Source organism: Bradyrhizobium sp. cir1, assembly GCF_014198245.1.
In the GTDB taxonomy this organism is placed as follows: domain Bacteria; phylum Pseudomonadota; class Alphaproteobacteria; order Rhizobiales; family Xanthobacteraceae; genus Bradyrhizobium.
Genome location: NZ_JACIHE010000010.1, coordinates 110956 through 221164, shown reverse-complemented (window position 1 = coordinate 221164; position 110209 = coordinate 110956). Strand labels below are relative to the sequence as shown.

The window sequence follows — 110209 nt, the reverse complement described above, 5'->3', positions numbered from 1 at the left end:
CTATGAATTTGCCGACCGAGATCGGCTTGGACAAATAAGCCTCGCAGCCGCCCTCGCGGATGCGTTCTTCGTCGCCCTTCATCGCGAACGCCGTGACCGCGACGACGGGAATGGTGCGCAGCTCCGGATCGTCCTTGATCCAGCGCGTCACCTCGAGGCCCGAGACCTGCGGCAACTGGATATCCATCAGCACCAGGTCGGGCCGCATCTTGCGCACCAGATCGAGCGCCTCGTAACCGTTGCTGGTGCCCGAAGTCTGGTAGCCATGTGCTTCCAACAGGTCGCGGAAGAGCTTCATGTTGAGCTCGTTGTCTTCCACGATCAGGACGGTCTTAGCCATCCCGCCCTCCTGATTGGCACGAAGCCGGATACATGTGACGCCTCAGGCGCCGCTCGCCGGCGCTTCGAAAACTGGATTCAAACTAGCCTCAGATTCGCTCTAGTTTCGTTAAACCCGAGGGGCCACTTTCTGCGATGTGGTTTCCAGTTGCTTGCCCCGGGATCGCAAGACTCAAGGCGGAGACTCGGGCATGATGCAAAGTAGACACCGAAAGTTAACGGAAAGGCAAACCGGCCCCGTGAAAAAGCCTGTTCACAACCCTCGCGAAGTCGCTGAAATCGTTGCGATTCAGGCCCTGTCCTTCGTCGCGGGCGAGCCCGAGCGGCTGGGCCTGTTTCTGGCCGAGACAGGTGTCGGCCCGGAGACCCTGCGGAACGCCGCCGCGGACCCGAATTTCCTCCTTAACGTGCTCGATTTCGTGCTGCGCGATGACGCGACCGTGAAGGCCTTTGCGAAGGCCTCTGAGCTGCATCCGACCAACGTTGCCGCAGCGCGGCAGGTGCTGGGCGATGCGCTCGGCGACCCCAATTGGGAGCGCGACGTGCCGTGACCGCCCCCGTCCCGGCCGGGCCCCGCTGCTTCTGCCGGGATTGTCTGGCCGATCTGGACATGAGCCTCCGCCGCTGCCCGGCCTGCGGTTCCCCCCGCCTTGTCCGCCACCGGGCGCTGGCGAGCCTGACCATCGCCCATATCGACTGCGACGCCTTCTATGCGACGGTCGAGAAGCGCGACAATCCTGATATCGCCGACAAGCCCGTCATCATCGGCGGCGGCAAGCGCGGCGTGGTGTCGGCCGCCTGCTACATCGCGCGCACCTATGGCGTGCGCTCGGCGATGCCGATGTTCAGGGCGCTCGAAGCCTGCCCGCATGCGACCGTGATCCGCCCCGACATGGCGAAATACGTCCGCGTCGGCCGTGAGGTCCGCCAGGCCATGCAGGCACTGACGCCGCTGGTCGAGCCGCTCTCGATCGACGAGGCCTTCCTCGATCTCTCCGGCACCGAACGCGTGCACGGCATGATCCCCGCCAAGGTGCTGGCGCGCTTTGCCCGCAACGTCGAGCGCGACATCGGCATCACCGTCTCGGTCGGCCTGTCCTGCAACAAGTTTTTGGCCAAGATCGCCTCCGACCTCGACAAGCCGCGCGGCTTTGCGACACTCGATCAGGAGGAAGCGCGGTCGATGCTGGCGGAAAAGCCGGTCGGCTTCATCTTCGGCGTTGGCCCCGCGACCCAGGAGCGCCTCGTGCAGCGTGGCTTCCGTATCATCGCCGACCTGCAAAAGGCCGACGAGATCGAGATGATGCGGCAGTTTCCGAGCGACGGCCGCAGGCTGTGGCGGCTCGCCCGCGGCATCGACGACCGCCGCGTCGAGGCCGATCGCGGCGCCAAGACCATTTCCAGCGAGACCACCTTCGAGACCGACATCCGCGATTTCGCGACGCTGGAAAAGATCCTGTGGCGGCTGTGCGAGAAGACGTCGTCGCGGCTGAAGAGCAGCGAACTCGCCGGCTCGACCGTGACGCTGAAGCTGAAGACCGCCGATTTCCGCCAGCGCACCCGCTCGCAATCGATCGCCGCGCCGACGCAGCTCGCCGCGAAGATCTTCTCGATCTGCCGTGAGATGCTGGCGAAGGAGATCGACGGCACCGCCTTTCGCCTGATGGGCGCCGGCGTCAGCGCGCTACGCGAGGGATCGGCGAGCGACGACACCGACATGCTCGACCGCCGCGCCGCCCATGCCGAACGTGCCGTGGACAGCCTGCGCAAGAAGTTCGGCAGCGCCGCGGTGATCCGCGGCATTGCCTATGACGGGCCGGAGAAGGCGCAGGAGTGATCGGGTCCTGCTCAACTCAGTCGCGTTCGAAGATCCGTGCACCCGGATAGGCGCGCCTGGCATACTGGACGACCAACTGCCGATCCTGTGTTTCCAGGAACGGAGTTCGGATCTGACAAGACCCGACGATGAGGTGCCACAAGCCGTTGAGCTTTCGAATGACGACGTTCATTTGAGCTTCCTCGCAGTGACCCGAGTGGACTCAAATTGTAAGAATCTCCCGCCGTCGCTCAATTGTACCAGCGTAAGATCGGCGTATGAGAAGGGTTAGAGGAGATATACAAAGGTATGTTGGTTGTGGCTTCAACAGCCGCTGGGCAGGCACCGTGACAGGCGAACGCGATCTCGACGCGCTGCTGAGGAACATGAAGCCGGAGATGCTGGACGGCATCTTCGTGTTTTGCTCGCTTGCGCCGGGCGCGAGCATTCCAGCCACTATCAGCCCGATTCTGACGTTCCGCGAACGCGAAGGGACGACGCTGGTGGTATTGCATGAGGAGGCTGAACGTACCGGACTACGCTACGCATTCCCCTCGCGCCTGATCACCTTGGCCGTTCATTCCGCGCTCGATGCGGTAGGTTTCCTCGCAGCGATCACGGCGCGCCTGGCCGAAACAGGCATCAGCGTGAATGCCGTTTCGGCCTTCCACCACGACCATCTCTTCGTGCCTGCCGACAGGGCCGATGAAGCGATGGCTGTTCTACAGGAGACGTCCGGGGCGAAGCACTCGTAGCCCGGATAGATCTGGGCTACGGGATTCACGAACACAGCGGAAGCAACTTGTCGCGCGTCAATGGCGCGAGTTTGACTGCTCCGGGCGAGGACGGATCGAGCCAAAGGATCTCCTCGATCTCGGCTCCCGGACTTACCGAATGAGCGATAACGACACGAAAGATTTCCGCATCGACCAGCCGGCCCGGCTCATTCGCCGCTGGCGCGGTGTATCGCCCAAGATAGGTCATCTCGTTCGGATCGACGTTGATCCCGAGCTCCTCGGACAATTCCCGCCTGAGCGCAACTTGCGGATGCTCGCCGGCCTCGATCTTTCCGCCGGGCTGCATGAAGCTTTCGGTGGCCTTCTTCCTGACCAGCAGGACGCGCCCATCGCCCCTGCTCATCAACGCGGCCGCTATTCGAATGGCATTTTGCGACGTCATTCCGTCCACACCTCAATCCGCAACCGCCACCGCCTCGATCTCGATCAGCCATTCCGGCGCGGCGAGCGCGGAGACGCCGACGAGGGTCGAAGCCGGCGGCTCCATGCCTTCGAAGAAGGCCGAGCGGGCCTTGCCGATGATTGGGCGCAGCTCCGGCTTGTAGTTCACGACGAAGGTCGTGATCTTGACGATGTTCGCATAGCTCGCACCGGCCGCTTTCAGCGCCAGCCCGAGATTCTGCATCACCTGCGTCGTCTGCGCGGCGATATCCCCTTCGCCGACGATCCGCCCTTCCTCGTCAGTCGAGACCTGGCCGGAAATGTAGATGGTGCGCGCGCCGGTGGCCGTGACGACGTGGGAATAAGCGGGATTGTGATGCAGGCCGCTGGGACGGAGATGGTCGAGCTTGGGCATGGGCTGGCTCCCGGAGTTTGTGGTTGGGAGAGAGCGTAGCTGGAGAGTATGACGAGAGCTAGATGCAACACTTGTGCACCGTCATCCTGAGGTGCGAGCCATGCGACGCGAAGCGGCGTATGGGAAGCCTCGAAGGATGCACGGCCCCGCTGATACGGCCGGGCCGTCGCCCTTCGAGGGCCGCTGAAGAAGCGGCCACCTCAGGGTGACGGTGATGGTGTTGAGTGCGCTGTGGCCGACAGCCTCAATTACAGGGCTTGCTGTCCTTGACGTCGAACTTGCCCATCGCGCCGGAGATGACGAAATCGTTGTAGTCGAGCACGAGCTGGCGCGAGACGCCGTTCTCGTAGAGCTCGAACGCCATCGCGTAGACCGGGGTCTGCTCGCCTTCCTTCTGCTGGGCCTCGCGATCGAAATAGCTGACGGTGACCGGCCAGCGCTTCAGCAACTTCATGTGCTCGTCGGAGGTCGACGGATCGGACGAGATGGCGCGATCGGCGGCGATCGGCTGGCCGATCACGGTCAGCGTGTTGTAGACCTTCTGGCCGTCGTCGGAGCCGTCATAGACGGAAAGCTCGAGCAGCGACTTGCCGTCCTTGGCGGCGGCGATGATGCGCTGGATCTGCTCGGTCGGGAACACGATCTTGCCGTCGAGCGTGAAGCTCTTCGGCGCCGGCAGCTTGAGCTTGACGTTGATGTGGTCGCCGTCGCGCTCGGCTGAACCATCGACCCGGCCGGCGTCGGCCTCGTTCATCCGGGTCTCGATCTTGAAACGATAGCTCTTGCCGGTCGCGTCCTCCCAGGAGTTGGAGCGGAGGTCGCTGAGCGTGACCTTGCCCTCGCCGCTGTCGAGCTCGGAGACCTGGCGGAATTCGGAGGTGTAGCCCTCGCAGGAGCTGCCGGTGAAATTATAGAGGATGCGGCCCCGCGCGCTGTTGACCGAATTGGAGCGCGATTTGACGAGGCTCAGATCATAGAGCGCCTGGTGCGCCAGGAACGGACCGTTGGCGGCGAGCGCCCCGCCTCCGGGACCGAAAGCGGCCGCCGCGAGCGCCATCACACCGAGCGAAGTCCGGAAAAGGTGCACCATGTCTGTTCCCTGAGGAAAGCGCAGATTCGACATTTTAATGACCGTTCCATTGCGTCGCAACTGAGGCCGTTTCACGTAAAGTTGCGGCCCCCGCGTTAAACCTGCTGGCCTGCCTCAACAAAATGCAGTCCGTTCCGGTTGCTTGCATGTGGCGGCTCGATGGGCGAAACAGGGCGCCCGGCCGCCTGCGGAGGCGCCGGGGCGAATGATTTTTGGACAACGAGGGCGGACATGGCGGGCACGGTCGAACAGAAACTGGCGGAACAGGGCATCAAGCTGCATGAGGCCCCCACCCCCGTCGCCAATTACGTCCCGTTCGTGCGGACCGGCAATTTGCTGTTCGTCTCCGGCCAGGTCTGCTTCGACCCCGCCGGCAAGCTGATCGCCAAGGGCAAGCTGGGCGCCGGCGTCTCGATCGAGGACGGCGCGGCGGCCGCGCGCGGCTGCGCGGTCAACCTGCTGGCCCAGGTCAAGGCCGCGCTCGGCGACCTCGACAAGGTCGTACGCGTGGTGCGGCTCGGCGGCTTCATCAACTCGGCGCCGGATTTCCTGGACGGACCGAAGGTGCTCAACGGCGCCTCCGACCTGATGGTCGCCGCCTTCGGTGACAAGGGCCGCCACGCCCGCACCACCGTCGGTGTCGCCTCGCTGCCCGCGGACGCGGCGGTCGAGGTCGAAGGCGTGTTCGAGGTCGCCTGACGCGCATGCGCGCTCCGGATTGGCTGACAGCCCGGCCGGTCGCCCATCGCGGCCTGCACGACATTTCGCGCGGCATCGTCGAGAACATGCCGGGCGCGGTCCAGGCCGCGATCGCGGGCAATTTCTCGATCGAGGTGGACATCCAGCTCTCGTCCGACGGCGAGGCCATGGTGCATCACGACCATGCGCTCGGCCGCCTCACCGTGGCCACCGGCGAAGTGATCAGGAAGACCGCGGCCGAGCTGAAGGCGGTCAAGTTCAAGGACACCGCCGAGCGGATGATGTCGCTCTCCGACCTCTGCGCCATGGTCGCCGGCCGCGTGCCCCTGGTGATCGAGGTGAAGAGCCATTTCGGCGGCGACCGCAAGCTGGTGAAGCGGATGGCCGAGGTGCTTGGGTCTTATGACGGCCCCGCCGTTGGCATGTCCTTCGATCCCGACCAGGTGCTGGCGCTGCGCGAGCTGTTGCCCTCCCGCCCGCGCGGCATCGTTGCGCAGCGGACCTATGAGGACGAGTATTGGGCTTACCTGACGCAGGAGCAGCGCGACAGCATGCTGTACCTGCGCCACGGCTTGCAGACCCAGCCGCATTTCGTCGCCTTCAAGGTCGACCACCTCCCGGCCCCCGCCCCCTGGATCGCCCGCAACGTCTTCGGCTGCGCCCTGCTCGGCTGGACCGTCCGCACGCCGGAGCAACGGACGCGGGTCGGGCAGTACGCGGACCAGATGATTTTTGAGGGGTTCGTGCCGTAAGCGCGATGTTCCCGCCCCCTTGAAGTCGCTGCTGCAATGCACGATCTTGGGCGCAATGGCATCATCCGACATTACGCTCGAGGCCGTACCGTCCATTGGCGAAGTCTCGCCCGCGGATTGGGACGCCTGCGCCAATCCTGGCAACGCTCTTAACGACAAGGCTCTTAACGAGAAGCCTTGCAACGGGCATGGCGCGGGAACCTCATCCGTCCTTCCAGGCGATTCCCTCGGCCTCTCAAGACCTGCTTATAACCCGTTCGTCTCGCACGCCTTTCTCTCCGCGGTCGAGAAATCGGGTTCGGCCACGATCCGCACCGGCTGGGGGCCGCGACACCTCGTCGCCAGGCTCGACGGCCGCGTTGCCGGCGTCGTGCCCTGCTATCTGAAATCGCACTCTCAGGGCGAATACGTTTTCGATCGCGGCTGGGCGGATGCCTATGAGCGCGCGGGCGGGCGCTACTACCCGAAGCTTCAGGTCTCGGTCCCCTTCACCCCCGCGACGGGACCGCGGCTGCTGGTCCGCGACGGCGTCGACCGCGAGCAGATCAGGGAGGCGCTGGCGAGCGGGCTGGTGGCGCTGTGCGGCGTCAGCAAGGCTTCGTCTGTGCACGTCACCTTCGCGCGCGAGGACGAATGGAAGCTGCTCGCCGAGCACGGCTTCCTCCAGCGCACCGACCAGCAGTTCCACTGGCACAACCAGGGTTTTGCGAGCTTCGACGACTTCCTGGCAACGCTGAACTCGCGCCACCGCAAGTCGATCAAGCGCGAGCGGCGCGACGCGCTGGCGGCCGGGATCACGATCCACTGGCTCACGGGCAAAGACATCACCGAGGATGCCTGGGACGCCTTCTTCGGATTCTACATGGAGACCGGCTCCCGCAAATGGGGCCGGCCGTATCTCACGCGCGAGTTCTTCTCGCTGATCGGCGAGACCATGAGCCAGGACGTGCTGCTGGTGATGGCCCGCCGCAACGGCCGCTGGATTGCGGGAGCGATCAACTTCATCGGCTCGGACACGCTGTTCGGCCGCAACTGGGGCGCGGTCGAGCATCATCCCTTCCTGCATTTCGAGGTCTGCTATTATCAGGCGATCGATTTTGCGATCAAGCATGGCCTCACCCATGTCGAGGCCGGTGCGCAAGGCGAGCACAAGATCGCGCGCGGCTACCTGCCGCGCACGACCCATTCGGCCCACTTCATCGCCGATCCCGGCCTGCGCCGCGCCATCGATGATTACCTCAAGCGCGAGCGCGCCTATGTCGCCGACGCCGGACGGGAGCTCGCCGAGCTCGGCCCGTTCCGGAAAGGCATCGACGAGGCGCCTTGACGCCTTGGCGCCGCTGGTGACAGTAAGCGCAAAATTCTAAGCGCAAACTCCTTGGGAGCCGCCGCCATGACCGCCTACGACACCAGCAACATCTTCGCAAAGATTCTGCGCGGCGAGCTGCCCTGCAACAAGGTGTACGAGGACGAGCACGTCTTCGCCTTCCTCGACATTATGCCGCGCGTGCCCGGCCACACGCTGGTGATCCCGAAGGCCCCTGCCCGCAACATCCTCGACATCAAGCCCGACGACTACGCCCATGTCGCGCGCGGCGCGCACAAGATCGCAGCGGCCGCGATGAAGGCGTTCAACGCCGACGGCATCACCGTGCAGCAGTTCAACGAGCCCGCCGGCGGTCAGGTGGTTTTCCATTTGCACATGCACGTCATGCCGCGCCATGACGGTGTCGCCATGCTGCCGCCTGCAAGCCGCAAGGAAGACGTCAAGGTACTGGAAGAGCACGCGGCGAAGCTGATGGCGGCGTTGAAGGCGGGCTAGCGCCGCACACTCCGTCATTGCGAGGAGCCCTTGCGACGAAGCAATCCAGACTATCTCTGAGGAAACAGCCTGGATTGCTTCGCTTCGCTCGCAATGACGAAGAGGCGACAGTGCGCCCCTTACTCCGTTTCGAAATCGCCCTTCTGCGGCGCGGCCAGCGGCGTGAACTCGCAGCGGTCGGGCTTGATGTCGATCAGCGGCGTGTTGTCGATGCAATCGAGGCCGCGAACGAGGATGGCATTGCCCTCGATGCCGACCAGCTTCACGATCGACGTCCCGATCGGATTGGGCCGCACCGGCGAGCGCAGCGAAAAGGTGCCGCGGGTCTTCTCGTTGTTCTTCGGGCTCTGCAAAACGATGTCGCGGCGCGACCTGTCGAGCCAGTACAGCACTTCGAGGTTGCTGTAGAAATCGACGCCCTTGATGGCCGGCACGAACGGCTCGAAGATCTCGAGCCGGCAGATCGGGCCGTCCTGGCGCCCCTGCCGCGGCGTCTCCAGCCGCGAGGTCCAGGGCGTGCGGATGCGGCCGATGAAGACGAGGCCGGCATCCTTGGTCGATGGCAGCTCGATGGCGACCTCGCCCTCGCGGAGCTTGTTTTCGCGAACCATATGTCCTGTTCCTTGAGCTTGTCGGGGGCGGTTTTAGCCCAACCACCACTTGCCGGCCAGCATGAAGACTTCGCCGGTGACGACGCCCGCGAAGATCGAGCGGCGCGTCAGCAGGAAGACGACGAGCCCGGCGCCGACCGCTCCATAGCGCAGGACATCGGGCACGCTGGCCAGCGCCCCGGGCGGCTCGACCACGATCTGGGCGATGACGCCGGCCAGGATCGCGGTGGCGACCGCCCTCACCCAGACCAGCAGCTCGGAGCCCTCGTCGATGCCGCCGCCAAACCACAGGCCCAGCATGCGCCATATCTGATTGGGAACAACGCCGGCGACGAACAGCACGGCGAGCGCATGCCAGTCGCCGATGAGCTGGGCGAAATTCACGCGCGCACCTCCCGCCACCAATGCACGCCGTAGGCGATCGTGCCGGCGACCACGCCGCTGACAAGGATATCGAGACCCGAGTTCATCTTCGCCGCCAGCGGATACAGCAATATGCCGAGCGTCAGCGCCACGACATCGGCGACCTCGCGGCTGTTGCGCGCGGTCGAGTACAGGAACGACAGCGGCGTCAGCAGCAGGATCGCCGCACCAAGCGTCTGCGTCAAATTGGCGGCGAGGAAATAGCCGACCGTGTTCGCGGTGAGGCACACCGAGACCAGGCCACAGCCGAGCCCATGCACGAAGGCGATGCGCCGCTCGCGCGGCACCTGCGGCAGGAAGCGGTGGCATTCGACCCACAGCGTCACCGCGGTCAGATGCGCGGCGAAGATAAGCTCGCGCCGCTTCGTCGTCGGCGTGCGCATCAGCGGCAGCACCGAGACCACCATCGGAAACAGGCGGATGGCGCTGACGGTCACCGCGATCGCCGACTGGATGATGGTGGCGCCCGAGCCGAGCGTGGTGATCAGGATGATCTGTGCCGGACCTGCCCAGACGAACAGCGTCGAGCACAGCGCCCAGAGCAGGCTGAAATGGGTGTCATGGGCGAGCGCGCCGATGCCGAGATAGGTCACGAACAGCACGATGGTGAGGATCGTCTGCGTGATCGAGCGCAGTCCCCACGCAAAGGCGCGCCACGGACTTTGCCATTGAGGTGAATCGAGCGGAGGGAGCGCCACGGGAGTGTTGGCCGAGGTTACGGAATCGTGGCTGCATAACGGGCAATGCGGGCGTCGGCGTCAAGGAAGCGCGCGTCGGGGCTGGCATGCGCGGCGCCCACACCCACCGTCGTCATTCCGGGGCGCGACGAAGTCGCGAGCCCGGAATCCATCGGGCCGCGGGGACTACGGCGAAATGGATTCCGGGCTCGCGCCCAAGTGGCGCGCCCCGGAATGACAGGAGAACCCTACCCCGCCACACCCCGATTCCTCAGCACGAAACAGGCGCCGCCCGCCTTGCGGATGCGGTTGCACAGATCATCCGCCTCGGCCCGCGTATCGGCCCCGATGCGCACCTGGTAGAACGCACGCGTGCCGCGGCTGCGCATCACCGAGCTGAGCAGGCTCGGATCGCGTTCGCCGATCACCGCGCTCAGGTGCGTGACCGCACGGGAATACATCGCCAGCGCCCTGTTGCGGTCGAAGCCGGCGGCGAGCTGCACGCCCCAGATCTTTGCCGCGGCAAGCTCGACATGCTGCTCGAGCTCGGCGACGAACGGATTTGGCGCGCGCTTCAACAGGGCCATGAGGTCGCGGCAGCTCGTCGGCGGCGAGCTCGGTGCCCCCTTGCCGGTCGCTCCCGCCTTGGCCCACGCGTCAACGCTCGTGCCGGTGATGGCATAGACGTAGTTGCGGGTCTGCTCCGGCATCGGACCGGTGCCGGCGAGCCATTCCTGGACGCGGCGCGGTCCGGCATTGTAGGCGGCTGCGGCAAGGCCGAGATTGCCGAACTGGTTGCGCAGCTCGTTCAGGAATTCGGCCGACTTCGGCAACGCCTGCACCGGGTTGAAAGGATTGAGCAGCCCGCGCTCGCTCGCGGTCCCCGGCATGAACTGCGCGATCCCCTGCGCGTGCTCGCCGCTGCGGGTCATGGGCCCGACCGCATCAGCCTGGAAGCGGCTTTCCTGCCAGATCACGCGGGCGAAGAATTCCAGCGGCAGATTGGCATCGCGCGCGGCCGCCTCCACGATCAGGCAGATCGATTCCCGCGTGTCGCTCTCGCGTGAGCCCGCGGGCTTTTGCGGCGGCATCGCCAGCTCTTCGACGCTGGGGACGGCGATGTTGGTTTTCGCGGGCGAGCTGTCCCATGCCGCCGCCCGTGTCGCCAAGACGAGCAGCGCGACAGCGATGAGTGATGCAATTCGCGGCAGCCGTGCCCAAGCATCGCTGTGGCGCACGCCGGCGCGTCGTGCAACAAGATGATCTGCCATGCCGTGGCATCGTGCCATGGTTCGATGAGTTACCGATATGCTGCCCGACCTGCTGCTTTCAATGCGTTTCCCCGTCAAACGGATCCGCGCCTTCGTTATCCTCGTTGCGCTCCTCCTGACCGCTGCGCCCGCCACCGCCCAGGTGACCTGGCGGATGACCACCGAATACCCCGAAAATAACATTTCCGGTATCGGCCTTGTGACCTTCGCCAAACACGTCTCCGAGCGCACCAACGGTTTCGTGACGCTGGCCAACGCCTTTGACAACACGCTCAAGATCAACTCGGGCGAGATGCCGCGAGCTGCTGCGGATGGCCGGATCGCCGGGGGCGATGCCTTTGCGGGCGCACTGTCCGGCATCGACCCGGTGCTCGGCCTCTCCACCCTGCCTTTCCTGGTGCAATCGGTCGACGTCGCGCGCGCCACCAATGCGCGGGCACGTCCGCTCTACGAGAAAGCGCTCGCAGCGCGCGGCCTCAAGCTGCTCTATCTGACGATCTGGCCGGCGACAGGCCTCTGGTCGGATCGCTCGCTCGCGGGCGCCGAGGATCTGCCGACGCTGAACCTGCGCGCCTACGATGCCAATTCCAGCGCGGTGATGCGCGCGGCCGGCGCGAATGCGCAATTCCTGCCGATGGACGCGGCGATCGCCGGGCTGAAAGAGCACCGGCTGAACGCATTCCTCACCTCCGGCGACGGCGGCGCGGGACGCAAGCTCTGGGACTACCTGCCGTATTTCACCGCCATCAACTACGCGATGCCGATCTCGATCGCCTTCGTCCGCAGCGAGGCATTTGCCGAACTGTCCGAGCCGATGCAGCGCGAGGTGCTTGCCGCGGCAGCCGAGACCGAGCAGAGCCAGTTCGCCCTGCTGGCCAACCGCACCTCGGAGAACTATGCGCGCATGCGCGACAATGGTGTCAAGATCGCTGAGCCCGCGCCGCCGTCCCTCGTCGCGGCACTTCGCAGCGCCGCAAAGGATGCGATCGCCGCCTGGGAGGCTCAAGCCGGGCCGGATGCCACAGCGATCGTCGAATGGGCGAAGCAGCAATGACGACCCGGGCCTTGACTTGAAGGCTGATCCGACTAGCAACGGACCCGTCTCAACTCAGGGGCCGGGCCCGGATGCAAACAATCTATTTTGATCTCGACGGCACGCTGACCAACCCGAAGCCCGGGATCACCCGCTCGATCCAGTATGCGCTGGAGCGGTTGAACCTGGCGGTGCCGGGCGAGGACGAGCTGACCTGGTGCATCGGGCCGCCGCTGCATGCCAGCCTGAAAAGGCTCACTGGAAGCGAGGAGCTGGCCGACCGGGCCCTGCTGCTCTACCGCGAGCGATTTGCCGATGTCGGCCTGTTCGAGAACGAGGCCTATGCCGGCATCGTGGATACTCTGACGACGCTCGCTGCGACGACGCCGCGCATGTTCGTGGCCACCAGCAAGCCCGCGGTCTACGCCACCCGCATCGTCGATCATTTCGGCCTGAAGCCCTATTTCGAGCGCGTATTCGGCTCCGAGCTCGACGGCACCCGCGTCGACAAGCGTGACCTGCTGCGCTACGCGCTCGACGAGGCCAAGGTCGATGCGACGAGCGCCATCATGATCGGCGACCGCAGCCACGACGTGGTCGGCGCACGCACCAACGGCATGACCGCGATTGGCGTGCTCTACGGCTATGGCAGCGAGGCCGAGCTGCGGGATGCCGGCGCGCATCACATCTGCGCCGCGCATCCGGAGCTGCTCGGCCATTGCCTAGCCTAGGCGCTTCGTCCAGGCCGCGCAGACATCAGCTCCAGCCTTCGTTTGCGACGAAGGCAGCGCTCGCCAATTCCAGATTGTCTAGTCTCGCCGCGTGCCTCAGGCTGGCACGCATGAGGACTCGCACGACGCTCAGCGGATCGGAGCTATTGCTGAGCATGATCGCAATCCGGCTCGCGGTGCTGGTCGTGGTAGGGTGGAGTTTGACTCTGCTGCCGCAGCAGGCTCGCAATGATGACCTCGCCTGCGCTCCCTCACCCGTGGGACGGATCCAGGCGAAGCCTCCCGCGAAGATCGTCGGCCCGCGCATCGTCGACGCCGCGCTCGACGACATGCTTCGGCACGACTAGCCCGCTCCGAAGCAAGGCCGGTATGTGAGCGCGTCGTAGGACGACGCGCCTCCTTGCACTAGCATCCGGCACCAAGGCCGCAACGATCAATCAGCAGCCAGCCAAGGAGCTATCGATGGAATACCGACGCTTGGGCCGGTCAGGCCTCATGGTGCCTGCTTTGAGCCTGGGAACGGGCACGTTCGGCGGCGTCGGCCGCCTCGCCGCGTGGGGCACGACGGACGCGACCGAAGCGCGCCGTCTTCTCGATATCTGCCTCGAGGCCGGCGTGTCGATGTTCGACACCGCCGACGTCTATTCGCTCGGCGAGTCCGAGCGCGTTCTGGGTGAAGCCATCAAGGGCCGCCGCGACAAGGTGCTGATCTCGACCAAGGCGACGTTCCGCTTCGGCGACGGTCCCAACGACATCGGCTCGTCACGGCAGCACCTGCTCGCGGCCATCGACGGTTCGCTGAGCCGCCTCGGCACCGATTACATCGACCTGTTCCAGCTCCATGGCTTCGATGCCTTCACACCGCCCGAGGAGGTTCTCTCGACGCTCGACGTGCTCGTGCGCGCCGGCAAGATCCGTTACGTCGGCGTTTCGAATTTTTCGGGCTGGCACCTGATGAAGTCGCTCGGTGTTGCCGACAAGCACGGCTTCCCGCGCTATGTCGCCAACCAGACCTACTATTCACTGATCGGCCGCGACTACGAATGGGAGCTGATGCCGCTCGGCCTCGACCAGGGCCTCGGCGCCGTCGTCTGGTCGCCGCTTGGCTGGGGACGCCTCACCGGCAAGATCCGGCGCGGCCAGCCCAAGCCGGAAGTCAGCCGCCTGCCCAAGACCGCCGACTTCGGCCCGCCCGTACCGGACGAGCACGTCTACCGTGTGGTCGACGCGATCGATGAGGTTGCGAAGGAGACCGGCAAGAGCGTCTCGCAGATCGCGCTGAACTGGCTGCTGCAGCGTCCCACGGTCTCGACGCTGATCATCGGCGCGCGCAACGAGACGCAGCTGCGCGAAAATCTCGGTGCGGTCGGCTGGTCATTGACCAAGGACCAGGTCGCAAAGCTCGACGCCGCCAGCAAGGTGACGCTGCCCTATCCGTACTGGCACCAGCGCACGACCTTCACCGACCGCAATCCGCCGGCGGTGTAGCGACCGCCCTTGAGCTGCATCAAGCCCGCTTCCGACGGCCGTGGCACGCTGCGGCCCTCGCGAGGCCGCCGATGCGCCGATTTGCCATGAAGGCCCTGTTCACGGTGCTCTCTCTCAGAAGGGCTGAGCGGGAGAGGATCGACTGGGATCGCCGCATCCTGATCTTCTCGACAGGGGTAACGATCGCCTTGATCGCACTCTACGTCTGGGCCAAGGCAACCTCGCGCTGGGAATGATGGGAATGCGCGATGAATAGGTTCGCACCGGCGCTGCTGGCCGTTGCCGTTCTGTGGAGCACCGTTAGTCAAGCCCTGGACGTCGAACAGCGGCGCGCCGAAGCATTGCTGCAGCGGATGTGCGCGCGGTGCCACGCGGTCGGCAGGACAGGCGCGAGCCCGAACGAACTGGCGCCGGCTTTCCGTCATCTCGGTGAGAACAAGCTCTACGACCCCGACTTCACGCAGCGCCTTCAGGAGGGCTACAGCAGCATCCACCGCGCCATGCCGACGGCTCGATTCGGCCGCGACGACGCCGAGGCCGTGGTAAGCTACCTCAGGGCGATTCAGGAGCCGCGGAAGCCGAAATAGGGCTGAAGCGGCCACGGCTTTGGCTGGAACCATCCCGGGTCGGACCAAGTTGCGGACCTGCAACCGCGTCTCAACCGAACACGCTTTACAATGTCGTCAACCACAATCGAGCATGCCGACGGCCTGCCGCAGCCGCAGCGCAAGCAGGCGGTACTGACCATTGCGCTCGGCATCATCATGGCGGTCGTCGACAGCGCCATCGCCAATGTGGCGCTGCCGACGATCGCGGCCGACCTCGATGCAAGCCCGGCCTTCTCGATCTGGATCGTCAACGGCTACCAGCTCGCCATCACCATCTCGCTGCTGCCGCTGGCCTCGCTCGGCGAGATCGTTGGTTATCGCCGCGTCTATCTGGTCGGGCTGGTGCTGTTCACGCTCGCATCGGCCTTCTGCGCGCTGGCGCATACGCTGCCGCTGCTGACGGTCGCGCGCATCATCCAGGGTTTTGGCGCGGCCGGCATCATGAGCGTCAACGCGGCGCTGGTGCGCTTCACCTATCCGCGCAGCCTGCTCGGCCGCGGCATCGGGCTCAACGCGCTGGTCGTCGCCTTCTCGGCCGCGGTCGGCCCGACGCTCGCCGCAGGCATCCTCGCGGTCGGGAGCTGGCCCTGGCTGTTCGCCATCAACGTGCCGCTCGGCGCGGTGACGCTCGTGCTGGGCCTGCGCAGCCTGCCGCACACCAGGCCCGCCAGCCATTCCTTCGACTGGCAGAGCGCAGGCCTCTCCGCGATCACCTTCGGTGTCGGCATCGCCGCGATCGACAGCGTCGGTCATGGCGAGGCAGCGCTCACCTGCATCATTCAGTTCGCCATCGCGATCGTTGCCGGCGCGCTGCTGATCTATCGCGAAACCCACATGACCTCGCCGCTGCTGCCGGTCGACTTGTTGCGCATCCCGGTGTTCGCGCTGTCGATCGCGACGTCGATCGCCTCGTTCTGCGGCCAGATGCTGGCCTTCGTCGCAATCCCCTTCTATCTCCAGAGCCGCTTCGGCTATTCCGCGGTGCATATGGGGCTCCTGATCACGCCATGGCCGATCGCGGTGGCCTTCGCAGCTCCCCTCGCCGGCCGCCTGGTCGAGCAATATCCAGCTGGCCTGCTCGGTGGCATCGGGCTCACGCTGTTCGCCTGCGGGCTTGCCGCGCTTGCCCTCCTGCCTGCGACGCCCACACCGCTCGACGTGATCTGGCGGATGGCCCTGGCGGGTGCCGGCTTCGGCCTGTTCCAGACCCCCAACAACCGCACCATGATCGCAGCCGCTCCGCGCGAGCGCGCCGGTGGCGCCAGCGGCATGCTGGGCACGGCGCGGCTGCTCGGCCAGACCACGGGCGCGGCGCTGGTGGCGCTATTCCTCGGCCGCTATCCGATTGACGGGACCCGGGTCGCGCTCCTCACCGGCGTGGGCTTCGCGCTCTGCGGCGCGGTGCTGAGCATGCTGCGACTCTCGCCCGCCGGCGCGCGCGGCGCAGAACACGTCCGCGTACAGGATGATCAGCGCCTGCGCGGCGATTAGGACAAGCCCACCACGCTAGTTCCCGCCCTTTATACACACAACCTCTGCGTGGCTTAACTATCCGGAGCAATGACCTATTGTTCTCCCGCTCCGGTTGCGCTTCATTGGCGGCGGGACAAGGGGCATTTCATTCATGCGTTCAATTGGAATTGTGGCGCTCAGCGTCATGCTGGGCGGCTGCGCGTCGGTCACGCGCGGCACGACGGAAAATATCAGCATCTCATCGACACCTTCAGGCGTGGAAGCCATGGTCAGCGGAATGGAGGTTCCGACCACTTGCACGACGCCCTGCTCCGTGGTCGTCAAGCGAAACGCCGACATCTCGATCACCTTCCAGAAGGAAGGCTATGAGCCGCAGGTCGTGCCGCTCAGCCGGGACATCCCGACCGGCGGGGCCGCCGGCTTCGCGGGCAATCTCCTGCTGGGCGGTGTCGTCGGCATGGGCGTCGATGCCGCGACGGGCGCTGCCACCGATCACAAGCCCAATCCGGTCATCGTGACGATGCAGCCGTCGGCCCCTGCCCGCGCGCGGCCCGCCGTTCCGAAGAAGCCCCGGCCGCCGGCAGCAGCGGCGCCCGAGGCAGGAACCTAACCATCGCTCGCAACCCAAAACAAAAAGGCCGGCTCTGCAGCCGGCCCTTTCGATTTCATCACATGCCGATCAAGCCTTGACCAGCGGGCCCTTGGAGGTCGGCCCCTTCGAGCCGCCGGGGCCGCCCGGCTTGTTGGGCTTGCCCGGCGGACGCTTGCGGGCGCCGGGCAGCTTCTCCTGCTTCGGCGTGACCGGGCCTTCGACGAACTCGAAGCCGATCTTGTCCTTGGTCTCGTCGGCCTCGTCCTTGACGAGAACGACGCGGACGTGGCCGCCGCCCTTGAGCTTGCCGAACAGCACCTCGTCGGCCAGCGGCTTCTTGATGTGCTCCTGGATCACGCGGGCCATGGGACGCGCGCCCATCTGCTCGTCATAGCCGTGCTGGATCAGCCAGGTCTTGGCGGGCTCGGACAGCTCGATGGTGACGTCGCGGTCGCCGAGCTGCGCCTCGAGCTGGAGCACGAACTTCTCAACGACCGTGCCGATCACCTCGACGCTGAGATGGCCGAACGAGACGATGGCATCGAGACGGTTGCGGAATTCGGGCGCGAACTGCCGGTTGATCGCCTCATGGTCGTCGCCTTCCCGCTTGGAGCGCGTGAAGCCGAACGCCTGCTTGGCGAGATCCGAAGCACCCGCATTCGTGGTCATGATCAGGATCACGTTGCGGAAGTTGACCTGCTTGCCGTTGTGGTCGGTGAGCCGGCCGTGATCCATGATCTGGAGCAGCACGTTGTAGAGGTCGGGATGCGCCTTCTCGATCTCGTCGAGCAGCACCACGCAATGCGGATGCTGGTCGACGCCGTCAGTCAGCAGGCCGCCCTGGTCGAAGCCGACATAGCCGGGAGGCGCGCCGATCAGGCGCGACACGGTGTGCCGCTCCATATACTCGGACATGTCGAAGCGCAGCAGCTCGACGCCGAGCGACGCCGCCAGCTGCTTGGCAACCTCGGTCTTGCCGACGCCGGTTGGCCCCGAGAACAGGTAGCAGCCGATCGGCTTCTCCGGCTCGCGCAGGCCCGCGCGGGCGAGCTTGATTGAGGCGGCGAGCGACTCGATCGCCTTGTCCTGGCCGAACACGGTGCGCTTCAAGGTCTGCTCGAGATGCTTGAGCACCTCGGCATCGTCCTTCGACACGCTCTTCGGCGGAATCCGCGCCATCGAGGCGATCGTGGTCTCGATCTCCTTGATGCCGATGGTCTTCTTGCGCTTGTTCTCGGCGACCAGCATCTGCGCCGCACCGGACTCGTCGATCACGTCGATCGCCTTGTCAGGCAGCTTGCGGTCGTGGATGTAGCGCGACGAGAGCTGCACCGCGGCCTCGATCGCCTCATTGGTGTATTTCAGCCGGTGGTAATCCTCGAAATACGGCTTGAGGCCCTTGAGGATCGCGATGGCGTCCTCGACGGTCGGCTCGTTGATATCGATCTTCTGGAAGCGCCGCACCAGCGCGCGGTCCTTCTCGAAGTGCTGGCGGTATTCCTTGTAGGTGGTCGAGCCCATGCAGCGGATCGTGCCCGAGGCGAGCGCGGGCTTGAGCAGGTTCGAAGCGTCCATCGCCCCGCCCGACGTCGCGCCCGCACCGATCACGGTGTGGATCTCGTCGATGAACAGGATCGCGTTGGGATGCGCCTCGAGCTCCTTCAGCACCTGCTTCAAGCGCTCCTCGAAGTCGCCGCGATAGCGCGTGCCCGCGAGCAGCGTGCCCATGTCCAGCGAGAACACGGTCGCAGCCGCCAGAACCTCCGGCACCTCGCTGTCGACGATGCGCTTGGCGAGGCCTTCGGCGATCGCGGTCTTGCCGACGCCGGCTTCACCGACGAACAGCGGATTGTTCTTCTGCCGGCGGCACAGCACCTGGATCGCGCGGTTGATCTCGGAATTGCGTCCGATCACCGGGTCGATCTTACCGTCGCGCGCCTTCTTGTTGAGGTTGACGCAATAGGTCTCGAGCGCCTCGCCCTTCTTCTTGGCGTCCTCGGTACCCTTGGTCTCGGTCTCCTCGTCGACGCCGCGCACGGGCCGCGCCTCGGAGACGCCCGGCCGCTTGGCGATGCCGTGGCTGATGTAGTTGACGGCGTCATAACGCGTCATGTCCTGCTCTTGCAGGAAATAGGCGGCATGACTCTCGCGCTCGGCGAAGATCGCGATCAGCACGTTGGCGCCGGTCACCTCTTCGCGACCTGACGACTGCACATGGATCACCGCGCGCTGGATCACGCGCTGGAAACCGGCGGTCGGCTTGGCATCGTCGGCGCCATCCGTCACCAGATTCTCGAATTCGGTCTCAAGGTAATTGACGAGGCTCGTGCGGAGCTTGTCGAGGTCGACGCTACAGGCGCGCATGACGGCGGCTGCATCGGAGTCATCGATCAGGGAGAGCAAGAGATGCTCGAGCGTCGCGTATTGGTGATGACGCTCGTTTGCGATCGCCAGCGCACGATGCAGGGATTGTTCAAGGCTTTGGGAAAAAGTCGGCATTCGCGTCCTCTATGGCCCCCACCATCATGATCGTCCTCGCCCGGTCAGGCAACAACAACCTTTGTCACATATAGTTATACAGGATCGCGGCGAAAGACCGGTTCCGCGACTCGGCAGCTAGCCACCTGGGCTATTTTCAATGCAAAACCCGTTCCGATTTGGGCAGGGTCGGCGCCGGTGCAGAATTCCGCAATCTCGCCGGCGGCAACAGACGTCACGCGCAGGCATCATGCGACAATCACATTGCGACAGACACGAGAGCCGGCCTAAAGACGCGCCGTAAGGAGATTTATTTCTTTTCCATCACGCATTGCAGCGGATGCTGGTGCTTGCGGGCGAAGTCCATCACCTGCGTCACCTTGGTCTCGGCGATCTCGTAGGTGAACACGCCGCACTCCCCGATACCGTGATGGTGAACGTGCAGCATGATCTTGGTCGCCGCCTCGACGTCCTTCTGGAAGAACTTCTCCAGCACGTGGACGACGAATTCCATCGGCGTGTAGTCGTCGTTCAGGATCAGCACGCGGTACAGGTTCGGTCGCTTGGTCTTCGGCTTGACCTTGGTGATGACAGAGGTGTTCGGACCCGTCGGACCGCCCGAACGGTTCTCATCATTGCTCATCCGGGGAGCGAGGGCGGCGCTGGCCGCGGACAGGTCGAGTCTGGACAACAGTTGCGGCATGGCTCAGGCGTTCAAATTCCCCACGGAAGCGTATGACGGTCCGCCGCAGAGCCCCAGCCCTCGGAGCTCCACACAGGCGCGCCGCCTCATTGGATCGCCGCTTCCAACCGGTCCGGTCCAAGCCGTATCGGTCGTCAACAATATGGGCCCGCCCCCGGCTCGCCGCAAGCGTGCAAAGGTCCGGCCGATTCGGCCGCGACGGTCCCGATTCCCGATCCGGACGATCCTGACCGAGGTTAGTCAATCCGGACTGATTTGACAAAAATTTCCGCGCCGACTGGTTAGCACTTGCTGGTCAGGAACCGGCCGGCCAACTGAGCTGCGACGGTTTCGCGCGCGATCATCTCCGGACTTGTACGGTCCAGTTGAGCCGCCGCTTGAAGCGCGTGGCGCGAAATCGAGCAAGGAAGACGCTGCGCGAAACGCAGGGGCCCGCGACCATCATGATCTTCGTGCAGGCGAGCACCGGCAGCGAGCCCATCGCCGACGCATTGCAATCTCGTGCGAGCAGCACAAGCGGGCTCGTCCTGGACAATTCGGCGAACCCGACCGTCCGCATATTCAGGACGATCGAACGAGCTGGCCGTCCAAGCGCCGCGTGGTGCGCCGAGACGAACCCGTCGCGACAAACGAAAAGCCCGGCGGTTGAGCCGGGCTTTTGCTTTCAGGATATCCGGGAAAGCTTAGTTGGCGGCCGGGGTGAACTTCGACACGATGGTCTCGACCGGCTTGAACGCCTGCTTGGCGAGGTCGTTGTAGAGGCCGGCGATCTTCTGCGATTCCGCGACGAAGGTCTCGTAGGCGGAACGGGCGAAGTCGGTCTGGGCTTCCATGGCCTTGTCCAGCGACTTCACGCCGGAAAGCTTCTCGACGAAGGACTTGGTGTCTTCGAACGACTTCTTGGTGTAGTCGCCATAGGCGCTGGCAATCGCCTGGAGGCCATGCTGCACCGAGGTCGCGGAGGCAACGCACTGCTCGAAGTGCTCTTTCCCGTAGTTCTGAAAGTCTTCAACCTTGAACATTTCGGAATCCTTTTCCCTGGCTCTCGTCGGGAAGCCCCGGCTCCCTGACTGTGCCCATAATTAGTGCAACGCACAATAAAGTCAAGAATCTTGTGCGACGCACAAAAACTAGATGTAAATCGCGGAGATTCCCGGGGTTTCCCGCAAGGGTTCCTTAAGCTTTTGGAAACCGCGGGCCCCTACCCTGATTCCCTGGACGTGTTCAGCTTCCGCAATCGGCCAAAAGCCGTTTGAGAACATCACCTTAGCCAGAAAAGCGGCTCAGGCCCAACGTCCCCCGCGGCGAACACAAGCGGAGGGACAGCCTGAGCAGGTAATGATCCCGGGTCCCCATGGGCACAATTTCGCCTCACGGGCCGGTGATCAAGTCAGAAACGGGGACGGGGTTCCATGCTTCGTAAAAACTTGTCTTCCTCGCGCTTGGCGCGGGTTGGCGTTTTCGGGCTTCTTACGATCACCACCGCAGTCATCTTCACCACCGATGCTGCCGAGGCGCGGCGCCACCGGCGCCATTACACGCACCACCGGGTGCAGCGCGATGTGTCCGAGAGCTCCAGCCCGAAATTCGCGTCCATCATCGTCGACGGCAATTCCGGCGCGGTACTCCAGTCGAACAGCCCCGACGGAATCCGCCACCCCGCCTCGCTCACCAAGATCATGACGCTCTATCTGCTGTTCGAGCGTCTTGAGTCCGGCAAGATGAAGCTCGACACCGAGATGCCGGTGTCCCAGCACGCCGCCGACCAGGATCCGACCAAGCTGAACCTGCGTGCCGGCCAGACCATCCGCGTCGAGGACGCCATCAAGGGTCTCGTCACCCGCTCCGCCAACGACGCCGCCGTGGTGATCGCGGAAGCGATCGCCGGAGATGAAGACGACTTCGCCCAGATGATGACGCGCAAGGCGCGCTCGCTCGGCATGTCCCGGACGGTCTACCGCAATGCCAACGGCCTTCCCAACGACGAGCAGGTCACGACCGCGCGCGACCAGGCCACGCTCGGCCGCGCCATCCAGGAACGCTTCCCGCGCTACTATCGCTATTTCGCCACCTCGACGTTCAACTGGCGCGGCCAGTCGATCCGGAACCACAATCACCTGCTGGGCAATGTCGAGGGCGTGGACGGCATCAAGACCGGCTACACCCGCGCCTCAGGCTTCAACCTCGTCACCTCGATGCGGCGCGGCAACCGCCACCTGATCGGCGTGGTGCTGGGCGGCCGCAGCGGCGGCTCGCGCGATGCCATCATGCGCAGCCTGCTCGCGGAGAACATCGAGAAGGGCGCGACCGCTCACACCGTTGCCGCAGTCACCGAACGCAATGGCGCCGACGTCTCCGCCGAGATCGCCGACGCCTCGGACACGCCGGCCCGCGCTGCGCCGCAGGTCCAGGCTGCAGCCCCCGCTCCCGAGGCAGCCCCGTCTCGCCTCGCAGCTCGCCTGTCGACGCTTGCCGCGGCGACGGCCGCGGTGCCGCCGGCTCAGCCCAAGCCTGAAGCCAGCAAGCCCGAGGTTCGGCCGACCGAATCCAAGATCGAGCCCGCGCCGCTCACCAATGGCGTGATCTCGAGCCAGCCGCTCTCGATCATCCCCGGCTCGTCCGAGCCGATGAAGCCGGTCCGGGTCAAGACCGTCCAGGTCAAGGCCGGCGCCGTCAAGGTCGCCTCCGCCGCCCCGGCTCCGGTGGCGCCGCAAGTCACCAGCACGATTGCTTCCCGCTCCGACGTCGCGGAAACCTCCGGCGCCGTCGTCGCCCGCGCCGATCTGATCAACAAGCCCGAGCCCCAGAGCCAGCCGGAAGCGCCGAAGGCGGACGCCGCCCGTGCCGAGCTGCCGCGGCAGCCGGCCGGCTTCGGCACCGGTAACGGCATCCTCGGCGTGCTGCCGTCCGCAACCGCCGCCGCGCCCGCCCCGAAGCTTGCGTCCGCCGATCCGGCGCCGCAGCCGATCCAGATGAGCGCCACCACCAAGCCGGCCGTCACCCACAGCGGCTGGATCGTCCAGGTCGGCGCGCTCGAGAGCGAGAACGAAGCCCAGCAGCGCATCGACGCTGCGCGCAGCTCGGCCCGTGGGCTGCTCAGCAAGGCCGATCCGTTCACCGAGCCGGTCGTCGCCAAGGACAATCGCAAGCTCTACCGCGCCCGCTTTGCCGGGCTCGAGCGCGATCAGGCCGAAGCCGTCTGCCGCGCCCTGAAGCGCGCCGACATCTCCTGCATCACGGTCCGCAACTGATCGTCTGAACCATCCCAATCAAAATGCCCGCGCCTTGCGCGGGCATTTTTGTTTTGGGGGATGCGGCGATGCCAGTTCCGCGACAACCTCTCGTCAACAATTTACGGTTAAATTTTTACTCAAAGGATCGACCACGCCGACAAGGGCGGGCATCGGGGCGACGACAGACAGAGCAAGCGGAGCTCACGCGGTACGGGCGTTTGTAGCGTGGTGCCGGAGTTAGCCGTTATGCGTGCGAAGCAGAGTATCCTTGGCCTCGTTTACCCGGGCAGCGAGATACGTCGAGCCCCCCTGGTCGGGATGGAGTTTCTTCATCAGGGATTTGTGGGCCCGGCTGATGTCGTCGCGCCCCGCCCCAGGCTGCAAGCCAAGGATCTGATAGGCCTCCTCCGCCGTCATTTTGCCACTCGCCGCCGTGCGGCGCTGCCCCCCTGCCGCATCGCCCTGCGCGTTCTGACGCCAAGCGGGAAACCGGCGGTCCAGATAGCTTTCAAGTAAGGCCACGCTCTCGGCGTCGAACGCCGGGACCATCGCCAGCAGGCCCGCGAGATCGAACTCGTCGAGATCGCGCCCTGCGTGAGGTCCGGCAACGATCCGGCCTCCGAGCTGGCCGGAATCGTGGTCGAGCCGCATGTCGAGGAATGGCGAGCGCACCCGCGAGGCCTGACCGGTCGGCCGTGTCGCGCCGCCGCCGAACAGCCCGCCGATGTTGCCGAAGCCGGCGTTCGCCAATGGCGTCCAGCCGAGCAGCCCGGCGCCAAAAATTCCGAGCGGAATTGCCACCGCCAGCTCGCCGCGCAAGCCCGTGAAGGCCGCGACCGCCAGCGCCACCACGCCGCCGCCAAACTTGATAGTGCGCGCCAGCACCGCCGGATTGGCGGAACGGAACATCTGGAGCAGCAGATAAAGCGTGATAACGGCGACGGCGCCGGCGATCAGGGTCATGGCCGGAATATAGTCGGCCTTGCGACAAAATGCATGGCGTTCACCGCCGAAGGCGAGCCTGAGCGCTACTTCATCTGGCTGATCAACATCGCCGCGCCGCTCGTGGTGGTCGCCAGCTTCAGCAACGCCTCGCGGCCGCCGGCGGCGTACGCCGCAGCTGCGCGCAACAGCTCTCGCAGCTGCGCCGCCGCGCCCGGATCGAACCGGCACCAGGCACCGCCGGTCAGGCGCGCGATCTCGCGAAACGCCTGCTCGGCTACGGCATCGTGGCCCTCCTGAAACAGGAAGACGGGCACCTTGAGCATGCCGAGCTCGCCGGCCTTGGCGCAGAGCTCGTCGATCTTCTCCTCCATGGCGTCGCCGACGAAGACGACGGCGCGCACGCCGGATGCGACGGCCTCGCGCCGTGCCTCGCTCAGCACCTTGCCGATCTGGGTGTCGCCGCCGCGGCAATCGATCTTGCTCATCAGCGTCGCCAGCTTGGCGCTGTCGGAGATCCACCCCGAGGCGCGGCACTCGTTGAAGCCGCGATAGTAGACCAGGCGGATGTCGAGACTGCCGAGCGCCGCGGTCTCGCGAAACATGTCGGCCTGGAGCGCGCAGGCCATATCCCAGGTCGGCTGCCGGCTCATCGTCGCATCCAGCGCGAAGATCAGCCGCCCCTTCGCGCCGGGCGCATGCGGCGACAGCGCCCGCGCCTTGGCGACGAAGGCTGCGATATCCTCCGAGGTCGAGGTCCTTGCTTGCGGCAGCGCACCGTCCGCTTGCGCCGAGACGGAATCGCCACGCGGTTTGATGGGTTCGCCCGACATCCCTGCACTTCACCTTGCGTGAGCAGATAATGTGGTCGGCGCGTGCGGTCCGGTCAATGTGCAAAGCCTCCGCGGGCAGACGCCGGCGGAGGCTTTGAGGATCGGTATCGGACTTTCAGAAAGCCGTCAGCTCTTGGCGGGCCCCATCAGAGCGACCGGACCGGGCTCGAGGATCTTGGGCGGGGACGACTGCGTGTCGACCGGTGCCACCTCGCTGTCCGTCGCGCTCAGGAACTTGTCGAGCATGCCCTGGATCGAGTTCTTGGCCACGTCCGGGCCGGTGTCGCGCATGTCGTTGTGCTGGAATTCGGTCTTCACGACCTGGATGCCGGCCTTCTCGCACTCCTCGTCCGTCGGGATCACGCCCGCATCGGCCTTGAACTGCGGATCGGTGGAGCGGAACGAGAGGATCTTGAACTTGCCGGCGGTGACGAAGGGCACGCGCAGATTATCGAGCGTGACGACCTTCTTGACCTCGTCCGGATACTGCTTGGCGAAATACATGGTGATGTCGCCGCCCATGGAGTGGCCGACCATCGTCACCTTGTCGTAGTCGGCGTTGGGCTGAACCTTCTTCATCTCCTGCATGGCGAGATGGATGTTGGCGACGCCGCGCAGGATCTGCGGCAGCCGGCCGACATAGAGCTCGCCGGGCTTGGTCACCATCGGAGGATCGGTCGGCAGGTCATGCTGCGGGCTGACGACCATGTAGCCGCGCGCAGCGAAGATGTTGGCGAGGAAGCCGTACTCGGTGTTCTTGACGGTGTTGCCGTGATTGATCACGGCGACCGGCAGCGTGATCATGCCGGCATTGGCCTGCATTTCCTTGTCGCGGCGCACCGCGATATCGACAGGCACGGGACGGTTGTCGCGCGAGGCGTCGTAGAAGGTGATGGTCTCGTGCTTGATCGCCCACTTGCTCGCCGTGAAATAGGCGATGCCGCAGAGGGCACTGACCGAAACCAGAACGGCAATTCCACGCTTCATTTTCGTCCTCAGCCTCAGGCTCTTGCGGCCTGAATCCCTGTTGAAAATCGTGTTGTTCCGGAGCTCTCCGGCCCCTGGTCGCCTATTCGCTAATATATGTCACAGCCGCGTGACAGGAAGGCCAAATATTGTGAACCGGCAGCCCTTTCGTTGTGCGTCGCACACGTTTCTTGGGCACCCCATTCTCATACCGCTACGTCAGGGTGCAGGTAACCATCCGACGCAACCAGTCTCGATTGGGTTCAATTTCGCAGTAAACATGCGGTGAAACGGCCGAGCGCCGGTTTGGTTCCGGGCAGGAACCGACACCTAGATCGATCGAAAGTAGCGATATACCGCCGCCTCAGGCGCCGAGGATGTCGTGAACCTCGAGCGGCTTGTCGACCTGGCTGAACCATTCGGCGCGATTTGCCGCACGGCGGCGGCCGCGCTCGTCGAGCGGCAGCTTGAGCTGACGGAGCAGGCTCGTCACCTCCTCCCGCGCGGTGAGGTGGCCGAGATTTGGCCGCATGCCGAGCGTGGCCTCGTCAATCTCGTCGAGGGCGGTCAGGCCGCGCGGGAAGAATTCGCGGTAGACGACGCGCTCGGCGAAGCCGTCGACATAGCGGAAGCCGAGCCGCAGCGACAAATCCTTCAGCCCGTCGGCAACGAGCTGCTTGTTGCGGGAGCCGAGCATGGACAGGCGGTTGCGCACCACGATCCAGTCGGTGGTCGAGCCGTCGAGCTGGCGGCGCTTGCGCCTGACGTCCCGCACCATCTCGGCATAGTGGCTCTCGCCCGTCACCGCGTAGTTGGCGGGATCGACGGTGCCGAGCACGTCGAAATCGAGGAAGCTGTCGTTGATCGGCGTGACCAGCGTGTCGGCCATCGAATGGGCGAGCCGCATCAGGTAGCTGTCGGTGCCGGGCGTATCGATGACGATGAAATCGAAGCTGCTCTCGACCGCCGAGACCGCTTCCATGAACTGCTGGAACTCGGAGTTCTCGTTCTCGGCAATCTGCATGGTCTCGCCGAGCCTGATGCAGCGATGCACCGGCAGCTCGAGGTCGAGCTTGGTGCGGCGGGCCCAGGCGGCGCGGTTGTCGATATAGTGGGTGAAGCTTTGCTGGCGGCAATCGAGGTCGATGGTGGCGACGCGCTGACCGGCCTTCAGGAGCGCAACGGCAATGTGCAAGGCGGTGGTCGATTTGCCGGAGCCGCCCTTCTCGTTGCCGAGCACGACCACATGCGCCGAGCCTGACTGGCCTTGGCTAGCTTGCACGAGCATAGCGATCCTCAACGCCCCTAACGAATATCTTCGAGTTGGCCGCGTCTGCGGTCAAGTGAAATGCGTGACAGGTCATGCAAATCGCAGCGCGCCGTTCTTCATCATGAATTGCGGCGCCATCCATCGTCTGTAATCCAGCCCACAATGTCGCGACATCGCGCGTGGCTTCGCGGGAAGCTGTGCCGCATCCGCGCGCATGGCGTCCACGACTGCCGCTTGTTAAGGTTAGCCCGCCAGGCGCCGAGCCGGTCCCCGCTGATTCCCAACCCCGTCGAGTCCTGATGTCGCCAAGTCCCCTGATCGCCCGCACGGTCCCCGCGCTTCGGCGCGCCGTCGACAATCTTCGCAAGCGAAAGGCCACGATCGCGCTGGTCCCGACCATGGGGGCGCTCCATGATGGGCATGTGTCGCTGGTGCGTCTTGCCAAGCGGCGGGCCAGCCGCGTCGTGGTGTCGATCTTCGTCAACCCGACCCAGTTCGCGCCGACCGAGGATTTTGGTGCCTATCCGCGCACCTGGAAGTCGGACATCGCCAAGCTTGCGGCCGAGGACGTCGACATCGTCTGGCATCCCGGCGTCGAGGCCATGTATCCGGAGGGCTTTGCCACCCGCATCGTGCCGGAGGGACCGGCCCTCGCCGGCCTTGAGGACCGTTTTCGGCCGCACTTCTTCGGCGGCGTCGCCACCGTCGTCGGCAAGCTGTTCACGCAATGCCGGCCGGATGTCGCGATCTTCGGCGAGAAGGACTTTCAGCAATTGCGGGTGGTGACGCAGATGGCGCGCGACCTCGACCTCGGCGTGAAGGTGATCGGCTCCCGCACCGTGCGCGAGCGCGACGGGCTCGCGATGTCCTCGCGCAACGTCTACCTCTCGGCGGAGGAGCGGCGGACCGCGACCACGCTCTACCGCGCGATGAAGGAGAGCGCCGGACGCATCCGCGGCGGCGAAGCCATCGCGCCGGCGATGGCGCACGGCGCTGCGATGATCAAGGCGGCGGGTTTTGCGCTCGACTATTACGAGGCCCGCCATGCCGCGACGCTGGCGCCGACCACCTCGCGCAAGGACGGCCCCTTGCGGATCCTGGTCGCAGCCAAGCTCGGCACCACCAGGCTGATCGACAATATCGCGGTCTAAAGCGCGATGACGACATCGCGCTTCAGGTTATTGTTTGAGCATGTTCTTTCCGGAAAACCGCTACGCACTTTTCCGGATCATGCTCAGAGCAACCCGAGATCCCGCAGCTCGCGCCGCATCGGCTCCGGCATGGCCGCAATCGAGCCGGCGGCGGACTTGCCGAGATCGGGCGGCACGGAATCCTCGGCGAGATAGCGCCAGCCCTGGAACGGGCGCATCGGCCGCGGCGAGACCGGGATCACCTTCGGCTGCATCACGATGCGGCAGCGTCCGATACCGTCCTTGTCGCGGAACGGCTCGATGCCGATGATCTTTTCGCGTGCGGCGATCTCGCCCTTGATGACCCAATAGAGCGAGCCGCCGGCGAGGATCTCGGCATCGCGCTTGGGCACCATGCGGGTGATGTGGATGTGGTGTTGCGGCAGACCTTTCTTCTTGGCGGTCTGCATCCGTTCGGCCACCCACTCCTTCAATTCCTTGACGGAGTCGCAGCCGACGGCAAGCTTGATCAGATGGAGTGGCATGCCCCAGCATTAGCCGGGCAGCCACGCATTTGGAATGCCGAACTACTCGTTATCCGCAGCCGGAGCAGCCGGCGCGGGAGCCGGTGGCGCGAGCGGAACCGGTGCTGCAGCGGGCGCACGCGCGGCCTTTGGCGCCGGCGGCTTCTTGGCGGCGGGCGCCGCAGGAGCTGCGGCCTGGGCCGAGGTCGCGGCCGGCGCGCGCGGCGCCGCAGGCGCTGCTGCGTTGGCGGCAGGCGCAGCCTGGCGCGTCGCCGCGGTGGGCGGCTCCGGATTCATGATGCTCACCGGAGGCGTCGACGAGGCGCTCGGGAACTCCGCATTGGTCGGCTTGCCCGTCGGCATCGAGGGCGGCAACCCCGCGAGCGCGGCAGTGGCAGGCGTTGCCGGCGCCGCTCCGGGCGCATTCCAGGTCGGCGCGTAGCGTGCGACCAGCGTGTCGTAGAGATGGGAATCCATGTTGGCTGCGACCTGCTGCTGATCGGTCAGCGAGCGAAAGGCGGCACAATCGAACTGGGTGCAGCCGTCGCGCGCGACCAGCACCTGCGCGACGAGGCCGTAGCGATCGCGCTCCAGCGACTTGCGCAGCACCTTCATGTCGAGCGTCAGGCTCTTCTCGGCGACCGCGGCATCGCCGAGCGCGGTGAGCCGGTCGATCCTGGCCGCGGTGTAGGCGACGGCCGCCGCCGCGGTGTCGGGTGCGCCGAACAGCGCCTTCTCGCAGCCCGCGGCCACGGCATCACCGGCGAGGCCATCGAGACAGGACAGCGCCGGCAGGCTCGCGGTGACCGCGGCCTGCGCGCGCGACTCGGTCGGCGCGTCCAGCCCCTCCGGTCCATAAACGCGCACCGTGGCAGCCCCCGCGATCGCGATGGACAGCAGCGTGATGACGGTCAGCGCGCCGTTGGCGACCGACCTCTCGGCGCGGAGCAACGTGACCAGAAGGATCAACCCGAAGAATCCAGCCGCGGCCAGCGTCATCCACATCGGAAGGGCCGGCGAGCGCCAGGTTTGGTCGAGCGAAGTGGCCCATGCCCAGTTCATGCGCGACGTCCCCTCACGCGAGCAAAGAGCGAATGGTCAAGCGAGCACCGCGAGTCGGCAACTGCCCCCGCTCCACCTTGTGAAGGCGAAGCGGGCCTTTTGACGGCGAGCGGAGCAGATTCGTCCGCAATAGCAATGGGCGCTGTCGGCGGCGCGTCAGGAGAGCGCCAGCTGACTTTCCTTGGCGACCCGTTCAAATGCCTCGGTCGAGCTCTTGATCCGGTACTGGCAGTCGTCGCCGTCCGTCGGCAGCAGGCGGATAACCTCATACGAGCCGCTGGCAGCGGGGCGCGCGATGTTGCTTGCCGTGAACAATACGCGCGTTCCAACGGGGAATTTGTGCTTCAACACCCTCTCCATTACTCAAACAACGCCTGCCTCGCCCATGGTCCCACTGCGATGGCCGGCCGGAAACCCGGGTGCTGTATAGCATGCATGCGGCGTTTTTGACCAGCCTCATCAAGCCCGGCGAACACACAAATTTTGAAGTCTTTTCAGGACGATACCGGGAACCGCGGCCCACTTTGATACCGCTGGAACCGAGCCCTAAGTGGTATGGGGCAGATGCCCTTGCGGACTTGCCTGGTCTACGGCCTTGGACAGCTCCTGGGCGAGGATCTGGCCGAGCCGGTCGACCATGATGTTGTAGCGTGCGGCGAGCTGGCGGACGGTGTCGTTGCCGAGCACGGCGCGGGGCCCACTCACATTCGCGGGTCACGCGTCCTCGAACTTCGCGATGACGAGCGTTTCGGCGATTCCCTCGCGGGTCCATTCCTGGAATGCGGGCAGCGCCATCATCGTCTCCATGTAAGCCTTCGTATCCGGCGCCACCTCGATCGCATAGGTGCGCAAGCGGTGCACGACCGGCGCGTACATGGCGTCCGCCGCGCCGAAGCGGCCGAACAGGAACGGTCCCTTCGACGGCCCCCTGGACCCATAGCGCGCGCGGCACTCGCGCCAGATCTCCTCGATGCGCGCGACGTTGGCCTTCGCATCGGCCGACAGCGCCACGGGACGGATCGGCCGGTGCAGGTTCATGCCGCATTCGCTGCGCAGCGGCACGAAGCCGGAATGCATCTCGGCGCAGACCGAGCGGGCATGGGCGCGGGCCGCGGCGTCGTCGGGCCACAGCTTCTTCTCCGGATAACGCTCGGCAATGTATTCGATGATGGCGAGCGAATCCCACACCGTAACGTCGCCGTCGACCAGCACGGGCACCTTGCCGGCGCGGCTGAAGGACAGGATCTGCTCCTTGTCGGCGGGATTGTCGGTGTAGAGCGGGATCAGGGTCTCCACGAACGGGATATCGTTCGCGCGCAGCGCGAGCCAGGGCCGCATCGACCATGACGAGTAGTTCTTGTTGCCGATCGCGAGCTTGAGCGTTGCCATGTCACCAGTCCTTCCCGAGACTCTTGAAGCGAGCTGCTTTTAACGCCATCGCCTGCCGCCAATCAATCGTTGCTGCGCCCGGCCATGCGTGGCAATCGTTGCGATCCCTAAAGCGCGATGAGATTTGGATGAATCGTCATCGCGCTTTAGGTTGTTGTTTGTGCATGATCTTCCCGGAAAACCGCTTCGCACTTTTCCGGATCATGCCTTAGGAGCAAGACATGAGCAGGCACTGGGTCGACATCACGGCGGTCGGCTTCTTCATCATCGAATGGCTGGCCTATGCCCTGACGCTGGAACACTCGGCCTATGGCCGTGACAGCCTGTCGGCGCGCATGAACCGCTATCGCGAGGTCTGGGTGCGCCGCCTGCTCAACCGCGAGACGCGCATGGTCGACATGCAGATCATGGCCTCGCTCCAGAACGGCACCGCCTTCTTCGCCTCCACCAGCCTGTTCGCGCTCGGCGGCGCGCTGGCGCTGCTGCACGCCACCAACGACGCGATCATGATTCTGAGCAAGCTGCCGATCGACCTCAGCACCTCACCGGCGATGTGGGAACTGAAATGCGTCGGCCTCGTGCTGATCTGCGTCTACGCTTTCTTCAAGTTCGCCTGGGCCTATCGCCTGTTCAACTATGTCGCGATCCTGTTCGGCGGCATGCCGCCCGCCTCGCAAGCCGACACGCCAGCGGCCGAAGCCCATGTCATCCGCACCTCGCGCCTGTTCGAATCCGCCGGCCGCCATTTCAACCGCGGCCAGCGCGCCTTCTTCTTCGCGCTCGGCTATCTCGGCTGGTTCGTCAGCCCCTGGCTGCTGTTCGTGACCACGGCCGCCGTGGTGATCGTGACCTGGCGGCGCCAGTTCGCGTCCAGCGCTTGGGCGGCGATGGCGCCGGAGGGGATTGCGGCGGGTGGCGAGGAGGCGCGGAAGCGCGGTCATTGATTGCCACTTCGTGTCCCGGACAAGCTGCAACGCGCGAAGCGTTGCGGCGCAGAACCGGGACCTAGAAGCCATCTCCCCTGAGCGAGATGGGCCCCGCACCGCTACTGGACGATGCTTCGCATCGCCAGGAAGTGCTGCGCTGCGAGCCTCGAAGATGAGTGGCCCGATGCAACTGGGCCGTTCATCCTTCGAGGCTTGCTCCACGGCGCAATCGCGCCGCAGAGCGCGCACCTCAGGATGACGGGGTAGATGGGAGTTCGCTGCTTCAACGTCGTCATTGCGAGCGCAGCGAAGCAATCCAGACTGCCGCCGCGGAGAGATTCTGGATTGCTTCGCTGCGCTCGCAATGACGGAGTATGAGGCAACAGCGCAAGTCTCTGAACGGCTCTCGTAGGATCGGTAGAGCGAAGCGAAACTCATCGCATTTTTGTCCACGCCGAAGCATGATGGGTTTCGCAAGTGCTCAACCCATCCTACGGCCCTTCGCTACCCCGGCTACGGGAATTAGCTGCCGAAATCCCGCGGCGAGAACGGCAGGTCCAACACCTTCCATTCCTCGTATTTGTCGGCCGGCAGCATCTTGTAGGGCTGGCAGGCCTGCAGCGCGCTCGTTGCTGATTTCACGATGGCAACACCCTTCGCGGATGGCGGGGCTTCGAGCAGGATCGGCGGGCGCGCCAGCGTGCCGTCGGTTGCGAACACCGTGCGCAGCTTGATGTGGACGTTGTCGGTCGGCCCGACCCCGGCCGGCAGCTTGGCACAGCTCTTCAAGTGGCGGCGCAGCGCGGCGATGACTTCGGCCGGCAGCTTGGCTGCAATTGAATCCTTGGCGTCACCGCCATCGTCCTTGGGGGCCTCTTTCGGCAGCTCGGTCGGCAATTCGGGCGGCAGCCCGAGCATGACGCCATACTTGACGGTGACGTCCGGCTCCGGCGCCTGATAGGCCGGCGGGGGCGCGGCCTGTGGCTGCTGCATCACCTGTGACGGCTGCGGCGCCGGCTGAGGCTGCGATTGGGGCAGTGGCTGCGGCGGCGGCAGTTGCGACGGCTGTGGCTGTTGGGCCTGCGGCTGCGCGGTGGCCTCACGTTGCTTCGACGCCTGCGAGGGTTGCGGCTGCGGCTGTTTCTGCTCCGGTTCGGGCGACGCCTTCTGCTGCGATGATTGCGACGCGGCCTGCAGCTTGGCCGCAGGCTTCGGCGCTGTTTCCGCCTTGTCCTTGTCGGCAAAATCCAGCTTCGGCAGCTTGAGGTCGGGGAGTGGCTCCGGCGGCTTCTCCTTCTCTTCCTTCTCTTCAGCTTTCTCTTGGGCCTTGGCCTCCTCCTGCTTCACCTGCTCCGGCGTGACGATGTCGACGGAAACGGTCTCGGGCGCCGTTGCGTGAAACGGACGGACCTCGCTGATCACGATGATCAGCGCCACCAGCGTCAGATGCGCGATCGCCGACGCTGCAATGTCCGTCCGTATGATCTTCCGCAGTTCCATCGACCGATCTTGGGTTGCCGTCGCGGTCCTAGCATACCCCAGTCTCCCCTCAATCCCATTTCGGTGCGAAACCGAAATCGGTCAGTCGGCCCTTGGGGCTGGCCAGCGCGGCGATCTGCGTCATCTCGTCGTCCGAGAGCTCGAAATCGAAAATATCGATGTTTTCCGACAGGCGTTCGACGCGCGAGGTGCGCGGGATCGCAGCGACATTCTGTTGCACCAGCCAGCGCAGGCAGACCTGCGCCGGCGTCTTGCGATGCGCGCGGCCGATAAGGCTGAGGATCTGGTCGGACTTGATGCGGCCCTTGGCGATGGGACTGTAGGCAACCAGTGCGAGGCCGTGCTGGTCGCAGGCCGCTCTCACCTTCGCCTGGTCGAGATAGGGATGGAATTCGACCTGGTTGCAGACCAGCGGCTCGCCCGACAGCGCGACCGCCTGCTCGATCAACGCCACGGTGAAGTTGGAGACCCCGATGTGGCGGGTGAGGCCCATGCGTTTCGCATGCGACAGCGCGCCAAGCGTCTCCGCCAGCGGCACGTGCGGATTGGGCCAGTGCAGCAGCAAGAGATCGACGGAGGGAAGCCGCAGGCGCGCGAGGCTCTCCTTGACCGAGCGCTCGAGATCGTGGGGCGCGAAATGGTTGGTCCAGACCTTCGTCGTGAGGAAGATGTCGTCGCGGCGCACGCCGGAGGAGCGCAAGCCGTCGCCGACCTCGCGTTCGTTGTCATAGACCTGGGCGGTGTCGATGTGGCGATAGCCGAGCCGCAGCGCCTGCTCGACCACGCGGGCGCAGGCGCGCCCTTCCAGTTCCCAGGTCCCGAGCCCGACCGCCGGGATCCTTGCGCCATTGGCCTCGACGAACAGCATGAGGAATCCTCTCTGCTACGCAGCCCCGGCCGACATTATGGACCTCGCCCGCGATGGTTGCCAACGGACGTCGGTGCCATCGGGACGGATCTTCAGGGCAATGCTAACAGGGGGTTCGCAGCCAGCCCTGACGTCAGACCTTGATGTCAGACCTTGGCGAGCGCCTGGAACACGGTCTCGGGCGCATGGGCGATCACCGCGAGCAGCGCGCGGGCCGGTCCGCGCGGCGCGCGCTTGCCCTGCTCCCAGTTGCGAATGGTCTCGACGGGAACGCCGAGCTTGGCGGCAAACTCCATCTGGGTCAGGCAGGCGCGTCGCCGCAGGTCGCGCACCGCGAGCGAAGAGGCCTCGCCTGATGCGGCATTGGCTGCCGGCTGGACCGGAAATTCCTGCCCGTCCCGCAACTCGACGATCCGCCCGTCCGCCTTCAGCCGCAACCGCATGACCATTCCCCCAAGCGGGCATGATGATGCGGCAGGTCGCTTAAGTTCGGATTAAAGATGATGGGGGCCGTCATTCCGGGGCGCGCGCGAGCGCGAGGCCGGAATCCATCGTGCACCGGAGCACGCCGACAAATGGATTCCGGGCTCGCGCCAAGTTGCGCGCCCCGGAATGACGAAGCGGGCCGCCTACTTCAACCCGAACCAGAGCGTCGCAATACCGAGGAAGGAGAAGAATCCGACGACATCCGTCACCGTCGTCACGAACGTCCCTGACGCCACCGCCGGGTCGGCCCTGACGCGTTCGAGTGCCATCGGGATCAGGATGCCGCCAAGCGCGCCGGCGACGAGGTTGCAGATGATGGCGAGCCCGATGACGATGCCGAGGCCCGGGATCTTGAACCAGGCTACCGCCGCGATGCCCGTGATCACGGCGAAGGCAAGGCCGTTGACGAGGCCGACCAGCGTCTCGCGCAACACCACGCGCCAGGCGTTGGAGGAACCGAGCTCGCGGGTGGCGAGCGCCCGCACCGCGACCGTCATGGTCTGGGTCGCGGCATTGCCGCCCTGGCTCGCCACGATCGGCGCCAGCACCGCGAGCGCCACCATCTTCTCGAGCTGGCCCTCGAACAGGCCAAGCACCGAGGACGCCAGGAAGGCGGTCGCGAGGTTCACCAGCAGCCAGTTGAAGCGGCCGCGGGCGATGGTGAGAAACGTATCCGACAGCTCTTCGTCGCTGGTGACGCCGCCGAGCGCCTTGAGGTCCTCGTCCGCCTCCTCCTCGATGACGTCGACGACGTCGTCGACGGTGATGACGCCGACCAGGCGGTCCTGGGTGTCGAGCACGGGGGCTGCGACAAGGTTGTACTTGCCGAACATGTGCGCCACCTCCTCCTGGTCCTCCAGGACGGAGACGCGGCGGCGGTCCTCGTCGGTCAATTCGGTGAGCGGCACCGGACGGCGGGCGCGCAACAGCACGTCGAGCGGGACTGCGCCCTGCCAGTGCTGGTCCTTGTCGACGACGTAGATCTCGTAGAAGCGGTCGGGCAGATCCGGCGTCTCGCGCATGTAGTCGATCGCCTGCCCGACCGTGAAATCCTGGGGCACGGCGATGAACTCGGTCTGCATTCGGCGGCCGGCGGAGTTTTCCGGATACAGCAAGCTGCGCTCGAGCGCGACGCGCTCCTGCAACGGCAGCTTCTCGAGGATCTCCTCCTGCTCGTCCTCGTCGAGGGTCTCCAGCAGCTCGACCGCGTCGTCGGATTCGAGCTCGCGGACGCCTTCGGCGACCGTCTCCGGCGGCAACTCCTCGAGGATCTCCTCGCGGACGGCCTCGTCGACCTCGTTCAACGCCGAGAAGTCGAAGTCGCGCCCGGTCAGCTCGACCAGGCGGACGCGGTCGTCGGGCTCGAGCGCTTCGATCAGGTCGCCGAGGTCGGCCTCGTGCAGCTCGGCAACGCAGGCGCGCAGCGCGGCGCTATCACCGGCCTCGATCGCGCGGGCAATTTCCTCGACAAATTCGTGACGAATTTCGCCGTCTTCATTGCGCATCGGCACGTGGTCGAGTACCGAATTCGCGGCGGATGGGGCACCGTCCATATGTTCATCCATGGTGCGCCTCGCCGTTTGACAGATTGGAACGAATGAGCTGAGCTGACGGTCAGGCAATACCCACAAGGCAACTCGGAGCGCAATGACAAAGATGCTGCGACTGAGGTGGACCTCGACCATGGCGGGCGCGCTCGTCGCGGCTGTCATCGGCATCGCCCCGACGGATGCCGCCGAGTGCACGCGCAAGGACGCGCTCGGCACCTCGCGCATCCTCAGCGTCGACGCCAAGACCTATCCGCGCGTGGGCGTGAAGAGCTTTCCGCAGACGCTGCCGCTGGCCGATCGCGAGGTCGTGCTGACCTTCGACGACGGGCCGAACCCGCCGATGACGTCGAAGGTGCTGGCGGCGCTGGCGCAGGAGTGCGTGCGCGCGACCTTCTTCCTGATCGGCCTGCACGCCTCGCAGCATCCCGACATGGTCAAGCGCATCGCCCGCGAAGGCCACACCGTCGGCCATCACAGCTTCTCGCATCCGTTCATGGCGCGAATCCCGTTCGAGAAGGCCACGGCCGACATCGACCGGGGCATCGCCGCAGACGAAATGGCGCTGCACGGAACCTCGACGACGCCCCCCTCGACGCCGTTCTTCCGCTTTCCCTATTTCGAGTCGACACCAGCGCAGCTCGACCTGCTCCAGTCGCGCGGCATCGTTGTGTTCGGGGCCGATTTATGGGCCAGCGACTGGGAGGAGATGACGCCGGAGCAGCAATTGAAGCTCGTCACCGAGCGCCTCGCCGCGAGCGGCAAGGGTATCATCCTCTTCCACGACAACAAGGCGCGCACGGCCGCAATGATGCCGGCCTTTCTGCGGTATCTGAGGGAGAACCGCTATCGGGTGGTCCACATCGTACCGGCGGGCACATTGCAGAAGAACGCCGATGCGCGCTGATGCCGGAATGTCACGGCGGCGCAAAATGGGTTGATTTTGGCCCTATTAACACTCTGTTCATGCTACGGAAGGCAAAGATGGGGGGCATGGCGCCTGAACCGTTTCCAGGCGTCTCCGACCTACTATGGCGGCAATCGCGTATGAGGGCAGACGGGATTCATGATCGGAAGTAGCGTTGTGGTTCGGACGCGATCGTGGCTGGTCCTCTGTCTGGGTTTGCTGACCGTCGGCGCGCAGGCAGCCCATGCGGCCGACTGCCCCGGCCACCCGGACGCGCTCGGCACGTCCCGCACCCTCGTGGTCGATCCGCGCGAGCATCCGCGCATCGGCACCATGCAGTACCGCGAGACGCTGCCGCTTAGGGATCACGAGGTCGTCCTGACCTTCGACGACGGTCCCTTGCCGAAATATTCCAACCAGGTCCTCAAGATGCTCGACGACGAGTGCATCAAGGCGACCTTCTTCATCATCGGCCAGCAGGCCAAGGCGAACCCGGAAGGCGTGCGCAAGCTGGTGGCGGCGGGACACACCGTCGGCACCCACAGCATGAGCCATCCGCTGACGTTCGATCGGATGCCGGTCGAGAAATATGAGCCCGAGATCAACGGCGGCATCGAGTGGACCTCGGCCGCGATGACCGATCCGTCCAAGCTCGCGCCGTTCTTCCGCATTCCCGGCCTGATGCGCGCCGAGGGCGTCGAGAACCACTTGATCTCGCGCGGCATCCAGGTCTGGAGCGCCGACTTCCCGGCCGACGACTGGCGGCACGTGTCGTCCGATCGCGTCTATCAGTTCGCGATCCAGCGGCTGGAGGCCAAGGGCAAGGGCATCCTGCTGCTGCACGACATCCAGGCCCGCACCGTGGCGGCGCTGCCGAAGATCATCCGCGACCTCAAGGCACGCGGCTATCGCATCGTGCATGTGGTGCCGGCGACCGCGGACCGGCCGGCAACGCCGACCACGCCGGTCGAATGGCTGCTGCATCCGCCGACCGAGACGACACCGATCGCGCGCTGGCCGGCCGTTCCGAATTTCGTGTTCACCGAGACCCGGACACTGCCGGCGCCCGTGCTGGCCGACCTCAATGCGCAGACCGAGCACCAGCCGCTGCTGCCGCGCCGGACCAAGGGGCAGGTCGATATCGCATCGACCCTGCCGGTGCCCGGCCGCGATCTGTTCGCGATTCCGGAAGGCTCGGTCGAGGTGCTGCTGTCCACGACCTTGTCGCGCCGCGCCGCGACGCGGCTCGCGATGGCGGCGGAGACGCCCCGCGCCGGCAAGGGCAAGGCCGCAAATGCCAAGGCTGGCAAGACGCACGCTCCCCGGACCGCCCATGCGGCGCCGGCCGCCCCCAGGCATGCCGCGCAAGCCAAGAGCACGGCGCCCCGCCCGACCAGCGTGAAGAAGCGCGCTTGAGCTTCTATTGCCGCATGATCGCGGCGACGCAGAGCAGCACGATCAGCGCCAGGAAGAACAGGTCCATATAGGACTTGAGCTCGCCGTCGCGGCGCAACCGTGCGACGTCGGCAACGACCTGCTTGCGCGCATTGGTTCCGCCCGAGCCGTCATTTATCGGGGCCTGAAGACGCTTGGTCTCGGCCTCCAGCTTCTCGATCTTCTGGAAGAAGTAGAACGCACGCAGCGTCGAGGCGGCGCGCATGCCGGCATAAACCAGCACCAGGATCGCGAGGATCGCCCGATTCGGATACTTCTCCATGAAGTTCAGGCTGAAATAGACCACCGCCAGGAACGCGAAGTTGGTGACGAAGCGGTAGACGAAGCTGAGAAAGACCATGCTGGCTTGAGCCTTGAGGGTGCGCAACGGAAGCGTGTTGCGAATACGGGATCAGGGGAGCCAGACCAGAACTGCCGGCAGGATCCCTGCAGGCGCCCGTCTAGGCCAATATTGTTTCAACAAAGATACCACGGCCCTGCAACTGCCGCCTTTTAGCCACGCCGCGCCATAATGCAAGGCGCGCCTGCCGGACGCGGTCGGTCCCGCAACGGCTCAATGGCGATTTGGCGGAAGTCGCGTTAGACTGGGCAGCGCCGCCATATCTGGGGTCTGCCGATGCCGAAGAAGGGAATCACGGGCCACGACGAATGGGTTCTGACCGAGGCCCTCGCGACCGCGCTGGTCGCGCTGGAGCAGCTGGCGCCGAAGCACCAGCCGTGCGCGCACATGGACGACATCCGCAAGATGCTCGCGAACGGCAAGGAGCCGGCAGCGGTGAGCCTCCACCTCGCCCAGGCCAAATGCCGCCTGTTTCCGGATTTGGATCCGCTGGAGATCTACAAGGAATACGGCATCGGCGAGGAATACGGCTGAGCGGGGCAGCATCAGGCCGTATTCGTCACGACATCAACGGGTTGCCGATATCCGGCAAGACCGCGGCATGGCGACCGCCAACGCGTTGCAGGCCGCAGGTGACCGGCCGAAGAGAATCCCGACCTATCGCGCCGCAGGCGCCGGAGCGGCGTCGACAAAGCCGACGACGGACTTGAAGCGGCCGTCAATGAAGGCGAAGTCGGTGCCTTCGATGTAGAGCGGAGCATCCGCAGTGGCGCCCGCAACCCTGGAGAAGCGCACATAGTCATGATGCGCTTCAATACCGCTCGCCAGATTGAGCCGGTGTTGGCTGCCTTTCAGGCTGGCCGGCTCGAGCGCTCCTGCCGCCCTGCCAGGATGAAGATCGGCACCGATGCAAGCTGAATGAGGATCGAGAATGCGACCAGCCCGGCTCGCGAATTGTCATAGAGCAGGCCGGCCACGATGCTGCCGACGAGCCACCCGACGCCATAGCCCGCATAGTACAGCCCGAACGCGAAATTGCGCTTTCCCTCCGGCAGCACTTCGGCGACGATCGCCTTGAGCAGCGTGTCCTGGATCGCGTAGCCGACACCCCAGAGCAGCATGCCGGCCAGCACGAGCCAGAAGCCGCCGAGAAACACGAACGGCGAGAACGCGGCTGAGACGCACACCGCAGCGATCACGACCGGAAGCCCGACGCGATCGTAGGCCTTGCCGAAGGCAAGGCTCGCCAGCACACCGAAGCCGGTCGAGATCGCCAGCAGCACGGCAATCCATTGCTCGGATGCGATCCTGGCCTTCGACAGATGAAAGGAGATCAGCTCGAAGCTCATCAGCCCGGCGGCGAACAGCGCGCCGGCCAGCATATACAGCCAGTAAGCCTTGCCGAAGTCCCGCGCCGGTGCGGTGCGGCCGTGCGCGAGTCGTGACGGCAGCGGAAAGTTCACCCGGGCAACCACCAGCGCGACAAGCGCCGCCGCGGCCGGGATCGTCAGAACGGCATATCCGGTCCGGAAGTCCCCCTTCAGCAGGAGCACCAGCGCGATGATGAGCGGCCCCAAGGTCGCGCCGATCTCGTCGAGCGCGGTGTTCAGCGCGTACACCCATCCCTTGCCGAGCTCGCCCGTGGTGTAGGACAGCATGGCCTCGACCGTAGGCTTGCGCAGCGCCCGCCCGATCCGCTCGGCGAGGACGAGAGCAGCCGCGACCTGCCAGCTTCCGGCGAGCGCCATGGCTGGCACGGCGAAGAGATTGATGACATAGCCTGCGAACGTGATCAGCCAGTAGCGGCCGGTCCTGTCCGCCGCGTAGCCGGCGGGCAGACGCAAGGCGTAGCCGAGAAATTCGCCGAGCCCGGCCGTCACGCTGACAATGGCCGCGCTTGCGCCGAGCGAGGCCATGAAAGGCCCGTTGATGCTGGCGCCGCCTTCGTAGGTGATGTCACCGAACAAGTTGACGATGCCGGTCGTCATCACGAATTGAAACGCGGGCGAAGAGGCCGATCCAGCCATCGAACAGCCTCCTTGCGGCCCGCGACCGCACCATAGCCGGCGGCCGGTTTTGCTGTATCGTCAGCCAACCTCGCAGGATCGACCGGGTTCCTGCTTTACGGTTTCATGGCCCTGTTCGACGACGCGTGACGCATGGATATCTCCTCTAAAACTGCGACCGTCCCCGCCCACCGCGGCTCGCCGCTGGAGGTGCTCCGCATCTTCCTCAAGCTCGGGCTGACCTGCTTCGGCGGTCCGATCGCCCACATCGGCTACTTCCGCGACGAGTTCGTCGTGCGGCGAAAATGGATCGACGAGCACGCCTATGCCGACCTCGTCGGCCTGTGCCAATTCCTGCCGGGCCCCGCCAGCAGCCAGGTCGGCTTCTCGATCGGACTGATGCGCGCCGGTTATCCGGGCGCGCTCGCCGCATGGGCCGGCTTCACCCTGCCGTCGGCCGTGGTCCTCGTCCTCTTCGCCTACGGCGCCGGCGCGCTGAACGGGCCGATCGGCGGCGGCCTGCTGCACGGACTGAAACTGACCGCGGTCGCCATCGTGGCGCAGGCAGTGTGGGGCATGGCGCGCAACCTCTGTCCCGACCGCGAGCGCGCGTCGATCGCGGTGGTGGCGGCGCTGATCATCCTCTTCAGCACGGCGTCGATCGCCCAGATCGGCGCGATCGTCCTCGGCGGCATCGCTGGCTTGTGGCTGTGCCGCAGCCAGGCACCGGCGCCATCCGGACACGTCGAGATTCCGGTGTCGCGAACCGTGGGCCTGATCACGCTCGGGATGTTCTTTCTTCTGCTGGTGGGGCTTCCGGCGCTGCGGGGGCTGACGGGATCGACGGGCGTCGCCTTGTTCGACGCGTTCTATCGCTCCGGCGCACTGGTCTTCGGCGGCGGCCACGTCGTGCTTCCCCTCCTCCGCGAAGCCTTCGTCGCGCCGGGATGGCTGAGCGATGACGCCTTCCTCGCCGGCTACGGTGCTGCTCAGGCGGTGCCCGGTCCACTCTTCACCTTCGCGGCCTATCTCGGCACGGTGGTCGCTCCGGAGCCGCACGGGCTCACCGGGGCCGCACTCGGCCTCGCCGGCATCTTCCTGCCTGGGATCCTGATCCTGCTCGGCGTCCTGCCCTTCTGGGATTCGTTCCGGAAGCGGGACGGCGCCCAGGCCATGATGCGGGGTGTCAACGCCGCGGTGGTCGGCGTGCTCGGCGCTGCATTGTACGATCCGGTATGGACGACGACCGTGCACTCGCCGAGAGATTTCGGCATCGCGCTTGTCGGCTTCGTCCTCCTGGTGGCATGGCGCGCTCCTCCGCTCCTCGTCGTCGCCTTCAGCGCCGCCGCCGGCGTCGCGACGGCGCTGATTTGACCGTCAGGCACGCAAGAAAACCCCGCACCGCTACACGTGCGCGAGCGAGCCGTGAGTTCAATCAAGGGAGGTAAGCAAAGCAGCATTTCAGCTGCGGGTACCAACAACGGAGGAGATCGCGAAAACGCTTTTTGCGTCAACGATTTATCGTAATTGGTGCGCTCGGAGGGACTCGAACCCCCACGGTGTTACCCACTGCCACCTCAAGGCAGCGCGTCTACCAGTTCCGCCACGAGCGCTAGGAGATGCCGGCCTGAGGCTTGAAGGCTGGCCGGATCAGCGGCCGCCGATCTAACAAATCCATCAGGGGGATACAAGCCTGCAAAGACCCTGAATTCCACAAGCTTGGCAGGAAATTCTCACGCGCCCGGATCGGCCCGATCGGGTGTCCGGACCGCTACCGCTTGTCCGGGCTGCTTTCGCGTGCCCCCGGCCCTACCGGGTCCCCGGCGAGCGCGGCAGCATCTGCTTGACCTCGACCGCGATCCGGTTGCGATCGACCAGCACGACGCCGGAGGCGACCGGCAGATTATTGGCGAGCACCTTGACCTCGTCGGCCTCGGTTGCGTCCAGCTCGATGATGGCGCCGCGGGAAAGACGTAATACTTGATGGATCGGCATCGTGGTCGTCCCGAGGACGACCATGAGATCCACGGTGACTTTATCGAGAGTGGGCACTGTCAGGACCGCCGCAACTTGGGACTTACGCCAAAGGACTTGGCATTTGCTCCCGAGATCATCATCACGTTATGGTTAGCCAATGGTTAATTCGCCCCAAAACCCCCGCCAAAACCCACGTCAAGACCTCGATTTGACGTCGTTTTCCGCCTCGGGCGGCGAGCCCGTCGGGTGGCGAATCTCGGACGCTCCGGTGCCCTATCCGGAGGCGGTGGCCGCCATGGAGGCGCGCGTCGCGGCGATCGCCGCGGGCGAGGCGCCGGAGCTGGTCTGGCTGCTCGAGCATCCCCCGCTCTACACCTCCGGCACCTCCGGCAAGGAATCAGACCTGCTCGATGCCCGATTCCCGACCTTTGCCAGCGGGCGCGGCGGCCAGCTCACCTATCACGGGCCCGGCCAGCGGGTGGCCTACATCATGCTCGACCTCAAGCGCCGCCGGCCGGACGTGCGGGCCTATGTCGCGAGCCTCGAGGAATTGATCCTGCGCACGCTCGCCGCCTTCAACGTCCGCGGCGAGCGGCGCGAGGACCGGGTGGGCGTCTGGGTAAAACGGCCCGACAAGGGGCCTGAGCACGAGGACAAGATCGCCGCAATCGGCGTCCGGCTGAAGCGCTGGGTGTCGTTCCACGGCATCGCCATCAATGTCGAGCCGGAGCTGTCGCATTTTGCCGGCATCGTGCCCTGCGGCGTCGTCGATCCCCGTTACGGCGTCACCTCGCTGGTCGATCTCGGCCAGCTCGTGACCATGGCCGACGTCGACATCGCGCTGCGCCAGGCATTCGAGCAGCTGTTCGGACCGACCCGCGCGCTGCTGCCTGAAGCCGCCGTCTAATACTTTTTCTGCTTGAGCTGACCACGCCGCTCTCCGCCCGTCGCGGAATCAGCTACGCTCCATTCCTGGTGCCGCCCACGCCTCCCCCCTCCGCCGGGAAAGCAGACCTCATGCCGGGCGAGTTGACCACCGGCCGACTGTTCGAGCGCCAGGCATAAGGAGGGGTTGCGATCCATGCTCGCAATGGGAGGTTTTGACGATGAGATTATCCGCGCCCATCTACCATCTGAAGCGCAAGGCGAAGCGCCTGTCCCGCGAAGCCAGCATTCCGCTCCACGACGCGCTTGACCGCATCGCTGCGACGGAAGGGTTTCCAGCCTGGAGCATGCTCGCGGCGAAAGCAGCCGCACTGACGCCGGCGAGCAAGCTATTCCCGCAATTCCGGCCGGGCGATCTGGTGCTGGTCGGGGCGCGTCCCGGCCAGGGCAAGACGCTGATGAGCCTCGAACTTGCCGTGGAGGCCATGAAGTCGGGCCATCGCGCCGCGTTCTTCTCGCTGGAATATACCGAGCGAGATGTGCTGGACCGCCTCCGCACGATCGGCGTGGAGCCGGCGCAGTTCGACAAATTGTTCGAGGTCGATTGCTCCGACACCATCAGCGCCGATTATGTCGTCAAGCAGATGGCCGCTTCTCCCCGCGGCACATTCGTGGTGATCGACTATCTGCAACTGCTCGACCAGCGGCGGGAAAACCCCGACCTCACCGTTCAGGTCCGCGCGCTGAAATCCTTCGCGCGCGACAAGGGGCTGATCGTCGTCTTCATCTCGCAGATCGATCGATCCTACGATCCCGCGGTCAAGTCCTGCCCCGACCTCGGCGATGTCCGCTTGCCGAACCCGCTGGACCTGATGCTGTTCGACAAGACGTGCTTCATCAACAACGCCGAAGTTCAGTTCCGCGCGGCGAGCTGATGGCTTCAGGCCGCGGGTGAGATCGTTCGCCCGCGGCCCGCAACGTCATGCCGCCTTCAGCGCAACCTCGAGCTTGCCGGCGATGTAGCGCCGCTCCTGGGTCAGACCGCCAAAGCCGTAGGCATCGCCCCTGACCTCGTCGACATGCAAATAGGTCTCGGGATGCAGCGGGCCGAGGATCTCGGCCATGCGCTTGAACATGGCGGCGAGATAGGCTGCCTTCTCGTCCTTGGTGTTGGTGCCCTCGGTGACGTGAATGTCGATCCAGTAGCTTGCGAGCGTCTGCTCGGCGAGCGACTTGCCGCCGGCGAACCAGTCGGCGGCATCGACCGCCTTCACGATGATGGCGGTGACCTCCGGGTCCTTGTGCAGAATCCTTGCGGTGAGCTCGGACACGGCATTCGCGATGTCGGCCTTCAGCGACGGCGACTGGCGCGAAGAGCTGTAGGACACGGTGATCAGGGGCATGGTCGTTCTCCTCGATAAGCCGCGCAACTTGCGCGGCGTTGGGGAGAAACTAGACCTCGCGCCGTCATTTTTGTATCTTATCTATATTGATACCAGTGATAACGATTTATAATGACAGCCACACTCGACATCGCCACCGTCCAGGCATTCCTTCTGGTCGCCGACCTCCAGAGCTTTACGCGTGCCGCCGAAGCCCTCGGCACGACGCAGGCCGCGGTTAGCCTGAAGCTGCAGCGGCTGGAGACATTGCTGGGAAAACGCCTCGTCGAACGTTCGCCGCGCGCGGTCCGGCTCACCGCCGACGGCGCCAGCTTCCTCGATCGCGCCCGCGCGCTGATGGAGGCGCATGATCGTGCGCTGTCGGGCGAAGCTTCAGCCGCGCAATCGCTCTCGCTCGGCATCTCCGATCACGCGGCGGGCCCCGAACTGGTGCCGCTGCTCGAACGGCTGCACGCGATGTCGTCAAACCTCACCCTCGCCGTCACCATCGGCTTCTCGCGCGAGATGCAGGATGCTTACGACGCGGGCGAACTGGACGCCGTGATTGTCCGCCAGGAAGGCAGCCGCCGCGGCGGCGAGAAACTGGCCGAAGACGAGTTTTGCTGGTTCGCGTCGCGACGCTTCACCCTGCCAAAGGGCAAGCCGCTGCCGCTCGCGACACTCGCCCCGCCCTGCGGCGTCCGCGCCGTCGCCGTGCGCGCGCTCGGCAAGGCCGGCCTCGCCTGGCGCGAGCGCTTTGTCGGCGGCGGTGTCACGGCGGTGGTCGCCGCCGCGCTGGCCGGGCTTGCGATCGCACCGCTGGCGCGCAGGATCGCGCCGCCAGGGCTGGTCGACATCGGTCCTGCGCACAAGCTGCCGAAACTCGGCAGCTCGAAGGTGATGCTGCATTCGAAGGTCAGCGATCCCGCAAAGCTGGCCGCGCTACGCGCGGTGGCGGCGACGTTCCGGGGTCTAGCGTGATTGGGGATCACCTGGCCCCAGCGGCCCCCGTGCATACCGTCCACGGCATTTGCCTAAAAAGTTCCCAGGGGGCCGGAACCAAACGGCAAGCCCGGGCGTTTGCTCCCGTCGAGGCGGGGTCATGGTGAAAAAGTTCGGTCAGCAGAGAGACTTGTTCGAAAGCGAGCGCAGTTTCCGGCTGCTGGTCGAAGGAGTTGCCGACTACGCCCTCTACATGCTCGATCCCAGCGGTACCATCACCAGCTGGAACATCGGCGGCGAGCGCATCAAGGGCTACGCGCCCGAGGAAATCCTCGGCCAGCATTTCTCCCGCTTCTACACCGAGGCCGACCGCGCCAGCGGCAAACCCGCGCGAGCGCTCCGCATCGCGCGAGAAAAGGGCCGCTACGAAGAGGAAGGCTGGCGCGTTCGCAAGGACGGGACGTTCCTCTGGGCGAGCGTGGTGATCGATCCGATCTTTGAGAATGGCACGTTGGTCGGCTTCGCCAAGATCACGCGCGACATCACCGAACGCCGCAATGCCCAGCTCAAGCTCGAGGCGATGCAGAAGCAGCTCGCCGAATCCCACAAGTTCGATGCGCTCGGCCAGCTCACCGGCGGCGTCGCCCACGACTTCAACAACCTCCTGATGATCATCAGCGGCAGCCTCCATGTCCTGAAGAAGGGGTCCATCGACGACGCCAGGCTTCAGCGCGCGATCTCCGCGATCGAGACGGCGACCAAGCGCGGCGCCGCGCTGACCAATCAGCTCCTCACCTTCGCGCGGCGACAGAGCGTCAACCCGCAGGTGATCGATCTCGCCGAACGCATCTCGGCGATCCGCGCGGTGCTCGACGCCGGCGTCGGCAGCTCCGTGCGCCTCACCTTCGAGATCGCCCCCAAGATCTGGCCGGTCAGAACCGACGCCTCGGAGCTCGAGACTGCGCTGCTCAATCTCGTCATCAACGCCCGCGATGCGATGCCCGACGGCGGCACGGTGACGATCAACGCCCGCAACGTGGTGCTGGACGAGCCCCCGCTCGCCGGCGAGTTCGTGGCGATCAACATCGCCGACACCGGGCTCGGCATTCCCGCCGACGTCGTCGACAAGATCTTCGAGCCGTTCTTCACCACCAAGCCGATCGGCAAGGGCACCGGTCTCGGCCTCTCCCAGGTGCACGGCTTCGCCCATCAGGCCGGCGGCACAGTGAAGGTCGCAAGCGAGCTCGGCAAGGGCACGACTTTCACCATCCTGCTGCCGCGCGGCACGGATGCCCCAGCGCGGGACACCGCGGAGGCGATGCCGTTCCGCGGCAGCGGAACGGTGCTGCTGGTCGAGGACAATCCCGAGGTCGCGCTCGTCAGCATCGGCCTTCTGGAGCAGCTCGGTTACCACGTGCACCGGGTCGCCGACGCCGAAGCGGCATTGCGCGAGATCGAGACCAACGGCGTCGACTTCGTATTCTCGGACATCGTAATGCCAGGCAAGATGGACGGCCTCACCCTCGCCCATCGTCTGCGTCAGATCCGCCCCGGCCTGCCGATCCTGCTCGCCACCGGCTACAGCGAAGTCGCCGCCGACGTGCGCGGCGACTTCCCGATCCTGCGCAAGCCGTATGAGATCCACGAGCTCAGCGAAGCCATCGCGAAATTGCCGCGGTGATGTTTCTCTTCGCCTCTCCCCGCAAGCGGGGCGAGGGAGCAGACCTACACCGTCGGCAACACCGAGAATGCTTCACCTGCCCTGCGCAGATTCAACTCATCCACGCTTGCGGTCTCGCTGGTGACGCTGTCGACGCGCGAGGACGGCGGGCCGTGGCGGCACAACGCAACCATGTCGGCGACGTGGTTCGGCGCCCCCGCGAACAGCGCTTCCACGCTGCCGTCGCGGCGGTTGCGTACCCAGCCTTCGAGGCCGCTCGTGGTGGCCTGAAATTCGACCCAGGCGCGATAGCCGACGCCCTGGACGCGGCCGCGGATCATGACCTGGAGGATCGCCCGGCTCATGTCTTCAGCCCGAGGACATCGGCGCTGCGCGCCTTCGTTTCGGCATCGCGCATGACGCGGCCCGTCAGTTCCGCAGAGGCCAGGCCCTTGAGCGCTTTCGGCGACGCGCCTTCGCGCAGCGCCTTCAGCGTCTCGTAGACGGCCTGCGTCGCCGCCGCGATCGGCGCATGGCCCTGGAGCGCGATGCGCACGCGCTGGGCGGCGAGATAGTCGAGCGCGTTCAGTTCCTCCGGCGCGCCGCCGAGCACGATCGGCAGGCGCGTCGCAGCTGCAATCGCCTCGAGTTCGGCGCGCGACTTGATGCCGGTGAAGAACAGCGCATCGACGCCGGTGGCCTCATAGGCCTTGGCACGGCGGACCGCGTCCTCGATCGAGGTGATCGAGGCAGCTCCGGTGCGGCCCATGATGACCAGCGACGGATCGCTGCGGCCGCTGAGCGCAGCCTTCATCTTGCCGGCGCCCTCTTCCAGCGAGGTCAGCTGCGTCTTTGATTCACCGAACGTGGCCGGCAACAATGTATCCTCGATGGTAAGGCCGGCTGCGCCCGCTGTCTCCAGCTCCTGCACCGTGCGGCGCACGTTGAGCGCATTGCCGTAGCCGTGATCGGCATCGACCAGCACGGGCAGTGTGGAAGCACGCGACATCCGCCGCATCTGCTCGCAAAGCTCGGTGAGCGTGATCAGGGTGATATCGGGGTCGCCGAGCACGGCGAGCGAAGCCACCGAGCCGCCGAACATGCCGAGGGGAAAGCCGAGATCCTCGGCGATCCGGATCGAGATCGCGTCATAGACCGAGCCGGGATGGACGCAAGTCCCGCCCGACAGGATGGAGCGCAGTTTCTCGCGGCGGGATCGAAAGGCCATGGTTGCCCTCCCAATTGTTGCGACGCAGCCGCAACATACTCCGTCATTGCGAGTGCAGCGAAGCAATCCAGAGTCTTTCCGCAGAGGCAGTCTGGATTGCTTCGCTGCGCTCGCAATGACGGGGTTCGTGGGGCCCGGCGAGGGCCCCACTCACATCTTTTATCTTACGCAAACTCCAAAATCAGCGCGTCCACCGCCAGCGTCGCGCCGGCACTGGCGTGAATCTTCTTCACGGTGCCGTCCTGCTCCGCGCGGAGGACGTTCTGCATCTTCATCGCTTCAACCACGGCAAGCGTCTCGCCGGCCTTGACCTCCTGCCCCTCGCTCACCGCGATCGAGACGACGAGGCCCGGCATCGGACAGAGCAGCTTCTTGCCGGTGTCGGAGGCCGCGGTCACCGGCATCAGCCGGGCAGAGGTCGCTTCCGTCTCGGTCCAGACATAGACCGGCACCTCGACGCCCTGATGCGCGAGACGGATGCCGTTGGCAATCGGCCGCGCCTGCACCGCGACGAAGTGGCCGTCGATGGTGCCCTGCCAGACCGAATCGCCCGGCTTCCACGACGACTGCAACAGATGCGCATTGCCGGCCTTGCCCTCGGCATCGACGAAGCGGATCGCGATCGCCTCACCCTCACGGCCGACCTCGAGCGAAATCTCCTGGCGGTCGAGCCAGACCGCGCGGCGGCGTTCGCGCTGCACGACACGGCCGCCCAGCTGGCCCGAGATCTGCCGCTTGCGCTCCCCGAGCACGTGATCGATGGCGGCGCCGACCGCGGCGATCCGCCGGGCGACCTCGCCTTCCGGCACGCGCACCGCAAAACCCTTGGGGAATTCCTCGGCGATGAAGCCGGTCGAAAGCCTTCCCTCGCGCCAGCGCGGATGATGCATCAGCGCCGACAGGAACGGGATGTTGTGGCGGATGCCGTCGACATAGAACGAATCCAGCGCGGTGGACTGGGCTTCGATCGCGGCTGCACGCGACGGCGCATGGGTGACGAGCTTGGCGATCATCGGATCGTAATGGATCGAGATCTCGCCGCCCTCCTGCACGCCGGTGTCGTTGCGGATGGTGATGCCGTCCTGGCTGGCTTCCGCCGGCGGGCGGTATTTCACGAGACGCCCGATCGAGGGCAGGAAGTTGCGGAACGGATCTTCCGCATAGAGGCGCGATTCCACGGCCCAACCGGTGAGCGTGACGTCCTTCTGCGCAATGCCGAGCTTCTCGCCGGCAGCAACGCGGATCATCTGCTCGACGAGGTCGACGCCGGTGACGAGCTCGGTGACGGGATGCTCGACCTGGAGACGCGTGTTCATCTCGAGGAAGTAGAAGCTCTTGTCCTGGCCTGCGACGAACTCGACGGTGCCGGCGGAATCATAGTTCACGGCTTTCGCCAGCGCGACCGCCTGCTCGCCCATCTTGCGGCGGGTGGCTTCATCGAGCAGCGGCGACGGCGCCTCCTCGATGACCTTCTGGTTGCGGCGCTGTATCGAGCATTCGCGCTCGCCGAGATAGATCACGTTGCCATGCTTGTCGCCCAGCACCTGAATCTCGATGTGGCGGGGATCGACGATGAACTTCTCGACGAAGACGCGGTCGTCGCCGAACGAGGCCTTGGCCTCGGCCTTGGCAAGGTTGAAACCTTCGGCGACCTCGGCCTTCGAATGCGCGATGCGCATGCCCTTGCCGCCACCGCCGGCGGAGGCCTTGATCATCACGGGGTAGCCGATCTCGTCGGCGATGCGGACGGCGTGCTTGTCGTCCTCGATGACGCCGAGATAGCCCGGCACGGTCGAGACCTTGGCCTTGGCCGCGGCCTTCTTCGACTCGATCTTGTCGCCCATCGCCGCGATCGCGCCCGGGTTGGGACCGATGAAGACCAGGCCGGCCGCCTCCAGCGCGCGCGGAAACGCCTCGCGCTCGGACAGGAAGCCGTAGCCGGGATGCACGGCCTCGGCGCCCGTCTTGCGGCAGGCCTCGACGATCTTCTCGATCACCAGATAGCTCTCGGCCGCGGCCGGCGGGCCGATCAGCACCGCCTCATCGGCCATCTCGACATGGAGGGCATCGCGGTCGGCTTCCGAATACACCGCAACCGTCTGGATTCCCATCTTGCGGGCAGTCTTGATGACCCGGCAGGCGATTTCGCCGCGATTGGCGATCAGAATGCGTTTGAACATGCTTTTCTTGAGTCTCGACCTTGGGCGGGACCCTTCCCCGGCCGCTGGGGCCTATGGGACGGGCCGTGTGGCTCCCGTGGTACAGCAAAATGGGCCGGAGGCAACGGTCTAAATCCGGGCCTTCTGGCGTACCAGCGCAAGACCGAAACAGGCGTGAGGAGCCCCTTGGGCGGCCTATGCCTTCCCCGCCTTGGTCATATCCTTGGCCACGTCCCGGACCAGGCCGTGAATGAAGCCCAGCTTGCCGACCACCGCCGGCGACAGGATGAAGGGATAGAGGTCGCGCATTCCCATGGCCCGGTTGACGCTGTTCATGGCGAAGGTGAAGGGCAGCCATGCGTCGATGAGCGCCTGGACGTCCCTTGCCTCGTAGGGGTTGAAACGGATGCGCGCCGTCAACTCCCCGTCGCGATCCACCTTGGGGCGCACCTCCATGCCGAATTCAGAGGCCATCTCCAGGGTGTCGACGATGTGGAGATAGTGCGCCCAGGTCTCGGCGAAGTCTTCCCAGGGATGCATCGTGGCGTAGGCCGAGACGTAATTCTGCTGCCAGTCAGCCGGGGCGCCTTCGGCATAATGGCGCTGCAGGGCCTGGCCGTAATCGGCCGTATCGTCGCCGAAGACCGCGCGGCATTGGCCGAGCTTGCCGCCGCCCTGAACCAGCACGTCCCAGAAATAATGCCCGACCTCGTGGCGGAAATGCCCGAGCAGCGTCCGGTAAGGCTCGCCCATCTCCAGCCGGCGCCGCTCGCGCTCGATGTCGTTGGCCTCGGTCAGTGCGATCGTGATCAGGCCGTTGTCATGGCCGGTCATGATCCTCGTGCCGCTGTTCGGATCGTCGGCGAGGAAGTTGAAGATCAGGCCGCGCTCGGCATTGTCCCGCCGGTTCTGCAGCGGCAGCTTCCAGCGGATCAGGGAATAGAACAGCCGGTGTTTTGCCACCTCCAGCTCGCGCCAGCCGGCGAGCTGCGCGGGGTCCGACAGGTCCGGCACCATCCCGTTGTGGCGACAGGCGCGGCAATAGCCGTTGGTATCGCCGGTGTCCGTCAGCCAGTTGCAGGCGTCGTACTCGGCATTGCGGCACAGCATGCGTCCCCTGCCCTTGTCGGCAAGCGTTGCCCAAGCCCCGGCTTGAGCCTCCCCGTCCGGCTCGAGCGCCGACATCGTCTCCTTCTCCGGGAGGAAAGCGACGCGGTGACCGCAACGTTCGCAGGCGCGGTTCTCGAAATAGAGGACGTTGCCACAGGACTGACAGACAAAGAGCTTCAAGATTTAGCCTCTTCGAAAAGGGAGTTTTATGAATGAGAGTTGTGGCGCCTCGCGAAGACGCCCCCGCAGGCGCATCGTTCCAATATCAGGAACAAATTGCCAGACCGCGCGTTGGCTGACCGCACTTTCCCGCGTTCTGGCTGGCCGCGGGTCCTTCCAGACAGTCTAAAGCGATGGCCATCACGCTCCGTCTGTGTGAATATCGGTCCGGCACGTGCGCACCCGCCTGACAACGGCCGACGCCTTGAACGATCCCTTGCCCGAGACCATCGCCGCCGAAAGGCTGCGCCAGTACCTCGAAGACGTCGCGCGCGAGCGCGACAACGCCTATCGTGCGCTCCAGGAGCGCGAGGCCGAGCTCGCGCGCATCCAGCGCATCGGCAAGGTCGGCGGCATCGAGGTCGACTTCCGCGAGGGCTTCAAGAACCGCCGCTCGCCGGAATATCTGATGATCCATGGCCTGCCGCCGGAGGCAGCCGACGAGTCGCATGAGGACTGGGTCAACCGTATCCATCCCGATGACCGCGACGCGACGGTGAAACACTTCTTCGAGACGCTTTCCGGGGCCAGCGAGGATTACACCGCCGAATACCGCATCATCCGTCCGAGCGACGGCGAGACCCGCTGGATCCGGGTCGTCGCCAAGATCGAGCGCGACAAGGACGGCCGCGCCATCCGCCTCGTCGGCGCCCATATCGACATCACCGACCAGGCGCTCGCGCGCGAGACGCTGCGCGAGAGTGAGGAGCGCTTCCGGCTGATCGCCGACAGCGCGCCGGTGCCGATCTGGGTCACGAAGCTCGACCGCAAGCGCTCCTTCGCCAACCAGGCCTATGTCGACTTCGTCGGCCTGCCCTACGACCAGGCGATCGATTTCGACTGGCGCAAGGTGCTGCATCCGGACGACCTGCCGCATGTGCTGCAGCAATCGGTGCAAGGCGAAGCCTCGCTGAAACCCTTCGTGCTGGAAGCGCGCTACAGGAACGCCAGCGGCGAATGGCGCTGGCTGCGTTCGGAATCGCAGCCGCGCTGGGACCCGACCGGCAAGCATATCGGCTTCATCGGCGTCGCCCACGACATCACCGTCGCCAAGCAGGCCGAGATCGAGCTCCGCCGGCTCAACGAGACGCTGGAGGAACGCATCGCCGAGCGCACCGCAGAACTCGAATCCAACGAGGCCCGGCTGCGCGCGATCCTGGAGACCAGCAACCAGTATCAGGGCCTGGTCAATCTCAGCGGCGAGCTGCTCTACGCCAACAAGACCGCACTCGACGGCATCGGCGCCGAGGCGCGGGATGTCATCGGCAAGCCGTTCTGGGATACGCCGTGGTTCACGGGAACCCCCGGCATGAGCGATGTCGCCCGCGACGCCTTCAGGACTGTCCTGAAGGGCGAAGCGGTGCGGCTGGAGATGCGGCTGCGCCTGCCGATCGGCGAGCGCGATTTCGATTTCGGCATGCGCCCGGTGCTCGACCGCCACGGCAACATCACCGGCGCGGTGCCCGAGGCCGTCGACGTCACCGAGCGGCGCCTCGGCGAGGAGGCGTTGCGGCAGTCGCAGAAGATGGAGGCGATCGGCCAGCTCACCGGCGGTGTCGCGCACGACTTCAACAACCTGCTCACCATCATCCGCTCAGCGACCGACTTCCTGCGCCGGCGCGAGCTGCCGGAAGAGCGCCGCCGCCGCTATGTCGATGCCATCTCCGACACCGTCGAACGCGCCTCCAAGCTGACCGCCCAGCTCCTGGCCTTCGCGCGCCGGCAGCCGCTGAAACCACAGATCTTCAATGTCGGCAGCCAGGTCGAGGGCGTGGCTCAGCTGGTCCGGCCGCTGGTCGGCGGCCGCATCGAGATCAGCGTCCAGATTCAGGACGCGGATTGCTTCACTGTCGCCGACGTCGCACAGTTCGAGGCCGCGCTGATCAACCTCGCCATCAACGCCCGCGACGCCATGGAGGACCAAGGCCGCCTCACCATTGCCGTGCGCAAGGTGCAGGGGATTCCGAGCCTGCGCGCGCAATCGGCACGTCGCGGCGACTATGTCGCGATCTCGGTCGCGGATACCGGCAGCGGCATCGCGCCCGAACATCTCGAGTCCATTTTCGAACCGTTCTTCACCACCAAGGAGGTCGGCAAGGGCACCGGCCTCGGCCTCAGCCAGGCGTTCGGCTTCGCAAAGCAGTCCGAGGGCGACATCGCGGTGACGAGCACGCAGGGCCAAGGCGCGACCTTCACCATCTACCTGCCGCAGGCCCAGAGCCCCGCCACCGAGAAGGACGCGGCGGCGCTGACCGGCGAGGCTGCGACCACCGGGCGCGGCTACCGTGTGCTAGTGGTCGAGGACAATGACGATGTCGGCCAGTTCTCGACCGAGCTTCTGGAAGACCTCGGCTATGTGGTCCGCCGCGTCGCCAATGCCAATGCGGCGCTCGCGATTCTCGGCGAGAACGAATTCGCCGTCGACCTCGTCTTCTCCGACGTGATCATGCCCGGCATGAACGGCGTCGAGCTCGCCGGAATCATCCGCGAGCGCTATCCGGGCCTGCCCGTCGTGCTCACCTCCGGCTACAGCAACGTGCTCGCCGAAAACGCCCATCGCGGATTCGAGCTGATCCAGAAACCGTATTCGGTGGAATCGCTCTCGCGCATCCTGCGCAAGGCGATCACGGAGAAGCTGTCGGTGGCAAGGTGAGCGTGAAGTTCGCGAGAAGCAGCCCACAAACTCCGTCATTGCGAGCGCAGCGAAGCAATCCAGAATCTTTCCGCGGAGACAGCCTGGATTGCTTCGCTGCGCTCGCAATGACGACGCTGGCGCGCCGTCCTAAAACAACGGATATCGATGATATGAAACCCGCCGTCCTTTCCGCCTGGCAGACCTGGGCGCTGCTGTCGGCCTGCTTTGCGGCGCTCACCGCGATCTTCGCCAAGGTCGGCGTCGAGAACATCAATCCGGACCTCGCCACCTTCATCCGCACTATCGTCGTGCTGCTCGCCTTTTCGGCGCTGCTGTTCTTCACCGGACAATTCGTCGTGCCCTCGGCGGTCTCCTCAAAAACCTGGCTATTCCTGGTTTTGTCGGGACTTGCGACCGGCGCCTCATGGCTCTGCTATTTCCGTGCGCTGAAGCTTGGCCCCGCAACGCTGGTGGCGCCGATCGACAAGCTCAGCGTCGTCCTGGTCGCGCTGTTCGCCTTCGCCTTTCTCGGCGAGCGCCCGACGGCCCAGGGCTGGCTCGGCATCGCCATGATTGGCGCCGGCGCGGTGCTGCTGGCAATCAAGTTTTGAGGAGTCCGGCGTGATCGGGGGAACCAGTGCAACATCATGAAGGTTGCTGCCGGGGCCGCTTGGAGCCTCGATCGAGAGACCGATGTCGAGCCAGGACCCCGACCAGACGAGGCGAGCCGGCCGCGCGCTGGATGCGGCCAATTTCTTCCTCGCCGACGTCCGCGATGGGCTCGGGCCCTATCTTGCCGTTTATCTCCTGACCGAGCAGCACTGGGACGAAGCGCGCATAGGTCTCGTGATGTCGATCGCGACGATCGCCGGCATCATGGCGCAGACACCGGCCGGAGCCCTGGTCGATGCGACGCGGGCGAAACAGATGATGATGGTTGTCGCTGCCATCATGGTGACCTTAGCCTCGCTGTCATTGCCTTTGCTGCCCGGTTTTCTGCCGGTCGTGATCTCGCAAGGGATAGCGCAGGCTGCGGCCGTGATCTTTCCTCCGGCGATTGCAGCCGTCTCGCTCGGCATCTTCGGCCACGCCACCTTTACCCGGCGGATTGGCCGTAACGAGACCTTCAATCACGCGGGCAACGCGGTCGCGGCGACACTTGCCGGGCTCTCCGCCTATTGGTTCGGACCGACCGTCGTGTTCTACCTGCTCGGCGCCATGGCGATCGCAAGCCTCGTCAGCATTGTCGCCATCCCCGAACAGGCCATCGACCACGACCTTGCCCGGGGACTGCATGATGCCGACGGCGACAGCGCGCGCGAGCAACCCTCGGGCCTCGCCGTGCTGTTGACCTGCCGCCCCCTGCTCGTCTTCGCGATCTGCGTCCTGCTCTTCCATCTCTCCAACGCAGCCATGCTGCCGTTGGTCGGACAAAAACTCGCGCTCCAGGACAAGAACATGGGCACCAGCCTGATGTCGGCCTGCATCGTCGCGGCGCAATTGGTGATGGTACCGTTCGCGATGCTGGTCGGCGCGAGGGCCGACCGGTGGGGACACAAGCGCTTCTTCCTCGCGGCCCTCCTGATCCTGCCTGTTCGGGGTGCGCTCTACACACTCTCCGACAATCCGTTCTGGCTGGTCGGCGTGCAGTTCCTCGACGGCGTCGGCGCCGGCATCTTCGGCGCGATCTTCCCCGTCATCGTCGCCGACCTCATGCGCAACACCGGGCGCTTCAACGTCGCGCAGGGCGCGGTCATCACCGCTCAGGGCATCGGAGCTGCGCTGTCGACGGCGCTCGCCGGCTTCGTCGTGGTCGGCGCGGGCTACAGTGCGGCCTTCATCACGCTCGGTCTGGTCGCGGGGATCGGCGCCGTCATCTGCCTCCTCGCCCTGCCCGAGACGCGGCATGGCGCCTTGCAGCCGCAGGGGAAGACAGCGCTGCCGACATCGGATATCGCTGCCGAATGAACCCGTTCCACATTGAGGACTGAACGTGCCGTCTGACGCCATCTGGGCCTGGAGCATCATCGTCGCTGCGACCGCAGGCGTCATTATCCGCCCGTTCCGCCTGCCCGAGGCGATCTGGGCCGTCATCGGCGCCGCCGCGCTGGTGCTGCTTGGCTTCCTGCCGTGGCAGGACGCGCTTGTCGGCATCGAGAAAGGCCTCGACGTCTATCTCTTCCTGATCGGCATGATGCTGATCGCCGAACTCGCCCGGCTCGAGGGCCTGTTCGACTATCTCGCCGCGCTCGCGGTCGAGTATGCAGACGGCTCGCCGCAGCGGCTGTTCCTGCTGATCTATCTCGTCGGCACGCTGGTCACCGTGCTGCTCTCGAACGATGCCACCGCGATCGTGCTGACGCCGGCCGTCTATGCCGCAACGCGCGCGGCCGGCGCAAAGCCGCTACCCTATCTCTTCGTCTGCGCCTTCATCGCCAACGCCGCAAGCTTCGTGCTGCCGATCTCCAATCCCGCCAACCTTGTCGTGTTCGGCGCGCGCATGCCGCACCTCACGGAATGGCTGCGCCTGTTCGCCCTGCCCTCGGCGGCCTCGATCCTGCTCACCTATGTCGTGCTGCGCCTGACCCAGCACCGCGCGCTCAAGGAAGAGACCATCGCTCGCAGCGTGCCGCATCCAAAGCTCGGCCGCGGCGGCAAGCTGACGGCAATAGGCATCGTCGCGATCGGAATCGTGTTGGTCACGGCCTCTGCGCTGGACAAGCAATTGGGCCTGCCGACCTTTGTCTGCGGCGTGGCGACGGCCGCGCTCGTGCTGCTGCTCAGCAGTCAGTCCCCGCTGCCGGTGCTGCGGGGCGTGTCGTGGAGCGTGCTGCCGCTGGTCGGCGGCCTCTTCGTGATGGTGGAAGCGCTGGTGAAGACGGGCGTGATCGGACAGCTCAGCGCGCTGCTGCACCAGGCGGTCGCGCAATCGGTGCCCCAGGCCGCCTGGAGCGTCGGCATCGCCACCGCGATCGGCACCAATATCGCCAACAATCTTCCGGTCGGCCTTATCGCCGGCTCGGTCGCCGCCAGCGATCATCTGCCGGCGCCGGTCGTCAGCGCGATCCTGATCGGCGTCGATCTCGGACCGAACATGTCGGTGACGGGATCGCTCGCCACCATCCTCTGGCTGGTTGCGCTCCGGCGGGAGAAGATCGAGCTCAGCGCCTGGCCCTTCCTCAAGCTCGGCCTACTGGTGACGCCGCCCGCTTTGATCGCGGCGCTGGCGGCGGCGATCAGGTAGCGGCAGCGAATTCACTGTAGTTGTTTGCGGTGCATCAATGCCGGCCGTGCGACCGCGGCTAGAGTTCACTTGTCGCGTGCTTCAGACATGCCGCGGCAAGGAAGGTTCATCATGCAGATTCAATCAAAGGCGCTGCCGCAGAGTTTCTCCTTGCGCCGCGCGATTCAAGGTTTCATTCCGCCGAACGAGAGCCGAGCTGAGACGTCTCATCCCCTGCTGATCTTCTCCGCAGCGGCGCTGTTCACCCTGTTTGCCATCGTACAGATCGATTTCCACACCGCCCAGTTCCAGGCGATCGGCCTGCTCGGCCACGGAGTCGGGATCGATCCCATCTTCTTGAGCCCGTAGCGAGAGAAGCCCGATCGCGGCCCTAGAGCATGATCCGGAAAAGTGTGAAGCGGTTTTCCGAAAAGATCATGCTCAAACAAAGAGCTAAAGCGCGATGACGATTCAACCTAATCTCATCGCGCTTTAAGGCCGCGACCGGGCAATTTGTCAGTCGTTCTCGTAGCCGTAAACTTCCGGCAGGATGAAGATTGCGGCGAGCAATCCGATCAGCGGGAAGATCGCCACGAACAGCGTGGCGTTGGCCTGTCCGATCGCGGCGAACAGCGAGGGGAACAGGAAGATCGCCAGGAACGACGGCAGCTTCACGAACATGTAGGCGAAGCCACTCGCCGTGCCGCGGTATTGCGGACGAGCGACCATGGTCGGAATCGTCATGCAGTTCGAGGCGTCCCAATAGTGGCCCCAGAGCATGCCGGCCGCTGCGAACGGCAGCAGCATCTTGTTGCCGGTGTAGAGCGCGAAGGCAGCGAACAGCAGCGATACCAGCACGATCGAGAAGCCGGCGATCGAGATGCCACGGTGGCCGATCTTCGGCGTCAGCAAGGGTCCGACCCAGCCCGACAGCCCCGCGAAGGCAAACAGCGCCATTGTCACCAGATTGTTGCCGAGAATCGACGAGACGCCGACCATCGCGAACAGTACCGGCAGGTAGAACGCGAAGGTCGAGAACTCGCTTGCTTGCATGAAGCAGGCGATCCACCCGTAGACCGTCGCGCGCCAGCGGATCGGATCCTTCTTGAGGTCAGCCAGAAACGCGCGGGTCGAGACCTTCGGCACCTTGACGTCCTGGTCCGGCAGCATGTCGAGATTGTCGTTGAACATCTCGCGCGCGACCTGCTTGGCCTCGCGGTAGCGTCCCTTCTGCACCAGCCACACCGCCGTCTCCGGCACGTCGTGGCGCATGATCAGGATGATGAGCGCCGGCACCGCGCCGAGACCGAGCGTCACGCGCCACAGCATCTCGTGCTGCATGTCGATCAGCAGGAAGATCACGATGACGCCGATGGTCAGGACTTCACCCACGGCGAACATGAACTGCCAGCGGTTGCCCATGACCTCGCGCTCACCCTTGGCCATGGATTCCATGATGTAGGTGTAGCCGGTCGAGATGTCCGAGCCGAGCGGGATGCCGAGCAGGAAGCGGATCACGACGAGCCAGCCCACGCTCGGCACGAAGGCCTGCGCCAGCGCCAGCACGATGAACAGCACCATCGTCACCAGGAACATCACGCGGCGGCCGATCTTGTCGGACAGCCAGCCGCCGAGCAGCGCGCCGATCAGGGCGCCGCCCTGCGTGCCCGCGGCGGCGAGGCCGAGCATCAATGGATCGGGATTGTACTGCTCCTTGATGAAGATCAGCACGAAGGCGATCGAGTAGAGATCCCAAGCCTCCACCAGGATCGAGGCCATCATCAGCCAGCCGACCTTGTTACCCTTTGGACTGTAGTTCGTAATGAGGTAGCGGACCGCGGCCTCGCTCGCGGTCGGTTGTGGCATGGCCATTGTCTGCATGTTTGGTCCTCTCTTCAAAACTCTTCAAAGCGCGATGAGATCAGGATGAATCGTCATCGCGCTTTAGCTTGTTGTTTTGAGCATGATCTCTTCGGAAAACCGCTGCACACTTTTCCGGATCATGCTCTACGCGCCGAGTAGCGGCTCGATGCTGCAATCGAGCAGGCGCGGATCGATCCCCGCCTCCATGCCCGTGAACATCTCGCCCATGTAGTCGATCAGCGCATCGCTGGCCTTCACGGCGTCCTCGACGCGGCGGCTGGCGACGGCACTGAGAATGGCGAGATGATGGTCGATCGTGCCGGACAGATCGGCCTGCCCCGGCATGAAGCGGTGATGGATGTAGCCGATGCGGCGGTACAGCGTGTGCAGCGGCCGCAACGTGTGCACCAGGAACGGTTCGCCGGCCGCCTCCAGCACCAGCGCGTCGATGCGCCGGTCGATGCTGTTGAATTCGTCGAGGGTCAGGCTGGCGCGGCGCTCGCGCAACAGGCGCTCGATGTGCAGCGCCTGATTGCGATGCGACAGGCTGGCACGATCGGCCGCAAGGCGGATCACGAAGCGCTCCATGTCACGGCGCAGGCCAAGCAGCATGCGCTCGCGCGCCAGGTCGATCGGCGCGATGTGCAGGCCGTGACGCGGGCGGATGATGATGAGCGTGTCGGCGGAGAGACGATTGACGGCGTGATGCACCGGTGTGCGCCCGAAGCCGGTGATCTGCTGCAATTCCAGCATCGTCATGAATTGTCCGGGCTTCAGCTCGCAGTGAACGAGCAGTTCCTCGATCCTCTGATAGGCCAGCTCGAAGAAGTTGAGACGGTTGCGGCGGGAGGGCCTGCCCTCGCCGTCGTCATCGTGTCTCACCACCTCGAGCGTGCGCTTGCGCCGTGCCATGTCGTCCTCTCCCGTCAGCCCGCGCTCTCGTTGCTAGGTGGCGCCTTGTTTGTGGCACCCTTAAAACATGTTGTGATATATTACAAGCAGGCGTAAGACGTCCGCACGACCTGCAACATGTTGCAATGCAAAATGAGACGTCGGGCGCGAGGCGCCCGTAATGGGAGGACAATGGCCGTGAAGATCACGTCGATCGAGACGCTGCGCACCGAGGAATTCTCCAACGTCATCTGGGTGCGCATCCACACCGATAGCGGCGTGATCGGTCTCGGCGAAACCTTCTATGGTGCGGGCGCGGTCGAGGCGCAGATCCACGACACCTTTGCCGGCCGCCTGCTCGGCCGCAATCCGCTGCACATCGAGGCGATCCATCGCGACATGCTGAACCTGCCGATGGCGCAGTCCTCCACCGGCGTCGAGTATCGCGCGGCTTCCGCGATCGACATCGCGCTGTGGGACCTGTTCGGCAAGGTCTGCAATCAGCCGGTGCACCAGATGCTCGGCGGCCTCTGTCGTGACAAACAGCGCATCTACAACACCTGCGCCGGCACGCAATATGTCCGCTCGACCAATATCAGCCCGGTCGCGAACTGGAATCTCGGCGCTTCCAAAGGTCCCTACGAAGATCTCGACGGCTTCATGAACCATGCCGATGCGCTCGCCGAAAGCCTGCTCGAAAGCGGCATCTCCGCCATGAAGATCTGGCCGTTCGACCCGGCGGCGCAGGAAAACAAGGGCCTCTACATTACCGCCGCGCAGATGAAGCAGGCGATCGAGCCGTTCGAGAAGATCCGGAAAGCCGTCGGCGACAAGATGGAGATCATGGTCGAGCTCCACTCGCTGTGGAACCTGCCGACCGCCAAGCAGATCGCACGTGCGCTGGAACCCTACAAGCCGACCTGGTACGAAGACCCGATCCGGATGAACTCGCCGCAGGCGCTGGCCGAATATGCCCGTTCCACCGACGTCTGGGTCTGCGCCAGCGAGACGCTGGGCTCGCGCTTCCCCTACAAGGACATGCTCGACCGCGACGCCATGCATGTCGTGATGGCCGATCTGTGCTGGACCGGCGGCCTCACCGAAGGCCGCAAGATCGCGGCGATGGCCGAGACCTATCACCGTCCCTTCGCGCCGCACGATTGCATCGGCCCGATCGGCTTCATCGCCGCCATCCACATGTCGTTCAGCCAGCCCAACACCTTGATCCAGGAATCGGTCCGCGCCTTCTACAAGGGCTGGTACAATGAGCTCGTCACCACGATGCCCGTGATCAAGGACGGCTACGTTTTCCCGATGGAAGGCCCCGGCCTTGGCGTCGACCTCCTGCCTGCTGTCTTCGAGCGCAGCGATCTCACCGTGCGCCGCTCCAACGTCTGAGGAATTCTTGAGATGAGCACCTCCCTCTTCGATCTCTCCGGCCGCACCGCGCTCGTGACCGGCTCCTCCCGCGGCCTCGGCCGCGCCATTGCCGAGGGCATGGCCAAGGCCGGCGCGAAGATCATCATCAACGGCGTCGATCCAAAGCGCGTCGAGCAGGCCGTCGCCGAGTTTCGCGCCGCCGGCTACCAGGCCGAAGGCGCGGCCTTCAACGTCACCGACGAGCCCGCGATCGTTGCCGCCTTCAACGACTTCGACAGACAAGGCATTGCGGTCGACATCGTCGTCAACAATGCCGGCATCCAGCACCGCAAGCCGCTGGTCGAGTTCACCACTGACGAATGGCGCAAGGTGATCGAGACCAACCTCACCAGCGCCTTCGTGATCGGTCGCGAGGCGGCCAAGCGCATGATCCCGCGCAAGCACGGCAAGATCATCAATATCGGCTCGCTCGGCAGCGAGCTGGCGCGCCCCACCATCGCGCCCTACACCGCGGCCAAGGGCGGCATCAAGAACCTCACGCGCTCGATGGCGGTGGAATGGGCCCAGCACGGCATCCAGGCCAATGCGATCGGCCCCGGCTACATGCTCACCGACATGAACGAGGCGCTGGTCAACAACGCCGATTTCAACAACTGGCTGATGGGCCGCATCCCCTCCAAGCGCTGGGGCAAGCCGGACGAGCTGGTGGGCGCGGCGATCTTCCTCGCCTCCGATGCCTCCACCTATGTCAACGGCCAGATCATCTATGTCGATGGCGGCATGATCGCCGCGATGTGATCCGCGAAGACAACGAAGGAGCAACCCATGCGCGCCGTCGTCATTCACGCCCCGAAGGACCTGCGGATCGATACCTATCCTGATCCCGCGCCCGGTCCGGGCGAGGTCCGCGTCAAGATCGCCAATGGCGGCATCTGCGGCTCCGACCTGCACTACTATCATCACGGCGGTTTCGGCGTCGTGCGCATCCAGCAGCCGATGGCGCTGGGCCACGAGATCGCCGGCGTGGTTGCGGCGGTCGGTGACGGCGTCACCAGCGTGAAATCAGGCACCCGCGTTGCGGTCAATCCGAGCAAGCCGTGCGGGACGTGCCTGCATTGCCAGGAAGGCATGCGCAACCAGTGCCTCGACATGCGCTTCCTCGGCAGCGCGATGCGCTTTCCTCATGTGCAGGGCGGCTTTCGCGAGTTCATCACGGTCGATGCGACGCAGGCCGTGCCGATCTCAGACAAGCTCTCGCTCGCGGAAGCCGCGGTGGCCGAGCCGCTCGCGGTGTGTCTGCATGCCGGCAAGCAGGCCGGCCCCCTGCTCGGCAAGCGCGTGCTGATCACCGGCTGCGGCCCGATCGGCGCGCTGATGATTTTGGTCTCGCGCTTCGGCGGTGCATCCGAAATCGTGGTGACTGATGTGGCCGACGCCCCGCTCGCGGTTGCGAAAAAGCTCGGCGCCACGCATGCCGTCAACGTCGCGACCAATGCCACCGCGCTCGATCCCTGGCGCGCCGGCAAGGGCGTGTTCGACACGCTGTTCGAGGCCTCCGGCAACCAGGCCGCGCTCCGCACCGCGCTCGACGTGCTCAGGCCCGGCGCAACCCTGGTGCAGCTCGGCCTCGGCGGCGAGATGACGCTGCCGATCAACTCGATCGTCGCCAAAGAATTGCAGCTCCGCGGCACCTTCCGCTTCGATCCCGAGTTCGAGCTGGCGGTGCGGCTGATGGGCGAAGGCCTGATCGACGTCAAGCCGCTGATCACGGCGACCATGCCGTTCGAAAACGCGGTCGCCGCCTTCGAGCTCGCCAGCGACCGTTCGCAGTCGATGAAGGTGCAGCTGACGTTCTAGGGCATGATCCGGGAAAGTGTGCAGCGGTTTTCCCTCGCGACAAACGCGTAACGCGTTTGCGCGGAGATCATGCTCAAACAATAAAGCTACTGGCTCTCGATCAGCCGGTCGCTGACCAGGCGGACCGCACCCCGCTTCCACGAATAGTCCGCGCCCATGCGCAGGCCGCTGTCGCCGCGCGTCAGCACCTCACCGGTCCTGGCATCGCGGAGCTGGAAGCCGAGCGTGTATTCGGTGCGGCTGACCCGCCGCACCACCCCGATCAGCGACTGGTCCGCACCTAGCTTTTGCGCGATCCCGGCCTCGCAGCCGCCACAGTCGCGCAAGGCGTGCACCTTCGTTGTCTCGCCGCTGACATCGACGATGCGGTAGCGGCCGGACTGGCTGAGCGACTCGCGCACGCTGGCGGTGACTTCGGCCAGATACGACGCATCCGACGTGGCCGACGCACCGCCTGACGCAGCAGTCGTGTCCTCGAGCTCGAACTCGAACACAGCCAGCGCGACCGGCGCGGGCGTAGCGAGCGCGGCCATCACCTCGCGGGAGACAAACATCTCGGCCCGCTCCCATGCTTCATCATTGTCGCCGCGGAAGGTGTAGAGCTTGTCCATCACGAGCTTTTTGGCGCCGACATCGATCACGGCGACCTTGGCCCATTGCACCAGCGTGCTGGTCTTCTGGATGCCGCCGATGACCTTGAACGCCGCGCCGTCCTGGGCCGATGGCGTGAGCCGGTAGCGACCGTCCGCACTGACATCCCGCCTGAGCGCAGCCATGAACGCCGACAGCCGCCGCTCGTGGGCCGCGGTCTGGTTGGCCGGCTCGGCAGACGTGTCGGTATAGCTGAAATCGTCCATGGCAACGCCGATGGCCTCGGCGCCGGCCGGCGAATGAGAGAGGACGAACAGGAGAACAGCAGCGAGAATCAACCGGGAGCGGTGCATGAACGCCTCGTGGGATGGAGCGGCCCCGCAAATCTGGACGGGTCGCCTGAGACCGCGCAGCCGTGACTGTCCCGACGAACGCCGGGAAAATTTCACGACGTTGCAGTGCAGTACGGCGGGAACGCTTCCCGCCGCCTGCGTTCTGCCGTTTAATACAGTGGCGACAATTCCGTTCGCATCAGGTGCCTGCCGATGTGGAACCGTCCGAGGTTCGATCTCAAGGTCCGTCTGACGCTGCGCGTGGCCGCCATATCGGCCGCCTGCTTCGCCGCGATCTCCGCCTATTTCCTTGTCACGGCTGACCGCGCGGCGCACGCGCGCAGCGACAGCATTGCCGCCATTGTGGCGAAGTCGCTGGAGCTGCAACAAGGCAAGATCCAGTGGGTGGCCGGCCCGCGCTCGGACTTTCCAAATCTTGATCCCGTCGCGGCCTATGTGATGACGCCCGGCCTGTGCCTGGCATTCCGTGGCCCCGGCGGCGACATGCTGCAGCGCTTCTGCAGCGGCGCGCCTGCCCCGGCGAGCCCGCCGCCGCAGGCCTTCGCCGCCTTCTACCGCAGCCTGTTCGACCCAGGCCGCGAGGCGGCGCGGCCGGTGATCGTGCGCGGCACGAAGCTCGGCGAGACCGTGGTCTCGGTCGATCCGGCGGTGCAGACTGCCGAGGCCTGGCACGAGGCCGGCCGTCTCATGATCGCGCTTGCGATCGCATTGCCGCTGCTGTGCGCGCTGGTCTACGCCGCGCTGGCGCGCGCGCTGCGGCCCACCCGGATGATCCGAACCGGTCTCGAACGCATCGCCGCCGGCGACCTCACGACGCGACTGCCGCCGTTCGACCTCGCCGAGCTCTCTGCCATCCGCGATGTCTTCAACCATCTCGCCCAAAGCCTCGACACCGCGCTTGCCGAGCGCAGCGAGCTGACGCGGAAACTGATCGCGCTCCAGGACGAGGAACGCCGCCATCTCGCCCGCGAGCTGCACGACGAGTTCGGCCAGTCGCTGGCCGCCATCCGCGCGCTGGCCTCCTCCGCCCGCCAGACTGCCGCGCAGGATTGCCCGTCCCTGCTGTCCGAATGCGACGGCATTTCGCGGACCGCAACCGGCATGATGGAGACGCTGCGCGGCACGCTGTTCCGGCTGCGGCCGCCCGACGTCGAGGAGCTCGGGCTTGTCGCCAGCCTCGAAGGCCTGGTCGCCGGCTGGAACGGGCGCAGCCACGGCGAGACGCGGTTTTCGATCCGTTTCGACGGCGCCTTCGAGATCCTGCCCGCCGCGGTCAGCGCCAACCTCTACCGCATCGTGCAGGAGGCCCTTACCAACGCCGCCAAGCATGCCGGCGCCACCAGGGTGAGTCTGGAATTGACGATGCGTCCCGACGAGATCGCGCTTGCGATCGACGATGACGGTCGGTCGAACGAGCCCGCCGCGAAATCGGGCATGGGCCTGCTCGGCATGCGCGAACGCGTCGCGGCGCTCCGCGGCCGGCTGAGCTTTGAAGCCGGACCGAACGGCGGCTCCGCCCTGCGTGTCGTCATTCCGCTCGAAGCCGTCGATCGGCAGTTCCTGGATCATGCGGCATGAGCGCGGGCGATGCGACCATCCTGCTGGTCGACGACCATTCGGTGGTCCGCGAGGGCTATCGCTCGGTGCTCGAGAAGCAGCCCGGCCTGCGTGTCGTCGCCGAAGCGTCCGACGGCGCGGAGGCCTACCGGCTGTACAAATCCGAGGCGCCGGATCTCGTCATCATGGATTTGAGTATGCCCGGCATCGGCGGCATCGAGGCCGTGAGGCGCATCCGGCAACGGGACAAGGGCGCAAAGATCCTCGTCTTCACCATGCACCAGAATGCCGGCTTTGCCGTGCAGGCGATCCGCGCCGGCGCGCGGGGCTATGTCACCAAGACCAGCCCGCCCGAGACCTTGGTGCGCGCGGTGATGGACGTGCTCGCCGGCAGGATCGCCATCAGCCCCGATATCGACCACGAGCTCGCACTGAGCCGGCTCGCCGGCGAGAGCTCGGCGGCGGACGTGCTCACGCCGCGCGAGTTCGAGGTGCTGCGGCTGCTGCTCGCCGAGAGGACGACGGACGAGATCGCCGAGACGCTGCACGTCAGCCCGAAGACGGTGGCGAACCTGCATTCCCTGATCAAGGACAAGCTCGGCGTCGGCTCCGACATCGAGCTGGTCCGCCTGGCGCTGCGCCAGGGATTGCTTACGCAGGTCGATCTCGGCGAAGCGTGATCGACGCCGAGAAGCGACCGATCATTCGCGCGCGACGACCGAGTCCAGCCATGCGCAGTTGAGCGGCGGCACGCGCGGATCGGCGACGCGCACGCCGCGCGCAGCCGCATCCATCCGCATGTCGCGCAGGCGCTTGCGCTGCTCCTCCGGCATGTTGAGCCGCTCGTGGCCCCACAGCGACGGGCCGTCGAACGTCTCGTGCGGCTGCCAGGTTTCGGGGTCGATGACGCGCCCGCCCCAGCCATATTCGATGAAGAAGCCGGAGGGCGTATTCACGTAGAACGACGTCATGTGGTCGTTGGTATGCCGGCCCAGCGTATAGACGACGCGACCATCTTCGAGCTGCGCGAGGTCGTAGCCCTGCCCGACATCGTCGAGGCTGCCGAGCTCGACCATGAAATGATGCATCGCCTTGCGCCCGGAGCCGACCATCGCAAAGGAGTGGTGGCGGCCGTTGACGTGGAAGAAATAGAGCCCGTAAGGCTTGAGTCCGAAATCCGAGACGTGGAAGCCGAGCACGTCCCGATAGAACGGCAACAGCGGCTCGACGTCCTCGACATTGAGCACGACGTGCCCCATGCCGAGCGCTCCGGTGCGGAAACCCGAGATCGGCCGACCCGGCTTGAACGGCTCGCTCGCGAGCTCCGGCTTGCAGAAGGCCTCCAGCCGGTTGCCGGCGGGATCAGCGAACGTGATCAGCTCGGCCACATGCCGTTCGTCGGCCAGCGCGCGCGAGCCGCGCGCGACCTTGACGCCGTGGCTTTCCAGTCGGCCCGCCAGCTGATCCAGTTCAGCGGTCGACGGCACCTCCCAGCCCATCACGGCCAGCCCGGCATCGCTGCTGCCGTCGACGATCAGCCGCTGCTTGCGATCGTCCATGCGGAAGGCGCGCATCTTGCCGCCTCGATCGACCTGCTGCATGCCGAGCAGCCCGGTCGCCATCCGGCCCCATTGGTCGAGCTGCGACGAGTTGATCCCGATATAGCCGAGCGCGGTGATTTCCATCGACGTTCTCCCAAAGGCATCGCCCCCGCTGCACTGCGGCGAACTTGATACCGGCCGCGCACGATCCTACGGTGACGTTCCGCAATCGCTTCGCGTTCGCAAAGACGATAATCGCGCAGCCGAGCGCCACAAGGGAGGAAATACGAAGTGTCCAAGGAGCGGACGCGGAACGGACAGCCGCGGCAGTCGGAGGGCGTCCGCGCCTTCAAGCGCGGGCTGGATGTGCTGCAGGAGGTCAACCGCTCCGGCGGCATTCGCGCCGGCGACGTCGCCCGCGCGCTCGACCTGCCCCGCCCGACCGTCTACCGCCTGCTCGAGACGCTGGAGGAACTCGGCTATGTCGCGCGCAGCGCCAGCGATGATCGTTTTCGCGTCACCCGGCTCGCCCTGAGCCTCGGCGATGGCTACGACCCCGGCGTGGTGATCTGCCAGGCGGCGGCGCCTTATCTCGCCGAGCTCAGCAAGACCCTGGTCTGGCCGGTCGACCTCTCGACTTACGAGAACGCCGCGATGGTGGTGCAGGAAACCACGCATTCGCGCAGCCCGCTCTCGATCGACCGCGGCATGATCGGCAAGCGCCTGCCGATGCTGCGAACCTCGGCCGGCCGCGCCTATCTCGCCGCCTGCCCGGCGCGCGAGCGCGATTTGATCATCAATCATCTGCGCCGCATCGATGAGGTCGACGACCGCCCCTTCCTCGACCAAAGCCGCCTCGATCAGATGATCGCCGAGACGCAGGCGCGCGGCTACGCGATCCGCATTGAAGGCGAATACAATCCCAAGACCGCCTCGATCGCCGTGCCGATCATCCGCGATGAAGTTGTGTTCGGCTGCATCTCGATTATCTGGATCCGGTCGGCGCTTTCGCTCGACGAAGCCCTCGCCGGGTTCGTCGCACCGCTGCGCGAAACGGCGGCCGCCATCTCGATCGAGTCCTAGGGTGCTCTGGACCCGGCACGCCGTTGTGAACTCACCGCCTGGGAGGACGCATCAAAAACGGCGCGGCATTGTGGGCTGAGCTGATCTCGCTGAGCGGCCATGCAGCTCCTGATCTGGTCCCGATCGGGAACATAAGCGGCGCAAAGCCGAAGGGCGTCTCCCATGCAGGCTTGGCGCTGGTCAGCCTCGCTCGGGCCGGACTGGGCCAGGGCCGGCGTGATCGTTGCGCTCAGCAAGGCAAGAACAAGACGAAATTGCATGGGAATACTCACTCTCTCGCGTTGGCGCTTGGCAAGGCTGGCGATGTCGTCCAGCGTCATGATGGAAGGTGAAGAAACGTCGCGATGGTCGTCTCGACGAGCAGATCGCGAGAAGTTTCCGGGTCGATCTCGGGGGCAATTCGATTCAGCAGCATCGGAAAGGCCGGCGGCTGATTCAGCGCAGCGTTGAGAAGCGCAAAGAACAGCGCGGGATGGCGACTGCGAATGATGCCTGCTTCAATACCGGCGGAAAAAAGCTGACGAACCGTCGCGTAGGCCGGACGCAGAAGTTGATCCGACACCAGCACGGCCCGCTCCGGCACTTCCGTGGCATGCCGAAGGACGAAATCCCTGACATCCGGATGCGCAGCATAGAAGGCGGCGATCGCGGAGATCACGCCGCAAAGCCGTTCACCGAGCGGGCGCTCGGAATCGCAGGCGATCTCCTGGACGCCGGCCATGGCCGGAAGCCCAAGCGCGACGACTCGATCGAGGCACGCCTCCCAGAGCGCAGCCTTGTTGCCGAAATGAACGCGAACAAGGTTGGCGCTGACATTGGCAGCCGCAGCAACGCTGCGCAGATCGGCGCCATCGAAACCATGGCAGGCAAACGCATGGATGGCCGCCGCCAGGAGCGCCTCGCGGCCATCCGGCATATCCTTGCTACGGCGCCCTCGCGGGCGCGACGGCACAGCGGTCTTCCTTCTGGCTTTCACCATGATCACCTGCATATATGTTCAGATGTACATATACGCAATCGTACGCTCATTGCAAGAGCTGACCATGCGCGGGCCTTGTCCGGCCGAGACGTCCGCGCCCGAAGCGCATCTGTCCGCTGGACGGACACTCGGCGCAGCAGCGTTGAAGCGGCAGCCCGCCCGGGGACAAAGATGTCCCCATGCAAGATAAATCCGCCATTTCGGAATTCGATGTTGTCATCGTCGGCCGCGGCCCCGTTGGCGCCACGCTGGCCAATCTGCTTGGCCTTTGCGGCGTGCGGACGCTGGTACTGGAACGCGAGGCGCAGGCCTATCATCTGCCTCGCGCGGTGCATTTCGACGACGAATGCATGCGCGTATTCCAGACCATTGGCCTTGCCGATGCGATCCTGCCACATGTCATCCTCAGCCCCGGCATGCTCTTCCTCGACGCCAACGGCACGATGTTGCTGGATTGGTCGCGCCCGCAGACGCCGACGCCGATGGGCTGGCATCTCAGCTACCGCTTCCACCAGCCCGATCTGGAGGACGTGCTGATCGGCGGCCTTTCGCGCTGGCCGCATGTCACCTTGCGCAGCCGCTGCGAGGTGTTCGCGCTGGACCAGGACGAGACCGGCGTGCGCGTCCGCTATGAGGATCTCTCCAACGGCACGCTCAACGAGGTCCGCGCCGGCTATGTGATCGGCTGCGACGGCGCACGCTCTCTGGTTCGCCGCTTCATCGGCTCCGGGATGGATGATCTCGGCTTCCACGAGCGCTGGCTTGTGATCGACGTCCTGCTCAAGCGCGCGCGCGACGATCTCGGCGACTACAGCCTCCAGCACTGCGATCCCAGGCGGCCGGCGACCTATGTTCGCGGCACCGGCACGCGACGCCGCTGGGAGATCACGGTCCTTCCGGACGAAGATTCGAACGACGTCGCGCAGCCGGCAAAGGTCTGGGAACTGCTGTCGCGCTGGATTACGCCCGACGATGCCGAGCTCGAACGGGCCGCGGTCTACACTTTTCATTCGGCGATCGCGCAGCAATGGCGGAGCGGTCGGCTGCTGCTTGCGGGCGACTCCGCGCACCAGACCCCGCCCTTCCTCGGCCAGGGCATGTGCGCCGGCATCCGCGATGCCGCCAACCTCGCCTGGAAGCTCGCCGACGTCATCCGCGGCGGCGCGAGCACCGATCTCCTCGACACCTATCAGAGCGAACGGCTGCCGCACGTGCGCGAGTTCATCGAGCTCGCCATTCGCCTCGGCGGTGTCATCAACACCAAGGCGATCGAGGCCGGCCTTGCCGCCGGCGAAGCGCGCGAGAACGCGCCGGTCAGGCTGGAAGTGAAGAAGCCCCTGCTCGGGCCCGGGCTCGCGTTCGGCGACCTGCTGCTGGCCGGACATCTCGCACCGCAGTTCATGCTGAGCGACGGACGCCGCAGCGACGACCGGACCGGCTATCATCATGTGCTGCTCGTCGAGACCGCGGCCGCACTGCCCTCGCGCCTCGCGCTGTCGCAGGCGGGGATCGAGATCCTTGCCGACGACGACGCCGAAGGCGTCGGAGACTGGCTGCGTGAGCACGGCATCGTCGCCGCACTGGCTCGTCCCGACCGCTACATCCGCGGCACCGCCCGCAACGAGACCGAGCTCGAACGGCTCGTCGCCGCCGTCATTCCTGCAACCCAAATTCCTCCAGCCCAAGCGCCGTCCGCGGCCTGATCGAACCCACTTTCAAGGACATCTCATGAAGCTACTCTCATTCGTCGCCGGCGGACGCGCCTCCTTCGGGGCCGTCAAGGACAATGGCGTCGTCGATCTTGGCGCGCGCATGGCGCCCTGTGCCACGCTGCGGCAGCTGCTCGAAGCCGGTCGCCTCGCCGAGGCGGCGAAGATCGTCGCATCCGCTAACCCCGATCATCCGCTCGACAAGATCGCCTTCGCCCCCGTCATCCCCGATCCCGGCAAGATCATCTGCGTCGGCCTCAACTACCGCGACCACGTCGCCGAAACCGGTCGCACCGTCACCGAGAAGCCGGCGCTGTTCGTCCGCTTCCCTTGCAGCCAGGTCGGCCACCTCCAGCCCATCGTGAAGCCTGATGTGAGCGACGATTTCGACTATGAGGGCGAACTCGCGCTCGTCATCGGCAAACAAGGCCGGCACATTCCCGCGAGCCGTGCGCTCGACCATATCGCCGGTTATGCCTGCTACAACGAGGGCAGCATCCGCGACTGGCAGCGCCACACCAGCCAGTTCCTCGCCGGCAAGACTTTTGCCGAGAGCGGCAGCTTCGGCCCGTGGCTGGTAACGGCTGATGAAATTCCCGATCCGTCGAAGCTCAGCTTGCAGACGCGGCTCAACGGCGCCGTGGTGCAGGACACCACCACTGATCTCCTGATCACCGCCATCCCCGAGCTGATCGCCTACATCTCGACGATCTGCCCGCTCGTCCCCGGCGACGTCATCGTCACCGGCACACCCGGCGGCGTCGGCGCCAAGCGCACGCCGCCTTTGTGGATGCGCCCGGGCGACACCGTCGAGGTCGAGATCTCCGGCATCGGAATTTTGCGCAACAAGGTCATCGCCGAGGCGACCTGACCACCTCGACCGATCAATCAACGATAAAATCAGGAAACGCCATGACCACCATTCGCACGACATCTACCGCCTTCCTGCTGATCACACTGGCGCTCGCAAGCCTCCCCGCGCGCGCCGAGATCAAGGGCGACGCCATCCGCATCGGCGTGCTCACCGACATGAACGGCGTGTTCGCGACCGCGATGGGCCCGGGCTCGGTCGAGGCGGCGCGAATGGCGGCGGAGGAGTTCGGCGGCAAGATCAACGGCAAGCCGATCGAGATCTTGCAGGCCGATCACCAGAACAAGCCGGACCTTGCGGCCTCGCTCGCCCGCAAATGGTTCAGCGACGGCGTCCAGGCAATCGCCGACGGCGGCAGCTCGGGCGCTGCGCTCGCGGTGCAGGAGCTGGTGCGCGGCAACGGCAAGATCTTCCTCGTCTCCGGCGCCGGCGCCAACCAGCTCACCGACGACGCCTGCGCGCCGACCAGCGTGCAGTGGACCCAGGACGCCTATTCCACCGCGACAGCGGTCGTCTCCGGCATCATGCAGACCAGCAAGGAGCCATGGTTCTTCATCACCGGTGACTATGCCTTCGGCCATTCGATCGAGGCGACCGCGCGCGACCGCATCGCGGCGCTCGGCGGCAAGGTCGCCGGCAGCGTGAAGGCACAGCTTGGCACGCCCGATTACAGCTCCTTCCTGCTCCAGGCGCAGTCGTCGGGCGCCAAGATCCTCGCCATCAACGTCGCCGGCGACAATGCCACCGCGATCAAGCAGGCCGAGGAATTCGGCCTTGCCGCGCAGGGCATGAAGATCGTGCCGATGTCGTTTCAGAACGTCGACATCGAATCGGTCGGGCTGAAGGCTACGCGCGGTGACCTCATCGTCACCTCGTTCTTCGAGGACGTCTCGCCCGCTGCCCGAAAATTCTCGGATGCATTCTATGCGCGGCGCAAGGCGATGCCCTCGCAGATCCAGGCCGGCGTCTATTCCGCCGTGCGTCACTATCTGCAAGCGGTGAAGGACACCGACTCCGACGACAGCGCGGCCGTGATGGCCAAGATGAAGGCGACACCGGTGTCGGATGCCTACACCACCAACGGCCGCATCCGCGAGGACCAGCGCATGGTGCACGATCTCTATCTGGTGCAGGTCAAGACGCAGGAGGAATCCAGGGGCCCGTGGGACTTCGTCAAGCTGGTCGCGACGATCCCGCCCGACCAGGCCTTCCGCCCGCTCGACCGCAGCAAATGCAGCCTGGTCGGCAAATAGAGCGTTCTCAAGCGAAGTGGAACCGGTTCGCGTGAAGAAAACGCGTAAAAACAAGAATCAATCTCAGGCCAGATAGCGCGTCAGATACCCTTCCATCGCATAGAGCGCGCAGAGCGCGAGGCTCGACCACACGGCGGCACTGAAATACAGGAACATCCAGGTCAGCTCGCCCTTCCAGTGCGCGATGTCGTGGGTCACCACCCAGCGCGTCGCGACGTCATGCAGGCCTTCGAGCAGGCCGAGGAATTTGTTGCCCTCGGCGTGCCCTGCCCGCCAGCGGCTGAGATACATCGGCACGTCGACGGTGACGAGGAAGGCGAGGAAGCAGGCAATGCCGACGATGCCGGCGATCAGCGCCCAGCGCACCGCGCCCTGGAACTCCGGCATCAGGCGGCACAGCGCGATGCCGGCGAGGAAGAAGGTCACCGCCCACAGCGAGTTCTCGATCGCGTTGAAGAGGAAATTGGTCGTCACCACCGCGTACCAGGAGAAGCACTCCGCGATGATGATGACCGGCACGATCACGAGCGCGATGTTCACCGCCGTCTCGGCACCCGCCATCTTGCCGAGCTGATGCAGGATGATGGCCCATTGCGCGGCGAAGCAGACCTCGGCCACGGTCGCGACCGAGCGGCCGACGAAGACGCTGGAGAGCCAGGTGTCGAACAGGCAGATGCGCTGGACGTCGGCGCGTGGCAGCACCGAGCGGAAGGCGCAGCCGAACACGTAGCCGGCGCAGAGCAGGAACATCAGCCCGATATCGGAGCCGCCGCCGACACTGCCTGCAACCGTCGGGTAGAACTCGCGGTACAGCATGAACCAGACGAGGATGTTGGCGCTGCTCACAAGCGTCAGCGACCCCCACCACCACGCGAGGGGATTTGACCGCGCCTGCCACTGCAACATGATGAATCGCTCCGCTTTAATCGACGTGACATCTAGCGGTAGCAATTCTGTCATAATTCAGTAGCACGACGCGACAGAAATCGATGTCATGATACTGTCATAATAGCACTGCGCGCTGGCATAATCGCGAAAGCGGCTGCGCTCCCCTCCGTTTCAAGTTCGTTCCAGGGACACCTATCCGGAGCCCCTGGAATCATGCGGGGACTTATCTCTTCATCCCCGCCACATACGCCGCGAGCTTATCCAGCGTCTGGTAGCCGTATTCGACGGCGCCGAAGCCGATCATGCCGTCGCGCTGTTCGGTGCTCGAGGCCAGCTGCCGCATCATCAGCACCGTCTTGCCGTTACTCTGTTCGGCGAACGTGAGGGTGAAGCGGAACATGCCGGGATCATCATCCTGGTCGACGCCGTGATCCATCTCCATCAAGGACGGCCGCTCGATGCGGCGGAAACGCATGCGGTTCGGATAGACCGTCCCGTCCGGGCCGATCATATTGAAGCGCCAGACGCCGCCGACGCGGACGTCGATCTCGAAGGTCTCGACCTTGAAGCCCTTCGGCCCGAACCATTGCGGCAGATGCTTCGGGTCGGACCACGCCTCGAACACCAGGTCGCGCGGCGCGTCGATCACGCGCGACATCACGATCTCGCGGTCGAGCGACCATTGCGACAAGGCGGGATTGGCAGAATTCGTCATCACTCGGAACCTTTCTTCTTGGTTGTACGTGACGGCCGCTTGGCGGCCGCCCTCTCCTTCTTCAGCTTCATCACATAGGCTTCGAACCGGTCGAGCCGCGCCTCCCAGATCGCGCGCTGCTGCTGGAACCAGTCTTCCGCGCCGACAAGCGCGTCCGGACTGAGCCGGCAGGTGCGCACCCGGCCGGACTTCTCCGACTCGACCAGCCCGCTCGCCTCGAGCACGTGGATGTGTTTCATGAAACTCGGCAGCGCCATGTCGAAGGGATCCGCGAGTTCGCCGACCGAAGCCTCGCCGGCGCACAGCCGCATCACGATCGCCCGCCGCGTCGGATCGGCAAGGGCTGCGAAGATCTGGTCGAGCCGGGATAATTGGTTAGCCATGGAGCTAACTATATGATCCCCGAGCGATGGGTGTCAATAATTGTTAGCTGATCGGCTAAGTTAAACTTCATAGCCCGCCACGCGGAACCCACAACGCGGAATCGTGAATTGGGACACGGGCCCCTCCCCGCTAAAAGACGGTCGGGGGCGCACAAGCATCAATCATTCGAGCACGTTCCGCCTGCTGTCATGTCATCCCCGATCACCCGGCGAAGCTTCGCCCGGGCCGCGCTCATTCCTCTTGCGATCGCGCTTGGCCCGCGCCGCGCATCTGCGGATTCCGACATGATCGCGCAGTTGCGCGACATCGTCGCTGCCGAGCTCGCGCCGACCGCGACGCCGGATCATCCGGGCGGCCTCGCCGCTGCGCTCTATGCCGGCCGCCATGTCGAGTTCTTCACCTATGGCTTTGCCGACGACACCACACGACGGCCGGTGACGCCCGATACGCTGTTCAACCTCGCCTCGCTGCGCAAGGCGTTCGAGGCAACGCTGGTCGCGCTCGGTACGCTTCGCGGCGAGCTGCGGCTCGACGATCCCTTGCAAAAATATCTTCCGGAGCTTGATGGCGACGACATCCGCCGCGTCACCGTCGGCGAGCTCGTCACCCATACGTCGGGGCTGCTGCTGCCGACCGACCATCCGCCCTGGCCGAACGAGCAGTTTTCGCGCCCGCAGTTCATCGAGATGCTCAACGCGTGGAGACCGCAGGCTGGCGAGCAGCCCGGCAAGCAACGCATCTACAGCCACGCCGGCTACGTGCTGCTCCAGCTCGTGCTCGAAAATTGCTACCGCGCGCCGATCGCAACGCTGTTCCAGCAGCGCATCCTTGGACCGCTCGGCATGACCGCGACCTCTCTGCCGGAGCGAGGCGAGGACAACCGCGCCGTCATGGACGCGGCCTGGATGCAGCGCGTGGTCCAGGGCTATTCGGATCAGGGCATGGCGATCGGCCCGATCGGCAGCCAGCAGAGCTATTTCGATTTTCCCGGCACCGGCCAGATGTTTTCGTCTGCGCGGGATCTTTCGACCTTCGTCGCGGCCTGCCTCGACAGCCGCTCGGTCGACCCGCATCTGCGCGAGGCGCTGCGGATGACGCAGCACGAGACCTTCCGCGTCGACGAGACATTCGGGCAAGGCATGGCCTGGGAGACCGTGCGCCTGCCCGGCGTCACAATCGTCGACAAGCCGGGCGGGCTCAACAATGCCTCCGGCTATCTCGGCCTCGTGCCAGCACGGCGGATCGGCATCGTGCTGCTCGCCAATCGCGGCGAATATCCGCACGAGATCGCGCGCTACAAGATCCTTCCCGCCCTCGCGCATCTGGTCGCCTCGCACGGTGGCTGAGCTCAAAAGCAGAAAGCCCAAGCTCAAGCATGATCCGGAAAAGTGCGAAGCGGTTTTCCGGAAAGATCATGCGTCAACAACAACCTAAAGCGCGATGACGATTGATCCCAATCTCATCGCGCTTTAGGCCGGGGCTTTCCACGCCAGATCCGCAAGCGGGATGAAGCTCAGTACCTGGCGACGACAGGTCCGCCGAACTTGTAGTTCACGCCGACACGCACGATGTCCGACTTGATGTCTACCGAATGGGTGTAGACATTGCTCGGGAATGCGACGGCGAAGGAAGCAAGGTTCGTGCTGGTCGTGCTGGCGCGGCCGAGATCGACATGGAGATATTCGGCCTTGAGCGACCAGCCGCCGCCGAACGCATATTCAGTGCCGACGCCCGCGGTCCAGCCGACGCGCGTATCGCGGATCGCCGCAGATTCCGTTGCGGCCGCGAACGTGTCCGTGAAGTTGAAATTGCCCTTCACCTCGGCAATGGCCGCACCGCCCGTGGCGTAGAGCAGCCAGGTCGGGGCGGCGAGGAAGCCGATGCGGCCGCGGATGGTCGCGAGCCAGTCGGCCGAGACGGACGACGACACCGTAAAGCCGGTCGGTGCGCAGCAGGGATAGAGCGCCGATCCGGTCACGCTGCCCTTGAAGCCGAGATAGTTGATGTCGCCTTCGAGGCCGAGCACGGCGTGGTTGACCTGCCAGTTGTAGCCCGCGGTGAAGCCGCCGGTCACGCTGGAGCTGTTGAGGCTCTGGGCGCCGACGGTGTTGATGGCGGGGACGCTGCTGGTCGCGAAATAGCCGGTCGGCGAATACACGGTCGAGGTGGTCGGATCGGCGCTGCCCCACTGCCCGCCGACGTTGGCGCCGACATAGAAGCCGGTCCAGTCATAGGCCGGGGCCATCACCGGCGCCTTGGTGTAGCGCGCCGCGAGGTCGGCGGCCTGCACGGAGGCGGTGCCGAGCACAAGCGATGCGACCGCCAGCAAAAACTTCTTCATTCCAGTCTCCTTGCCCACGCGACAAAATTCGCGTTTCGAATGCGCGCGGGCGGAAGGCATCCGGCGCAGGTCGGGCATAGGCCGCGAGCCCCGTAACGTCTTGGGCTGCGGCGAAGTTCATAGGGACTGTGACGTAGTGTGCGCTCCGTCTCGTGCAAACGGATGACAGGTGTGGCCCACATGCCACTTATCTCGCCTCACCAGCGTCGCGCAACGCAGGCCCGCGTCGCACGACGACAAGGCCGCGCCAACGCGATTCGAATTTGCTCGACCTCAGACCGAACGCGTCAACCCGCCGTCGACGCGGATGTTCTGGCCGGTGATGTAGGCCGCGCCGTCGGACGCCAGGAACGAGATCGTCGCCGCGATCTCCTCGACCTTGCCGTAGCGCTGCATCGGTACGCTGTCGCGGCGCGCATCCGTCTGCGGCAGGCTGTCGATCCAGCCCGGCAGCACGTTGTTCATGCGGATGTTGTCGGCGGCGTGCGTGTCCGTGAAGATCTTGGTGAAGGCGGCTAGGCCGGCACGAAACACCGCCGAGGTCGGAAACATCGCGCTCGGCTCGAACGCCCAGGCGGTCGAGATGTTGATGATGGCCCCGCCCTTCTGCGCCTGCATCACCGGCGTCACCAGCCGGGTCGGACGGATCACGTTGAGCAGATAGGTGTCGAGGCCGGTGTGCCACTGCTCGTCGGTGATCTCCGTGATCGGCGCGCGGGGCCCGTGGCCCGCACTGTTGACGAGCACGTCGATGCGTCCCCATTTGGCAAGCGCGCCGTCGACGAGGCGCTTCAGGTCGTCGTTCGACTTGTTCGAGCCGGTGACACCGAGGCCGCCGAGCTCGGTCGCCAGCGCCTCGCCCTTGCCGGAGGACGACAGGATCGCGACGCGGAAGCCGTCCGCCGCCAGCCGGCGCGCAGCCCCCGCCCCCATGCCGCTGCCGCCCGCGGTGACGAGTGCAACCTTCTCTGCTGCCATGTCCGTTCATCCCTTGAGTTGAGGCGAGCCGCAGGCTCGGCCTATCATGGGGCCTTCTACCGCCAGACCTGTCGGCTGGTCCACCGCCCGAAGGCATCCGTCATGAGCGATTTGCAGATCCGCAACCTGCGCCCGGAGGAAATCTCGCTCGCCATCGACTGGGCCGCGGCCGAAGGCTGGAATCCGGGCTTGGCCGATGCCGCCTGCTTCGCGGTTCCCGACGCGCAAGGCTTCCTCGTCGGCGAGATCGACGGCGAGCCGGTCGCGACCGTCTCCTGCGTCAATTACGATGACCGCTTCGCCTTCCTCGGCTTCTACATCGTGCGCGCCGACCTCCGCGGCGCGGGCCACGGCCTGCGCATCTGGAACGCGGCGATTGCGCATGCGGGCGCTCGCGTGATCGGGCTCGACGGCGTCGTCGCGCAGCAGGACAACTACAAAAAATCCGGCTTCCGGCTTGCCTACGCCAATATCCGCTACGGCGGCACGGTTGCCGCGCTACCGGCGCCTGCTGATGTCATCGCGCTAGACAAAGTCCCGTTCGCACTTGTCGAAGCCGACGATGCAACGGTCTTCCCGGCCGCACGCGCGGCCTTCCTGCGCGCGTGGATCAACACACGAGGTCACGTCGGCCGTGCACTGATGCGCGACGGCAGGCTCGCCGCATGGGGCGTGATCCGCCCGTGCCGGACGGGCTGCAAGATCGGCCCACTCGTCGCCGACGATCGCACGGCGGCGGAAACGATCATGCAGGCGTTGCTGGCAAGCGCTGGCGGCGGCGAAATCTTCCTCGATGTCCCCGCCGTCAATCGCGAGGCGATCGCGCTCGCGGAAGCACTCGGCCTCAAGCCGGTGTTCGAGACGGCGCGGATGTACACAGGACCGATCCCGCCGCTGCGGATCGACCGCGTCTTCGGCGTGACCAGCTTTGAACTCGGCTAGCTCTACTCAGTAGCAGCGCATGATGTTGACGGTGTGCTCGCCGCCGCCGCGGCCGGGCACCGTCACCTGCTCGGTCGGGCAGCTCGGCACATAGGGCCGGTCGGACGGCACCACGTTGGGCGGGAAGCGATGCGCCCAGTCCCAGGGAACGTCATAGGTGTAGGTGTAGCGCACGTCGTTCGAGAGCGGCTGTCCGGCATCGCCGAAGGGCTGGCTGTAGGTCGCACCGTCGTAGAAGAACCCGCCTCCGCCCGGCCAGTAGACGAAGGGATTGTTGCGACGATGGAATCGCGCCCCTGGCGCCATAGGCGGACGCGCAGCAGTCGGTGGCACGGCAGCACCGGCCATACCATGCGGCGCGGCCCCGCCAGGTCTGGCAAAACTGTCGCTGGGGCTAAGGAACAGCGCGGCTGCGCTGAGCGAGGCAAATAGCGCCGCAAGGGATCTGCCATGTGATCTGGACATCATGATACGCACCAACTCGTTTGGCTTCGCGATAGCTCCCCGCTGCACGCTAGGCCGGGCCGTCGGTCCGCCGCAAACGTATTATTAATTATTGGTTAAGGCACGGGATTAACGGGGAACCCGGTGTGGCAAGACGCCCCCCTTGGATGGCCGGTTTCGACCGCTTCGTTCCCCGGAATCCCATTCATAACGAGTTGATCGGAGTTGATCGCTCCCGCCGGATGCGTCCGGAACGCCACCTTGCCGCGGTTGTTGGCCCGGACAAGAAAGCAAGGAGCATCTCAATGCAGAACAAGTCGAAACTCCTCTGCCTGATCACGGCATCGCTCGTCGCCGGCACGACAGCCGCATCGGCGCAGGGCTACGACTGGAACGGGCCGCGGGCCGGCTGGGACCGCACCGCCCCCGCTTATGAACCCGTCCAGCCGCGCGCCTACTATCCGGACCCCATCGGGCCGTATGGCCCGCTCAATGGCAGCAGCCATCCGGCGCCGAGCTCGACCCAGGGCGATGTCGGCCCTGACGGCAACAACAACGGCACGCTGACCGGCCATTACCGCTGGTAGCCTCACCTGCAACGAGGCCCGTCGCCCTTGCGGGGCGGCGGGCCTTTTCTGTGTCAATGCTCCTGCAGCTGCTTGCGCAGCCACTCGAGCATATCAGGCGAAGCTCCGGTGCCCTGGGTCACGATGGCGGTGTTGCCACCGCTGCGGCGATAGACCGTGGTGCGCCCGGGCTCCTTCTCGATCCTGACCTCGGCCTGCGCCGGATCGCCGCTTTGCGTGATGACCGAAGTCCCGTTCTCGTCCTGCACCACCGTGGTGTGACCGTCGGCAGCACCGGCCGGCGCCGCTGCGATCACGCTCATGAGTCCTATTCCGGATGCGAGTAGGAGCAATCTCATGTCACGCCTCCATCATCGGCCGAACTGGAAGATCGCCAGCCAGTTGAAACGTCCGAACTGCCTTACCGCTCCCGTGTTCATGTCGCCGATCTGAAGCAGGAGCGCATTGGTGGAGTTGCCGATCTGGGTGATGTCTGCGGTGTTGCTGAGGCCGGACTGACCGACCGCCGCGTTGGTGGTGCCGCCCATCTGGATCACATTGGCATAGTTGCGCACCCCGTTCTGGATGATGGTCGCATCCACCGTTCCCGTTCCGCCGATCTGGATCACCCGGGCAATGTTGATCCGGCTGTTCTCCTCGATCATGACAGGCTGTACGTCGTTGCCGAATTGCACGATCGTCTCGATGCTGACGTTCCGGTTCGTCATGCTGCGGTGGACGGATGCGGCCGACGCCTGCGTCGCCGCGCCGATCGTGGCGAGCAACGCTGCCAGCACCAAGAGCTGCTTGCCATACCTCATCGTCTTCTCCCTTTGGCATGCCCAACGCCAATGAACCGGCTGCCGTCCTACGGGCTATGTTGAACAACCGTGGACGAGTTGATCATGCCAAACTGGGCGATAGCACCGGCATTCATGGCACCGAGCTGCGACAGCACACTGCTCGCCGACTGACCGGCCTGGCCGACAAACGCAAGGTTGTTTGAGCCCGTCTGCCCAACCAACGACGTCGTCGTTCCACCGAATTGCAGGATTCCGGTAGCGTTGTTGGTGCCGTTCTGGGTGACGGTCGCACTGGTGCTGCCGCCGATCATGAACACGCCCGCCATGTTGAGCTGGCTGTTCTGATTCAATACCACCGGAGGGCCGCCGACCGACACGATGGTCTTGATATCAGCGGTCTGCGCACCGGCCGATCCGATGCCTGCGCAATACAGCGTGAGAAATGCGCCAAAAGCGACGCCTGAAAAACGTCTCATGACCTGCCTCGCTTACCAAATTGGATCCGCAATCAAGGAGCCTGCTGCAAAATCGTAGATGAGTTCAGAATTCCGAGCTGAGCCAATGCAGCCGAGTTGCTCGCGCCGATCTGCCCGATCAGGCTCGTATTGGAACCGCCGACCTGGCCGCCGACCGCCGTATTCGACGCAGTCGCCGTGGTGCCGCCCTGCCCGATCGTCAATGAGTTGAGGGAGGCAAGCCCGCCCATCTGCACGGCCGTCGCTTGGTTGGTCGCTCCGAATTGCAGGACCGTCGCGGTATTGTTGGTCGCACCGCTCTGGCTGGTCGTGGACGTATTGGTCGCGCCGAACTGCAACACGCTCACCGAGTTGGCGGCCTGGGCATCGACAGCGCTCAGCGCGCTCAGCATGACGACTGTCGTGACGAGAAATTTGATGCGCATGTGATTTCCTCCGCAAGGTATCAACGATCTGCCGCCCCTTCAGGCGACCTGATCGCGGTCATTTCGAACATGGCCGTCGAGTATCGCCCGGACGCGCCGCTCGATGGACGCGCCCGGGCCGACACGGGGCTGACTTAGTGCTGAACGACGGTGCTCGAGTTCGCACCGAAGATGATGGAAAGCTGTCCGACCGCTGCGCTGTTGCTCGGCGGACCGCCGATCGACTGCTGCGTGATCGAGCTCGTGTTGTTGAAGAGGGCGATCTGGCCGGTGGTGGCAGTGTTGGAGGCGCCGACCTGGGTTACCGAGCTGCCGTTGTTGAGGGACGGAGTGGTCGTGCCCTGCATCGTGCTGGCGTTGTTCAGGATACCGAACTGGGCAGTGGTCGAGGAGTCATTCACGGTACCCTGCTGGTTCACCGAAGATCCGTTCACGACGCCAATCTGCAGAACGGTCGAGGTGTTGGCGGCCTGCGCCGCGGAGGACAGGGCGAGCACGGCAACGGAAGCAAAAAACAATTTACGCATGGAGTATTCCTTTCGGGCCAAGTTGTTTGACTGGGTTGGGATGCCGGTCCTGAAATGCGACTGACATCGTGGGAATACTCTGAACCGATCATGTGCCGCGCGACAGACTGCAGTTCATGCTAGTCGATACGGACTAGACGTTGCGCGGTTTCCTGCTCGAAAGCCGCACGATGCGCGGCTACCCCGCACCGGCGCGCGGCGCCCCCGCCTCGCGTCCCATGCTGTCGATCAGCCGCACCACCTCGACCGGCGACCGCAGCTCGAGCTTTCGCATCATCCGGGCGCGATGGACCTTCGCCGTCACCTCGCTCACGCCAAGCCTTGCCGCGATCTGCTTGGCGACGAGCCCCTCGGCCATCAGCATCATGATCTCGCGCTCGCGGCTCGTCAGCGTCTCGACCCGCTGCCGGGCATCGCGAACGGCGTCCTCGCGCTCCATCCGCCTGCGGTCGCGCTCGATGCCGTGCCTGATCGCATCGAGGAGCTCCTGCTCGCGAAAGGGCTTCGGCAGAAACTCGACCGCGCCGCGCTTCATCGCCTCGACCGAGACACGGACGTCGGAATAGCCGCTGATGAAGACGATCGGAATCGACACGCCCGTCTCGATAAGCCGGCGCTGCAGATCGAGACCGGTCGGCGAAGTCCCGGGAAAGCGAACGTCGAGCACGAGGCACGAGGGTCCGCCGGAAAAACTCTCGGCGAGAAACTCGTTGGTCGACGCGAACAACCTCACCCGGTGCCCGGTCTCCTCGCAGAGACTTCCAATCGCATTTCGAATCTGGACTTCGTCATCAACGACATAAACAGTGGCTTGGCCTGAATTCATTGCAACAAACTCCCCAACTTGGGCTCGATGGGCGAGCAACGAGCCCTCCAATCTTCTTGCAAACTAACAAAGTGCTCGAATGAATCTGCGAGGATCGAACGATCGGAGTCCGTCCACCGGTTCGACGTCTTAGGGCCAATGCTCGCTGGAGGCGAGTGAAGGCGTTCACAAATCGGGCCTCGTGATTGCAGGGATCTGGCCGCGCCACAGACGGCATCACGGCGAGGCGCGCTATCGCGAATGTGGCAATCCGGTATCTTGGCCGCAGCGTCGCCAACTGCGTCATGGCATTGCTACCCATGTGCCGCTGAACGCCGGCGACCAGCAGCGTCAGCCGGATCATACGGGACGTTCAGTCAGCTTATCGAGTTCGATACCGCGCGCATCGTATCGATACGACGGGTATGCACTTCCGGCAAATCACGAATCGTCGCACCCGCGGACTTTACTTCTGGATCATGCTGCGCACCCGACCGTCGCCCCGGCGAGAACGACATACTGACGTTCGATACTACGTTAGATGCTTTACAACCATAGCGAGCTTTCCATTTTTTCCCGATTCCCCGAAGCCATTTCAATCAGGCGGGTTTTGATATGCGATTTGTGCCAGCAATTGCCTTGCTCGGAACTGCATGCGGCCTTGCTGCGATCTACACCGCAGGGCCGACCGTCATCGCCGGCGCCGCCGGGAGCGCGGCAGACAAGGCAGCTCACGCCTATGACCAGACCAGGCGGTTGCTCGCGCCCGGCGGACGCGAGCCATCGACCTTCGGGTCGGACGCGCCGGTGCTCCGATATGCCGCGATCCAGCGCGGCAGCATCGAGCAGACCGTCACTGTCACCGGCGCCCTGCAGCCGGTCAAGACGATCGAAGTGGGTTCCCAGCTGTCCGGGCAGCTCGCCCGCGTCTATGTCGACTTCAACGACACCGTCGCCAAGGACCAGCCGCTGGCGCTGATCGATCCGCGCAGCTTCGCTGCCAAGGTCGACGAGGCCAGGGCTTCGCTCGCGGTCGCCAATTCCCTCGTCGACATCGCGCGCGCCAAGCTCGATCGCGCCAGGATCGATCTGCAGAACGCCAAAGGCAGCCGCGACTTGCTCGCCGCCAAGCTCGAGAGCGCCCAGGCGGTCAAGACCTCGGCGCAGAAGACCCTGCAGCGCAAGCTGGCGCTGCAGTCGCAAAACGTGGTCGCAACGACGACGGTCGACGACGCCCAGACCGAGTTCACGGCGCGTCTCGCCCAGGAGCGCGAGGCGGAGGTCATGATGTCTCTCAACGCCTACTCGGTGGATGGCGCGCAGGCCGATGTCCGCCGCATCGAAGCCGAGCTGCAGCAGGCCCGCATGGCGGTACCGGAGAAGGCGGCCGTTCTCGCCGCGGCCCAGGCCGATCTCGACCGCACCGTGATCCGTTCCCCGATCGATGGCGTCGTCGTCGGCAGGTTCGTCAACGAGGGCCAGACGCTCGCGGTCGGTCTGGAGTCGCGCACCACCTTCGTCGTCGCCCACCGCCTCGAAGACATGGAGATTCACGCCCAGGTCGATGAAGCCGATATCGGGCGCATCGCTCCCGGCCAACGCGCTCATTTTACGGTCGATGCCTACCCCGACCGCCGCTTCGAGGCCGTGGTGCGGCAGGTGCGCAAGGCGCCGCAGACCCAGCAGCACGTCGTGACCTACACCGTCGTGCTGTCGACCTCCAATCTCGATGGCGCACTGCTGCCCGGCATGACCGCGCTCGTGAAGATCGTGATCGAGCGGCAGGACGACGTGCTGAAAGTGCCGCTCGCAGCGCTGCGTTTCCAGCCGTCCGGCACGCGGCCGGACTCAGGCAGCGCGCACAGCGGCGTATGGGTGCGGACCGCCAACGGCGCGCTCCAGCACATCGCTGTGACGGTCGGCGCGGCCGGCACCGAACAGGTCGCGCTCAAGAGCGGCGATCTCGTCGAGGGCAGTCAGGTCGCCGTCGGTCAGGCGATCCGGCCGGCGGGCATGGAGTTTCTCGGAATCAGGTTCGGATCATGACCGCCCTGCCCCTCATCAGCCTCCGCTCCGTGTCCAGGACCTATCGCACAGACGGAATAGCAGTGACCGCGGTGCGCAACGTCAGCTTCGACATCGCGCCGGGCGAGATCGTCGCCGTGATGGGGCCGTCGGGCTCGGGCAAGTCGACGTTGATGAACATGATCGGGCTGCTCGACCTGCCCAGCGAGGGCGCGGTCCATTTGGAGGGCGCCAATGTCGCCGCGCTCTCGGAAGACCGCCGCTCGTCGCTGCGTGCCCGCAGCATCGGCTTCGTGTTCCAGTCGTACAACCTGCTGGCGCGCCACAATGCGGTCGAGAACGTCGCGCTGCCGCTGGTCTATTGCGGCGTCAGCCGCAAGGAACGTCTGGCCAGAGCCGAGCAGAGCCTTCAGGCCGTCGGCATGCTGCACCGGGCCCATCACTTTCCGCGGCAGCTCTCCGGCGGCGAGCAGCAGCGCGTCGCGATCGCGCGCGCGCTGATCGCCTCCCCGCTGATCGTGCTCGCCGACGAGCCGACCGGCGCGCTCGACAGCCGGACCGGCGCCGAGATCCTGGCGTTGTTCGCAGCCCTGAACCGGACCGGCCAGACCATCGTGATGATCACGCACGATCCCGGCATCGCGACGCAATGCCGCCGCACGATCCGCCTGCATGACGGCGAGCTCGTCAGCGACGAGACGGTGGCGGAGCTGCTGCCGAGACGGAGCGCTGCGTCATGACGATGCTCCAGGGATTTCAGATCGCTTTGCACGCCCTGCGGCTCAACCCGCTGCGCAGCTTCCTCACCATGCTCGGCATCGTGATCGGCGTCGCCTCCATCGTGACGGTGTTCGCGATCGGCTCCGGCGCACAGCTCCGCCTGCAGGAACAGATCCGCTCGATCGGCGCCAATGTGCTGATGATCACGCCGGGCGCGGTCTATCAGGGCGGCGTGCGCCTCAAGGACGGCAGCAAGCTGACGATGACCGAGGGCGACGTGCAGGCCATCCTCGAGCAAATTCCGGAAATCCAGGCAGCCGCCGGCTCGCTTGCCGGGACGGCGCAGGTCATCCACGAGGGCAAGAACTGGAACACCACCATCAACGGCACCACCACCGGTCACTTCATGGTACGCGACTGGCAGCTCGCCTCCGGGCGCTATTTTTCCGGCGCGGAGGAGTCGGGCGCCGGCAAGGTCGTGATCCTCGGCAGCACCGTCGCGCGCGAGTTGTTCGCCCCCGGCGACGATCCCATCGGCGCGCAGATCCGGATCATGAAGGTGCCGCTCGAAGTGGTCGGCGTGCTCGATCGCAAGGGCCCGGCGCAGGACGACGTCGCCTTCGTGCCGCTCAGCACGGCCAAGCTCCGCTTCCTCGGCAGCGCGAGCAACATCAACCGGGATTCGGTCGCCTACATCATCGCCAAGGTGGCCGCGGACGGTCAGATGGCGGGCGCGCGGGCGGAGATCGAAAGCCTGCTGCGGCAGCGGCACCGCATCCCTGCCGGCCAGGAGGACGACTTCAAGGTCCAGGATCCGGCCGCCGCCATGGAAGCGCAGCAGGGCGCGATCCGCACCGTGGCGCTTCTGCTCGTCGCCATCGCCTCGGTCTCGCTGCTCGTCGGCGGCATCAGCATCATGAACGTGATGATCGTGTCCGTCACCGAGCGCACGCGGGAGATCGGAATCCGCCGCGCGCTCGGCGGGCGGATGCGGGACATCCGCCTGCAGTTTCTCTGCGAAGCCCTCGTGCTCTGCCTGCTCGGCGGCGCCATCGGCGTCGCTGGCGGCATCACGCTCTCGATGACGGTCGCCCGCATGGCCGGATGGGTCACCTCGATCGACGGCGAGGCGATCGGCCTTGCCCTCGCCTTCTCGATCGCGACCGGCCTGATCTTCGGGTTTTACCCCGCCCACAAGGCGTCCAGGCTCAGCCCGATCGAGGCGCTGAAGACGGAGTGAGACGATGCCGGGGGCGGCCATAGCAACGAGAGGACCAGGGAGGAGCCAGTCATGAGTCCGGATCCGAAGGATTCGATCACGCCGACACCGCGCGAGCGTGAGCTGATGATGTTGATCGCGCGGGGGCTGCAGAACAAGAACATCGCCTACGAGCTGAAGATCTCGGAGAACACGGTGCGGGCGCATATCGGCAACATCATGCGCAAATACCGCCTGCAGAACCGGACCCAGATCGCGATCATCTATGCGCTGAAGACAGCCCCGCTTTCGCTGCGGCGCGATCTCACCAGGAACGGGGCAGGTCCGCCAACGGTCAAGCCGGCACAGGCGCTGGCGCAGAACCCGCGGATCCCGACCGCGCCGGAATAGCCACAACGCCTTGTGCAGCCCGCCGGGCAAAACACCCAAGCCCGGGGTCAAGGCAGCGGCATCGAAATAATTCTCTTTATTCGAATTCGGTTTTTTGTTAGATATTTCTCACTCCGGCCCAAGGAAGAGGGGCGTATCGCGATCGTCACGAACGCGGGCCGGGCGGCGGTGGACGCAAGTTACATCGGCGCGAAGGCCTTCGCAGGGCGGAGACGTGAGCGAAGGCATCGCGCACACGACCGATGTGATCAGCGTACGGCAAAATCGTGTGGTCCTGGCGCCCGGGGTCTGTGCGCCAAGTCTTGCGGTGATGTTGCGGCCCGACCGGGTCCGCGCATCAGTCATCTGCACGGCGACGGGGGCAATAGTGCATCGCTCCCCGGGGAGATCACGACATAAGCCGTAAAACCACTGCGCAGGGAAGGCCGGATGTTTGGCTTCACCTGTATGCCGCTGTGCAAATTCTTTGTTGCCACCTTTCGCACAGTGGACCGTGGGTGCCCGGCCGGCACCCGGTCTTCCCTGCGCCCTCTTTCAATTGAGGGTGAGACGACGAGGCAATGCTCGGGCGAAATGAGCCGCGAGAATGCGAAGCTGTGCCTGCGAGGGAGACGCGAATTGCAGAGCGATGCCGTCACTCCACACTCCGTCATTGCGAGGAGCCCTTGCGACGAAGCAATCCAGACTGCCTCCGCGGAAAGAGCCTGGATTGCTTCGCTGCGCTCGCAATGACGGTGTGGAAGCAGTTGCGCCCAAAAACGTCGGTCTCATGCCCCGAACGCAGCGGAGCGTCACTGCGTGCCGCACCGCGTCCGGGACACGAGAGTCATCCCCCTCCCCAGCCCTCTTGCCCCACAAACAGGCCTTGTAACAAAACTGTCATACAGCAAAACTAAACGATTACCGGGGGCCGCGGTCGGCGGCCATGCCGCCTCACCGCCAGGAGATTTCCATGCGCCGTTCACTGCTGTTGCTGTCCGCCGGACTGACAGTGCTGTCCACCGGACTTGCTTCCGCCCAGAACAATACCCCCCGCAACCTGATCCTGTTCATTCCGGACGGTCTGCGCGCGCTGAAAGTCACGCCCGAGACGGCACCGGCGATGGCCGAGGTCCGCGACAAGGGCGTCAACTTCAAGAATCCGCATTCGCTGTTCCCGACCTTCACCATGGCCAACGGCTCGGCGATGTCGACCGGCCATTATCTCGGCGACACCGGCGTGTTCTCGAACACGATCTGGACCAACTACACCTCGGTCCCGGCCGGCGACACCGTGGTCCCCTTCATCGAGAACGACGCCGTGCTCGGCGACATCGACGAGCATTTCAAGGGCGACTATCTCAACGAAGAGACGATCCTGAAGATGGCCCGCGACAAGGGCCTCAGCACCGCGGCGATCGGCAAGGTCGGCCCGACCTACCAGTTCGACCACACCGACAAGCCTGAAAAGGCGGGCCTGCACTCGGTCGTGTTCGACGATTCCACCGGAGGCAAGAACGGCGTTGCGCTGTCGGACGAGGTGAAGGCGGCGCTGACCAAGGCGGGCCTCCCCCTTGCCACGCCGCCGCGCGGCGACAACTCCAAGGCGGGCGATGCCAAGACGCCCGGCACCATTGTCGCCAACGTCGCGCAGCAGGCCTATTTCGCCGACGTCGCCGCCAAGGTGGTGCTGCCGATGTTCAAGGCGCGCAACAAGCCGTTCGTGCTGGTGTTCTGGTCGCGCGATCCCGACGGCAGCCAGCACAATACCGGCGACAGCCTCAACCAGATCCTGCCCGGCATCAACGGACCGACCTCGATGGCCGGCATCAAGAACGCCGACACCAACCTCGCCCAGCTGCGCAAGGCGCTCGACGAGCTTGGCCTTGCCGCCTCGACCAACATCATCGTCTCGGCCGACCACGGCTTCTCGACCATCTCCAAGGAAAGCAAGACCAGCCCCTCGGCCAAGGTCAGCTATGACGACACCCCGAAGGACTTCCTGCCGATGGGCTTCCTGGCGCTCGACCTCGCCAAGGCGCTCGACCTGCCGCTATTCGACCCCAACGACAAGAACGCGAAGATCGAGGGCAACAAGCATCCCAAGGCCGGCAACGGCGTGCTCGGCAAGGATCCGGAGAAGCCCGACCTCGTCGTCGCCACCAATGGCGGCTCGGACCTGATCTATCTGCCGAGCAAGGACAAGAAGCTGGCGGCGAAAACCATCAAGGCGCTGCTCGAGCAGGACTACGTTTCCGGCCTGTTCGTCGAGGACTCGCTCGGCCGTTTCCCCGGCACGCTGCCGCTGTCGAGCATCAATCTGCGCGGCAAGTCGGCGACGCCGACGCCCTCGATCGTCGTCAACTTCCGCTCCTATGCCAGCGATTGCGGCGAGGCGCCGACCAACTGCTCGGTGCAGGTCGCCGACACCGTGCTGCGCCAGGGCCAGGGCATGCATGGCAGCTTCAGCCGCGGCGACACCATGAACTTCATGGCCGCCATCGGCCCGGACTTCAAAGCCGGCTTCGTCGACGAGCTGCCGGTCAGCAATGCCGACGTCGGCATGACCGCGGCGCGGCTGATGGACCTGCGCGGCGCGCAGAACGGCGGCCTGGTCGGCCGCGTGATGTCGGAAGCCCTGCCCAACGGCATCGTGCCGAAGGCGTACAAGGCGGTTGAGAAGTCGAAGATGTCCGAGAACGGCCTTCAGACCGTGCTCAATGTCCAGCGCGTCGGCAGCCAGCGCTATTTCGACGCCGCCGGCTTCCTCGGCCGTACGTTGGGCCTCGAGCTTGAGGCCGGCAAACAAAAAACGGCGGGGAAATAATCCCGCCGCTTTCGCTCGCGCCTCGCAAGGGGCGCGAGAATATCTCCGTTGCTACATGCCGATGTCGAACACGTTCGGCAACTGGCCCGCCAGGGGCAGCGCGGTGGTGCCGAGGAACGTCGCCACCATCGCCATCAGGCGACGGTTGTTGTGGCGCTTGCCGCGCATCTGGCCGGCGATCCACTCCAGCATTTCGCTGTTGACCTTCGAAGCGTAGGACGGCGCCCAGCTCTCGATCTCGGTGTCGGCCGACAGCGCGACGCTGCGCGGCGGCACCTTCAGGCCCGAGGCGCTGGCGGCATAATGGGCAACGGCCTTGGCGAGCAGGTCGTCGAAGCGGCCGCCGTCGGTACGCTCGGTCGCGGCCTCGTTGATCTCGAACAGGACTTCGGCCTCGGTGCGGCTGACCGGCTGGTCGTTGACGGCGGTCGCGGTCAGGATACGGGCGCACCAGGCGGTGTCATCGGCATCGAGCGAGCGGGAAAAGTGGACCCGGCCCTTGGTGGTCGGGCCTTCGCCCGTAATCACGCCGTCGCGTACGATGGAGAGTGCGTGGGCCGCGGTATCGCGGCAGGACGGTTCGAGGGACGGCGACTCGACAGACTTAGGCGCAGCGGCAGACATAGTTCACTTCCAGATTTCTTCTGATCGGCCAGCATTTTCATGCCGGCGTAAAGGGGTGGTTAATGATTCGATACGGGGATCGCGACTTTTCTCAATGGTTGCCGATTAGTCGCTACGAGGACCATTTCGGTTCCGGAGAGCGTCGGGCGAGCGTGATGCGGCTCATAAAAGGCTTTATCGCGGCAATCGAGACCGGTGGAGATGTTTCGCCGCAGGTGCCGCTGTAACAGAAAAGTGCTAGGAGATCGGCTCTTCAGAGAAGAAATTCACATTTTACTTCAAGCGGTTCAGTCAGCGTTCACTTAAGCCCGGCAAGCCCCTATACTGACGGCGACGGCCAGAGACACATTCTCAAGCAAATTCAATGAGATGAGGTAGAACCATGACACTTCCGATCGGCACCACCGCCCCTGACTTCGAAGCCGAAACCACCGAAGGGAAGATCAAGTTCCACGACTGGATCGGCAACAGCTGGGCCCTCCTGTTTTCGCATCCCAAGGACTTCACGCCGGTTTGTACGACCGAACTCGGCGTGCTCGCCAAGCTGAAGCCGGAATTCGACAAGCGCGGCGTCAAGCTGATCGGCCTCTCGGTCGATCCGATCGATCGCCACGCCAAATGGGCCGAGGATATCAAGGAGACGCAAGGCGCTGCTCCCAACTATCCGCTGATCGGCGACACCGACTTCAACGTCTCGAAACTTTACGAGATGCTGCCGGCCTCGACCTCGGGCGATCCCCTCACCCGCACCCCCGCTGACAACCAGACCGTCCGCAACGTCTTCATCATCGGGCCGGACAAGAAGATCAAGCTGGTGCTGGTTTATCCGATGACCACGGGCCGGAACTTCCAGGAGATCCTGCGCGTCATCGACTCGCTCCAGCTTACCGCCAAGCACCGCGTCGCCACCCCGGCCGACTGGACGCAGGGCGAGGACGTCATCATCGCGGGCTCGGTCTCCAACGACGAGGCCAAGACGATCTACCCGCAGGGCTGGAAGGAGCCGAAGCCCTACATCCGCATCGTGCCGCAGCCGAAATGACTTTTGGCGGTTGCGGATAGCAACCGCAAAAAGTCATCCCGGGGCGATGCGTCAGCATCGAACCCGGGATCTCGAGATCCCCCGGTGCGCAATTGCGCACCTGAGGGGACCATCCCGGGATGACTGCGTCGAATTACGCCGCGTGCACGCGGTCCAGAAAGCCGTCGACCTCGGCCTTCAGCTGCAGGCTCTCGCCCGACAGCGCCTGGGCGGAGGCGAACATCCGGCTCGATGTCTCGCCGGTCTCGCTTGCGCCCTTGGCGGCGTGACGGACATTGACCGCGACATCGGCGGTGCCCGACGCCGCAGCGCGTACGCTGGCCGCGATGTTGTGGGTCGCGCTCCTCTGCTGCTCGACCGCAGCCGAGATCGAGCCCGCGATGTTGCTGATGCGCTCGATGGTCTGGCCGATCCCCTTGACGGCAGCAACCGACTCCTCGGTCGCAAGCTGCATGCTGGCGATCTGGTTCGAGATCTCCTCGGTCGCTTTTGCGGTCTGGCCGGCAAGCGTCTTGACCTCCTGAGCCACGACAGCGAAGCCGCGGCCGGCATCACCGGCGCGCGCGGCCTCGATGGTGGCATTCAGCGCCAGGAGGTTGGTCTGCTCCGCGATGGAGGTGATCAGCTTGACCACGTCGCCGATGCGCGAGCCCGCCTCGGAGAGCTGCGCGATACGCTGGTCGGTCGCCTCGGCCTGCCGCACCGCCTCGGCGGAGATCTCGTTCGATTCCTGCACGCGCCGGGTGATCTCGGAGATCGACTGGGACAGCTCGTCGGAAGCTGAGGCCGCCGAGCGGACGTGCTCGGAGGCGTCCTCGGAGGCCCCGGCCGATCGCGCCGAGAGATCGGCGGTGGAGCGCGCGGTGTCGGTGAGTTGCCGCGCGGCCCGTTCGAACTCGCCGGATGAGCTCAGCACCTTGTCCAGGATGCCGCCGACGCTGCCGCGGAACTCTTCGACGAAGTTGCGCAGCTCCGCCTTGCGCTGCTCGGCCGCGGCAGCCGTCGCCGCCGTCTGCTCGCTGCGCAGGCGCGCCCGCTCCAGCGAATTGCTCCTGAAGACCGCGACCGTGCGGGCGATCTCGCCGATCTCGTCGGCGCGGTCCTCGCAATCGATCTCGACGTCGCTCTGGCCGTTGGCGAGCGCCGTGAGCGAGCGCGTGACCGAGGTGAGCGGCCGGGTGACGCGGCGGACGATCAGCAGCGTGAGGACCAGGACCAGCAGCGCGGCAAGTCCGGCGGCGGCGGCCATGCTCGATATCGCCTGGGTCAGCATGTTCTCGAACTGGGCCATCGGGATGCCGACATACAGGATGCCGGCAACCTTGCCGGCCGCGTCGACGATCGGAAAATAGGCGGTCATGAACGACTTGCCGAACAGGACGGCCGGGCCCTTATAGGCCTCGCCACGGCGCAAGCCCGCCTGCGCCGGATGATCGGCGGCAAGCTGGGTGCCGACGGCGCGGTCGCCATTTTCCTTTTTTACATTGGTCGAGCGTCGCACGAACTGCCCGCTCGCATCGTCGAACACGAACAGGGTCGCATTGCCGCCGACATAGGACACCGCGCGATCGACGATCGCATGATCCCTAAAGTCGGGCATCCTGGGGACCTCGGCGCGCACGACCGCTCCATCCCTCACCGTGATCTTCACGTCCGGAGCCGTCTCGGCAAAGGCCAGCGCCAGCGTGCGCAAATTGACCTCGATGTCGCGCAGCGCGCGATCATTGAAGGCGGACGTGAGCGACCAGTAGCCGGCGCCTACCACCAGCGCCGTGTTGACGGCGATCAGCAGCACGGCTGACAGGACAGCCTTGGTGCCGAGCTTGAACTGCGGCAGGAACTTCGCCGTTGAAAGGTTGGACATGGATGGAATGACCCCCGTAATTCCTGCATGATAGTGCACCCCGGCTTACGGCGGCATTAACGACGGTTCACAGCGCGGAACCCGGCATCCTTTCCAAATCGTAAACGAGGACCTCGGCGATCCCGCCAAGGCCCCTGCCCGCGCCAAAGGAGCCGCGCACCGGTTCGAAGATCGCGAGCGACAGGCTGGACAGCTGGGCGCTCGAGCCGACCAGGCCCGACTGGGCCGGCGGCCTGCGCGAGAGCCGGACCCCGGGCGAGACTTCCGCCCGCGCGCCTGCGCAACTTCCTCAAGCACACCGCACGCGTCTACGTCGGCGAGCTCAGCCCGCGCCAACGCGAGCGCGCGCTCGCTGCCTACGCAAATATCCGCAAAGGTTGAGCGTTGCTTTGACACAATTATGAAACCCGCTATCGTCATCGGTCCATACAAACCGTGGGGGACGATATGGACGACGACAAGCCGATCACCGAACAGGCGATGGAGACGGTCACCACCGCCGTGGAAGCGACCAAGGACGCCGCTGTCACCGCCGTCAAGAAGGTGAAGAAGGCCGCCAAGAAGGTCGCGAAGAAAGTAGCGCCCAAGAAGGCAAAGAAGGCCAAGAAATCTTCGAAGAAGGCTGCAAAGAAGTCGGCGAAGAAAGCCGCCAAGAAGACCGCGAAGAAAGCGGTGAAGAAATCCGCGAAGAAGGCCACCAAGAAGAAAAAGAAGGCCAAGAAGTCCAAGCGCTGATCGTCGCGCGAAAAGCACGTCTCCGGGTGCGGGCGCGCCCGGAGACGGCTCCCGCGATACCCTACCCTCGCTTCTTGTCGGCGCGCCGGCCCGGGTGATGCTTGCCTTTCGGATCGCGGAATTCGCTGCGATGGCCGCGCCGGTCCTCGCTGTTGAAGCGCCGCCGCTTCTCCGGCGAGCCGAACGCCTTGATCACCTTCCTGCCGTTGACCTTCTTGATGACGTAGCCGCCCTCGGTCATCGAGAACGGCTCATCGAGCGTTCCCTTGTGGTCGAACTTGGTGCCACGGGGATGCTGGAACGGCTCGAACCAGGACGGATAGACGAAGTTCGACATCTCGAAACGGCCGACGCGGAAGGAGTCCTCCTCCACGGCGTCGCAGACCTCATAGGCATATTGCGTGTTCGGGTTCTTGTCGGCCCAGAGATTGGCCATGGGATCGAGCACCATCTCGAACAGCTCATGCGAGGCCGCCACGCTGAGGGGCTCGTCGCCCAGCGCCTTGACGAAAATTTTCGAGATCGGCTGGCCGCGATGTGTCAGCTCGTGGCGCCCGAGCATGTTCTTGTGCGAGGCGTCGTCGAAATAGACCAGCTGCCAGTCTGTCGCCTTCGGCTTCCGGGTGACGTACAGGTCGACCGGATAGCCCCACACCGGCAGGAAGTGCTTGTCGTAGCATTTTTGCAGTGCCGCGGTGAGCTCGGCCATTTTGCGGCCGCTGATCATCTCCTCCGCGTAGTTGATGCAGGCAATCCGGACCGGCTTCAGGGACCGGCCAAGCAGCGCGCGTCTGGCCTTCTTCATGGAAATCACCGCGTGAAGGGAAGCTGAAATGTGCTCAGCCTAGCACGGACGCGGCCCGCACGTCAGGGATGTATTCCGCCGCACCGCTCCACCCGCCTAGAACCGCCGGTTGACCACGAACACCGCGGCCGCACACGTCGCCATGCCGGCGATCGCCAGCGCATCGAGTTTTTCGCCGAACAGCAGATAGGCCATCAGCGCGGTCACGGCGGGCACAAGGTAGAACAGGCTCGCCACCGACGTCGCCGCGGCGTGGCGGATCAGCCAATACAGCAGCCCGATCGATCCGATCGAGAGCGCTACCGCGAGCCAGGCCAGCGCAAGCACGAACTCCCGCGTCCAGTGCACCACGCGGTCCTCAAACAGGAAGGCGCCGATCGCGAAGAAGATGGTGACGGCCACGTATTGCACGAGATTGCCGGCGCGCCAGTCGATGTGATTGCAATAGCGGCGCTGATAGAGCGTGCCGAGCGTGATGGAGATCAGCGAGACCACCGAGGCGAGCCAGCCGAGCCCGGCTTCGCCGGTCATGGAGCGATTGTGCAGGATCATCACCACGCCACCGAGACCGAGCACGAGGCCGCCCCATTGCACCGGCGTCACCTTCTCGCCGAGCCAGCGGTTGGCGATGGTCGAGGTCAGGATCGGTTGAAGGCCCGGAATCAGCGCGGAGAGCCCGGCCGGGATCGAATGGGCAATCGCGATCGCGGTGCCGCCGAGATAAAAGCCGTGGACGAGGATGCCGGCGACCGCACTGTGCACAATGCCAATCCGGTCGGGCCATTTCGGTCGGGCAATCGCGACGATGATCGCCATCAGGCCGACCACGATCGCCATGCGGATGGCGAGATAGGTCAAGGGATCGGCGTTGTTGACGACGTATTTGGTACCGATGAATCCGGTGCTCCAGAGCAGGACGAACAGGATCGGTGCGGCGCGGGCGGTCAGGGGTTCTTGATTATGGTTCATTGCCGCCCTCATTTGCCCCATGGGGGCCTATGCGGCAATGCGAATTTCAGGCACGGCGATGCTGCGCTGCGACGGACGTCGACTCAGCTCAGCCGCTCACCATTCTTCCGGACAGGGATCGATGATCTTCCAGAGCTCGACACCGTTCTTGATCTTCTTCATGTCGGTGGTGAGCCCGCCATTGCGGCGGATCCAGTCCTTCACCGTGTCGGGGTAGTAGGACATCAGGTCGGACGTCCCTTCCGTGCTGGTGACCTTGATGCCGAAGGTAAAGGCCTTGTCGTAATAGGCCTGGTGGAAGCCGAGGCTGGCGCGCGGCGTCACACAGATCTTGTTCATCGGCACCATGCCGAGCACCAGTGTGCAGGCCGAGTTGCAGATGCCGTCGATGATGACGCGCTCGCCCTTTTCGCGGACGCGCTTGTACTTGGCCTTGTACTCCTCGACATAGCCGCCATGGTCGCGAGTGATGTGCAGATCGGCCCGCGCCGGCGTCGTGGCGGCGAAGCAGAGCAACAGCAGGCTCAGAAGCGAGATGCGCATGACGAGGTAACGGTGAAACCTTGCGGGGACGGGCCGGCCTCAAAGAGCACCCCAGGCGACCGGCAGGAATCTCTAACCGAATTCTTCTTGGTCATACTTGTGTGGGGAATTCGTTAAGCATCCCGAAAAGGCCAAAAATGGGCAGACTTCGACCGCACTTCCGGCAATTCTGTCACACCCACCCGGGAATCGGTGGGATTAGCCCCTGATTCCGGCCGCCGGACGGGTGCCCTCGCGGCCCGAAATGGCTATAACGGCTGAGCTATTTGCGCGGGTTCCGGAGAATCGAGATGAACAAGTTGAAGCTTGTAGCCGCAGTTGCTGCCCTGTCAGCCGCAATCCTGGCCCCTGGCCTTGCGGAAGCAAATGGACATCACCGGTATCACCGCTCCTACGCCAACCCGCTGTCCTACCCGATCAGCTATCTGCACAATTACGGTCCGGGCATCACCCCCGGCACTTTCGCCTATTACGATGGCCCGGCGACCAACCACTGCTACCAGAGCGCGGCCGCCTATATCGGCCAGGACCGCCGCCGGCACCCCTGCTACTAAGGGGCGCCAACGCGTCCGCTGCGGGCGTCCTTATTTCGCGGCGCCCGACCGCAGCAACTGCTTCTCGATCTCATAGATCGGCAGCTTGACGAGGTCCTTGCTGACCTCGCCCTGAAGCGCCTTGCGCACGACGTCGGAATAGTCGGCGCGGATCATGCCGAGCGCACGCGGCGAGGCCACCATGGTCAGGGCCGAAGTCTCGCCCGAACTGACGGCGGCGTCGAGCCGGCCAGCGAGGCTGCGCAGGAAGGCGCGCTCGGCCTCATCGTGCCAATCGGTCTGCTCGACCGAACTGCGTGCACCGCCTACCGCACCGTGCAGCCGGCCCGGCGCATCGCTTCCTTGCGCGCTGGTCGAGGGATTGGGCTGCTCGTGCACCTCCCTGGTGTGGAGGTTCGGAAACATCTCGTCGCCGAGGTTTTCCAGAATGAGCGCCTTGCGCCCGTCGCAGACGACCAGCCAGTCACCCTTGTCAATTCTCATCTTGTCCATTGCACAGCTCCAATCAAACCGCGGGCCCCGGACCGATGCAGACGACCGTCCGGCCGCCCTTCGAATTTCGCGAAGGGCTGCCCACGACGACAAGACTAGGGAGGAAGGCGCGACGGCGAATTGCGCAGGATCAAGGACGGTGCGATGTCCGCGACGCAAGCGCCGCATGGCCACGGCAGCAAAGCTGAGCTAGTCTGGCAGCGTCAGGTCAGGCCCGCGGCGGAGTGGCTGAAGATTCGTTCATCAGCATTACATTTCGGTTCCGCCACAATTTGATCAGAACAACTTCGATATCCTGTATTGCGTAAGCGGAGGAAGACATCATGAATCTCAAGATTGGCCTCGTCGTCGCGTCTATGTTCGGTGCCCTTGCGGCATCGCCGGCGGCGTCCGCCATGCCCATTGCGCCTGCACCTGCTGTCCCGCAGATCTCCGACGTCGAGCAGGTCCGCATGGTCTGCGACGCCTGGGGGCGCTGCTGGTGGCGTCCGAACTATTATGGGTATTACGGCCCGCGGCCGTATTACGGGCCCCGATATTATGGGTATGGGCCCCGTGTCTACGGACCACGCTATGGATACTACGGCTACCGCCGCTGGTGATCAGAAGGGGGCCCTTGGGGCCCCTTCGCTTTTGCGAGATCACCCGTTTGGTCCGGCTGGAGCAATTCTAAAACTGATCTAGATCAAAGAGAAAATTCGTCGCGCCGTCATTCTAGGATAATGGCCGATTTGATTGTCTTTCGATGCCCTCAGACGGGCATGAACGTGCAGACGCATCTGGAAAAGCAGCAGCAGAGACCGGAGGGACAAAGCTTCGAGTCCTTCGCCTGTCCCGCTTGCACACGCCTCCATTTCATCGACCTCGTCACCGGCCAGCCGATGAGCCGAGAACGTTGATGGTGGCAATGATTCCGCGGACTTCATGGCATGATGTCCGCAATACTACGGCCCGGAATCCGGTTTACTGAAGCGGGATGTTTCGCCATTGATGGCAATGTACTGACGTTCATTTCATTGTCACATTGCAACAACCGGCCAGACGCATGTTCGATGCCCTCGTCCCGTCCTCCGCGCTTCAACTGATCGGCTTTGCCGATGTCGATGCCTTCAGGCCGATCGAGTCGATGGAGGATGCGAGAAGCATTCCGCTCGACGTTGCGAACTTCGCGGCCGCCCGGGCCGTCGTCTCCCTGCCGGCGTGCCGCATCATCGTGATGCGGTCCTTCGCGCGCATCCTCGACACCGCCTATCGCATGCCGGGCGGGATGATGATCCTGTCGATGACCGACGACCTTCAGGTCAACTCCAAGGGAATGGATCTCGACGCCCGCTTCTTCGTTGCGCTCCGCGGCAACGATGAATGCCATTTCGTCGAACCCCAGACCAATCATCACGCGATGATCATCTTCTCGCCCGGTCTGAAAGACCGGGGCTGGTTCGATCATGCCGACGATTTGCGGGCTTATGTCGCCAACCGGCCTGCCCTGCTCCATACGCGCCAGCTCGTGCTCGACATCCTGCGAACCGCGTCGGTGCAGCCGCTCCTGTTCGAGACCACCGAGGCCGCCGCCCATCTCCAGGAAGGGTTGCTGCTCGCGCTCGACGATCTGTTTCGGATCGGTGCGGGCCCGGACCGGAGTACCTCGGTCCAGGGCGGGCGGTCGACCAAACTGGTGCAGCGGATCGATGATTACGTCGCAGCCTATCCGACCGCTCCGATCTATACGGCCGATCTCGCCGGTGAGTTCGGTGTCTCGATCCGGACGCTCAGCGGGGCAGTCAGCAAGGTGCGTGGCATGAGCCTGCACCAGTACATTCGGCTGAAGCGACTGTGGGCGACCCGTGCCCGGCTCCTGAAGGGCGGCGGTGCCACCGTCTCCATCTGCGCGCGTGCCCAGGGCTTCCACCACATGGGCGAGTTCGCCGCGGCTTATCGTGCTACCTTCCACGAGACCCCTTCGGACACGCTGGCGCGCGGCCGGCAGAATGGCGGTAACACCGGCGGGGGTTGGCGCGCTCGGAAGGATTCGAACCTCCGACCCTCGGAATCGAAATCCGATGCTCTATCCAGCTGAGCTACGAGCGCCCCGGCCCGGGGACTGGGCCGTAACCACGAAGCGCCGGACCGTGGCTGGCGAGCCTGCGCACCGGGCGGCGTTCGGACGGGTTCGAATTAGCAGAGAGGCTGGCCAATAAAAAGCCCTTCCCGCCTCCATTGAGGCGGGTCACAGCCGGCTTGTCACCAGGTCGTGTTGAAGAGGCCGAAATGCGGCTGCTGTGCCACCATCATCGGCCGGCCATACTGCGGCCCACCATATTGTGGCGCACCATACTGCGGCGCCGGATGCGCCCTGACGACCTTGCGCTTGGGCTGGGCCCGGGCCGGAGAAGCAGCCGGTGCCTCCGCCTGAGCCGTCTTCTTGGCTGCGGCGGTATCGGCCTTCGAGCCCGGTGTGAACTGGGCGAACGTCTCGCGCACCCGCGCCTTGGCCGACATCTCGGCGAGAGCCGCCGACGTGGCGTCCTGCACCGGCGGCTGAGGCGCAACGACGGCAGCAGTCTTGACCGCTGGCGGGGCAATCGTCGGCTGGCTGGTGTCTAGCACGACACGCTCGGGCAGATGGCGATCGGACCGAATCCGGATCGACGGCTGGTCGTTGCTTGCGGTCGCGACGGCTGGCGTCACGGGCGAGGCCGGCACGACGAAGTGCACCGCAAACAGCAGGGTGAGCAACGCTCCGCCGACAAACATGAAATACCGAAAGATGGGCATTGGCCGCACTCCGCCCCCCGCAATCCCCGCGTGGGCTCTCCGCCTCAACAGGCGATACTTTGATTGGTTCCTGGCCCTGCCCTTCGGTTCAAATGGCGACGCCAAGTTTTTTGGCCAAGGCCAGAACGAGGCCGGAAACGGTAACTTTTCCGCTACCGGAAGATGCCGCCCTTCATGCCCGCCGTGCCGCAACCAGCGAACACCTTGCCTGGTCGGCATTGACGTTGACGTAGCCGAGCGGAATGCGCGCGAAGGTCTTGCGGCTCTTCATGCTGACCGTGTCGGGCAGCACCCGGCTGCGAGCGGTGAGAGGCGTGCCGTCACGGCGCACGAAAGCGCAGATGATCTCGACATCCCTTACGGCATAGTCATTGTCGTTTCGCAGCGTGAACGTCACCAGCGCCTTCGAGCCGAGGCCGCCGCGACGCCAGGTCTGCGAGGAAATCCTGAGACGATCGAGCTCTGCCGCAGCGGAAGCCGGGACTTCGGCCGTCGGCGAGACCGCCGTATCGCCCGGAGCAGCCGGCTCGACGGCTGCCACGCCTGATTTGACCGGCTCGGTGCTGTTGCCCTTGGAGAACGGCAGCAGCATCCAGATGCCGCAACCGACGATGACGGCCGCCAACAGCCACAGCAAGCCTCGGCCAAACGAGACGCTCGCAACCGTCACGGCCCGCGCCAGTCGCTCGCCGGTTCCTGCAAAGCGTCCCAACCCGATCCGGTGAAGCCTGGCGTTCATGGATGCATCACCAACGGTACCCCACTGCGTTTGCACGACGCAGCAGAGCACTTCTTACCTTAATTCGGGAGAGGAACTAAGGTTCCCGCGCTTCAGGCGAGTCGGCAGCGACGGTGGCGATCACCGGCCTGGGCCGCTAACATGCGCCGCAACATCGAAAGACCCTGTTGGGAGACTATGAAATGCCAATCGCCGTCACTTGGGATCACGTCCATCTGCGCAGCCCCGATCCGGAGGCCACAGCGGCGTGGCTGCGGGATATCCTCGGCGGCGAGATCGTGCGCGTGCCGGGACGGATCGACGTGAACCTCGGCGGCGCAAAAATCTTCATCGCGCCGCTCGAAGGCGACAATGCCGTCAATCCGCCGCCCCCGCACCCGCATCAGGGCCTCGACCATTTCGGTCTGACGGTGAAGGACATCGACGCCATTGCCGCCGAGATCAAGGCCAAGGGTGTCACCTTCACGCGCGAGCCGACGACGATCCGGCCCGGTGTGCGCATCTGCTTCATCCGCGGTCCCGAAGGCATCTCCATCGAGCTGCTCGAGCGCGACAAGAAATACACCTGACGCCGCGCAAGCCGCGTCAAGCAACAGCAAGATCAGGCGGAGTGCCGCCTGGCGCGCTCACGTCATGCTGCCGGGCATGAAGCAGCGGATGGTGACGCCCATGTAGCCGTAGATCGGCCACACCATGGTGCGCCCCACCCGGTTCGGCTCGGCGATCACGGCCTCCTCGGGCACATCGACCCAGACGAGTTCCTGCTGCTGGCCGTCAAGCACGTAGCCAAGGCGTGGGATGCGGACACGGTAATGACCGTCCTTACTCTCCCAGTCGGTATCAGAGAGCGCCGAACCGTCGGCATCGGAGCAGCACGGCCCCTTGCCGCTCCGCAGGCTGTCGAACCAGGCCTTCAAATCGGCATTGGTGTTGGCGAACTGACCCCGGTCACGGGCGTGCCCAAAGGGCGCCGCGAGCCCAATCAAGGCTACGGCGCATGCCAGCCTCGTCACGCTTCGCCAGCGTGTCGCGCTACCAATCCACTGTCGTTCGTTTTTGCAATTCGTGGGACGCGCACTGTACAGACGCGGCTCATCGCCGCCGGAATCGATCCAGTTGCTCACGTTCGTCTTGCTCCAGCACCCCGCGGCCAGTGCAACAATGGTTATGCATTTCGCGGGCCAACTTGATTCGCAACGTCTGGCCTCGCCGCATGATGAGACCGTCATATCGGCGTCACAGACAAGCCGGGACGAATACGGTCCATGGCACAGGCGGCTTGCCGGCCGGCAAACTGCCGCGTTGCGCGAGGGGATGTGCTTTGGCATAAAAGCCGTACCGGTTACGCCATTGGGCGATGGCGGCCGGCCTACGGGGCGTGATGAAGAACGGCCTCTATTCGATCCACGTCACGCTGCTCGATGGTCGAGTCGGCAAGGGCAGCGGCGTGATTCTTTTTCGCGACGGCAAGATTCTTGGCGGTGATGCCTATCTCTATTACACCGGCAGCTATGTGGTGAAGGACGACCGCACCTTCAAAGGCGAGGTGCTGGTGCAACGGCACACGTCACCTCGGGGCGACGACAATCCGCTGTTTGGCGGCCCTGCCCCAGTCGGCATTGGCGTCAGCGGGACCTACACAGATACCCGCGCGGAGATGACGGGGACGGCGCTGGTCGGCAAGGCCAGCCTGATTTTCGGCGCGACGCTGCACAAGCTTACCGACGTGGACTAGCTACTCCGCGGCCTGTTCCAGCGGCGCCGTGCGCGGCAAAATCATCTGGATGCGCGTACCGCCGCCCGGCTCGGAATCGAGATCGAGCCGACCGCCGAGCCGGTTGGTGACGATGCTGTAGACGATATGCAGCCCGAGACCGGTGCCGCCTTGGTCGCGCCGCGTCGTAAAGAACGGATCAAATGCGCGACGGCGGACGTCGAGCGACATGCCGCAGCCATTGTCGGAAAAGATGATCTCGACATTGTCCTTGCCGGACTCGCGCACCTGGATGTCGATGATCCCCGGGCGCCCGTCGGGAAAGGCGTGCGCCACCGAATTGAGAAACAGGTTGGTGAGCACCTGCCCGTACGGGCCGGGATAGCTGTTCATGGTCAGGTTGGTCTGGCAGTCGACGTTGAGGGTCAGGTTGTGTTTGCGCAGGCCCGGCCGCAGGCTCATCACCACCTGCTCGGTGAGGTCGCCGAGGTCGAAGGTGCGCTGGTCCGAATAGTTGCGGTCGGCCGCGACCTGCTTGAACGACTGGATCAACTCGGCGGCGCGGTTGAGATTGGAGACGAGCTGCGAGGACGCGTCGCGGCTGGTGTTGAGGAAGTCGTTGAGTGTGGAGCGGCGAAGCTCGCCGCGCTCGACTTCGGACGTGAACATCGCGGTCTTGCGCTCCAGCGCCGAGGCAACCGTGAGACTGATGCCGACGGGATTGTTGACCTCGTGCGCGACGCCGGCGACCAGCCGTCCGAGCGCGGCCAGCTTCTCCGCCTCGATCAGCGAGGCCTGCGTCTCGCGCAGATTGCGTAGCGCGGTCTCCGCCGATTCCTTGGCCTTGCGCATTTCCTGCTCGCCGCGCTTGCGCTCGCCGATGTCGAGCGCCACCGTGACGATTCGCTCGATCTCGCCATCGGCATCGAGCAGCGGCAGCTTGTTGACCAGCCATTGCCGCATGTTGCCGGCAGCGTCCTTGTACTCCTCCTCGTAGAAGCCCAGGCCCTTGCGCAGCTTGAGCACGCGCTTGTCGTTCTCGTCGGTCTTGGCCGCACCGTAACGCGACATCAGGTCGGCCGTGGTCCGGCCGAGCGCATCGGCCGGCTCGATGCCGAAGATGCCGGCCATGTAGCGGTTCATCAGCACGTAGCGCAGGTCGCGGTCCTTGACGTTGATGACAGCGGGCACGGTGTCGATGACCTGCTGGAGCAGGCGGCGGCCTTCAGCGATCGCGTCCTCCGCCCGCTTCTGGTCGGTGATGTCGCGCAGCGTGCCCTCGTAGCGGACGATGTTGCCCTGCTCGTCCCGCACGCCGGTGGCGCTGTCGGAGAGCCAGAGGATATCGCCGCTGCGCTGGCGCACCTGATACTCGAACTCGCGCACCATACCGTCGCGCGCCATCAGCCGCTGGTATTCGTCGCGCGCCTCGGGATGGACATAGATGGTGTGGGCGATGTCGTTGATGCTGTCGATCAGATGCTGCGGGCTGTCATAGCCCATCATCCGCGCCAGCGCCGGATTGGCGTTGAGGAGGTCGCCGGCCGGGGTCGTGACGTAGATACCGTCGACCGAACCCTCGAACAGTTTTCGATAGCTCTCTTCGGCGAGGCGTTGCTCGGTGAGCGCGCGCACCGCCGCCTCGCGCGCGGTGTCGGCCTCCTCCAGCGCGCGCCGGAACACTTCGGCCGCACGTGCGATGTCGCCGATCTCGTTGTCGAGATCGGCGGACGGGATCGAGGTGTCCTTCTGGCCGGCCGCAAGCGCGCGGATCGACCTAGCGATCTGGGCCAGCGGGCGCACCGTGCGCCGCACCACGAAGGCGGCCGCGACGATGCCGATCAGCACGCCGATGGAGCCGAGCACGATGCTCTGCCAGCGCGCCTCCGTCAGGGTGCGGGCAAAATCTCGCGACAGCACGTGGCCGCGCCTTGCGCTGACCTCGCGCAGCAATTCGGTGACGCGCCCGATCAGCCGGCCCTCGGTGCCCAGCACCTCGCGGTCGATGTCGGCGATCTGACGCTCGCGGACGGCGACCGCCATGATCGCCTCGGCATAATCGTTCACCGCCGCCTTGAGCTTGGGATCGGTGATATCCATCGCGCGCATGCCCTGTGCGGACTGCTCGGCCGCCGACGGATTGCGCGCGAGCAATCCGAGCGCGATCCGGCTCTGCGCCTCGGACAGGCGGGAGGCGAGCTCGCGATCGGCGGCGCCGGAGACCGCCGCGTCGAACTGGTCGCGCAGCGGCGGCAGGCCGGCAAGCAGCTGGGCGCGGCGGTCGATCAGCGTCGAGATCCGCTCGAGGCCATTGCGATAGGTCGCAAGCCGCTCGGTGACCCCGTCGATCATGTCCTGCTGCTCGGGCGCGAGCTCGATGCGGGTCTTCTTCAGGATGTCGCTGAGTGTCGAGGCCGCTTCCCCCACCTGCTTGAACTGGATACCGGCGCCGGGATCGGTCACGAAGTCGCGCGCGGCGAGCCGCAGCTCGTTCATGCGACGGTCGATGTCCTCGGCGAGGTCGCCGACGCTCTGCAGCCGCTGCAACTCGGCGAAGGTCGTGTCGATGTGCCGGATCGCAATCACGCTCGCGGTCGAGGTGACGATGATCACCGCCAGCACCAGGATGAAGCTTCCGAACGTCAGCTGGCCGATGGACAGCGAAAATATTCGCTTTTTCTCAGGGGGCGGCGTCAATTCGGCGGACATTGGTGCGTTGAGGACCGGGCTACTGGAAGCCCAATATACGACGTATTGCGGGCCCGGGGGAACATGCCTGCCGCCGCGGAATATCCTTAATATCGCAGGTCTCGGCCCGCCCTCCGCACCGGATTATGGCGTTTTGACGCTTGCCCGCCGCCCGGCCGGGATCGTCATGGCGGCGACGCCGAGGACGACGCAGGCGAGCCCAATCCAGGCGGTCCGGCTCAGGCTTTCGCCGAGGAAGGCGACGCTGATGGCGACCCCGATGGGGACGCGCAAGTAGGCCTGCGCAGTGGTGCCGACCGAGCCCAGGGTCTGGATCAGGCGGAAGTAGATCGCAAACGCCGCGGCGGTCGAGAAGGTCGCCAGCGCGAGCAGCGCCAGCACGGAGCCAAGTGAGGGCGACAGCGTCCAGGGCCGCTCGAGGAGCAGCGAGGCCGGGATCAGGACCGCCGCCCCCGCCAGCAGCGAGCCGGCCGCAGGGGCCATCGGATCAAGGCCCTTGAAGCTGCGGCCGAAGATCGCGGCGCAGGCGTAGCAGATGGCGGCGGCAACGATCGCGGCTTCCGCCACGAGGCCGCTGCCGATGTCATGGAAGGCATCGACGCCGACGATCAGCAGGATGCCGGCCATGCCGGCGACCACGCCGAACAGCTTTCGCGGTGTCGTCGCCTCGTGGCGGGTGACGACCGCCGTGAGCAGGAATGTGAAGATCGGTCCGGCCGAGTTGAGGATGGTGGCGAGCGCGGCATCGACATGACGCTCGCCCCAGGCGATCAGCGTCCAGGGGATGACGCTGTTGAGCACCGCCTGGAACGCGAAGCGCTGCCAGGTCGCGGCATCCATCGGCATCTTGATGCCGCGCGCCCGCATGACGATGAGCAGCAGCAGGCCGGCGATCGCGGTGCGCGCCGCGATCAGCGTGATCGGCGGGATGGTGGCGACGCCGAGCTTGATGAAGGTGTAGGAGCCGCCCCAGAGCGTTGCGAGCGCGACCAGCAGCGCCAGCTCGACGGCGATGTTGGTCTCCTGCCGGTTGTCCATCTTTGCGTCCCGTCCATTCACGATGGACGGAACCTAGTGCGTCCGCGCTCGCCAATACTTCGCTGCGTGTCGAAGTGTATCAGCCGACCGCGCCGACCTCGAACACCTCGCCGTCATAACCGGCCTCGCGGGGGATGCGGAGCTGGCGGCCGGTTTCGGTCCTGGTCATGACCGGCATCACCGTGACGATCGACAGGCCCTTGGCATGGTCGAGCGCGTCTTTCACGCTGCCCTGCTTGGCGAGCCGGATCAAATTGCGCGTGGTCGGGAACGGCAGCTTGAAGCGGCCGCTCTCGCCGCCCTCGACCGCCTCGCGGGGCGAGACCCAGATCGAGTCAGTCGACTCGCGGCCGTCATGCGCACCGAGCTGGTTGGGCGGCGCGGCGGCGAGGAAAAACCAGGTATCGAACCGTTTCGGCATGCCCTCCGGCGTGATCCAGTGCGCGTAAGGCACGAGCGTGTCGAGCGCGAGCTGGAGGCCGTTTTCAGCGAGGATGCTGAGGAAGCTGATCTTGTGCTCGTTGAGCGCGACGCGGTGCTTGTCCGCGATCTCGCCGGCGCGCCTGGCATCAACAGGCGTGCCCGTGTCCCTGGACCGCGCCAGCAGGATGCCGCTCTCCTCAAACGTCTCGCGGATCGCGGCGATACGAAAACCGCGGTCCGCTTCGCTGAGGCCTTCGCCGCCTGAATAGAGGTCGGCGCGGGCGACGATCTCGTTGTCGCCGGCATCGACGCTGCCGCCCGGAAACACCAGCGCGCCCGAGTTGAACTCGATCTGATGATGGCGAACCATCATGAAGACCTCGACCTCGCCGCGGCTCTTGCCGTCGGCCTTTGCGCCGTCGCGCAGCAGCAGGATCGTCGACGCCGGGCGTGATGCTGATGTCTCGGCCATGCGACTAACCCGCGGCGCTGGATTGCGGGCCGAGATTGGCGCGCTTGTCGAAACGGGCAACGCGCGACAGCAGATAGTCGACCTCGGCCTTCGCCGTCGCCGTCATCGTCGCGCCGGGCTTGCGCTGCGCGCTGGAGGCGATGATGCCGCGCTTCTGCAGCACGTATTTGCGCACGGTGAGGCCGACGCCGGGCTGCTGCTCGTAGCGGATCAGCGGCAGATGCGCATCGAACAGATCATGCGCGGCATCGCGCTTGCCGGCCTTGGAGAGGTTCACGACGTCGATCAGGAGCTCCGGGAAGGCGTAGCCGGTCATGGCACCGTCG

Annotated in this window: 118 protein-coding genes, 2 tRNA genes and 1 pseudogene (2 of these 121 running past the window's edge); 55 read left to right on the top strand and 66 right to left on the bottom strand. The window is 65.1% G+C overall.

The genetic code is table 11. The annotated features are described in order from the left end of the window. Positions 1–340, bottom strand: the 5' portion of a protein-coding gene (locus tag GGD63_RS21735) for a response regulator (protein WP_027553080.1). 26 nt of this gene lie to the left of the window's left edge; 340 of the gene's 366 nt are visible here — the first part of the coding sequence; it begins with the start codon at positions 338–340; its stop codon lies beyond the left edge, outside the window. A gap of 238 nt (positions 341–578) precedes the next feature. Here GGD63_RS21735 and GGD63_RS21730 point away from each other — a divergent pair, with 238 nt between their 5' ends. Further along, positions 579–890, top strand: coding sequence for a DUF3572 domain-containing protein (locus GGD63_RS21730; protein ID WP_183245191.1), 312 nt, complete (start codon positions 579–581; stop codon positions 888–890). Next, positions 887–2176 carry a DNA polymerase IV gene (locus GGD63_RS21725; RefSeq protein ID WP_183245190.1) on the top strand — a complete coding sequence of 430 codons (1290 nt, stop codon included), beginning with the start codon at positions 887–889 and terminating at the stop codon, positions 2174–2176. The genes GGD63_RS21730 and GGD63_RS21725 overlap by 4 nt, the downstream gene beginning before the upstream one ends. A gap of 16 nt (positions 2177–2192) precedes the next feature. Here GGD63_RS21725 and GGD63_RS21720 read toward each other — a convergent pair whose 3' ends face one another. Then, entirely contained in the window at positions 2193–2348 is a 156-nt protein-coding gene (locus GGD63_RS21720) for a hypothetical protein (protein WP_008548553.1), read from the bottom strand. Positions 2349–2502: 154 nt separating this feature from the next. Between GGD63_RS21720 and GGD63_RS21715 the strand changes: the two genes are divergently transcribed. Further along, complete coding sequence (locus GGD63_RS21715; RefSeq protein WP_183245189.1) at positions 2503–2910, top strand: ACT domain-containing protein; 408 nt, start codon at positions 2503–2505, stop codon at positions 2908–2910. Between the two features lie 25 nt (positions 2911–2935). Here the strand turns inward: GGD63_RS21715 and GGD63_RS21710 are convergent, their stop codons facing one another. The 3 genes from GGD63_RS21710 to GGD63_RS21700 form a co-directional block, all read right to left on the bottom strand. Beyond that, positions 2936–3334 carry an NUDIX domain-containing protein gene (locus tag GGD63_RS21710; RefSeq protein WP_183245188.1) on the bottom strand — a complete coding sequence of 133 codons (399 nt, stop codon included), beginning with the start codon at positions 3332–3334 and terminating at the stop codon, positions 2936–2938. A gap of 12 nt (positions 3335–3346) precedes the next feature. Next, complete coding sequence (locus GGD63_RS21705; protein ID WP_028171561.1) at positions 3347–3748, bottom strand: RidA family protein; 402 nt, start codon at positions 3746–3748, stop codon at positions 3347–3349. A gap of 244 nt (positions 3749–3992) precedes the next feature. After that, complete coding sequence (locus GGD63_RS21700) at positions 3993–4838, bottom strand: cell envelope integrity EipB family protein (RefSeq protein ID WP_183245187.1); 846 nt, start codon at positions 4836–4838, stop codon at positions 3993–3995. 231 nt (positions 4839–5069) lie between these two features. Here GGD63_RS21700 and GGD63_RS21695 point away from each other — a divergent pair, with 231 nt between their 5' ends. The 4 genes from GGD63_RS21695 (at position 5070) to GGD63_RS21680 (ending at position 8111) form a co-directional block, all read left to right on the top strand. Continuing rightward, positions 5070–5537: a RidA family protein gene (locus GGD63_RS21695; RefSeq protein WP_014494672.1), complete on the top strand. Its 468-nt coding sequence runs from the start codon at positions 5070–5072 to the stop codon at positions 5535–5537. Between the two features lie 5 nt (positions 5538–5542). After that, entirely contained in the window at positions 5543–6289 is a 747-nt protein-coding gene (locus GGD63_RS21690) for a glycerophosphodiester phosphodiesterase (protein ID WP_183245186.1), read from the top strand. A 55-nt stretch (positions 6290–6344) separates the two neighbouring features. Next, on the top strand, positions 6345–7616 hold the full coding sequence (locus GGD63_RS21685) for a GNAT family N-acetyltransferase (RefSeq protein ID WP_183245185.1): 1272 nt from the start codon (positions 6345–6347) through the stop codon (positions 7614–7616). 66 nt (positions 7617–7682) lie between these two features. Next, positions 7683–8111 carry an HIT family protein gene (locus GGD63_RS21680; protein WP_183245184.1) on the top strand — a complete coding sequence of 143 codons (429 nt, stop codon included), beginning with the start codon at positions 7683–7685 and terminating at the stop codon, positions 8109–8111. A gap of 119 nt (positions 8112–8230) precedes the next feature. Here GGD63_RS21680 and tsaA read toward each other — a convergent pair whose 3' ends face one another. The 4 genes from tsaA to GGD63_RS21660 all read right to left on the bottom strand — a co-directional run bounded on the left by tsaA (position 8231) and on the right by GGD63_RS21660 (position 11093). Beyond that, complete coding sequence (gene tsaA, locus GGD63_RS21675; RefSeq protein ID WP_183245183.1) at positions 8231–8722, bottom strand: tRNA (N6-threonylcarbamoyladenosine(37)-N6)-methyltransferase TrmO; 492 nt, start codon at positions 8720–8722, stop codon at positions 8231–8233. A gap of 33 nt (positions 8723–8755) precedes the next feature. Continuing rightward, positions 8756–9106, bottom strand: a complete 351-nt coding sequence (locus tag GGD63_RS21670; RefSeq protein WP_183245182.1) for an AzlD domain-containing protein — start codon at positions 9104–9106, stop codon at positions 8756–8758. Continuing rightward, positions 9103–9843, bottom strand: coding sequence for an AzlC family ABC transporter permease (locus GGD63_RS21665; RefSeq protein WP_183245181.1), 741 nt, complete (start codon positions 9841–9843; stop codon positions 9103–9105). The genes GGD63_RS21670 and GGD63_RS21665 overlap by 4 nt, the downstream gene beginning before the upstream one ends. Positions 9844–10070: 227 nt before the next feature. Beyond that, positions 10071–11093 carry a lytic transglycosylase domain-containing protein gene (locus GGD63_RS21660; protein ID WP_246785582.1) on the bottom strand — a complete coding sequence of 341 codons (1023 nt, stop codon included), beginning with the start codon at positions 11091–11093 and terminating at the stop codon, positions 10071–10073. Between the two features lie 37 nt (positions 11094–11130). On the opposite strand from GGD63_RS21660, the gene GGD63_RS21655 reads away from it, so the two are divergent. The 8 genes from GGD63_RS21655 (at position 11131) to GGD63_RS21620 (ending at position 17036) form a co-directional block, all read left to right on the top strand. Further along, a complete protein-coding gene (locus tag GGD63_RS21655; RefSeq protein WP_183245180.1) occupies positions 11131–12147 on the top strand; it encodes a TRAP transporter substrate-binding protein in 1017 nt (338 codons plus the stop codon). Positions 12148–12218: 71 nt separating this feature from the next. Continuing rightward, positions 12219–12857 carry an HAD family hydrolase gene (locus GGD63_RS21650; protein WP_183245179.1) on the top strand — a complete coding sequence of 213 codons (639 nt, stop codon included), beginning with the start codon at positions 12219–12221 and terminating at the stop codon, positions 12855–12857. A gap of 155 nt (positions 12858–13012) precedes the next feature. Next, the gene (locus tag GGD63_RS21645; protein WP_246785586.1) at positions 13013–13204 is read left to right on the top strand and encodes a hypothetical protein; all 192 of its coding nucleotides are present in this window, start codon (positions 13013–13015) and stop codon (positions 13202–13204) included. A 115-nt stretch (positions 13205–13319) separates the two neighbouring features. After that, positions 13320–14345: an aldo/keto reductase gene (locus tag GGD63_RS21640; protein ID WP_183245177.1), complete on the top strand. Its 1026-nt coding sequence runs from the start codon at positions 13320–13322 to the stop codon at positions 14343–14345. 71 nt (positions 14346–14416) lie between these two features. Further along, positions 14417–14581, top strand: a complete 165-nt coding sequence (locus tag GGD63_RS21635; protein WP_183245176.1) for a hypothetical protein — start codon at positions 14417–14419, stop codon at positions 14579–14581. 12 nt (positions 14582–14593) lie between these two features. Next, on the top strand, positions 14594–14932 hold the full coding sequence (locus GGD63_RS21630) for a cytochrome c (protein WP_183245175.1): 339 nt from the start codon (positions 14594–14596) through the stop codon (positions 14930–14932). Positions 14933–15022: 90 nt separating this feature from the next. Next, positions 15023–16444 carry an MFS transporter gene (locus GGD63_RS21625; RefSeq protein WP_183245174.1) on the top strand — a complete coding sequence of 474 codons (1422 nt, stop codon included), beginning with the start codon at positions 15023–15025 and terminating at the stop codon, positions 16442–16444. Positions 16445–16577: 133 nt separating this feature from the next. Beyond that, positions 16578–17036, top strand: coding sequence for a PEGA domain-containing protein (locus GGD63_RS21620; protein ID WP_183245173.1), 459 nt, complete (start codon positions 16578–16580; stop codon positions 17034–17036). A 69-nt stretch (positions 17037–17105) separates the two neighbouring features. Here the strand turns inward: GGD63_RS21620 and clpA are convergent, their stop codons facing one another. The 3 genes from clpA to GGD63_RS21605 form a co-directional block, all read right to left on the bottom strand. Beyond that, the gene (gene clpA / locus GGD63_RS21615; RefSeq protein WP_183245172.1) at positions 17106–19517 is read right to left on the bottom strand and encodes an ATP-dependent Clp protease ATP-binding subunit ClpA; all 2412 of its coding nucleotides are present in this window, start codon (positions 19515–19517) and stop codon (positions 17106–17108) included. A gap of 289 nt (positions 19518–19806) precedes the next feature. Next, entirely contained in the window at positions 19807–20139 is a 333-nt protein-coding gene (clpS, locus tag GGD63_RS21610; protein ID WP_015685564.1) for an ATP-dependent Clp protease adapter ClpS, read from the bottom strand. A gap of 743 nt (positions 20140–20882) precedes the next feature. After that, the gene (locus GGD63_RS21605; protein WP_018647402.1) at positions 20883–21221 is read right to left on the bottom strand and encodes a phasin family protein; all 339 of its coding nucleotides are present in this window, start codon (positions 21219–21221) and stop codon (positions 20883–20885) included. Between the two features lie 390 nt (positions 21222–21611). Here GGD63_RS21605 and GGD63_RS21600 point away from each other — a divergent pair, with 390 nt between their 5' ends. After that, positions 21612–23450: a D-alanyl-D-alanine carboxypeptidase gene (locus GGD63_RS21600; RefSeq protein WP_183245171.1), complete on the top strand. Its 1839-nt coding sequence runs from the start codon at positions 21612–21614 to the stop codon at positions 23448–23450. Positions 23451–23669: 219 nt separating this feature from the next. Here the strand turns inward: GGD63_RS21600 and GGD63_RS21595 are convergent, their stop codons facing one another. The 4 genes from GGD63_RS21595 to GGD63_RS21580 all read right to left on the bottom strand — a co-directional run bounded on the left by GGD63_RS21595 (position 23670) and on the right by GGD63_RS21580 (position 27461). Further along, positions 23670–24395 carry a DnaJ domain-containing protein gene (locus tag GGD63_RS21595; protein ID WP_183245170.1) on the bottom strand — a complete coding sequence of 242 codons (726 nt, stop codon included), beginning with the start codon at positions 24393–24395 and terminating at the stop codon, positions 23670–23672. A gap of 65 nt (positions 24396–24460) precedes the next feature. Then, positions 24461–25207, bottom strand: coding sequence for a VWA domain-containing protein (locus tag GGD63_RS21590; protein WP_183245169.1), 747 nt, complete (start codon positions 25205–25207; stop codon positions 24461–24463). 126 nt (positions 25208–25333) lie between these two features. Then, the gene (locus GGD63_RS21585) at positions 25334–26194 is read right to left on the bottom strand and encodes an alpha/beta fold hydrolase (RefSeq protein WP_183245168.1); all 861 of its coding nucleotides are present in this window, start codon (positions 26192–26194) and stop codon (positions 25334–25336) included. A gap of 343 nt (positions 26195–26537) precedes the next feature. Next, positions 26538–27461 carry a division plane positioning ATPase MipZ gene (locus tag GGD63_RS21580; RefSeq protein WP_183245167.1) on the bottom strand — a complete coding sequence of 308 codons (924 nt, stop codon included), beginning with the start codon at positions 27459–27461 and terminating at the stop codon, positions 26538–26540. Positions 27462–27742: 281 nt separating this feature from the next. Here GGD63_RS21580 and panC point away from each other — a divergent pair, with 281 nt between their 5' ends. Continuing rightward, entirely contained in the window at positions 27743–28594 is an 852-nt protein-coding gene (panC, locus tag GGD63_RS21575; RefSeq protein WP_183245166.1) for a pantoate--beta-alanine ligase, read from the top strand. A gap of 83 nt (positions 28595–28677) precedes the next feature. Here panC and GGD63_RS21570 read toward each other — a convergent pair whose 3' ends face one another. The 5 genes from GGD63_RS21570 to GGD63_RS21550 form a co-directional block, all read right to left on the bottom strand. Beyond that, a complete protein-coding gene (locus GGD63_RS21570) occupies positions 28678–29118 on the bottom strand; it encodes a DUF1489 family protein (RefSeq protein ID WP_183245165.1) in 441 nt (146 codons plus the stop codon). Between the two features lie 42 nt (positions 29119–29160). Next, entirely contained in the window at positions 29161–30159 is a 999-nt protein-coding gene (locus GGD63_RS21565; RefSeq protein WP_183245164.1) for a hypothetical protein, read from the bottom strand. 156 nt (positions 30160–30315) lie between these two features. Beyond that, the gene (locus GGD63_RS21560; RefSeq protein WP_183245163.1) at positions 30316–30519 is read right to left on the bottom strand and encodes a hypothetical protein; all 204 of its coding nucleotides are present in this window, start codon (positions 30517–30519) and stop codon (positions 30316–30318) included. 186 nt (positions 30520–30705) lie between these two features. Further along, positions 30706–30864, bottom strand: a complete 159-nt coding sequence (locus GGD63_RS21555; RefSeq protein ID WP_183245236.1) for a hypothetical protein — start codon at positions 30862–30864, stop codon at positions 30706–30708. A gap of 9 nt (positions 30865–30873) precedes the next feature. After that, a complete protein-coding gene (locus tag GGD63_RS21550) occupies positions 30874–31548 on the bottom strand; it encodes a glutathione S-transferase family protein (RefSeq protein WP_183245162.1) in 675 nt (224 codons plus the stop codon). Between the two features lie 221 nt (positions 31549–31769). Between GGD63_RS21550 and GGD63_RS21545 the strand changes: the two genes are divergently transcribed. Further along, entirely contained in the window at positions 31770–32492 is a 723-nt protein-coding gene (locus tag GGD63_RS21545) for a DUF599 domain-containing protein (RefSeq protein WP_183245161.1), read from the top strand. A 504-nt stretch (positions 32493–32996) separates the two neighbouring features. Here GGD63_RS21545 and GGD63_RS21540 read toward each other — a convergent pair. The 4 genes from GGD63_RS21540 to mgtE all read right to left on the bottom strand — a co-directional run bounded on the left by GGD63_RS21540 (position 32997) and on the right by mgtE (position 36893). Then, entirely contained in the window at positions 32997–33974 is a 978-nt protein-coding gene (locus GGD63_RS21540) for a hypothetical protein (protein WP_183245160.1), read from the bottom strand. Positions 33975–34023: 49 nt separating this feature from the next. Beyond that, positions 34024–34842: an aldo/keto reductase gene (locus GGD63_RS21535; RefSeq protein ID WP_183245159.1), complete on the bottom strand. Its 819-nt coding sequence runs from the start codon at positions 34840–34842 to the stop codon at positions 34024–34026. Positions 34843–34988: 146 nt separating this feature from the next. Further along, positions 34989–35291 carry a DNA-binding transcriptional regulator gene (locus GGD63_RS21530; RefSeq protein ID WP_183245158.1) on the bottom strand — a complete coding sequence of 101 codons (303 nt, stop codon included), beginning with the start codon at positions 35289–35291 and terminating at the stop codon, positions 34989–34991. 180 nt (positions 35292–35471) lie between these two features. Further along, complete coding sequence (mgtE, locus tag GGD63_RS21525) at positions 35472–36893, bottom strand: magnesium transporter (protein WP_183245157.1); 1422 nt, start codon at positions 36891–36893, stop codon at positions 35472–35474. A gap of 82 nt (positions 36894–36975) precedes the next feature. Between mgtE and GGD63_RS21520 the strand changes: the two genes are divergently transcribed. Together GGD63_RS21520 and GGD63_RS21515 are read left to right on the top strand one after the other, a co-directional pair. Next, entirely contained in the window at positions 36976–37782 is an 807-nt protein-coding gene (locus tag GGD63_RS21520; RefSeq protein WP_183245156.1) for a polysaccharide deacetylase family protein, read from the top strand. Between the two features lie 159 nt (positions 37783–37941). Continuing rightward, positions 37942–39198 (top strand): polysaccharide deacetylase family protein, encoded by a 1257-nt coding sequence (locus GGD63_RS21515; RefSeq protein WP_183245155.1) that lies wholly within the window; start codon positions 37942–37944, stop codon positions 39196–39198. Between the two features lie 4 nt (positions 39199–39202). Here GGD63_RS21515 and GGD63_RS21510 read toward each other — a convergent pair whose 3' ends face one another. After that, on the bottom strand, positions 39203–39577 hold the full coding sequence (locus GGD63_RS21510) for a hypothetical protein (protein WP_183245154.1): 375 nt from the start codon (positions 39575–39577) through the stop codon (positions 39203–39205). A gap of 276 nt (positions 39578–39853) precedes the next feature. Here GGD63_RS21510 and GGD63_RS21505 point away from each other — a divergent pair, with 276 nt between their 5' ends. Further along, the gene (locus GGD63_RS21505) at positions 39854–40111 is read left to right on the top strand and encodes a hypothetical protein (protein WP_183245153.1); all 258 of its coding nucleotides are present in this window, start codon (positions 39854–39856) and stop codon (positions 40109–40111) included. Between the two features lie 317 nt (positions 40112–40428). Here the strand turns inward: GGD63_RS21505 and GGD63_RS21500 are convergent, their stop codons facing one another. Further along, positions 40429–41604: an MFS transporter gene (locus GGD63_RS21500; protein ID WP_246785581.1), complete on the bottom strand. Its 1176-nt coding sequence runs from the start codon at positions 41602–41604 to the stop codon at positions 40429–40431. A gap of 132 nt (positions 41605–41736) precedes the next feature. On the opposite strand from GGD63_RS21500, the gene chrA reads away from it, so the two are divergent. Next, positions 41737–42957 carry a chromate efflux transporter gene (gene chrA / locus GGD63_RS21495; protein ID WP_183245152.1) on the top strand — a complete coding sequence of 407 codons (1221 nt, stop codon included), beginning with the start codon at positions 41737–41739 and terminating at the stop codon, positions 42955–42957. Between the two features lie 154 nt (positions 42958–43111). On the opposite strand, the gene GGD63_RS21490 is transcribed toward chrA, so the two are convergent. Both GGD63_RS21490 and GGD63_RS21485 read right to left on the bottom strand, forming a co-directional pair. Further along, a tRNA-Leu gene (locus tag GGD63_RS21490) sits at positions 43112–43196 on the bottom strand. Between the two features lie 196 nt (positions 43197–43392). Next, positions 43393–43635 (bottom strand): FliM/FliN family flagellar motor switch protein, encoded by a 243-nt coding sequence (locus GGD63_RS21485; RefSeq protein ID WP_018647371.1) that lies wholly within the window; start codon positions 43633–43635, stop codon positions 43393–43395. Between the two features lie 82 nt (positions 43636–43717). On the opposite strand from GGD63_RS21485, the gene lipB reads away from it, so the two are divergent. Continuing rightward, positions 43718–44467 carry a lipoyl(octanoyl) transferase LipB gene (lipB, locus tag GGD63_RS21480; protein ID WP_183245151.1) on the top strand — a complete coding sequence of 250 codons (750 nt, stop codon included), beginning with the start codon at positions 43718–43720 and terminating at the stop codon, positions 44465–44467. A 199-nt stretch (positions 44468–44666) separates the two neighbouring features. Further along, on the top strand, positions 44667–45380 hold the full coding sequence (locus tag GGD63_RS21475) for a DNA helicase (RefSeq protein WP_183245150.1): 714 nt from the start codon (positions 44667–44669) through the stop codon (positions 45378–45380). Positions 45381–45425: 45 nt separating this feature from the next. Here GGD63_RS21475 and GGD63_RS21470 read toward each other — a convergent pair whose 3' ends face one another. Further along, entirely contained in the window at positions 45426–45848 is a 423-nt protein-coding gene (locus tag GGD63_RS21470) for a 4-oxalocrotonate tautomerase family protein (protein ID WP_183245149.1), read from the bottom strand. 111 nt (positions 45849–45959) lie between these two features. Here GGD63_RS21470 and GGD63_RS21465 point away from each other — a divergent pair, with 111 nt between their 5' ends. Next, positions 45960–46808, top strand: a complete 849-nt coding sequence (locus tag GGD63_RS21465) for a LysR substrate-binding domain-containing protein (RefSeq protein WP_183245148.1) — start codon at positions 45960–45962, stop codon at positions 46806–46808. A 121-nt stretch (positions 46809–46929) separates the two neighbouring features. Continuing rightward, the gene (locus GGD63_RS21460; RefSeq protein WP_183245147.1) at positions 46930–48450 is read left to right on the top strand and encodes a PAS domain-containing sensor histidine kinase; all 1521 of its coding nucleotides are present in this window, start codon (positions 46930–46932) and stop codon (positions 48448–48450) included. Positions 48451–48494: 44 nt separating this feature from the next. Here GGD63_RS21460 and GGD63_RS21455 read toward each other — a convergent pair whose 3' ends face one another. The 4 genes from GGD63_RS21455 to GGD63_RS21440 form a co-directional block, all read right to left on the bottom strand. Continuing rightward, on the bottom strand, positions 48495–48794 hold the full coding sequence (locus GGD63_RS21455; RefSeq protein ID WP_183245146.1) for an acylphosphatase: 300 nt from the start codon (positions 48792–48794) through the stop codon (positions 48495–48497). After that, positions 48791–49657 carry an oxaloacetate decarboxylase gene (locus GGD63_RS21450; protein WP_183245145.1) on the bottom strand — a complete coding sequence of 289 codons (867 nt, stop codon included), beginning with the start codon at positions 49655–49657 and terminating at the stop codon, positions 48791–48793. The genes GGD63_RS21455 and GGD63_RS21450 overlap by 4 nt, the downstream gene beginning before the upstream one ends. A 164-nt stretch (positions 49658–49821) precedes the next feature. Then, complete coding sequence (locus GGD63_RS21445; protein ID WP_183245144.1) at positions 49822–51837, bottom strand: acetyl/propionyl/methylcrotonyl-CoA carboxylase subunit alpha; 2016 nt, start codon at positions 51835–51837, stop codon at positions 49822–49824. A gap of 174 nt (positions 51838–52011) precedes the next feature. After that, complete coding sequence (locus tag GGD63_RS21440) at positions 52012–53106, bottom strand: putative zinc-binding metallopeptidase (protein WP_183245143.1); 1095 nt, start codon at positions 53104–53106, stop codon at positions 52012–52014. Positions 53107–53320: 214 nt separating this feature from the next. Here GGD63_RS21440 and GGD63_RS21435 point away from each other — a divergent pair, with 214 nt between their 5' ends. The 5 genes from GGD63_RS21435 to GGD63_RS21415 all read left to right on the top strand — a co-directional run bounded on the left by GGD63_RS21435 (position 53321) and on the right by GGD63_RS21415 (position 59372). Then, a complete protein-coding gene (locus GGD63_RS21435; protein ID WP_183245142.1) occupies positions 53321–55798 on the top strand; it encodes a PAS domain-containing sensor histidine kinase in 2478 nt (825 codons plus the stop codon). 152 nt (positions 55799–55950) lie between these two features. After that, the gene (locus GGD63_RS21430) at positions 55951–56391 is read left to right on the top strand and encodes an EamA family transporter (RefSeq protein ID WP_183245141.1); all 441 of its coding nucleotides are present in this window, start codon (positions 55951–55953) and stop codon (positions 56389–56391) included. A gap of 82 nt (positions 56392–56473) precedes the next feature. Continuing rightward, a complete protein-coding gene (locus tag GGD63_RS21425) occupies positions 56474–57748 on the top strand; it encodes an MFS transporter (RefSeq protein ID WP_183245140.1) in 1275 nt (424 codons plus the stop codon). A 25-nt stretch (positions 57749–57773) separates the two neighbouring features. After that, positions 57774–59024 (top strand): arsenic transporter, encoded by a 1251-nt coding sequence (locus tag GGD63_RS21420; RefSeq protein ID WP_183245139.1) that lies wholly within the window; start codon positions 57774–57776, stop codon positions 59022–59024. Between the two features lie 111 nt (positions 59025–59135). Further along, positions 59136–59372 carry a hypothetical protein gene (locus tag GGD63_RS21415; RefSeq protein ID WP_183245138.1) on the top strand — a complete coding sequence of 79 codons (237 nt, stop codon included), beginning with the start codon at positions 59136–59138 and terminating at the stop codon, positions 59370–59372. 147 nt (positions 59373–59519) lie between these two features. Here the strand turns inward: GGD63_RS21415 and GGD63_RS21410 are convergent, their stop codons facing one another. Both GGD63_RS21410 and GGD63_RS21405 read right to left on the bottom strand, forming a co-directional pair. Further along, positions 59520–60884 carry an MFS transporter gene (locus GGD63_RS21410; protein ID WP_183245137.1) on the bottom strand — a complete coding sequence of 455 codons (1365 nt, stop codon included), beginning with the start codon at positions 60882–60884 and terminating at the stop codon, positions 59520–59522. Between the two features lie 126 nt (positions 60885–61010). Beyond that, entirely contained in the window at positions 61011–61778 is a 768-nt protein-coding gene (locus tag GGD63_RS21405) for a GntR family transcriptional regulator (RefSeq protein WP_183245136.1), read from the bottom strand. 177 nt (positions 61779–61955) lie between these two features. Here GGD63_RS21405 and GGD63_RS21400 point away from each other — a divergent pair, with 177 nt between their 5' ends. From GGD63_RS21400 to GGD63_RS21390, 3 genes are read left to right on the top strand one after another with little or no spacing between them, the layout of a single operon-like run. Then, positions 61956–63155, top strand: a complete 1200-nt coding sequence (locus GGD63_RS21400; RefSeq protein ID WP_183245232.1) for a mandelate racemase/muconate lactonizing enzyme family protein — start codon at positions 61956–61958, stop codon at positions 63153–63155. 12 nt (positions 63156–63167) lie between these two features. Next, positions 63168–63935, top strand: coding sequence for an SDR family oxidoreductase (locus GGD63_RS21395; RefSeq protein ID WP_183245135.1), 768 nt, complete (start codon positions 63168–63170; stop codon positions 63933–63935). A 27-nt stretch (positions 63936–63962) separates the two neighbouring features. Next, a complete protein-coding gene (locus GGD63_RS21390) occupies positions 63963–64994 on the top strand; it encodes an L-idonate 5-dehydrogenase (protein ID WP_183245134.1) in 1032 nt (343 codons plus the stop codon). A gap of 86 nt (positions 64995–65080) precedes the next feature. Here GGD63_RS21390 and GGD63_RS21385 read toward each other — a convergent pair whose 3' ends face one another. Further along, complete coding sequence (locus tag GGD63_RS21385) at positions 65081–65938, bottom strand: DUF3280 domain-containing protein (protein ID WP_183245133.1); 858 nt, start codon at positions 65936–65938, stop codon at positions 65081–65083. A 192-nt stretch (positions 65939–66130) separates the two neighbouring features. Between GGD63_RS21385 and GGD63_RS21380 the strand changes: the two genes are divergently transcribed. Both GGD63_RS21380 and GGD63_RS21375 read left to right on the top strand, forming a co-directional pair. Continuing rightward, complete coding sequence (locus GGD63_RS21380; RefSeq protein ID WP_183245132.1) at positions 66131–67516, top strand: sensor histidine kinase; 1386 nt, start codon at positions 66131–66133, stop codon at positions 67514–67516. Then, positions 67513–68175 carry a response regulator transcription factor gene (locus GGD63_RS21375; protein ID WP_183245131.1) on the top strand — a complete coding sequence of 221 codons (663 nt, stop codon included), beginning with the start codon at positions 67513–67515 and terminating at the stop codon, positions 68173–68175. Before GGD63_RS21380 ends, GGD63_RS21375 begins: the two co-directional genes overlap by 4 nt. Positions 68176–68196: 21 nt before the next feature. Here the strand turns inward: GGD63_RS21375 and GGD63_RS21370 are convergent, their stop codons facing one another. Further along, positions 68197–69180 (bottom strand): VOC family protein, encoded by a 984-nt coding sequence (locus GGD63_RS21370; protein WP_183245130.1) that lies wholly within the window; start codon positions 69178–69180, stop codon positions 68197–68199. Positions 69181–69327: 147 nt separating this feature from the next. Here GGD63_RS21370 and GGD63_RS21365 point away from each other — a divergent pair, with 147 nt between their 5' ends. After that, on the top strand, positions 69328–70119 hold the full coding sequence (locus tag GGD63_RS21365) for a DNA-binding transcriptional regulator (protein ID WP_183245129.1): 792 nt from the start codon (positions 69328–69330) through the stop codon (positions 70117–70119). Between the two features lie 316 nt (positions 70120–70435). Here the strand turns inward: GGD63_RS21365 and GGD63_RS21360 are convergent, their stop codons facing one another. Next, positions 70436–71110, bottom strand: coding sequence for a TetR/AcrR family transcriptional regulator (locus tag GGD63_RS21360; RefSeq protein WP_246785579.1), 675 nt, complete (start codon positions 71108–71110; stop codon positions 70436–70438). Between the two features lie 167 nt (positions 71111–71277). Here GGD63_RS21360 and GGD63_RS21355 point away from each other — a divergent pair, with 167 nt between their 5' ends. Genes GGD63_RS21355 through GGD63_RS21345 form a run of 3 tightly spaced genes read left to right on the top strand, consistent with a single transcriptional unit; the run spans position 71278 to position 74931 of the window. After that, entirely contained in the window at positions 71278–72801 is a 1524-nt protein-coding gene (locus GGD63_RS21355) for a bifunctional 3-(3-hydroxy-phenyl)propionate/3-hydroxycinnamic acid hydroxylase (protein WP_183245128.1), read from the top strand. A gap of 25 nt (positions 72802–72826) precedes the next feature. Continuing rightward, on the top strand, positions 72827–73678 hold the full coding sequence (locus GGD63_RS21350; protein WP_183245127.1) for a fumarylacetoacetate hydrolase family protein: 852 nt from the start codon (positions 72827–72829) through the stop codon (positions 73676–73678). A 41-nt stretch (positions 73679–73719) separates the two neighbouring features. Beyond that, complete coding sequence (locus GGD63_RS21345; RefSeq protein WP_183245126.1) at positions 73720–74931, top strand: ABC transporter substrate-binding protein; 1212 nt, start codon at positions 73720–73722, stop codon at positions 74929–74931. Between the two features lie 63 nt (positions 74932–74994). On the opposite strand, the gene GGD63_RS21340 is transcribed toward GGD63_RS21345, so the two are convergent. From GGD63_RS21340 to GGD63_RS21330, 3 genes are all read right to left on the bottom strand, one after another. Then, a complete protein-coding gene (locus GGD63_RS21340) occupies positions 74995–75837 on the bottom strand; it encodes a hypothetical protein (protein ID WP_183245125.1) in 843 nt (280 codons plus the stop codon). 205 nt (positions 75838–76042) lie between these two features. Continuing rightward, positions 76043–76534, bottom strand: a complete 492-nt coding sequence (locus GGD63_RS21335) for an SRPBCC family protein (protein WP_183245124.1) — start codon at positions 76532–76534, stop codon at positions 76043–76045. Further along, positions 76534–76917 carry a helix-turn-helix transcriptional regulator gene (locus GGD63_RS21330; RefSeq protein ID WP_183245123.1) on the bottom strand — a complete coding sequence of 128 codons (384 nt, stop codon included), beginning with the start codon at positions 76915–76917 and terminating at the stop codon, positions 76534–76536. Before GGD63_RS21330 ends, GGD63_RS21335 begins: the two co-directional genes overlap by 1 nt. 285 nt (positions 76918–77202) lie before the next feature. Here GGD63_RS21330 and GGD63_RS21325 point away from each other — a divergent pair, with 285 nt between their 5' ends. Then, positions 77203–78264: a serine hydrolase gene (locus tag GGD63_RS21325; RefSeq protein ID WP_183245122.1), complete on the top strand. Its 1062-nt coding sequence runs from the start codon at positions 77203–77205 to the stop codon at positions 78262–78264. Between the two features lie 167 nt (positions 78265–78431). Here the strand turns inward: GGD63_RS21325 and GGD63_RS21320 are convergent, their stop codons facing one another. Both GGD63_RS21320 and GGD63_RS21315 read right to left on the bottom strand, forming a co-directional pair. After that, complete coding sequence (locus tag GGD63_RS21320) at positions 78432–79259, bottom strand: outer membrane protein (RefSeq protein ID WP_183245121.1); 828 nt, start codon at positions 79257–79259, stop codon at positions 78432–78434. Positions 79260–79532: 273 nt separating this feature from the next. Next, entirely contained in the window at positions 79533–80237 is a 705-nt protein-coding gene (locus GGD63_RS21315; protein WP_183245120.1) for an SDR family oxidoreductase, read from the bottom strand. A gap of 102 nt (positions 80238–80339) precedes the next feature. On the opposite strand from GGD63_RS21315, the gene GGD63_RS21310 reads away from it, so the two are divergent. Beyond that, positions 80340–81179 carry a GNAT family N-acetyltransferase gene (locus GGD63_RS21310; RefSeq protein WP_183245119.1) on the top strand — a complete coding sequence of 280 codons (840 nt, stop codon included), beginning with the start codon at positions 80340–80342 and terminating at the stop codon, positions 81177–81179. A 6-nt stretch (positions 81180–81185) separates the two neighbouring features. Here GGD63_RS21310 and GGD63_RS21305 read toward each other — a convergent pair whose 3' ends face one another. After that, positions 81186–81647 carry a hypothetical protein gene (locus GGD63_RS21305; protein WP_183245118.1) on the bottom strand — a complete coding sequence of 154 codons (462 nt, stop codon included), beginning with the start codon at positions 81645–81647 and terminating at the stop codon, positions 81186–81188. Positions 81648–81928: 281 nt separating this feature from the next. Here GGD63_RS21305 and GGD63_RS21300 point away from each other — a divergent pair, with 281 nt between their 5' ends. After that, positions 81929–82210 (top strand): hypothetical protein, encoded by a 282-nt coding sequence (locus tag GGD63_RS21300; RefSeq protein ID WP_183245117.1) that lies wholly within the window; start codon positions 81929–81931, stop codon positions 82208–82210. A 53-nt stretch (positions 82211–82263) separates the two neighbouring features. Here GGD63_RS21300 and GGD63_RS21295 read toward each other — a convergent pair whose 3' ends face one another. The 6 genes from GGD63_RS21295 to GGD63_RS21270 form a co-directional block, all read right to left on the bottom strand. Next, complete coding sequence (locus tag GGD63_RS21295; protein WP_409334084.1) at positions 82264–82512, bottom strand: hypothetical protein; 249 nt, start codon at positions 82510–82512, stop codon at positions 82264–82266. A gap of 48 nt (positions 82513–82560) precedes the next feature. Continuing rightward, positions 82561–83010: a curlin gene (locus GGD63_RS21290; RefSeq protein ID WP_183245115.1), complete on the bottom strand. Its 450-nt coding sequence runs from the start codon at positions 83008–83010 to the stop codon at positions 82561–82563. Between the two features lie 47 nt (positions 83011–83057). Continuing rightward, positions 83058–83468, bottom strand: coding sequence for a curlin (locus tag GGD63_RS21285; RefSeq protein WP_183245114.1), 411 nt, complete (start codon positions 83466–83468; stop codon positions 83058–83060). A 32-nt stretch (positions 83469–83500) separates the two neighbouring features. Continuing rightward, positions 83501–83893 carry a curlin gene (locus GGD63_RS21280; protein WP_183245113.1) on the bottom strand — a complete coding sequence of 131 codons (393 nt, stop codon included), beginning with the start codon at positions 83891–83893 and terminating at the stop codon, positions 83501–83503. A gap of 134 nt (positions 83894–84027) precedes the next feature. Continuing rightward, positions 84028–84420 (bottom strand): curlin subunit CsgB, encoded by a 393-nt coding sequence (locus GGD63_RS21275; protein WP_183245112.1) that lies wholly within the window; start codon positions 84418–84420, stop codon positions 84028–84030. A 178-nt stretch (positions 84421–84598) separates the two neighbouring features. Beyond that, positions 84599–85246 (bottom strand): response regulator transcription factor, encoded by a 648-nt coding sequence (locus GGD63_RS21270; RefSeq protein WP_183245111.1) that lies wholly within the window; start codon positions 85244–85246, stop codon positions 84599–84601. A 594-nt stretch (positions 85247–85840) separates the two neighbouring features. Here GGD63_RS21270 and GGD63_RS21265 point away from each other — a divergent pair. The 5 genes from GGD63_RS21265 (at position 85841) to GGD63_RS21245 (ending at position 92385) form a co-directional block, all read left to right on the top strand. Further along, on the top strand, positions 85841–87271 hold the full coding sequence (locus GGD63_RS21265) for an efflux RND transporter periplasmic adaptor subunit (RefSeq protein WP_183245110.1): 1431 nt from the start codon (positions 85841–85843) through the stop codon (positions 87269–87271). Beyond that, positions 87268–87990 (top strand): ABC transporter ATP-binding protein, encoded by a 723-nt coding sequence (locus GGD63_RS21260; protein ID WP_183245109.1) that lies wholly within the window; start codon positions 87268–87270, stop codon positions 87988–87990. The genes GGD63_RS21265 and GGD63_RS21260 overlap by 4 nt, the downstream gene beginning before the upstream one ends. Continuing rightward, positions 87987–89210: an ABC transporter permease gene (locus GGD63_RS21255; protein WP_183245108.1), complete on the top strand. Its 1224-nt coding sequence runs from the start codon at positions 87987–87989 to the stop codon at positions 89208–89210. The genes GGD63_RS21260 and GGD63_RS21255 overlap by 4 nt, the downstream gene beginning before the upstream one ends. A 51-nt stretch (positions 89211–89261) precedes the next feature. Beyond that, entirely contained in the window at positions 89262–89579 is a 318-nt protein-coding gene (locus GGD63_RS21250; RefSeq protein ID WP_183245107.1) for a response regulator transcription factor, read from the top strand. A gap of 952 nt (positions 89580–90531) precedes the next feature. Beyond that, a complete protein-coding gene (locus GGD63_RS21245; protein ID WP_183245106.1) occupies positions 90532–92385 on the top strand; it encodes an alkaline phosphatase family protein in 1854 nt (617 codons plus the stop codon). Positions 92386–92436: 51 nt separating this feature from the next. On the opposite strand, the gene GGD63_RS21240 is transcribed toward GGD63_RS21245, so the two are convergent. Beyond that, positions 92437–93009: a hypothetical protein gene (locus GGD63_RS21240; RefSeq protein WP_183245105.1), complete on the bottom strand. Its 573-nt coding sequence runs from the start codon at positions 93007–93009 to the stop codon at positions 92437–92439. Between the two features lie 382 nt (positions 93010–93391). On the opposite strand from GGD63_RS21240, the gene GGD63_RS21235 reads away from it, so the two are divergent. Next, complete coding sequence (locus tag GGD63_RS21235; RefSeq protein WP_183245104.1) at positions 93392–94051, top strand: peroxiredoxin; 660 nt, start codon at positions 93392–93394, stop codon at positions 94049–94051. 133 nt (positions 94052–94184) lie between these two features. Here GGD63_RS21235 and GGD63_RS21230 read toward each other — a convergent pair whose 3' ends face one another. After that, positions 94185–95915: a methyl-accepting chemotaxis protein gene (locus GGD63_RS21230; RefSeq protein ID WP_183245103.1), complete on the bottom strand. Its 1731-nt coding sequence runs from the start codon at positions 95913–95915 to the stop codon at positions 94185–94187. Between the two features lie 447 nt (positions 95916–96362). Between GGD63_RS21230 and GGD63_RS21225 the strand changes: the two genes are divergently transcribed. Beyond that, a complete protein-coding gene (locus tag GGD63_RS21225) occupies positions 96363–96650 on the top strand; it encodes a histone (RefSeq protein ID WP_183245102.1) in 288 nt (95 codons plus the stop codon). Between the two features lie 61 nt (positions 96651–96711). On the opposite strand, the gene GGD63_RS21220 is transcribed toward GGD63_RS21225, so the two are convergent. The 3 genes from GGD63_RS21220 to GGD63_RS21210 all read right to left on the bottom strand — a co-directional run bounded on the left by GGD63_RS21220 (position 96712) and on the right by GGD63_RS21210 (position 98967). Then, a complete protein-coding gene (locus GGD63_RS21220; protein ID WP_183245101.1) occupies positions 96712–97455 on the bottom strand; it encodes a hypothetical protein in 744 nt (247 codons plus the stop codon). 96 nt (positions 97456–97551) lie between these two features. After that, complete coding sequence (locus GGD63_RS21215) at positions 97552–98424, bottom strand: DMT family transporter (RefSeq protein ID WP_183245100.1); 873 nt, start codon at positions 98422–98424, stop codon at positions 97552–97554. A 96-nt stretch (positions 98425–98520) separates the two neighbouring features. Further along, complete coding sequence (locus GGD63_RS21210; protein WP_183245099.1) at positions 98521–98967, bottom strand: hypothetical protein; 447 nt, start codon at positions 98965–98967, stop codon at positions 98521–98523. Positions 98968–99257: 290 nt separating this feature from the next. Between GGD63_RS21210 and GGD63_RS21205 the strand changes: the two genes are divergently transcribed. After that, a complete protein-coding gene (locus tag GGD63_RS21205) occupies positions 99258–99521 on the top strand; it encodes a hypothetical protein (RefSeq protein WP_183245098.1) in 264 nt (87 codons plus the stop codon). Between the two features lie 30 nt (positions 99522–99551). Here the strand turns inward: GGD63_RS21205 and GGD63_RS21200 are convergent, their stop codons facing one another. Beyond that, on the bottom strand, positions 99552–100013 hold the full coding sequence (locus GGD63_RS21200; protein ID WP_183245097.1) for a host attachment protein: 462 nt from the start codon (positions 100011–100013) through the stop codon (positions 99552–99554). Positions 100014–100336: 323 nt separating this feature from the next. Here GGD63_RS21200 and GGD63_RS21195 point away from each other — a divergent pair, with 323 nt between their 5' ends. Next, entirely contained in the window at positions 100337–100615 is a 279-nt protein-coding gene (locus GGD63_RS21195) for a hypothetical protein (RefSeq protein ID WP_183245096.1), read from the top strand. Positions 100616–100693: 78 nt separating this feature from the next. Here the strand turns inward: GGD63_RS21195 and GGD63_RS21190 are convergent, their stop codons facing one another. Then, a complete protein-coding gene (locus GGD63_RS21190; protein WP_183245095.1) occupies positions 100694–100939 on the bottom strand; it encodes a hypothetical protein in 246 nt (81 codons plus the stop codon). A gap of 119 nt (positions 100940–101058) precedes the next feature. On the opposite strand from GGD63_RS21190, the pseudogene GGD63_RS21185 reads away from it, so the two are divergent. Beyond that, positions 101059–102006, top strand: a pseudogene (locus GGD63_RS21185) (helix-turn-helix domain-containing protein); the annotation flags it as partial. Between the two features lie 18 nt (positions 102007–102024). Here GGD63_RS21185 and GGD63_RS21180 read toward each other — a convergent pair. The 3 genes from GGD63_RS21180 to GGD63_RS21170 form a co-directional block, all read right to left on the bottom strand. After that, positions 102025–102101: transfer RNA gene (locus tag GGD63_RS21180), tRNA-Arg, on the bottom strand. 153 nt (positions 102102–102254) lie between these two features. Beyond that, positions 102255–102788, bottom strand: a complete 534-nt coding sequence (locus GGD63_RS21175) for a hypothetical protein (RefSeq protein WP_183245094.1) — start codon at positions 102786–102788, stop codon at positions 102255–102257. Between the two features lie 172 nt (positions 102789–102960). After that, positions 102961–103527, bottom strand: coding sequence for a hypothetical protein (locus GGD63_RS21170; RefSeq protein WP_183245093.1), 567 nt, complete (start codon positions 103525–103527; stop codon positions 102961–102963). Between the two features lie 182 nt (positions 103528–103709). On the opposite strand from GGD63_RS21170, the gene GGD63_RS21165 reads away from it, so the two are divergent. Further along, positions 103710–104096 carry a VOC family protein gene (locus GGD63_RS21165; RefSeq protein ID WP_183245092.1) on the top strand — a complete coding sequence of 129 codons (387 nt, stop codon included), beginning with the start codon at positions 103710–103712 and terminating at the stop codon, positions 104094–104096. 57 nt (positions 104097–104153) lie between these two features. Here the strand turns inward: GGD63_RS21165 and GGD63_RS21160 are convergent, their stop codons facing one another. Further along, positions 104154–104651, bottom strand: coding sequence for a hypothetical protein (locus GGD63_RS21160; RefSeq protein WP_183245091.1), 498 nt, complete (start codon positions 104649–104651; stop codon positions 104154–104156). A gap of 257 nt (positions 104652–104908) precedes the next feature. On the opposite strand from GGD63_RS21160, the gene GGD63_RS21155 reads away from it, so the two are divergent. After that, positions 104909–105262, top strand: coding sequence for a GrlR family regulatory protein (locus GGD63_RS21155; RefSeq protein ID WP_246785577.1), 354 nt, complete (start codon positions 104909–104911; stop codon positions 105260–105262). Here the strand turns inward: GGD63_RS21155 and GGD63_RS21150 are convergent, their stop codons facing one another. The 4 genes from GGD63_RS21150 to GGD63_RS21135 all read right to left on the bottom strand — a co-directional run. Continuing rightward, positions 105263–107950 (bottom strand): PAS domain S-box protein, encoded by a 2688-nt coding sequence (locus GGD63_RS21150; protein WP_183245089.1) that lies wholly within the window; start codon positions 107948–107950, stop codon positions 105263–105265. It lies immediately after the preceding gene. A gap of 123 nt (positions 107951–108073) precedes the next feature. After that, positions 108074–108988, bottom strand: coding sequence for a DMT family transporter (locus GGD63_RS21145; protein ID WP_183245088.1), 915 nt, complete (start codon positions 108986–108988; stop codon positions 108074–108076). A gap of 79 nt (positions 108989–109067) precedes the next feature. Beyond that, positions 109068–109883, bottom strand: a complete 816-nt coding sequence (locus tag GGD63_RS21140; protein ID WP_183245087.1) for an NUDIX hydrolase — start codon at positions 109881–109883, stop codon at positions 109068–109070. A 4-nt stretch (positions 109884–109887) separates the two neighbouring features. Then, positions 109888–110209, bottom strand: the end of a protein-coding gene (locus GGD63_RS21135; RefSeq protein ID WP_018647302.1) for a dihydrodipicolinate synthase family protein. Its footprint extends 632 nt past the window's final position; only the last 322 of its 954 coding nucleotides appear in the window; its start codon lies beyond the right edge, outside the window — the gene reads right to left on this strand; the stop codon is at positions 109888–109890.

Coding starts and splice junctions, on each gene's coding strand:
- GGD63_RS21540 (WP_183245160.1), bottom strand. CDS start 33,974: ATGGAACTGCGGAAGATCATACGGACGGACATTGCAGCGTCGGCGATC.
- GGD63_RS21450 (WP_183245145.1), bottom strand. CDS start 49,657: ATGGCCTTTCGATCCCGCCGCGAGAAACTGCGCTCCATCCTGTCGGGC.
- GGD63_RS21155 (WP_246785577.1), top strand. CDS start 104,909: ATGAAGAACGGCCTCTATTCGATCCACGTCACGCTGCTCGATGGTCGA.
- GGD63_RS21545 (WP_183245161.1), top strand. CDS start 31,770: ATGAGCAGGCACTGGGTCGACATCACGGCGGTCGGCTTCTTCATCATC.
- lipB (WP_183245151.1), top strand. CDS start 43,718: ATGGTTAATTCGCCCCAAAACCCCCGCCAAAACCCACGTCAAGACCTC.
- GGD63_RS21550 (WP_183245162.1), bottom strand. CDS start 31,548: ATGGCAACGCTCAAGCTCGCGATCGGCAACAAGAACTACTCGTCATGG.
- GGD63_RS21300 (WP_183245117.1), top strand. CDS start 81,929: ATGCAGAACAAGTCGAAACTCCTCTGCCTGATCACGGCATCGCTCGTC.
- GGD63_RS21235 (WP_183245104.1), top strand. CDS start 93,392: ATGACACTTCCGATCGGCACCACCGCCCCTGACTTCGAAGCCGAAACC.
- GGD63_RS21230 (WP_183245103.1), bottom strand. CDS start 95,915: ATGTCCAACCTTTCAACGGCGAAGTTCCTGCCGCAGTTCAAGCTCGGC.
- GGD63_RS21650 (WP_183245179.1), top strand. CDS start 12,219: ATGCAAACAATCTATTTTGATCTCGACGGCACGCTGACCAACCCGAAG.
- GGD63_RS21330 (WP_183245123.1), bottom strand. CDS start 76,917: ATGGCTAACCAATTATCCCGGCTCGACCAGATCTTCGCAGCCCTTGCC.
- GGD63_RS21270 (WP_183245111.1), bottom strand. CDS start 85,246: ATGAATTCAGGCCAAGCCACTGTTTATGTCGTTGATGACGAAGTCCAG.
- panC (WP_183245166.1), top strand. CDS start 27,743: ATGTCGCCAAGTCCCCTGATCGCCCGCACGGTCCCCGCGCTTCGGCGC.
- GGD63_RS21475 (WP_183245150.1), top strand. CDS start 44,667: ATGAGATTATCCGCGCCCATCTACCATCTGAAGCGCAAGGCGAAGCGC.
- GGD63_RS21655 (WP_183245180.1), top strand. CDS start 11,131: ATGCTGCCCGACCTGCTGCTTTCAATGCGTTTCCCCGTCAAACGGATC.
- GGD63_RS21370 (WP_183245130.1), bottom strand. CDS start 69,180: ATGGAAATCACCGCGCTCGGCTATATCGGGATCAACTCGTCGCAGCTC.
- GGD63_RS21660 (WP_246785582.1), bottom strand. CDS start 11,093: ATGGCAGATCATCTTGTTGCACGACGCGCCGGCGTGCGCCACAGCGAT.
- GGD63_RS21535 (WP_183245159.1), bottom strand. CDS start 34,842: ATGCTGTTCGTCGAGGCCAATGGCGCAAGGATCCCGGCGGTCGGGCTC.
- GGD63_RS21175 (WP_183245094.1), bottom strand. CDS start 102,788: ATGCCCATCTTTCGGTATTTCATGTTTGTCGGCGGAGCGTTGCTCACC.
- GGD63_RS21225 (WP_183245102.1), top strand. CDS start 96,363: ATGGACGACGACAAGCCGATCACCGAACAGGCGATGGAGACGGTCACC.
- GGD63_RS21505 (WP_183245153.1), top strand. CDS start 39,854: ATGCCGAAGAAGGGAATCACGGGCCACGACGAATGGGTTCTGACCGAG.
- GGD63_RS21250 (WP_183245107.1), top strand. CDS start 89,262: ATGAGTCCGGATCCGAAGGATTCGATCACGCCGACACCGCGCGAGCGT.
- GGD63_RS21470 (WP_183245149.1), bottom strand. CDS start 45,848: ATGCCCCTGATCACCGTGTCCTACAGCTCTTCGCGCCAGTCGCCGTCG.
- GGD63_RS21275 (WP_183245112.1), bottom strand. CDS start 84,420: ATGCGTAAATTGTTTTTTGCTTCCGTTGCCGTGCTCGCCCTGTCCTCC.
- GGD63_RS21430 (WP_183245141.1), top strand. CDS start 55,951: ATGAAACCCGCCGTCCTTTCCGCCTGGCAGACCTGGGCGCTGCTGTCG.
- GGD63_RS21565 (WP_183245164.1), bottom strand. CDS start 30,159: ATGAACTGGGCATGGGCCACTTCGCTCGACCAAACCTGGCGCTCGCCG.
- GGD63_RS21345 (WP_183245126.1), top strand. CDS start 73,720: ATGACCACCATTCGCACGACATCTACCGCCTTCCTGCTGATCACACTG.
- GGD63_RS21595 (WP_183245170.1), bottom strand. CDS start 24,395: ATGACCCTGATCGCCGGCGCCGTCGCCGTTATCACGCTTTATCTGCTG.
- tsaA (WP_183245183.1), bottom strand. CDS start 8,722: ATGGTTCGCGAAAACAAGCTCCGCGAGGGCGAGGTCGCCATCGAGCTG.
- GGD63_RS21455 (WP_183245146.1), bottom strand. CDS start 48,794: ATGAGCCGGGCGATCCTCCAGGTCATGATCCGCGGCCGCGTCCAGGGC.
- GGD63_RS21405 (WP_183245136.1), bottom strand. CDS start 61,778: ATGGCACGGCGCAAGCGCACGCTCGAGGTGGTGAGACACGATGACGAC.
- GGD63_RS21280 (WP_183245113.1), bottom strand. CDS start 83,893: ATGCGCATCAAATTTCTCGTCACGACAGTCGTCATGCTGAGCGCGCTG.
- GGD63_RS21590 (WP_183245169.1), bottom strand. CDS start 25,207: ATGTCGGGCGAACCCATCAAACCGCGTGGCGATTCCGTCTCGGCGCAA.
- GGD63_RS21410 (WP_183245137.1), bottom strand. CDS start 60,884: ATGCAGACAATGGCCATGCCACAACCGACCGCGAGCGAGGCCGCGGTC.
- GGD63_RS21240 (WP_183245105.1), bottom strand. CDS start 93,009: ATGTCTGCCGCTGCGCCTAAGTCTGTCGAGTCGCCGTCCCTCGAACCG.
- GGD63_RS21395 (WP_183245135.1), top strand. CDS start 63,168: ATGAGCACCTCCCTCTTCGATCTCTCCGGCCGCACCGCGCTCGTGACC.
- GGD63_RS21415 (WP_183245138.1), top strand. CDS start 59,136: ATGCAGATTCAATCAAAGGCGCTGCCGCAGAGTTTCTCCTTGCGCCGC.
- GGD63_RS21360 (WP_246785579.1), bottom strand. CDS start 71,110: ATGCAGGTGATCATGGTGAAAGCCAGAAGGAAGACCGCTGTGCCGTCG.
- GGD63_RS21700 (WP_183245187.1), bottom strand. CDS start 4,838: ATGGTGCACCTTTTCCGGACTTCGCTCGGTGTGATGGCGCTCGCGGCG.
- GGD63_RS21245 (WP_183245106.1), top strand. CDS start 90,532: ATGCGCCGTTCACTGCTGTTGCTGTCCGCCGGACTGACAGTGCTGTCC.
- GGD63_RS21390 (WP_183245134.1), top strand. CDS start 63,963: ATGCGCGCCGTCGTCATTCACGCCCCGAAGGACCTGCGGATCGATACC.
- GGD63_RS21600 (WP_183245171.1), top strand. CDS start 21,612: ATGCTTCGTAAAAACTTGTCTTCCTCGCGCTTGGCGCGGGTTGGCGTT.
- GGD63_RS21625 (WP_183245174.1), top strand. CDS start 15,023: ATGTCGTCAACCACAATCGAGCATGCCGACGGCCTGCCGCAGCCGCAG.
- GGD63_RS21310 (WP_183245119.1), top strand. CDS start 80,340: ATGAGCGATTTGCAGATCCGCAACCTGCGCCCGGAGGAAATCTCGCTC.
- GGD63_RS21315 (WP_183245120.1), bottom strand. CDS start 80,237: ATGGCAGCAGAGAAGGTTGCACTCGTCACCGCGGGCGGCAGCGGCATG.
- GGD63_RS21630 (WP_183245175.1), top strand. CDS start 14,594: ATGAATAGGTTCGCACCGGCGCTGCTGGCCGTTGCCGTTCTGTGGAGC.
- GGD63_RS21355 (WP_183245128.1), top strand. CDS start 71,278: ATGCAAGATAAATCCGCCATTTCGGAATTCGATGTTGTCATCGTCGGC.
- GGD63_RS21205 (WP_183245098.1), top strand. CDS start 99,258: ATGAACAAGTTGAAGCTTGTAGCCGCAGTTGCTGCCCTGTCAGCCGCA.
- GGD63_RS21265 (WP_183245110.1), top strand. CDS start 85,841: ATGCGATTTGTGCCAGCAATTGCCTTGCTCGGAACTGCATGCGGCCTT.
- GGD63_RS21425 (WP_183245140.1), top strand. CDS start 56,474: ATGTCGAGCCAGGACCCCGACCAGACGAGGCGAGCCGGCCGCGCGCTG.
- GGD63_RS21510 (WP_183245154.1), bottom strand. CDS start 39,577: ATGGTCTTTCTCAGCTTCGTCTACCGCTTCGTCACCAACTTCGCGTTC.
- GGD63_RS21720 (WP_008548553.1), bottom strand. CDS start 2,348: ATGAACGTCGTCATTCGAAAGCTCAACGGCTTGTGGCACCTCATCGTC.
- mgtE (WP_183245157.1), bottom strand. CDS start 36,893: ATGGATGAACATATGGACGGTGCCCCATCCGCCGCGAATTCGGTACTC.
- GGD63_RS21605 (WP_018647402.1), bottom strand. CDS start 21,221: ATGTTCAAGGTTGAAGACTTTCAGAACTACGGGAAAGAGCACTTCGAG.
- GGD63_RS21500 (WP_246785581.1), bottom strand. CDS start 41,604: ATGGCTGGATCGGCCTCTTCGCCCGCGTTTCAATTCGTGATGACGACC.
- GGD63_RS21385 (WP_183245133.1), bottom strand. CDS start 65,938: ATGCACCGCTCCCGGTTGATTCTCGCTGCTGTTCTCCTGTTCGTCCTC.
- GGD63_RS21210 (WP_183245099.1), bottom strand. CDS start 98,967: ATGCGCATCTCGCTTCTGAGCCTGCTGTTGCTCTGCTTCGCCGCCACG.
- GGD63_RS21690 (WP_183245186.1), top strand. CDS start 5,543: ATGCGCGCTCCGGATTGGCTGACAGCCCGGCCGGTCGCCCATCGCGGC.
- GGD63_RS21215 (WP_183245100.1), bottom strand. CDS start 98,424: ATGAACCATAATCAAGAACCCCTGACCGCCCGCGCCGCACCGATCCTG.
- GGD63_RS21585 (WP_183245168.1), bottom strand. CDS start 26,194: ATGAAGCGTGGAATTGCCGTTCTGGTTTCGGTCAGTGCCCTCTGCGGC.
- GGD63_RS21195 (WP_183245096.1), top strand. CDS start 100,337: ATGAATCTCAAGATTGGCCTCGTCGTCGCGTCTATGTTCGGTGCCCTT.
- GGD63_RS21645 (WP_246785586.1), top strand. CDS start 13,013: ATGATCGCAATCCGGCTCGCGGTGCTGGTCGTGGTAGGGTGGAGTTTG.
- GGD63_RS21145 (WP_183245088.1), bottom strand. CDS start 108,988: ATGGACAACCGGCAGGAGACCAACATCGCCGTCGAGCTGGCGCTGCTG.
- GGD63_RS21515 (WP_183245155.1), top strand. CDS start 37,942: ATGATCGGAAGTAGCGTTGTGGTTCGGACGCGATCGTGGCTGGTCCTC.
- GGD63_RS21260 (WP_183245109.1), top strand. CDS start 87,268: ATGACCGCCCTGCCCCTCATCAGCCTCCGCTCCGTGTCCAGGACCTAT.
- GGD63_RS21375 (WP_183245131.1), top strand. CDS start 67,513: ATGAGCGCGGGCGATGCGACCATCCTGCTGGTCGACGACCATTCGGTG.
- GGD63_RS21445 (WP_183245144.1), bottom strand. CDS start 51,837: ATGTTCAAACGCATTCTGATCGCCAATCGCGGCGAAATCGCCTGCCGG.
- GGD63_RS21580 (WP_183245167.1), bottom strand. CDS start 27,461: ATGCTCGTGCAAGCTAGCCAAGGCCAGTCAGGCTCGGCGCATGTGGTC.
- GGD63_RS21520 (WP_183245156.1), top strand. CDS start 36,976: ATGACAAAGATGCTGCGACTGAGGTGGACCTCGACCATGGCGGGCGCG.
- GGD63_RS21560 (WP_183245163.1), bottom strand. CDS start 30,519: ATGGAGAGGGTGTTGAAGCACAAATTCCCCGTTGGAACGCGCGTATTG.
- GGD63_RS21190 (WP_183245095.1), bottom strand. CDS start 100,939: ATGAAGTCCGCGGAATCATTGCCACCATCAACGTTCTCGGCTCATCGG.
- clpA (WP_183245172.1), bottom strand. CDS start 19,517: ATGCCGACTTTTTCCCAAAGCCTTGAACAATCCCTGCATCGTGCGCTG.
- GGD63_RS21220 (WP_183245101.1), bottom strand. CDS start 97,455: ATGAAGAAGGCCAGACGCGCGCTGCTTGGCCGGTCCCTGAAGCCGGTC.
- chrA (WP_183245152.1), top strand. CDS start 41,737: ATGGATATCTCCTCTAAAACTGCGACCGTCCCCGCCCACCGCGGCTCG.
- GGD63_RS21570 (WP_183245165.1), bottom strand. CDS start 29,118: ATGCCACTCCATCTGATCAAGCTTGCCGTCGGCTGCGACTCCGTCAAG.
- GGD63_RS21285 (WP_183245114.1), bottom strand. CDS start 83,468: ATGAGACGTTTTTCAGGCGTCGCTTTTGGCGCATTTCTCACGCTGTAT.
- clpS (WP_015685564.1), bottom strand. CDS start 20,139: ATGAGCAATGATGAGAACCGTTCGGGCGGTCCGACGGGTCCGAACACC.
- GGD63_RS21150 (WP_183245089.1), bottom strand. CDS start 107,950: ATGTCCGCCGAATTGACGCCGCCCCCTGAGAAAAAGCGAATATTTTCG.
- GGD63_RS21200 (WP_183245097.1), bottom strand. CDS start 100,013: ATGGACAAGATGAGAATTGACAAGGGTGACTGGCTGGTCGTCTGCGAC.
- GGD63_RS21685 (WP_183245185.1), top strand. CDS start 6,345: ATGGCATCATCCGACATTACGCTCGAGGCCGTACCGTCCATTGGCGAA.
- GGD63_RS21255 (WP_183245108.1), top strand. CDS start 87,987: ATGACGATGCTCCAGGGATTTCAGATCGCTTTGCACGCCCTGCGGCTC.
- GGD63_RS21380 (WP_183245132.1), top strand. CDS start 66,131: ATGTGGAACCGTCCGAGGTTCGATCTCAAGGTCCGTCTGACGCTGCGC.
- GGD63_RS21305 (WP_183245118.1), bottom strand. CDS start 81,647: ATGATGTCCAGATCACATGGCAGATCCCTTGCGGCGCTATTTGCCTCG.
- GGD63_RS21635 (WP_183245176.1), top strand. CDS start 14,417: ATGCGCCGATTTGCCATGAAGGCCCTGTTCACGGTGCTCTCTCTCAGA.
- GGD63_RS21530 (WP_183245158.1), bottom strand. CDS start 35,291: ATGGTCATGCGGTTGCGGCTGAAGGCGGACGGGCGGATCGTCGAGTTG.
- GGD63_RS21705 (WP_028171561.1), bottom strand. CDS start 3,748: ATGCCCAAGCTCGACCATCTCCGTCCCAGCGGCCTGCATCACAATCCC.
- GGD63_RS21320 (WP_183245121.1), bottom strand. CDS start 79,259: ATGAAGAAGTTTTTGCTGGCGGTCGCATCGCTTGTGCTCGGCACCGCC.
- GGD63_RS21680 (WP_183245184.1), top strand. CDS start 7,683: ATGACCGCCTACGACACCAGCAACATCTTCGCAAAGATTCTGCGCGGC.
- GGD63_RS21695 (WP_014494672.1), top strand. CDS start 5,070: ATGGCGGGCACGGTCGAACAGAAACTGGCGGAACAGGGCATCAAGCTG.
- GGD63_RS21465 (WP_183245148.1), top strand. CDS start 45,960: ATGACAGCCACACTCGACATCGCCACCGTCCAGGCATTCCTTCTGGTC.
- GGD63_RS21350 (WP_183245127.1), top strand. CDS start 72,827: ATGAAGCTACTCTCATTCGTCGCCGGCGGACGCGCCTCCTTCGGGGCC.
- GGD63_RS21290 (WP_183245115.1), bottom strand. CDS start 83,010: ATGAGGTATGGCAAGCAGCTCTTGGTGCTGGCAGCGTTGCTCGCCACG.
- GGD63_RS21335 (WP_183245124.1), bottom strand. CDS start 76,534: ATGACGAATTCTGCCAATCCCGCCTTGTCGCAATGGTCGCTCGACCGC.
- GGD63_RS21325 (WP_183245122.1), top strand. CDS start 77,203: ATGATCGCGCAGTTGCGCGACATCGTCGCTGCCGAGCTCGCGCCGACC.
- GGD63_RS21295 (WP_409334084.1), bottom strand. CDS start 82,512: ATGAGCGTGATCGCAGCGGCGCCGGCCGGTGCTGCCGACGGTCACACC.
- GGD63_RS21710 (WP_183245188.1), bottom strand. CDS start 3,334: ATGACGTCGCAAAATGCCATTCGAATAGCGGCCGCGTTGATGAGCAGG.
- GGD63_RS21340 (WP_183245125.1), bottom strand. CDS start 75,837: ATGTTGCAGTGGCAGGCGCGGTCAAATCCCCTCGCGTGGTGGTGGGGG.
- GGD63_RS21640 (WP_183245177.1), top strand. CDS start 13,320: ATGGAATACCGACGCTTGGGCCGGTCAGGCCTCATGGTGCCTGCTTTG.
- GGD63_RS21140 (WP_183245087.1), bottom strand. CDS start 109,883: ATGGCCGAGACATCAGCATCACGCCCGGCGTCGACGATCCTGCTGCTG.
- GGD63_RS21165 (WP_183245092.1), top strand. CDS start 103,710: ATGCCAATCGCCGTCACTTGGGATCACGTCCATCTGCGCAGCCCCGAT.
- GGD63_RS21620 (WP_183245173.1), top strand. CDS start 16,578: ATGCGTTCAATTGGAATTGTGGCGCTCAGCGTCATGCTGGGCGGCTGC.
- GGD63_RS21170 (WP_183245093.1), bottom strand. CDS start 103,527: ATGAACGCCAGGCTTCACCGGATCGGGTTGGGACGCTTTGCAGGAACC.
- GGD63_RS21460 (WP_183245147.1), top strand. CDS start 46,930: ATGGTGAAAAAGTTCGGTCAGCAGAGAGACTTGTTCGAAAGCGAGCGC.